Source organism: Agromyces sp. Y182 (genome assembly GCF_059445385.1).
The window spans coordinates 2,150,465-2,261,125 of record NZ_JCAIUF010000001.1; the positions used below are offsets into that span (position 1 = coordinate 2,150,465).

The 110,661-nt window shown below is 69.6% G+C and carries 115 protein-coding genes and 2 pseudogenes (2 of these 117 only partly in view); 67 read left to right on the forward strand and 50 right to left on the reverse strand.

Annotated elements, in window-relative coordinates; genetic code table 11:
- The 5 genes from AC1C2R_RS09970 to AC1C2R_RS09990 form a co-directional block, all read left to right on the forward strand.
- On the forward strand, positions 1-863 hold the 3' portion of the coding sequence (locus tag AC1C2R_RS09970) for an ABC transporter substrate-binding protein (protein WP_495379816.1). It extends 298 nt beyond the left edge of the window; only the last 863 of its 1,161 coding nucleotides appear in the window; the start codon falls outside the window, past its left edge; it ends in the stop codon at positions 861-863.
- A gap of 256 nt (positions 864-1,119) precedes the next feature.
- Positions 1,120-2,463 carry an aspartate aminotransferase family protein gene (locus AC1C2R_RS09975; RefSeq protein ID WP_495379817.1) on the forward strand — a complete coding sequence of 448 codons (1,344 nt, stop codon included), beginning with the start codon at positions 1,120-1,122 and terminating at the stop codon, positions 2,461-2,463.
- Positions 2,464-2,508: 45 nt separating this feature from the next.
- Positions 2,509-4,002, forward strand: a complete 1,494-nt coding sequence (locus AC1C2R_RS09980) for a CoA-acylating methylmalonate-semialdehyde dehydrogenase (RefSeq protein ID WP_495379818.1) — start codon at positions 2,509-2,511, stop codon at positions 4,000-4,002.
- A gap of 45 nt (positions 4,003-4,047) precedes the next feature.
- Positions 4,048-4,293 carry a hypothetical protein gene (locus AC1C2R_RS09985; protein WP_495379819.1) on the forward strand — a complete coding sequence of 82 codons (246 nt, stop codon included), beginning with the start codon at positions 4,048-4,050 and terminating at the stop codon, positions 4,291-4,293.
- The gene (locus tag AC1C2R_RS09990; protein WP_495379820.1) at positions 4,290-4,715 is read left to right on the forward strand and encodes a TA system VapC family ribonuclease toxin; all 426 of its coding nucleotides are present in this window, start codon (positions 4,290-4,292) and stop codon (positions 4,713-4,715) included. Before AC1C2R_RS09985 ends, AC1C2R_RS09990 begins: the two co-directional genes overlap by 4 nt.
- 30 nt (positions 4,716-4,745) lie before the next feature.
- On the opposite strand, the gene AC1C2R_RS09995 is transcribed toward AC1C2R_RS09990, so the two are convergent.
- Together AC1C2R_RS09995 and AC1C2R_RS10000 are read right to left on the reverse strand one after the other, a co-directional pair.
- Positions 4,746-5,531 carry an enoyl-CoA hydratase/isomerase family protein gene (locus AC1C2R_RS09995; RefSeq protein WP_495379821.1) on the reverse strand — a complete coding sequence of 262 codons (786 nt, stop codon included), beginning with the start codon at positions 5,529-5,531 and terminating at the stop codon, positions 4,746-4,748.
- Between the two features lie 54 nt (positions 5,532-5,585).
- On the reverse strand, positions 5,586-6,503 hold the full coding sequence (locus tag AC1C2R_RS10000; protein WP_495352326.1) for a LysR family transcriptional regulator: 918 nt from the start codon (positions 6,501-6,503) through the stop codon (positions 5,586-5,588).
- A gap of 139 nt (positions 6,504-6,642) precedes the next feature.
- Here AC1C2R_RS10000 and AC1C2R_RS10005 point away from each other — a divergent pair, with 139 nt between their 5' ends.
- The 9 genes from AC1C2R_RS10005 (at position 6,643) to AC1C2R_RS10045 (ending at position 15,688) form a co-directional block, all read left to right on the forward strand.
- Entirely contained in the window at positions 6,643-6,765 is a 123-nt protein-coding gene (locus AC1C2R_RS10005) for a hypothetical protein (protein ID WP_495352327.1), read from the forward strand.
- 429 nt (positions 6,766-7,194) lie between these two features.
- On the forward strand, positions 7,195-7,935 hold the full coding sequence (locus AC1C2R_RS10010; RefSeq protein WP_495379822.1) for a Type 1 glutamine amidotransferase-like domain-containing protein: 741 nt from the start codon (positions 7,195-7,197) through the stop codon (positions 7,933-7,935).
- Entirely contained in the window at positions 7,932-9,287 is a 1,356-nt protein-coding gene (locus tag AC1C2R_RS10015) for an anaerobic C4-dicarboxylate transporter family protein (RefSeq protein ID WP_495352329.1), read from the forward strand. The genes AC1C2R_RS10010 and AC1C2R_RS10015 overlap by 4 nt, the downstream gene beginning before the upstream one ends.
- Positions 9,287-10,711, forward strand: coding sequence for a threonine/serine exporter family protein (locus AC1C2R_RS10020; protein ID WP_495352330.1), 1,425 nt, complete (start codon positions 9,287-9,289; stop codon positions 10,709-10,711). Before AC1C2R_RS10015 ends, AC1C2R_RS10020 begins: the two co-directional genes overlap by 1 nt.
- Positions 10,712-10,744: 33 nt before the next feature.
- On the forward strand, positions 10,745-11,293 hold the full coding sequence (pyrE, locus tag AC1C2R_RS10025; protein ID WP_495353230.1) for an orotate phosphoribosyltransferase: 549 nt from the start codon (positions 10,745-10,747) through the stop codon (positions 11,291-11,293).
- Entirely contained in the window at positions 11,293-14,313 is a 3,021-nt protein-coding gene (locus AC1C2R_RS10030; protein WP_495379823.1) for a hypothetical protein, read from the forward strand. Before pyrE ends, AC1C2R_RS10030 begins: the two co-directional genes overlap by 1 nt.
- A gap of 5 nt (positions 14,314-14,318) precedes the next feature.
- Positions 14,319-15,338 (forward strand): ribokinase, encoded by a 1,020-nt coding sequence (locus tag AC1C2R_RS10035; protein WP_495379824.1) that lies wholly within the window; start codon positions 14,319-14,321, stop codon positions 15,336-15,338.
- A gap of 13 nt (positions 15,339-15,351) precedes the next feature.
- Positions 15,352-15,486 (forward strand): hypothetical protein, encoded by a 135-nt coding sequence (locus AC1C2R_RS10040; protein ID WP_495379825.1) that lies wholly within the window; start codon positions 15,352-15,354, stop codon positions 15,484-15,486.
- Positions 15,487-15,508: 22 nt separating this feature from the next.
- On the forward strand, positions 15,509-15,688 hold the full coding sequence (locus AC1C2R_RS10045; RefSeq protein ID WP_495352334.1) for a hypothetical protein: 180 nt from the start codon (positions 15,509-15,511) through the stop codon (positions 15,686-15,688).
- A gap of 66 nt (positions 15,689-15,754) precedes the next feature.
- Here AC1C2R_RS10045 and AC1C2R_RS10050 read toward each other — a convergent pair whose 3' ends face one another.
- The 4 genes from AC1C2R_RS10050 to AC1C2R_RS10065 all read right to left on the reverse strand — a co-directional run bounded on the left by AC1C2R_RS10050 (position 15,755) and on the right by AC1C2R_RS10065 (position 19,337).
- Positions 15,755-16,552, reverse strand: a complete 798-nt coding sequence (locus AC1C2R_RS10050) for an HAD-IIA family hydrolase (RefSeq protein WP_495352335.1) — start codon at positions 16,550-16,552, stop codon at positions 15,755-15,757.
- Positions 16,553-16,649: 97 nt separating this feature from the next.
- The gene (locus AC1C2R_RS10055) at positions 16,650-16,982 is read right to left on the reverse strand and encodes a UBP-type zinc finger domain-containing protein (RefSeq protein WP_495379826.1); all 333 of its coding nucleotides are present in this window, start codon (positions 16,980-16,982) and stop codon (positions 16,650-16,652) included.
- A complete protein-coding gene (locus tag AC1C2R_RS10060) occupies positions 16,979-18,625 on the reverse strand; it encodes an FAD-dependent oxidoreductase (RefSeq protein WP_495352337.1) in 1,647 nt (548 codons plus the stop codon). Before AC1C2R_RS10060 ends, AC1C2R_RS10055 begins: the two co-directional genes overlap by 4 nt.
- 49 nt (positions 18,626-18,674) lie before the next feature.
- Positions 18,675-19,337, reverse strand: a complete 663-nt coding sequence (locus tag AC1C2R_RS10065) for a metal-dependent transcriptional regulator (protein WP_495352338.1) — start codon at positions 19,335-19,337, stop codon at positions 18,675-18,677.
- Positions 19,338-19,517: 180 nt separating this feature from the next.
- On the opposite strand from AC1C2R_RS10065, the gene AC1C2R_RS10070 reads away from it, so the two are divergent.
- Entirely contained in the window at positions 19,518-22,130 is a 2,613-nt protein-coding gene (locus tag AC1C2R_RS10070) for a rhamnogalacturonan lyase (RefSeq protein WP_495379827.1), read from the forward strand.
- A gap of 80 nt (positions 22,131-22,210) precedes the next feature.
- Here the strand turns inward: AC1C2R_RS10070 and AC1C2R_RS10075 are convergent, their stop codons facing one another.
- Positions 22,211-23,608: an Nramp family divalent metal transporter gene (locus tag AC1C2R_RS10075; protein WP_495379828.1), complete on the reverse strand. Its 1,398-nt coding sequence runs from the start codon at positions 23,606-23,608 to the stop codon at positions 22,211-22,213.
- A gap of 104 nt (positions 23,609-23,712) precedes the next feature.
- Here AC1C2R_RS10075 and AC1C2R_RS10080 point away from each other — a divergent pair, with 104 nt between their 5' ends.
- Entirely contained in the window at positions 23,713-24,399 is a 687-nt protein-coding gene (locus tag AC1C2R_RS10080; protein WP_495379829.1) for a TrmH family RNA methyltransferase, read from the forward strand.
- Positions 24,400-24,490: 91 nt separating this feature from the next.
- Positions 24,491-25,507 carry a magnesium/cobalt transporter CorA gene (corA, locus tag AC1C2R_RS10085; protein ID WP_495352343.1) on the forward strand — a complete coding sequence of 339 codons (1,017 nt, stop codon included), beginning with the start codon at positions 24,491-24,493 and terminating at the stop codon, positions 25,505-25,507.
- 12 nt (positions 25,508-25,519) lie between these two features.
- On the opposite strand, the gene AC1C2R_RS10090 is transcribed toward corA, so the two are convergent.
- Positions 25,520-27,337, reverse strand: coding sequence for a YhgE/Pip family protein (locus AC1C2R_RS10090; RefSeq protein ID WP_495380394.1), 1,818 nt, complete (start codon positions 27,335-27,337; stop codon positions 25,520-25,522).
- 26 nt (positions 27,338-27,363) lie between these two features.
- On the reverse strand, positions 27,364-28,020 hold the full coding sequence (locus AC1C2R_RS10095) for a hypothetical protein (protein WP_495379830.1): 657 nt from the start codon (positions 28,018-28,020) through the stop codon (positions 27,364-27,366).
- A gap of 90 nt (positions 28,021-28,110) precedes the next feature.
- On the opposite strand from AC1C2R_RS10095, the gene AC1C2R_RS10100 reads away from it, so the two are divergent.
- Positions 28,111-28,479: a nuclear transport factor 2 family protein gene (locus AC1C2R_RS10100; RefSeq protein WP_495352345.1), complete on the forward strand. Its 369-nt coding sequence runs from the start codon at positions 28,111-28,113 to the stop codon at positions 28,477-28,479.
- A 76-nt stretch (positions 28,480-28,555) separates the two neighbouring features.
- Here AC1C2R_RS10100 and argG read toward each other — a convergent pair whose 3' ends face one another.
- Complete coding sequence (gene argG, locus AC1C2R_RS10105; protein ID WP_495379831.1) at positions 28,556-29,983, reverse strand: argininosuccinate synthase; 1,428 nt, start codon at positions 29,981-29,983, stop codon at positions 28,556-28,558.
- Positions 29,984-30,069: 86 nt separating this feature from the next.
- Here argG and AC1C2R_RS10110 point away from each other — a divergent pair, with 86 nt between their 5' ends.
- Both AC1C2R_RS10110 and AC1C2R_RS10115 read left to right on the forward strand, forming a co-directional pair.
- Positions 30,070-30,621 (forward strand): DUF3151 family protein, encoded by a 552-nt coding sequence (locus tag AC1C2R_RS10110; RefSeq protein ID WP_495379832.1) that lies wholly within the window; start codon positions 30,070-30,072, stop codon positions 30,619-30,621.
- Position 30,622: 1 nt separating this feature from the next.
- Positions 30,623-31,909 (forward strand): adenylosuccinate synthase, encoded by a 1,287-nt coding sequence (locus AC1C2R_RS10115; RefSeq protein ID WP_495352348.1) that lies wholly within the window; start codon positions 30,623-30,625, stop codon positions 31,907-31,909.
- A gap of 71 nt (positions 31,910-31,980) precedes the next feature.
- Here AC1C2R_RS10115 and AC1C2R_RS10120 read toward each other — a convergent pair whose 3' ends face one another.
- On the reverse strand, positions 31,981-32,199 hold the full coding sequence (locus AC1C2R_RS10120; protein ID WP_495352349.1) for a hypothetical protein: 219 nt from the start codon (positions 32,197-32,199) through the stop codon (positions 31,981-31,983).
- Positions 32,200-32,345: 146 nt separating this feature from the next.
- Here AC1C2R_RS10120 and AC1C2R_RS10125 point away from each other — a divergent pair, with 146 nt between their 5' ends.
- A complete protein-coding gene (locus tag AC1C2R_RS10125; RefSeq protein WP_495379833.1) occupies positions 32,346-32,996 on the forward strand; it encodes a GNAT family N-acetyltransferase in 651 nt (216 codons plus the stop codon).
- 37 nt (positions 32,997-33,033) lie between these two features.
- Here AC1C2R_RS10125 and AC1C2R_RS10130 read toward each other — a convergent pair whose 3' ends face one another.
- Genes AC1C2R_RS10130 through AC1C2R_RS10150 form a run of 5 tightly spaced genes read right to left on the reverse strand, consistent with a single transcriptional unit; the run spans position 33,034 to position 37,761 of the window.
- On the reverse strand, positions 33,034-33,774 hold the full coding sequence (locus AC1C2R_RS10130; protein ID WP_495379834.1) for a TSUP family transporter: 741 nt from the start codon (positions 33,772-33,774) through the stop codon (positions 33,034-33,036).
- Between the two features lie 9 nt (positions 33,775-33,783).
- The gene (locus AC1C2R_RS10135; RefSeq protein ID WP_495379835.1) at positions 33,784-35,349 is read right to left on the reverse strand and encodes a sodium/solute symporter; all 1,566 of its coding nucleotides are present in this window, start codon (positions 35,347-35,349) and stop codon (positions 33,784-33,786) included.
- A complete protein-coding gene (locus AC1C2R_RS10140) occupies positions 35,346-35,753 on the reverse strand; it encodes a DUF485 domain-containing protein (RefSeq protein ID WP_495352353.1) in 408 nt (135 codons plus the stop codon). Before AC1C2R_RS10140 ends, AC1C2R_RS10135 begins: the two co-directional genes overlap by 4 nt.
- Before the next feature lie 2 nt (positions 35,754-35,755).
- Positions 35,756-36,502 carry a LytR/AlgR family response regulator transcription factor gene (locus tag AC1C2R_RS10145; RefSeq protein ID WP_495379836.1) on the reverse strand — a complete coding sequence of 249 codons (747 nt, stop codon included), beginning with the start codon at positions 36,500-36,502 and terminating at the stop codon, positions 35,756-35,758.
- A complete protein-coding gene (locus tag AC1C2R_RS10150) occupies positions 36,499-37,761 on the reverse strand; it encodes a sensor histidine kinase (protein WP_495379837.1) in 1,263 nt (420 codons plus the stop codon). Before AC1C2R_RS10150 ends, AC1C2R_RS10145 begins: the two co-directional genes overlap by 4 nt.
- Positions 37,762-37,955: 194 nt before the next feature.
- Between AC1C2R_RS10150 and AC1C2R_RS10155 the strand changes: the two genes are divergently transcribed.
- Together AC1C2R_RS10155 and AC1C2R_RS10160 are read left to right on the forward strand one after the other, a co-directional pair.
- Positions 37,956-38,342 carry a DUF485 domain-containing protein gene (locus AC1C2R_RS10155; protein WP_495352356.1) on the forward strand — a complete coding sequence of 129 codons (387 nt, stop codon included), beginning with the start codon at positions 37,956-37,958 and terminating at the stop codon, positions 38,340-38,342.
- Positions 38,342-39,958: a monocarboxylic acid transporter gene (locus tag AC1C2R_RS10160; RefSeq protein ID WP_495379838.1), complete on the forward strand. Its 1,617-nt coding sequence runs from the start codon at positions 38,342-38,344 to the stop codon at positions 39,956-39,958. The genes AC1C2R_RS10155 and AC1C2R_RS10160 overlap by 1 nt, the downstream gene beginning before the upstream one ends.
- Before the next feature lie 226 nt (positions 39,959-40,184).
- Here the strand turns inward: AC1C2R_RS10160 and lpdA are convergent, their stop codons facing one another.
- Complete coding sequence (lpdA, locus tag AC1C2R_RS10165) at positions 40,185-41,585, reverse strand: dihydrolipoyl dehydrogenase (RefSeq protein WP_495352358.1); 1,401 nt, start codon at positions 41,583-41,585, stop codon at positions 40,185-40,187.
- A gap of 234 nt (positions 41,586-41,819) precedes the next feature.
- On the opposite strand from lpdA, the gene AC1C2R_RS10170 reads away from it, so the two are divergent.
- The 9 genes from AC1C2R_RS10170 to AC1C2R_RS10210 all read left to right on the forward strand — a co-directional run bounded on the left by AC1C2R_RS10170 (position 41,820) and on the right by AC1C2R_RS10210 (position 48,640).
- The gene (locus tag AC1C2R_RS10170) at positions 41,820-42,728 is read left to right on the forward strand and encodes a DMT family transporter (protein WP_495380395.1); all 909 of its coding nucleotides are present in this window, start codon (positions 41,820-41,822) and stop codon (positions 42,726-42,728) included.
- A 168-nt stretch (positions 42,729-42,896) separates the two neighbouring features.
- Complete coding sequence (locus AC1C2R_RS10175) at positions 42,897-43,256, forward strand: GntR family transcriptional regulator (RefSeq protein ID WP_495380396.1); 360 nt, start codon at positions 42,897-42,899, stop codon at positions 43,254-43,256.
- On the forward strand, positions 43,253-44,158 hold the full coding sequence (locus tag AC1C2R_RS10180) for an ABC transporter ATP-binding protein (RefSeq protein WP_495352359.1): 906 nt from the start codon (positions 43,253-43,255) through the stop codon (positions 44,156-44,158). The genes AC1C2R_RS10175 and AC1C2R_RS10180 overlap by 4 nt, the downstream gene beginning before the upstream one ends.
- Positions 44,155-44,925, forward strand: coding sequence for a hypothetical protein (locus AC1C2R_RS10185; RefSeq protein WP_495352360.1), 771 nt, complete (start codon positions 44,155-44,157; stop codon positions 44,923-44,925). The genes AC1C2R_RS10180 and AC1C2R_RS10185 overlap by 4 nt, the downstream gene beginning before the upstream one ends.
- A 160-nt stretch (positions 44,926-45,085) precedes the next feature.
- Positions 45,086-45,787, forward strand: coding sequence for an ABC transporter ATP-binding protein (locus AC1C2R_RS10190; protein ID WP_495352361.1), 702 nt, complete (start codon positions 45,086-45,088; stop codon positions 45,785-45,787).
- Positions 45,784-47,109, forward strand: a complete 1,326-nt coding sequence (locus tag AC1C2R_RS10195; RefSeq protein ID WP_495352362.1) for an FtsX-like permease family protein — start codon at positions 45,784-45,786, stop codon at positions 47,107-47,109. The genes AC1C2R_RS10190 and AC1C2R_RS10195 overlap by 4 nt, the downstream gene beginning before the upstream one ends.
- 66 nt (positions 47,110-47,175) lie before the next feature.
- Entirely contained in the window at positions 47,176-47,517 is a 342-nt protein-coding gene (locus tag AC1C2R_RS10200; protein ID WP_495352363.1) for a chorismate mutase, read from the forward strand.
- Entirely contained in the window at positions 47,514-48,449 is a 936-nt protein-coding gene (locus AC1C2R_RS10205; protein WP_495352364.1) for an SDR family NAD(P)-dependent oxidoreductase, read from the forward strand. Before AC1C2R_RS10200 ends, AC1C2R_RS10205 begins: the two co-directional genes overlap by 4 nt.
- On the forward strand, positions 48,446-48,640 hold the full coding sequence (locus AC1C2R_RS10210; protein ID WP_495352365.1) for a hypothetical protein: 195 nt from the start codon (positions 48,446-48,448) through the stop codon (positions 48,638-48,640). The genes AC1C2R_RS10205 and AC1C2R_RS10210 overlap by 4 nt, the downstream gene beginning before the upstream one ends.
- A 57-nt stretch (positions 48,641-48,697) precedes the next feature.
- On the opposite strand, the gene AC1C2R_RS10215 is transcribed toward AC1C2R_RS10210, so the two are convergent.
- Both AC1C2R_RS10215 and AC1C2R_RS10220 read right to left on the reverse strand, forming a co-directional pair.
- Positions 48,698-49,168: an OsmC family protein gene (locus tag AC1C2R_RS10215; protein WP_495352366.1), complete on the reverse strand. Its 471-nt coding sequence runs from the start codon at positions 49,166-49,168 to the stop codon at positions 48,698-48,700.
- Entirely contained in the window at positions 49,165-49,797 is a 633-nt protein-coding gene (locus AC1C2R_RS10220; RefSeq protein WP_495352367.1) for a GntR family transcriptional regulator, read from the reverse strand. The genes AC1C2R_RS10215 and AC1C2R_RS10220 overlap by 4 nt, the downstream gene beginning before the upstream one ends.
- Positions 49,798-49,982: 185 nt before the next feature.
- Here AC1C2R_RS10220 and AC1C2R_RS10225 point away from each other — a divergent pair, with 185 nt between their 5' ends.
- From AC1C2R_RS10225 to erm, 10 genes are all read left to right on the forward strand, one after another.
- Entirely contained in the window at positions 49,983-50,912 is a 930-nt protein-coding gene (locus tag AC1C2R_RS10225) for a phosphate/phosphite/phosphonate ABC transporter substrate-binding protein (RefSeq protein ID WP_495352368.1), read from the forward strand.
- A 58-nt stretch (positions 50,913-50,970) separates the two neighbouring features.
- Positions 50,971-51,837: a phosphonate ABC transporter ATP-binding protein gene (gene phnC, locus AC1C2R_RS10230; RefSeq protein WP_495352369.1), complete on the forward strand. Its 867-nt coding sequence runs from the start codon at positions 50,971-50,973 to the stop codon at positions 51,835-51,837.
- A complete protein-coding gene (gene phnE / locus AC1C2R_RS10235) occupies positions 51,834-53,657 on the forward strand; it encodes a phosphonate ABC transporter, permease protein PhnE (protein ID WP_495352370.1) in 1,824 nt (607 codons plus the stop codon). Before phnC ends, phnE begins: the two co-directional genes overlap by 4 nt.
- Positions 53,654-54,790 carry a TIGR03364 family FAD-dependent oxidoreductase gene (locus AC1C2R_RS10240; protein WP_495352371.1) on the forward strand — a complete coding sequence of 379 codons (1,137 nt, stop codon included), beginning with the start codon at positions 53,654-53,656 and terminating at the stop codon, positions 54,788-54,790. Before phnE ends, AC1C2R_RS10240 begins: the two co-directional genes overlap by 4 nt.
- Entirely contained in the window at positions 54,787-55,644 is an 858-nt protein-coding gene (locus tag AC1C2R_RS10245) for a phosphonatase-like hydrolase (protein WP_495352372.1), read from the forward strand. The genes AC1C2R_RS10240 and AC1C2R_RS10245 overlap by 4 nt, the downstream gene beginning before the upstream one ends.
- Positions 55,645-55,654: 10 nt before the next feature.
- A complete protein-coding gene (locus tag AC1C2R_RS10250) occupies positions 55,655-56,812 on the forward strand; it encodes an alcohol dehydrogenase catalytic domain-containing protein (protein ID WP_495352373.1) in 1,158 nt (385 codons plus the stop codon).
- An 80-nt stretch (positions 56,813-56,892) separates the two neighbouring features.
- On the forward strand, positions 56,893-57,612 hold the full coding sequence (locus tag AC1C2R_RS10255; protein ID WP_495352374.1) for an endonuclease/exonuclease/phosphatase family protein: 720 nt from the start codon (positions 56,893-56,895) through the stop codon (positions 57,610-57,612).
- Positions 57,609-58,028, forward strand: coding sequence for a pilus assembly protein CpaE (locus AC1C2R_RS10260; protein WP_495352375.1), 420 nt, complete (start codon positions 57,609-57,611; stop codon positions 58,026-58,028). Before AC1C2R_RS10255 ends, AC1C2R_RS10260 begins: the two co-directional genes overlap by 4 nt.
- On the forward strand, positions 58,025-58,588 hold the full coding sequence (locus tag AC1C2R_RS10265; RefSeq protein ID WP_495352376.1) for a hypothetical protein: 564 nt from the start codon (positions 58,025-58,027) through the stop codon (positions 58,586-58,588). Before AC1C2R_RS10260 ends, AC1C2R_RS10265 begins: the two co-directional genes overlap by 4 nt.
- A 202-nt stretch (positions 58,589-58,790) precedes the next feature.
- On the forward strand, positions 58,791-59,618 hold the full coding sequence (gene erm, locus AC1C2R_RS10270; RefSeq protein ID WP_495352377.1) for a 23S ribosomal RNA methyltransferase Erm: 828 nt from the start codon (positions 58,791-58,793) through the stop codon (positions 59,616-59,618).
- Here the strand turns inward: erm and AC1C2R_RS10275 are convergent.
- On the reverse strand, positions 59,599-59,826 hold the full coding sequence (locus tag AC1C2R_RS10275; protein ID WP_495352378.1) for a PLDc N-terminal domain-containing protein: 228 nt from the start codon (positions 59,824-59,826) through the stop codon (positions 59,599-59,601). The genes erm and AC1C2R_RS10275 overlap by 20 nt on opposite strands.
- Before the next feature lie 119 nt (positions 59,827-59,945).
- On the opposite strand from AC1C2R_RS10275, the gene AC1C2R_RS10280 reads away from it, so the two are divergent.
- Positions 59,946-60,611 (forward strand): VIT1/CCC1 transporter family protein, encoded by a 666-nt coding sequence (locus tag AC1C2R_RS10280; protein ID WP_495352379.1) that lies wholly within the window; start codon positions 59,946-59,948, stop codon positions 60,609-60,611.
- Here AC1C2R_RS10280 and AC1C2R_RS10285 read toward each other — a convergent pair.
- From AC1C2R_RS10285 to AC1C2R_RS10300, 4 genes are all read right to left on the reverse strand, one after another.
- A complete protein-coding gene (locus AC1C2R_RS10285; RefSeq protein ID WP_495352380.1) occupies positions 60,580-60,804 on the reverse strand; it encodes a hypothetical protein in 225 nt (74 codons plus the stop codon). The genes AC1C2R_RS10280 and AC1C2R_RS10285 overlap by 32 nt on opposite strands.
- A 2-nt stretch (positions 60,805-60,806) precedes the next feature.
- A complete protein-coding gene (locus AC1C2R_RS10290; RefSeq protein WP_495352381.1) occupies positions 60,807-61,307 on the reverse strand; it encodes an NUDIX hydrolase in 501 nt (166 codons plus the stop codon).
- A 97-nt stretch (positions 61,308-61,404) separates the two neighbouring features.
- Complete coding sequence (gene purL, locus AC1C2R_RS10295) at positions 61,405-63,705, reverse strand: phosphoribosylformylglycinamidine synthase subunit PurL (protein ID WP_495353234.1); 2,301 nt, start codon at positions 63,703-63,705, stop codon at positions 61,405-61,407.
- Positions 63,706-63,901: 196 nt separating this feature from the next.
- Entirely contained in the window at positions 63,902-65,533 is a 1,632-nt protein-coding gene (locus AC1C2R_RS10300) for a DUF222 domain-containing protein (protein WP_495352382.1), read from the reverse strand.
- 282 nt (positions 65,534-65,815) lie between these two features.
- Here AC1C2R_RS10300 and AC1C2R_RS10305 point away from each other — a divergent pair, with 282 nt between their 5' ends.
- A complete protein-coding gene (locus AC1C2R_RS10305) occupies positions 65,816-67,033 on the forward strand; it encodes an MFS transporter (RefSeq protein WP_495352383.1) in 1,218 nt (405 codons plus the stop codon).
- Positions 67,034-67,267: 234 nt separating this feature from the next.
- On the opposite strand, the pseudogene AC1C2R_RS10310 reads toward AC1C2R_RS10305, so the two are convergent.
- Positions 67,268-68,083 (reverse strand): annotated as a pseudogene (locus tag AC1C2R_RS10310) (shikimate 5-dehydrogenase).
- A 177-nt stretch (positions 68,084-68,260) separates the two neighbouring features.
- Positions 68,261-68,722 (reverse strand): DUF3817 domain-containing protein, encoded by a 462-nt coding sequence (locus AC1C2R_RS10315; RefSeq protein WP_495379839.1) that lies wholly within the window; start codon positions 68,720-68,722, stop codon positions 68,261-68,263.
- A 152-nt stretch (positions 68,723-68,874) separates the two neighbouring features.
- Between AC1C2R_RS10315 and AC1C2R_RS10320 the strand changes: the two genes are divergently transcribed.
- Together AC1C2R_RS10320 and AC1C2R_RS10325 are read left to right on the forward strand one after the other, a co-directional pair.
- The gene (locus AC1C2R_RS10320; RefSeq protein WP_495379840.1) at positions 68,875-69,408 is read left to right on the forward strand and encodes an adenine phosphoribosyltransferase; all 534 of its coding nucleotides are present in this window, start codon (positions 68,875-68,877) and stop codon (positions 69,406-69,408) included.
- A 112-nt stretch (positions 69,409-69,520) separates the two neighbouring features.
- Positions 69,521-69,829 carry a hypothetical protein gene (locus tag AC1C2R_RS10325; protein WP_495352387.1) on the forward strand — a complete coding sequence of 103 codons (309 nt, stop codon included), beginning with the start codon at positions 69,521-69,523 and terminating at the stop codon, positions 69,827-69,829.
- 34 nt (positions 69,830-69,863) lie between these two features.
- On the opposite strand, the gene AC1C2R_RS10330 is transcribed toward AC1C2R_RS10325, so the two are convergent.
- Entirely contained in the window at positions 69,864-70,316 is a 453-nt protein-coding gene (locus AC1C2R_RS10330; protein WP_495379841.1) for an SDR family oxidoreductase, read from the reverse strand.
- Between AC1C2R_RS10330 and AC1C2R_RS10335 the strand changes: the two genes are divergently transcribed.
- Complete coding sequence (locus tag AC1C2R_RS10335; protein WP_495379842.1) at positions 70,266-70,580, forward strand: winged helix-turn-helix transcriptional regulator; 315 nt, start codon at positions 70,266-70,268, stop codon at positions 70,578-70,580. The genes AC1C2R_RS10330 and AC1C2R_RS10335 overlap by 51 nt on opposite strands.
- A gap of 81 nt (positions 70,581-70,661) precedes the next feature.
- Here AC1C2R_RS10335 and AC1C2R_RS10340 read toward each other — a convergent pair whose 3' ends face one another.
- The gene (locus AC1C2R_RS10340) at positions 70,662-71,840 is read right to left on the reverse strand and encodes an MFS transporter (protein ID WP_495379843.1); all 1,179 of its coding nucleotides are present in this window, start codon (positions 71,838-71,840) and stop codon (positions 70,662-70,664) included.
- A gap of 127 nt (positions 71,841-71,967) precedes the next feature.
- On the opposite strand from AC1C2R_RS10340, the gene AC1C2R_RS10345 reads away from it, so the two are divergent.
- From AC1C2R_RS10345 to AC1C2R_RS10365, 5 genes are all read left to right on the forward strand, one after another.
- Entirely contained in the window at positions 71,968-72,348 is a 381-nt protein-coding gene (locus tag AC1C2R_RS10345; protein WP_495352391.1) for an ArsR/SmtB family transcription factor, read from the forward strand.
- 107 nt (positions 72,349-72,455) lie between these two features.
- Entirely contained in the window at positions 72,456-72,905 is a 450-nt protein-coding gene (locus AC1C2R_RS10350) for a Fur family transcriptional regulator (protein WP_495352392.1), read from the forward strand.
- Between the two features lie 162 nt (positions 72,906-73,067).
- Positions 73,068-74,564 carry a catalase gene (locus AC1C2R_RS10355; RefSeq protein ID WP_495379844.1) on the forward strand — a complete coding sequence of 499 codons (1,497 nt, stop codon included), beginning with the start codon at positions 73,068-73,070 and terminating at the stop codon, positions 74,562-74,564.
- Positions 74,565-74,653: 89 nt separating this feature from the next.
- Entirely contained in the window at positions 74,654-74,920 is a 267-nt protein-coding gene (locus AC1C2R_RS10360) for a hypothetical protein (RefSeq protein WP_495352394.1), read from the forward strand.
- Between the two features lie 102 nt (positions 74,921-75,022).
- Positions 75,023-75,742 (forward strand): flavodoxin family protein, encoded by a 720-nt coding sequence (locus AC1C2R_RS10365; RefSeq protein ID WP_495379845.1) that lies wholly within the window; start codon positions 75,023-75,025, stop codon positions 75,740-75,742.
- A gap of 68 nt (positions 75,743-75,810) precedes the next feature.
- Here AC1C2R_RS10365 and purQ read toward each other — a convergent pair whose 3' ends face one another.
- Both purQ and purS read right to left on the reverse strand, forming a co-directional pair.
- Positions 75,811-76,509, reverse strand: coding sequence for a phosphoribosylformylglycinamidine synthase subunit PurQ (gene purQ / locus AC1C2R_RS10370; RefSeq protein ID WP_495352396.1), 699 nt, complete (start codon positions 76,507-76,509; stop codon positions 75,811-75,813).
- A 17-nt stretch (positions 76,510-76,526) separates the two neighbouring features.
- Positions 76,527-76,859 (reverse strand): phosphoribosylformylglycinamidine synthase subunit PurS, encoded by a 333-nt coding sequence (purS, locus tag AC1C2R_RS10375; protein WP_495379846.1) that lies wholly within the window; start codon positions 76,857-76,859, stop codon positions 76,527-76,529.
- 211 nt (positions 76,860-77,070) lie between these two features.
- Here purS and AC1C2R_RS10380 point away from each other — a divergent pair, with 211 nt between their 5' ends.
- Positions 77,071-77,742, forward strand: coding sequence for a PadR family transcriptional regulator (locus tag AC1C2R_RS10380; protein ID WP_495379847.1), 672 nt, complete (start codon positions 77,071-77,073; stop codon positions 77,740-77,742).
- Entirely contained in the window at positions 77,739-79,289 is a 1,551-nt protein-coding gene (locus AC1C2R_RS10385) for a DHA2 family efflux MFS transporter permease subunit (protein ID WP_495352399.1), read from the forward strand. The genes AC1C2R_RS10380 and AC1C2R_RS10385 overlap by 4 nt, the downstream gene beginning before the upstream one ends.
- 182 nt (positions 79,290-79,471) lie before the next feature.
- On the opposite strand, the gene AC1C2R_RS10390 is transcribed toward AC1C2R_RS10385, so the two are convergent.
- The 5 genes from AC1C2R_RS10390 to kynA form a co-directional block, all read right to left on the reverse strand.
- Entirely contained in the window at positions 79,472-79,927 is a 456-nt protein-coding gene (locus AC1C2R_RS10390; protein WP_495352400.1) for a MarR family winged helix-turn-helix transcriptional regulator, read from the reverse strand.
- Complete coding sequence (locus tag AC1C2R_RS10395; protein WP_495379848.1) at positions 79,924-80,439, reverse strand: EVE domain-containing protein; 516 nt, start codon at positions 80,437-80,439, stop codon at positions 79,924-79,926. The genes AC1C2R_RS10390 and AC1C2R_RS10395 overlap by 4 nt, the downstream gene beginning before the upstream one ends.
- A 94-nt stretch (positions 80,440-80,533) precedes the next feature.
- The gene (locus tag AC1C2R_RS10400; RefSeq protein ID WP_495380397.1) at positions 80,534-81,757 is read right to left on the reverse strand and encodes a kynureninase; all 1,224 of its coding nucleotides are present in this window, start codon (positions 81,755-81,757) and stop codon (positions 80,534-80,536) included.
- A 32-nt stretch (positions 81,758-81,789) separates the two neighbouring features.
- Positions 81,790-82,869, reverse strand: coding sequence for an amidohydrolase family protein (locus AC1C2R_RS10405; protein ID WP_495379849.1), 1,080 nt, complete (start codon positions 82,867-82,869; stop codon positions 81,790-81,792).
- A gap of 74 nt (positions 82,870-82,943) precedes the next feature.
- Complete coding sequence (kynA, locus tag AC1C2R_RS10410) at positions 82,944-83,822, reverse strand: tryptophan 2,3-dioxygenase (protein ID WP_495352403.1); 879 nt, start codon at positions 83,820-83,822, stop codon at positions 82,944-82,946.
- Between the two features lie 27 nt (positions 83,823-83,849).
- Here kynA and AC1C2R_RS10415 point away from each other — a divergent pair.
- Together AC1C2R_RS10415 and AC1C2R_RS10420 are read left to right on the forward strand one after the other, a co-directional pair.
- Positions 83,850-84,084: pseudogene (locus AC1C2R_RS10415) on the forward strand (N-acetylmannosamine-6-phosphate 2-epimerase); the annotation flags it as partial.
- A gap of 189 nt (positions 84,085-84,273) precedes the next feature.
- Positions 84,274-84,924 carry a TetR/AcrR family transcriptional regulator gene (locus tag AC1C2R_RS10420; protein WP_495352404.1) on the forward strand — a complete coding sequence of 217 codons (651 nt, stop codon included), beginning with the start codon at positions 84,274-84,276 and terminating at the stop codon, positions 84,922-84,924.
- A gap of 230 nt (positions 84,925-85,154) precedes the next feature.
- On the opposite strand, the gene AC1C2R_RS10425 is transcribed toward AC1C2R_RS10420, so the two are convergent.
- The 4 genes from AC1C2R_RS10425 to AC1C2R_RS10440 all read right to left on the reverse strand — a co-directional run bounded on the left by AC1C2R_RS10425 (position 85,155) and on the right by AC1C2R_RS10440 (position 89,400).
- Positions 85,155-86,654 (reverse strand): MFS transporter, encoded by a 1,500-nt coding sequence (locus tag AC1C2R_RS10425; RefSeq protein ID WP_495379850.1) that lies wholly within the window; start codon positions 86,652-86,654, stop codon positions 85,155-85,157.
- A gap of 237 nt (positions 86,655-86,891) precedes the next feature.
- Complete coding sequence (locus tag AC1C2R_RS10430; RefSeq protein ID WP_495379851.1) at positions 86,892-87,539, reverse strand: TetR/AcrR family transcriptional regulator; 648 nt, start codon at positions 87,537-87,539, stop codon at positions 86,892-86,894.
- Positions 87,540-87,947: 408 nt separating this feature from the next.
- The gene (locus AC1C2R_RS10435) at positions 87,948-88,790 is read right to left on the reverse strand and encodes a VOC family protein (RefSeq protein WP_495380398.1); all 843 of its coding nucleotides are present in this window, start codon (positions 88,788-88,790) and stop codon (positions 87,948-87,950) included.
- Between the two features lie 130 nt (positions 88,791-88,920).
- Positions 88,921-89,400 (reverse strand): YybH family protein, encoded by a 480-nt coding sequence (locus AC1C2R_RS10440; RefSeq protein ID WP_495352407.1) that lies wholly within the window; start codon positions 89,398-89,400, stop codon positions 88,921-88,923.
- Positions 89,401-89,518: 118 nt separating this feature from the next.
- Here AC1C2R_RS10440 and AC1C2R_RS10445 point away from each other — a divergent pair, with 118 nt between their 5' ends.
- Entirely contained in the window at positions 89,519-89,686 is a 168-nt protein-coding gene (locus tag AC1C2R_RS10445; protein WP_495379852.1) for a hypothetical protein, read from the forward strand.
- Positions 89,687-89,709: 23 nt separating this feature from the next.
- Here the strand turns inward: AC1C2R_RS10445 and AC1C2R_RS10450 are convergent, their stop codons facing one another.
- Positions 89,710-90,657 (reverse strand): phosphoribosylaminoimidazolesuccinocarboxamide synthase, encoded by a 948-nt coding sequence (locus tag AC1C2R_RS10450; protein ID WP_495352409.1) that lies wholly within the window; start codon positions 90,655-90,657, stop codon positions 89,710-89,712.
- 62 nt (positions 90,658-90,719) lie between these two features.
- On the reverse strand, positions 90,720-92,093 hold the full coding sequence (gene purD, locus AC1C2R_RS10455; protein WP_495379853.1) for a phosphoribosylamine--glycine ligase: 1,374 nt from the start codon (positions 92,091-92,093) through the stop codon (positions 90,720-90,722).
- Between the two features lie 60 nt (positions 92,094-92,153).
- Here purD and AC1C2R_RS10460 point away from each other — a divergent pair, with 60 nt between their 5' ends.
- Both AC1C2R_RS10460 and AC1C2R_RS10465 read left to right on the forward strand, forming a co-directional pair.
- Positions 92,154-92,537 (forward strand): sterol carrier family protein, encoded by a 384-nt coding sequence (locus AC1C2R_RS10460; RefSeq protein WP_495352411.1) that lies wholly within the window; start codon positions 92,154-92,156, stop codon positions 92,535-92,537.
- 110 nt (positions 92,538-92,647) lie between these two features.
- Positions 92,648-93,019, forward strand: coding sequence for a hypothetical protein (locus tag AC1C2R_RS10465; protein WP_495352412.1), 372 nt, complete (start codon positions 92,648-92,650; stop codon positions 93,017-93,019).
- 48 nt (positions 93,020-93,067) lie between these two features.
- On the opposite strand, the gene purF is transcribed toward AC1C2R_RS10465, so the two are convergent.
- From purF to AC1C2R_RS10480, 3 genes are all read right to left on the reverse strand, one after another.
- A complete protein-coding gene (gene purF, locus AC1C2R_RS10470; RefSeq protein ID WP_495379854.1) occupies positions 93,068-94,525 on the reverse strand; it encodes an amidophosphoribosyltransferase in 1,458 nt (485 codons plus the stop codon).
- A gap of 145 nt (positions 94,526-94,670) precedes the next feature.
- Positions 94,671-95,102, reverse strand: coding sequence for a hotdog fold thioesterase (locus AC1C2R_RS10475; RefSeq protein WP_495352414.1), 432 nt, complete (start codon positions 95,100-95,102; stop codon positions 94,671-94,673).
- 112 nt (positions 95,103-95,214) lie between these two features.
- Positions 95,215-95,826 carry a zinc-binding alcohol dehydrogenase gene (locus AC1C2R_RS10480; RefSeq protein WP_495379855.1) on the reverse strand — a complete coding sequence of 204 codons (612 nt, stop codon included), beginning with the start codon at positions 95,824-95,826 and terminating at the stop codon, positions 95,215-95,217.
- 69 nt (positions 95,827-95,895) lie between these two features.
- Here AC1C2R_RS10480 and purM point away from each other — a divergent pair, with 69 nt between their 5' ends.
- Positions 95,896-96,999, forward strand: a complete 1,104-nt coding sequence (gene purM / locus AC1C2R_RS10485; protein ID WP_495379856.1) for a phosphoribosylformylglycinamidine cyclo-ligase — start codon at positions 95,896-95,898, stop codon at positions 96,997-96,999.
- Between the two features lie 17 nt (positions 97,000-97,016).
- Positions 97,017-97,775, forward strand: coding sequence for an LLM class oxidoreductase (locus AC1C2R_RS10490; RefSeq protein WP_495352417.1), 759 nt, complete (start codon positions 97,017-97,019; stop codon positions 97,773-97,775).
- Positions 97,776-97,952: 177 nt separating this feature from the next.
- On the opposite strand, the gene AC1C2R_RS10495 is transcribed toward AC1C2R_RS10490, so the two are convergent.
- Entirely contained in the window at positions 97,953-98,156 is a 204-nt protein-coding gene (locus AC1C2R_RS10495) for a DUF3073 domain-containing protein (protein ID WP_495352418.1), read from the reverse strand.
- Between the two features lie 201 nt (positions 98,157-98,357).
- Here AC1C2R_RS10495 and AC1C2R_RS10500 point away from each other — a divergent pair, with 201 nt between their 5' ends.
- Positions 98,358-99,539: an NAD(P)-binding domain-containing protein gene (locus AC1C2R_RS10500; protein WP_495352419.1), complete on the forward strand. Its 1,182-nt coding sequence runs from the start codon at positions 98,358-98,360 to the stop codon at positions 99,537-99,539.
- A gap of 174 nt (positions 99,540-99,713) precedes the next feature.
- Here AC1C2R_RS10500 and AC1C2R_RS10505 read toward each other — a convergent pair whose 3' ends face one another.
- Positions 99,714-101,816, reverse strand: coding sequence for an APC family permease (locus AC1C2R_RS10505; protein WP_495379857.1), 2,103 nt, complete (start codon positions 101,814-101,816; stop codon positions 99,714-99,716).
- 172 nt (positions 101,817-101,988) lie between these two features.
- On the opposite strand from AC1C2R_RS10505, the gene AC1C2R_RS10510 reads away from it, so the two are divergent.
- Both AC1C2R_RS10510 and AC1C2R_RS10515 read left to right on the forward strand, forming a co-directional pair.
- A complete protein-coding gene (locus AC1C2R_RS10510) occupies positions 101,989-102,621 on the forward strand; it encodes a hypothetical protein (protein WP_495352421.1) in 633 nt (210 codons plus the stop codon).
- Positions 102,622-102,720: 99 nt separating this feature from the next.
- Entirely contained in the window at positions 102,721-103,452 is a 732-nt protein-coding gene (locus AC1C2R_RS10515; protein WP_495379858.1) for a copper resistance CopC family protein, read from the forward strand.
- Positions 103,453-103,507: 55 nt separating this feature from the next.
- Here the strand turns inward: AC1C2R_RS10515 and AC1C2R_RS10520 are convergent, their stop codons facing one another.
- From AC1C2R_RS10520 to AC1C2R_RS10530, 3 genes are all read right to left on the reverse strand, one after another.
- Positions 103,508-104,023: a GNAT family N-acetyltransferase gene (locus tag AC1C2R_RS10520; protein WP_495352423.1), complete on the reverse strand. Its 516-nt coding sequence runs from the start codon at positions 104,021-104,023 to the stop codon at positions 103,508-103,510.
- 103 nt (positions 104,024-104,126) lie between these two features.
- A complete protein-coding gene (locus tag AC1C2R_RS10525) occupies positions 104,127-104,777 on the reverse strand; it encodes a PadR family transcriptional regulator (RefSeq protein ID WP_495352424.1) in 651 nt (216 codons plus the stop codon).
- Positions 104,774-105,679, reverse strand: coding sequence for a DUF4097 family beta strand repeat-containing protein (locus AC1C2R_RS10530; protein WP_495352425.1), 906 nt, complete (start codon positions 105,677-105,679; stop codon positions 104,774-104,776). Before AC1C2R_RS10530 ends, AC1C2R_RS10525 begins: the two co-directional genes overlap by 4 nt.
- Before the next feature lie 284 nt (positions 105,680-105,963).
- Between AC1C2R_RS10530 and AC1C2R_RS10535 the strand changes: the two genes are divergently transcribed.
- Positions 105,964-106,722 carry a MerR family transcriptional regulator gene (locus tag AC1C2R_RS10535; RefSeq protein WP_495379859.1) on the forward strand — a complete coding sequence of 253 codons (759 nt, stop codon included), beginning with the start codon at positions 105,964-105,966 and terminating at the stop codon, positions 106,720-106,722.
- A 199-nt stretch (positions 106,723-106,921) separates the two neighbouring features.
- On the opposite strand, the gene yczE is transcribed toward AC1C2R_RS10535, so the two are convergent.
- A complete protein-coding gene (gene yczE, locus AC1C2R_RS10540) occupies positions 106,922-107,719 on the reverse strand; it encodes a membrane protein YczE (protein ID WP_495379860.1) in 798 nt (265 codons plus the stop codon).
- A 62-nt stretch (positions 107,720-107,781) separates the two neighbouring features.
- Here yczE and yczR point away from each other — a divergent pair, with 62 nt between their 5' ends.
- The gene (gene yczR / locus AC1C2R_RS10545; RefSeq protein ID WP_495379861.1) at positions 107,782-109,224 is read left to right on the forward strand and encodes a MocR-like transcription factor YczR; all 1,443 of its coding nucleotides are present in this window, start codon (positions 107,782-107,784) and stop codon (positions 109,222-109,224) included.
- Positions 109,225-109,380: 156 nt separating this feature from the next.
- Positions 109,381-110,661: the start of an esterase-like activity of phytase family protein gene (locus AC1C2R_RS10550; protein WP_495379862.1), read on the forward strand. The gene runs 1,509 nt beyond the window's last position; 1,281 of the gene's 2,790 nt are visible here — the first part of the coding sequence; its start codon is at positions 109,381-109,383; the stop codon falls past the right edge of the window.

Genomic DNA, 110,661 nt, shown 5'->3' on the forward strand with positions numbered 1-110,661 from the left:
ACTACGCGATCGCCTGGGTGCCGAAGGTGCTCGGCTCGATCGAGCAGGGCGCGAATCTCACGAACATCGCTCAGATCTTCCAGAAGTCGGGCACCCTGCAGGTCTCATGGGCCGACTCGGGCATCGATTCCGTCGCCGACTTCGAGGGCAAGAAGATCGGCTCATGGGGCTTCGGCAACGAGTGGGAGATCTTCGCGGCCATGGCTGCAGAGGGCCTCGACTCCTCCACCGTCGAGATCATCACGCAGGACTTCAACATGAACGCCTTCCTGCAGGGCGACATCGATGCGGCCCAGGCGATGACCTACAACGAGTACGCTCAGCTGCTCGAGTCGGTGAACCCCGATACGGGCGAGCTCTATCAGCCCGAGGACTTCAACGTCATCTCCTATCAAGACACCGTCGGCGCCATGCTGCAAGACGCGATCTGGGCCGACACCGAACGGCTCGAGAGCGACGAAGAATACCAGGACACGACCGTCGCGTTCCTCAAGGCGGTCATCAAGGGCTGGATCTACGCGGCCGAGAATCCCGAGGAGGCATCGGAGATCACGATCGCCGAGGGATCCGGCTGGGGCCCGAGCCACGAGCTCTGGATGGTCAACGAGACGAACAAGCTCATCTGGCCGGCGCCCGACGGCATCGGCATGATCGACGAGGCCGCGTGGGACCAGACCGTCGCCGGGGCGCTCTCGGCGGTCAACGAGTCGGGTGCGAGCCCGATCACCGAGGAGCCGCCGGCGTCGGCATGGTCGAATGAGTGGATCACGCAAGCGCTCGACGAACTGAAGGCCGACGGCGTCGACGTCACGGGCGAGAGCTTCGAGCCCATCGACGTCGAACTCGCCGAGAGCGGCAACTGACAATGCGTCGCTATTCGAGAAGCGTCCGACAGAGCGTCGAACTCGCCGAGAGCGGCAACTCGGCATGGTTCGCTATTCGAGAAGCGTCCGACAGAGCGTCGAACTCGCCGAGAGCGGCAACTGACAATGGTTCGCTGGTCGAGTAGCGCCTGACGAAGGAGGGTGCGTATCGAGACCGACTTGCGAGATCTCGATACGCACCGCGCCGGGGCGCGGCACTACTCGATCAGCGAACGGACAGAAAGGGCACCTTGCCATGACCGCCAACAACACCGAGGGCAGCAGCCTCACCGACGGACTCGACGAGCTCGCACGCGAGCTCGACCGCGAGCACGTCTTCCATTCCTGGTCGGCCCAGTCGCAGGCGTCGAACCTCGTGATCGCGAGCGGCCGCGGCTCTCGGGTGTGGGATCACGCGGGCCGCGAGTACCTCGACTTCTCGAGCCAGCTCGTGAACGTCAACATCGGCCATCAGCACCCCTCGGTCGTGCAGGCGATCCGCGAGCAGGCCGAGCTGCTCACGACGATCGCCCCGTCGACCGTGAACCTCGCCCGTGGCGAGGCGGCCAAGCGCATCGTCGCCCACGCGCCATCCGGATTCCGCAGGGTGTTCTTCACGAACGGCGGCGCCGACGCCAACGAGAATGCGATCCGCATGGCGCGACTCCACACGGGCCGTGACAAGGTGCTCTCGACGTACCGCTCCTATCACGGCAACACGGGCGCCGCGGTGGTCGCGACCGGGGACTGGCGGCGCGTGCCGAACGAGTTCGCCCGCGGGCACGTGCACTTCTTCGGGCCGTACCTGTATCGCTCGGAGTTCTGGGCGACGACTCCCGAGGAGGAGTCCGAGCGAGCGCTCCGTCACCTCAGACGCGTCATCGAGGCCGAGGGGCCGTCGTCGATCGCGGCGATCCTGCTCGAGACCGTTCCCGGCACGGCGGGCATCATGCTGCCGCCGCCCGGGTACCTCGCGGGCGTGCGGGAACTCGCCGACCAGCACGGCATCCTCCTCATCCTCGACGAGGTCATGTGCGGGTTCGGTCGCACCGGCCGATGGTTCGCGTTCGACGGCTACGACGTGCGACCCGACCTCATCACCTTCGCGAAGGGCGTGAACTCCGGATACATCCCCGCGGGCGGCGTCGTCATCGATGAACCGATCGCGGAGACGTTCGACGAGCGCGTGTTCCCGGGCGGGCTCACGTATTCGGGGCATCCGCTCGCGATGGCCTCGATCGTCGCGACGATCGACGCGATGTCGTCGGAGGGCATCGTCGACCACGCCCGAGACATCGGCGACACGGTGATCGCGCCCGCGCTCGCCGACCTCGCCGAGCGGCACGCCGTGATCGGCGAGGTGCGCGGTGAGGGCGTGTTCTGGGCGATGGAACTCGTCGCCGACCGGGCGACCCGCGAGCCGCTGCCCGCGGCGGCGATGGGCCGCATCAAGTCCGCGCTCGTCGCGCGCGGGCTCCTGCCGTTCGTGCAGGACAACCGCATCCATGTCGTGCCACCCTGTGTGGTCACGGCCGACGAGGTCGCCGAAGCCGTGGCGATGTACGACGAGGTGCTCGGCACGACTGCGCTGGTCGAGTAGCGCGGGCGAAGCCGACGCGTATCGAGACCCCAACGAGGAGGAACCATGACCGAGATGATCGAACACTGGATCGACGGGGCATCCGTCGCCGGCGACTCAGACCGCAGCGGGCCCGTCTACAACCCGGCCCTCGGCATCGAGCAGAAGCGCGTGCGCTTCGCGTCGACCGTCGACGTCGACGTCGCCGTGCAGGCGGCGGCGCGCGCGTTCCCCGCGTGGCGCGACACTTCGATCGCGAAGCGCCAGCAGGTGATGTTCGCGTTCCGCGAGCTGCTCAACGCCCGCAGCGGTGAGCTCGCCGCCATTCTCACGAGCGAGCACGGCAAGGTGCTCTCGGATGCCGCGGGCGAGATCGCCCGCGGACTCGAGGTCGTCGAGCTCGCCTGTGCGATGCCCGGTTACACGAAGGGCGAGTACTCCGAGAACGTGTCGACCGGCATCGACGTGTACTCGACGAAGCAGCCCGTGGGCGTCGTCGGCATCATCAGCCCCTTCAACTTCCCGGCGATGGTGCCGCTGTGGTTCTTCCCGCTCGCGATCGCGACGGGCAACACGGTCGTGCTGAAGCCGTCGGAGAAGGACCCGTCGGCGGCGGTGTGGCTCGCCCGCTTGCTCCAGGAGGCGGGCCTGCCCGACGGCGTGCTGAATGTCGTTCACGGTGACAAGGTCGCCGTCGACGCGCTGCTCGAGCACCCCGTCGTGCGCTCGATCTCGTTCGTCGGCTCGACGCCGATCGCGAAGTACATCTACGCCACGGCGACCGCGAACGGCAAGCGGGTGCAGGCCCTCGGCGGTGCCAAGAACCACATGCTCGTGCTGCCCGACGCCGACCTCGACCTCGCCGCCGACGCGGCCGTCAACGCGGGCTTCGGCTCGGCCGGGGAGCGCTGCATGGCCGTCTCGGTCGTGCTCGCGGTCGACTCGGTCGCCGACGAGCTGGTCGCGAAGATCGGCGAGCGGATGTCGCGGCTCACGACCGGCGACGGCACCCGAGGCTGCGACATGGGGCCGCTCATCACGCGCGAGCATCGCGACAAGGTCGTGGGCTACCTCGACGTCGCCTCATCCGACGGGGCGACAGTGGTCGTCGACGGTCGTTCGGTCGCGATCGACGGGGAGGCCGACGGGTTCTGGCTCGGCCCGACACTTGTCGACAAGGTGCCGCTCGAGTCATCCGTCTACCGTGACGAGATCTTCGGGCCGGTGCTGTCGATCGTGCGGGTCGACGGCTATCAGGAGGGTCTCGACGTGATCAACGCGTCGCCGTACGGCAACGGCACGGCGATCTTCACGAACGACGGCGGCGCCGCCCGGCGCTTCCAGCGCGAGGTGACGGTCGGCATGATCGGCATCAACGTGCCGATCCCGGTGCCGGTCGCGTACCACTCGTTCGGCGGCTGGAAGGACTCCCTCTTCGGCGACGCGAAGGCGTACGGCCCGCGCGGCTTCGACTTCTTCACGCAGGAGAAGGCGGTCACCTCGCGCTGGCTCGACCCGAGCCACGGCGGGCTGAACCTGGGGTTCCCGCAGCACGAATAGGCTTCGGAGGCGAGGGTGATGCGCCTGATGCAGTAAACTTGCATCATGCGCACCACCGTGTCGATCGACGATGAGCTGCTGGCCCGAGCCAAACGCCGGGCAGCAAGCCGAAATCTCACGCTCGGCCAGTTCGTCGAAGAGGCGGTTCGTCGAGATCTGCTGGCCGATGACACGCCCCGGCAGCCAGTCGAACTGCCGGTGTTCGCCGGGGGCCGGGTGCGTCCCGGTATCGACCCGTCATCGAATCGCGACCTCTACGACGCGCTCGATGAAGAGGGTGTCATCAGGTGATCGTCGTCGACGTCAATGTGCTTCTGGCGGCGCATCTCAGTGAACACGTCCATCACGATCGCGCGCTCGGATGGTTGACGAACGCGCTCGCACACCCCGGCGAAGTCGTGATCCCCGATCTCGTGTGGGTCGGGTTCCTGCGGATCGCGACCAACCGGCGCATCTTCGAGGTTCCGTCGACGACCGCTGCCGCGGCGGCATTCGCGGCGGCGGTCGCCGATGCGCCGGGCGTGCGCCGTCTGCCGGGCCACCCCGACGGCATTTCGCCGTTCCTCGAGTTCAGTGTCGATGCCGGGGCGTCCGCAAACCTCGTGCCCGACGCGTATCTCGCCTCGCTCTGCCGATCTCTCGCATGTCCCATCGCGACATTCGACAACGACTTCCGCCGTTTCGACGGACTCGAGATCATCGTGCCGGCGTGACGTCTCAGAGGTCCGTCTGACCGGCCGTGCTCAGCGCGATGCCGCCCGTGCCGAGAATGCCGTGATCGCCGCCTGCGCGTCGCGCGTCTCGAACGCGGCCCCGATCGTGCGCGCCTCGTCGTCGAGAGCTTCGGCGAACGACCGCTCGAGCCCGGAGCGCACGAGGCGCTTCGCCTGACCGAAGGCGCCCGCGGCACCGCGCAGCCACGACTCGGTGATCTCTCGCGCCCGTACCTCGAGCGCCTCGGGCGCGACGACCTCGGTGACGAGTCCCCAGTCGAGCGCTTCGGCCGCCGAGAGCGTGCGCGAGGTCAGGGTGAGCTCGAGCGCCCGCCGCGTGCCGATCGCCTCGGGCAGGAGCGTGCTCACTCCGCAGTCGGGGGTCAGCGCGACATCCGCATATCTGCTTGCGAACGTCGCACGCTCGGAGGCGACGACGAGGTCGGCGACGAGCATGAAGCCGAGGCCGCCGCCGGCGACCGGACCCTGCACGGCAGCGACGATCGGCTTGGCGCTCGCGCGCAGCACGCGGTGACCATCGTGGATGCGGTCGGCGAGCGCGGTGATGACGGCTCCGGCGTCGGGCTCCCCGGTGGCGAGCTGCGACATTGCGACGACGTCGCCGCCCGCGCAGAACGCGCGTCCGTTCGCGTCGAAGAGCACCGCACCGATGTCGTCGCGCTCGGCGATCTCGTGCGCGAGCGACTGCCACCGCCCGATCGCCTCGGGGTCGACGGCGTTCAGTCGAGCCGGCCGGTTGAGGGTGATGCGGGCGAGCCCGTCGGTCACATCGAACAGGATCGCATCATCGCTCATGAACGTGGAGTCTACTTCGCCGCTCACGAGTGGCCCTGACGGGTGCGCGGTGGTTCACCCGGCCGCGTGCGCCTGCTCGAGCCGCGACGCGCGGGCCACGAGCACGTCGAGCACCGTGCGCACGGCGAGGCGCTCCGAGACATCCGGCCGCACCAGGGCCACGACCTGTCGAGCGGATGCCACGCCGCGCAGCGGCTTCAACACGATCGAATCGGGCATTGCACCCGACGTGAATCTTGGCACGAAGGCGATGCCGAGGCCCGCCTCGATGAAGGCCTCGATGATGCGCATGTCGCTGAATCTCTGGCTGACCGTGGCACGCTGGCCGGCCTGCTGCTCGATGGCGTGCAGGATGCGTTCGAACGGGAAGCCGGGTGGCACGCCGATCCAGGTCTCGTCGACGAGGTCGGCGGGTGTCACGTGCGCGCGGGCTGCGAGCCGGTGGTCGGCGGGCAGGCCGATGTCGAGCGGTTCGGTGAGCAGCGGTACCGCCCTCAGGCCGCGGCCGCCCCACGGAAGCACGCCCGGCATGGTGTGCGCGAGCACGATGTCGAAGTCGGAAGTGAGATCGGCGAACTCGGCGAGCTCGGGGTCGAGGTCGGTGGCGCGCACGACGAGGCCGGCGACTTGCGCCAGGTCGGCGAGCACGGCCGGCAGCAGGGTGGCACCGATCGTGGGAAAGGTGAGGAGCGAGACCTCGCCGCTCGGGTGGTTGCGGAACTCGTCCCAGAGGGCGGTGGCGTGCTCCAGCGCGATCGCGACATCCGCGGCGCTACGGGCGAGTGCGTGCCCGGCGCTCGTGAGCACGACGCCGCGCCCGCTGCGCTCGGTGAGAGGCATGCCGGCTTCTCGTTCGAGCACTTTGAGCTGTTGCGACACGGCCGACGGGGTGCGGCCGGTGGCCTCGGCAACTGCGGTGACGCTTCCGCGTTCGGCGAGCTCGCGCAGCAAGTCCAATCGGCGTACGTCCATGTAGTCAAACTACATCGTCATTGTAGAATCGTGAGCTTGTTCTGCATGGTTTTCCGCGGTTCAATAGTGATATCGAACACGTGCAACGGCGCAACGATCGCTCGATCCGCTCCTCGCTCGTTCTTCGAAAGGAACCACCATGCTCAGCATCTTCGTGCTTCTCGGCGGCGTCTCCGCCGTCGCCATCATCGGCTCGATCGTCGTCACCGCGCGTGACGGCTACCGTCGTCAGCCGCGAGAGACGTTCGCGCGCACCGTCTAGGCGCCGTCGCGAACCCCGGGGGTCCGTTCCCGGGAGTGCAGGGCCGCTGCGCGGGGGTGGGACTTCTCCACCTGTGAGTGCGGCCCTCTGCAGGGCCGCTGCGCGGGGGAGGGACTTCTCCACCTGTGAGTGCGGCCCTCTGCAGGGCCGCTGCGCGGGGGAGGGACTTCTCCACCTGTGAGTGCGGCCCAGTGCAGGGCCGCTGCGCGGGGGAGGGACACCCCGCGGGGCGGCCCTTCGTCATGTCGGCTGCGCGCGATGCGCATCGGGATGTACTGGGGGGATCCCGATGCGTGGGGGGTCTCGATACGCGTCCTCCTGCGTCGGGCGCTACTCGACCAGCGAGCGTCCTCCTTCGGCGAGGGATCCTCGACATGGCTGACAGTCTGGGGCTAGCGTGTGCCCAAGGGCACGACGTTTGGGGGAACGATGGCGCACGTGGTCGCGACCGGCGCAGGCAAGGCCATGATGGAGCGGCGTGCTGACCCGACGCACGACTACATTCTGAAGCTCACCGGCAAGGAGCGCCCGCGGGTGCTCTTCGTCGGCACGGCGACTGGCGATGACGCCGCATACATCGTGAGCTTCTACACGACCTACGACTCCGATCGGTGTGCACCGCACCACCTGCCGCTCTTCCATCGCGCCGTCGACGACCTCGCGGGCTTCGTGAAGGGCTTCGACGTCATCCACGTCGGCGGCGGCAACACCGCCAACATGCTCGACGTCTGGAAGCGTCAGGGTCTCGACGAGATCATGCGCGAGATGTGGGACGACCCGTCGTCGAACACGGTCTTCACCGGCGGCAGCGCCGGCGGTATCTGCTGGTTCGAGGGCGGTACGACCGACAGCTACGGGCCGACGCTGCAGGTGCTTCCCGAGGGGCTCGGCTTCCTGCACGGCAGCTTCTGCCCGCACTACGACGCCGAAGACCAGCGGCAGCCGCTCTTCCATGCCTCGCTGCTCAGCGGCGAACTCGCAACGGGCTACGCCGTCGGCAACCTGCAGTCGGTGCACTTCGAGGGCTCCGAGTTCGTCACCGCGATCAGCCCCGTCGAGAACCCGCTCGCCCTGAAGGTCGAGGCGGTCGACGGCGAGATCGTCGAGACCGGGCTCCCGGTGCAGGTGTTGGAGAGTACCGGCCCCGACGCGCAGGGCCCCTCCTCGTGAACGACAACGTGTGGATCCTCGTCGCCGAGCTGATCGTCGTCGTCGCCGCGATCTTCATGGGCACCCGCACGAGCGGGATCGGACTCGGCGTCTGGGGTCTCGTCGGCGTCGCAGTGCTCATCTTCGTGTTCGGGGAGGCGCCCGGCAGCGCGCCGGTCGACGCGGTGTTCATCGTCATCACCGTCATCACCGCGGCATCCGTCATGCAGGCCGCCGGAGGCATCGACTGGATGGTGGCGGTCGCCGCGAAGGTGATCAAGAAGCGGCCGAGGTCGGTCGTCTTCCTGGCGCCGGCGATGTCGTTCCTGTTCACGGTCGGCGCGGGCACGGGCAACATCTTCTACCCGCTGCTGCCCGTGATCTACGACGTGTCGTACCAGCAGAAGATCCGCCCCGAGCGAGCACTGTCGGTCTCTGCGGTGGCCTCGCAAGTCGGCATCCTCTGCAGCCCGGTCTCGGCCGCGACCGCGTCGATGGTCGTGCTGCTCGCGCCCCAGGGCGTCGATCTCGGCAAGCTGCTGCTCATCATGTGGCCGGCGTCGATCGCCGGACTCGCCGTGGCCTCCATCGTGATGGTGCGCAAAGGAAAGGACCTCGAGGACGACCCCGAGTTCCAGCGTCGCCTGGCTGCGCACCTGGTGCAACCGGCCGTCCACGTCGACGTCGACAAGAAGCTGCCGCGCACGGCGGTGCTCTCGGCATCGCTGTTCCTCGCGGGCGTCGGCGTGATCGTGCTGTTCGGCCTCTTCGAGGGCATTCGCCCGATCGTCGGCACCGATGACGACGGCGACCCGGTGCGGGTCAGCATCACCGTCATCATCGAGGTGGTCATGGGCGTCATCGCGGCGCTCATCTTCGTGACCTGCAAGGTCAAGGCGTCGGATGTCCCGAAGCAGTCGACGTTCCCGGCCGGCATCGTGGGTGCGATCGCGCTCTTCGGCATTGCGTGGCTCGCGAACACGTTCGTGGCCGCGAACACCAACCTCATCGTCGACGGCCTCGGGGCGCTCGTCTCCGGATCTTCGGCGTTCCTCGGCGCACTGCTCTTCGCCTTCGCGCTCTTCGTCGTCGCAATGCTGACGACGAGCCAGTCGAGCGCGACGAATGCGATCGTGCCGATCGGCATCACGATCGGGCTGCCCGCGTCGCTCCTCGTCGGCCTGTGGCCGGCCGCGATGGGAATCTACACGCTGCCCGCCAACGGCAGTCAGGTGGCCACGGTGTCGTTCGACCAGACCGGCACGACGAGGATGGGCAAGTTCGTCGTCGACCACTCGTTCCAGCTGCCGAACCTCATCTACATCGTCGTCGCGATCATCATCGGTGTCGCGCTCTCCTTCGTCATCGTGTGATGGTCGAGCCGGCCGACCGGACCCTGCTCCGCGAGTTCCTACTCGGGCTCGCGAAGGGCATGAACGCGGCCGCCGACTCCGTCGACCGGATCGGCGACACGCTCGTGGAGGTGTCGCAGGCGTATGGCCACGATGACATCGAGCTCACCGTGTTGCCGACCGTGATCATCATCCAGACGGGTGAGGGGGAGCAAGGCCGTGTCGCGATCCGATCCACGGTGAACGCCTCGTTCCGCTTCGATCAGATCGCCGCGCTCTACCGCCTGATCGACCACGCGAAGCGCGCGGAGATCGACCCGGGCGAGGGCATCAACCGGTTGAACGCGATCGGCGCGATGAAGCCGACCTACGGATGGTTCGTGCGCACGTTCGGGCATGCGCTCCTGACCACCGGGCTCGCCCTGCTGCTCGCGCCGTCGTGGCAGGGGGCGCTCGTCGCGTTCGTGCTCGGCGCAGCCATCGGCGTCGCCAAGCTCGTGCGCTCGCCGACGCTGCAGATCGTCTTTCCGGTCTTCGCCGCGTTCCTCTGCGCGCTCGCAGTGTTCCTCCTCGCACCGCACTTCGCGATCGGCGACCCGATCCGCCTGCTCATCGCACCGCTCGCGACGTTCCTGCCGGGCGGCGTGCTGACCACGGCCGTCGTCGAGCTCGCGGCAGGGCAGATGATCGCCGGCGCCTCGAGGCTCGTCTTCGGGTTCGTGCAACTCGCGCTTCTCGCCTTCGGCATCCTCGCCGCGGGCACGCTCGTCGGCGTAGGGAACTCGGACTATGTACCGCTCGCGACCGATGCGGACACTCCATGGTGGACGGCGGCCATCGGTGTGCTGCTCTTCGCGATGGGCAACTACCTGCACTTCTCGGCGCCGCCGCGTACGTTCCGCTGGGTGCTGCTCGTGCTGCTCGTCGCCTACACCGGCCAATTGATCGGCGCGGCGCTCATCGGGTCGGTCGTGAGCGGGTTCATCGGCGCGCTGGTGATGACGCCGGTCGTGCTGTGGATCGCGACCCTGCGGCATGGTGCTCCGTCGCAACTGACCTTCCTTCCTGCCTTCTGGTTGCTCGTGCCGGGGGCGGCGGGCCTCGTGGGCCTCACCGAGGCGATCGGCGCGAGTCGCGGATACGCGGACTTCGCCCAAGCGGTCATCTCGATCATGTCGATCGCGCTGGGCGTGCTCATCGGCACCGCCCTCTACCGGGTCGTGCATCAGGGCGCCGAAGAGCTCGCCGACTTCCACATCGATGCGCCGGCCCTGCTCACCGAAGCGGAGATGCCGCCGTTCTGGGCGCGCCTCGTGCCTGGTACGCCGCGCTCGTTCTGGGGGCGTCGGCACCGGCGACCTGCGGTCCGCGATCGAACGGATGCCTCGTCGACACCCCCGGATGCGGGGACATCTTCCCCTTCCTCTCAGGCAACCGGGTCGTAGAGTATTCGGGTGACCCTCCTCCACCCTCAGCCCATCGACGCCGCGCGCGCCCAGTTGATCGACTTCATCGCGGCCGACGCCGTGTTCCACGGGGACTTCACCCTGACGAGCGGCAAGAAGGCCACCTACTACGTCGACCTCCGCAAGGTGAGCCTCGACCACCGCGTCGCGCCGCTCATCGGGCAGGTCATGATCGACGTCATCAAAGAGGTGCCCGATGTCTTCGCCGTCGGCGGCATGACCATGGGCGCCGACCCGATCGCCGCCGCGATCCTGCATCAGGGTGCCGCGCAAGGCCTCGAGTACGACGCGTTCGTCGTGCGCAAGGAGCCGAAAGACCATGGTCGTGGCAAGCAGGTCGAAGGTCCCGACCTCGACGGCAAGCGGGTCATCGTGCTCGAAGACACCTCCACGACGGGCGGCACGCCGTTGCAGGCGATCGAGGCGCTGAAGAAGGTCGGTGCCGAGGTCGTCGCCGTCGCGGTGGTCGTCGACCGGGGCACCGGTGCCCGTGAGGTCATTGAGGCCGCGGGGGTGCCCTACCTCTACGCCATCGGGCTGGAAGACCTGGGGTTGGCCTGATGAGCGGCGACGGGCAGGGCCTGGGGGGCGACGGCGCCGATTGGCTGCTCGCCCAGTTGGCGAACGGCGATGCGCCGCGCCGTGACGTTCCCCCGCTTCCGCAACCTCCCGTCGCCCCGCCCGCCCCGCCTGTCCAGCAGGTTCGGCCGGCGTCGCCTCCGACGCCGGCGCCGCGCCGTGAAGAAGTACTCGACTGGTTCTCCGAGGCTCCGGCCCAGTCGACGGATGCCGCGACCCGCGCGCTGCCCGTCGTCGGCACGCCGACCCCCCAGCCGCCGGCAGCGCCGGCAACACCTGAGCCCTCCGACTTCCCCTCGTGGACGCCGCCGTTCGCCGTCGGTCAGCAACAGCCTCCTGCGGCAGCCCCGGTGTACCTGACGCAGGTCGAGCCCCCGGTCGGGGCGCCTTCGGCCTCGGCACCGCCCCCGGGTCCACCCACTGCTGCACCATGGCCGCCGGTCGCACCCGTCGCTCCGGCGACTCCGCCCTCCCCGGCGACTCCACCCGGTCCGGTGACTCCCACCGCGCCCTTCGCGCTGACGTGGGGCTCGAACGAGTTCGAGTCCGAAGACGCGATTCGAGCGGCGTTCCGCAGTCTCTCCGGCACGTCGGCCACTCCTTCCGACGTCGCACCGTCCGCAGCGCCCGTCGCTCCCGTTGCACCCGTTCCGCCGACTGCACCGGTCGCGCCGGCGACCAGTGGTGTCGAGCCTCCGTTCGCCGGCTTCGCGCAGCAGCCGCCCGTCGCCCGGCAGTCGTTCGCCCCGGTGCAGCCGGTCGCAGAGCCTTCGGCACCGGCGGCCCCCGCGCCGGTCCATCCGACCGCACCGGCGTCGGCGCCGGCCGGATGGGACGTGCGGTCCCCGCGCACCCCTTCACCGGCTGCGGGCTACGACAACGAGGATGAGCGGTCGCCGCGGACACCGTCTCCGACCGCCCGCTACGACCAGGAGCTGTGGGCCGCGCTGAACGAGCCCGACCCGGCACCGATCCCGGTCGCCCAGCCCCCGCAGCAGGCGGTACCGCCCGTGCAGCAGGCCGTACCGCCCGTGCAGCAGGCCGCCCCGGCTCGAACGGACCATGGCCGGTTCGGTGCGTTCGCAGCCGAGACGACCGACCCGTTCGCGGCGCTCACCGCCGCGACGGCCGTGCCGGTGCAGCCCGCATCGCCGCCGCCGCCCCCGGAGCCCTCGCCCGAGTATCGCGTTCCGGCCGCCGCGCCGCTGCCGCCGGCTGCCGCGCCGCTTCCTCCGGCTGCCGCGCCGCTGCCGCCGGCCGCGGCACCCCTTCCACCGTTCGCAGCACCGCGTCCGCCGGTCATTCCGCAAGCGGCAGCTCCGTTCGCCCCGCCGGTTGCGCAATGGCGGCCCGCCGAGCCGCAGTATCCCGCTGCCGCGGCGCCCGCCCAGACACCCGTGCCCGAGTCGCACCTGGGCTTCCCCTTCATCGAGCTGCAAGGTGCGGGCCGCGATCAGGAGAACGCGCAGGTCGGCGCGCGTGCGCGCGAGGCGGATGCGTTCAACACGACGCCGTTCCCCGCGTTCGCGTCGGCCGGTGGAGGCGTCGACGACCCCACGCGGGAGCCGCCGGCACCCGTCGACGACCTGCTCGCCTCCCTCGGAAGCGGCGCACCGCGAGGTCGCGAGGCGGTTCCGCCCGCACGCGATCCGTACGGTGCCGCGAACCCGCAGTACCCGGCGAACCCGCCGACTGGGCCGATGGGCCTCGACGCTCTCGGACTCGATTTCGACGACGACGATGCAGACGTCGGCGAGCAGCGGCACGACGAGTTCGATGACGAACCTGCTTCCGGCATCCGTGGCCGATTCTTCGGTCGTGGCCGCGCCGACGACCCTGAGCCCGAGTACGACGACTCGCCGATCGCTCGCGACACTGACGAAGCCGGCTACCTCTGGAACCTGACGCCCGATCCGACGGCCGAAGACCCGAAGTCGAGCCCCGAGGCGGTAGCGACCTCGTTCCTCCCCAGGACCGAGTTCGAGCCCGAGCCCGAGTTCCAGCCAGAACCGGCGTTCGAACCCGCGGCGGAGCCCGAGTGGTCGTTCGGCCATGATGCCGAGCCCTTCATCGACGACGAACACTTCGCTCCGGGCGCTGCGACGGTCGCCTTCCCCATCGTCGGCACGTCGTCGCCGGCGAACCAGCAGCACGGGGCATCCGACGATGACTCGCTCTCCTCGCTCTTCGGCGGGGTCGGGGCCGCGGGCGCGGGCGCAGCGGGCTCGAATGCCCCGTTCGCTGCAGCTGCGACGGGTGGGTATCCACCAGCCGGCGGGCGGGCTCCTGCCCCGAGCACCCGTGCCGCCGGAGATGGCATCGGCCCGATGCGCACCGGAAGCGGCATCGGGCCGCAGCGCACCGGAAGCGGCGGCGGCAATGGCGCCGGGGGCGGCGCGAACGGCGGCAGCACCCCGGGCACCCCGAAGGGCGGCAATCGCACGATGCGCACCCTCATCTGGGTCGCCGGCGGTCTCGTCGTGCTGCTCGTGATCGTCGGGCTGTACTTCCTCGGCACACAACTCGCGAGTGGCAATGACGGCGGTGAGCAGCCGTCGGGCAGCGCCTCGGAGACGCCCTCGGAGACCCCTTCGGCGGCTCCGACTGCCGTACAGCCCGCCGGAGTGCACCCATGGGACACCCTTTTCGGCGGCGAGTGCGTCGACCCGTTCGTCGGCGTCTGGGCCGAGGAGTTCACCGTCGTCGACTGCGCGGCGCCGCACGCGGCCCAGCTCGTCTATCGCGGTACGCTGCCCGGTGACGCCGCGGCGCCGTTCCCGGGTGAGGCCGAGCTCGGCGCACAGATGGCAGGTCTCTGCACCGCCGCCGGCATCATCGACCAGGGTCTGGTCGCCGGCATCCCCGATCTGCAGGTGACGGGCAGCTTCCCGGTGACCGAGGAGCAGTGGGCGGCGGGTCAGCGCAGCTACTACTGCTTCGCGAACCGCGCGGGCGGTGAGCCGCTGACGGGGTCGATCAATGGGCCCGGTCCGGCGGTCTGACGGGCATGAGCGCGGACGCGGTCGACGCCGCTGGCATCGCTGACGCCGCTGACGTCGCGCGTGGCCCGGTCGTCGTGTTCGGCTCGCTGAACGTCGATTCGACGAGTTACGTCGAGGCGTTCCCCGCGCCCGGCGAGACGATCCTCGCCCGCGACTTCAGGGTGGCGCTCGGCGGCAAGGGCGCGAACCAGGCCGTCGCGGCCCACGTCGCGGGTCTCGAGGTCGAGTTCGTGGCGTGCATCGGCGACGATGCGAGCGGCGCGTTCGCCCGCGCGACCCTCGAGCGCCTGGAGCTGCCGACGACGACGGTGCGGCAGGTCGCGGATGCTCCGACCGGCGTCGCCCAGATCACCGTCGCCGCCTCGGGTGAGAACACCGTGATCGTCACGGGCGGCGCGAACCTCGCGCTCACGCCCGCGGTCGTCGACGCGGAGCGCGAACGCGTCGCTGCTGCGGCGCTCGTGCTCACGCAGGGCGAGCTGCCGGTGCCGACGATCGAACGCATCGGCGCAGTGGCGGCGGCCCTCGGAGTGCGGTTCGTGCTGAACCTCGCACCGCCGGCGCCCGTCTCGGCCGAGACCCTGCGCGCGGCCGATCCGCTCGTGCTGAACGAGCATGAGGCGCGAGCGGTCGGCATCGGCACGGATGCCCCGGCGGGCGCGACCCTCGATGATTGGCGTGGCCTCGCGGCATCCGCAGCCGGCGGCATCGCCCGCTCGGTCGTCGTGACGCTCGGTGCAGCGGGTGCGGTCGCGGCCGACGCGGCCGCATCGTGGGCCGTCGCGGCTCCGCGCGTGACCGCGGTCGATACGACCGGTGCCGGCGACGGATTCACCGGCACCCTCGCGGCCTTCCTCGCCGAGGGGCGCACGCTGCCCGAGGCGCTGCGCATCGCCGTTGCGGCGGGGGCGCTCGCCGTGCAGGCGCGCGGCACCGTCGACTCCTATGCGCCGCGAGCGGCGATCCTCGCTGCCGCTGCCGCTGCCGCTGCCGCTGCCGCTGCTCCCGCGGTCACCGACTCGTGAGGAGCGCCCGCGGATGAGTATCCCCGTGATCCTCGACTGCGATCCCGGTCGCCACGACGTCTTCGCGCTGTGGCTGGCCGCGGGGCAGCCGTCGCTCGACTGGCTCGCCGTGCTCTCTGGCCGAGTCCGACCGTCCGGCGTAGGGTGACGGTATCGAAGAAGGAGCGACCATGGACTGGACATTCTGGCTGGGACTCGTCGCGGTCGCTGTCCTGTGGGGAGTCACGCAATGGGCGTTCTCGCTGCGGCGGCACTCCGAGAAGACTCGCGGCGCCGATCGCGAGGCCGCAGACGCGATGCTCGAGGCCGAGCGCGGCAAGGAGCAGGGCCGCTACTGGTCGGGCTTCTGAACTCCGGCCGATGGCGACGATCACCGCGAGCGTCGGGTCGTGCAGCGCATTCGCTCGACCGCGTCGCTAGAGCTCGGTCTCGGCCGGTGCCTCGCGCACGAGTTCGGCGACGCCCGAGAGGATCTCGTCGGGCCGGAACGGGTACTTCTCGATCTCGGCCAGGTCGCTGATGCCGGTCATCACGAGGATCGTGTGCAGGCCGGCCTCGATGCCCGCGACGATGTCGGTGTCCATGCGGTCGCCGATCATCGCCGTGTTCTCGGAGTGCGCGCCGATCTTGTTGAGCGCCGAGCGGAACATCATCGGGTTCGGCTTGCCGACCACGTAGGGCTCCTTGCCCGTGGCCTTCGTGATGAGCGCGGCGATCGCTCCGGTCGCGGGCAGCGGGCCGTCGGCACTCGGGCCGGTCGCGTCGGGGTTCGTGACGATGAACCGCGCACCCTTGCCGATCAGGCGGATCGCCTTCGTGATCGCCTCGAACGAGTAGTTGCGGGTCTCGCCGACGACGACGAAGTCGGGCGCGGTCTCGGTCATCACGAACCCGGCGTCGTGCAGGGCGGTGAGGATGCCGGCCTCGCCGATGACGAAGGCCGTGCCGCCCGGCACCTGCTGCTTCAGGAAGTCCGCCGTGGCGAGCGCCGAGGTCCAGAGGCGGTCTTCGGGCACGTTGAGGCCCGACGCGCGCAGCCGCGCCGACAGGTCGCGCGCGGTGAAGATGGAATTGTTCGTGAGCACGAGGTAGGGCGTACCGGCGTCCTCCCATTGCTGCAGCAACGCGCCCGCACCCGGCAGTGCGTGGTTCTCGTGCACGAGCACGCCATCCATGTCGGTCAGCCAGCACTCGACTTCTTCACGTCGTGACATGTGCTCCAGACTATGCCGCGGAGGTCACGGACAGATGACGTTCGAGAGGCGAGTGGATGCCGCGGCGCGGCGTTCGCGGGGCCATGGCCCCGCGTGATCAGTGCAGGAGCGCGCGCCAGTCCGCGGGCACGCGGCCTTCGGGCCCGGGCGCCGGCTGGTCGTCGGGGCGGGCGAACGGGGGACTCAGCGGAGTCGACTTGGCCGATGCCTCGGTGACGTAGTCCCAGAACCAGTGCTCGCCTGGCTCGAACGACGTCGCCACGCGGTGACCGGACTCCTGCGCATGCCGGCGGGCGTGCTGCGCAGGCGAGGAGTCGCAGCATCCGACCTGGCCGCAGTCTACGCAGCGGCGCAGGTGGAACCACCAGCCGCCTCCCTCGATGCAGTCGCCGCATCCGGTACCGGTGGGCGGCGGCGCGAACTCGCTCACGCGAACACCTCCGCGGCCGCGAGTGCCTGATGCACCGAGGCGACCGCGCTCGATCCCTCGCCGACCGCGGCGGCCACGCGCTTCATCGAGCCCCGCCGCACGTCGCCGGCGGCGAACACCCTCGGCACCGAGGTCTCGAACGGCAGCGGCATGCGATCGAGGTCGCGCCACGGGTCGCCGAGGCCGACGACGTCGGCGCCGGTGTGCAGGTAGCCGTCGGCGTCGCGCTCGAGGCCGCCCAGCCAGTCGGTCGCGGGCACGGCGCCGATGAAGCAGAACAGGCCGCGGCACTCGACGGTCTGCTCGACGCCGCCGCTGAGCGTGATGCGCTGGAGACTGCCTTCACCCTCGAGCCCGACCACCTGCGTGCCCGTATGCACGTCGATGCGCACATCGTCGGTGATGCGATCCACGAGGTAGCTCGACATCTGTCGCCCGAGGTCGTCGGCGCGCACGACGAGACGCACGCGGCATCCGTTCGCAGCGAGGGCGAGTGCGGCCTGACCTGCGGAGTTCGCACCGCCGACCACCACGACCTCGGCGCCCGCGACCTGGCGAAGCTCGAGGGTCGAGGCCGCGTAATGGATGCCGAAGCCCTCGAACTCCTTCCACCGATCGAGGTCCAGCGACCGGTAGGACACGCCCGTCGTGACGATGAGGGCACGGGCACGCACGACCGCCCCGTCGCCCAGCGTCAGGTGCAGGGCGTCGGCGTCGGCCTCGAGCCGGACCGCCTCGCACGGCGCGATCACGTGCACGCCGAACTTGATCGCCTGCAACGACGCCTGTGCGGTGAGGTCGTCGCCGCTGACGCCGAAGGGGAATCCCAGGTAGTTCTCGATGCGGGAGGTCGCCGAGGACTGGCCACCCGGCGCCACAGCATCGAGCAGCACGGTGCGCAGCCCCTCCGAGGCGCCGTAGATCGCGGCGGCGAGCCCGGCCGGCCCGGCACCGACCACGGCCAGGTCGACGGTGGCGTCGTCTTCGGCGGCGTACGCCAGGCCGAGCACCTCCGCGAGCTGTCCGGGAGTGGCGTTCGGCAAGTTCTCGCCCTGCACGACCGCGACGGGCAGGTCGTCCGTCGAGACTCCGTGGTGCGCGAACACGGCCGCCGTCTCGGGGTCGTCGATGTCGGCCCACGTGTGCACGAGGTCGAGCCGCTCGGCGTACCGTCGCAGCGTCACGGCCTCGCGCGAGCGGCCGGAGCCGATGATCTTGAGCGTCCACGCGGCGGGTCCGCGCCGCAGTTGTTCGCGCCTCGCCCAGAGCGTGCGCAGCATGAGGTCGCAGAGCTCATCGTCTTCGGCCATCAGGCGTTGCAGCGACTCATGGTCGATGCGGTGCACACGGCCGGCTTCGACGACGCGCGCCGTGAGGAACGCGCGCTGCCCGTTGAGCAGCCCGAGCTCGCCCGCGAACGACCGCGGGCCGAGCGTTGCGATGCGTGTCTCCTCGATCCACTTGAGCGGTTCGCGAACGATGTCGACGGTGCCCGACTCGACGAGGACGAGGTCGTACCAGCGGTCGCCCGCCGCGAAGAGCACGTCGCCGGTCTGCGTCGGCGTCGGCGCGCCGTAGCGCAGCATCCGTTGCCACTGCGCATCGGTCGGTTCGGGGATGGTTCGGGTTCGTGTGGTTCCCATGACTCCATCGTGCATGACGAATGCGATTCGCGGGAGGGTCGGTCCCAGATCAGGCCGTCACCCAGATCGCGGCGGCGACTTCGGCGGGCAGGTCGACGTCTACGTCGGCGGCGCCGAGCACCCGCAGGCGAACCTGGCCGGCTGCGACATCCGCGACCCTGATCTCGACACCCGGGCGGATGCCACCGCGCTCGAGTGCTCGCAGCACGGCGGGGTCGCGGTCGCTGATGCGCAGCACCGTGCCGCGGTGGCCGCTCGGAGCTTCGGCGAGGAGCACGGCCGGCTCGCGCTCGAGCGTGCCGTCGCCCGCGGGGATCGGGTCGCCGTGCGGGTCGTGGCGTGGCCGGCCGAGGCGCGCGTCGATCGCCTCGAGCAGCCGGTCGGAGATGACGTGCTCGAGGATCTCGGCCTCGTCGTGCACCTCGTCCCAGCCGTAGCCCATCTGCTGTACGAGCCAGGTCTCGATGAGGCGGTGCCGTCGCACGACGGCGAGGGCGCGGGTGAGGCCGAGATCGGTCAGGCGCACGGCGCCGTACGGCACGTGGGCGACGAGGCCGGCCGCGGCCATCTTCTTCACCATCTCGGTGACCGACGACGGGGCGACGCCGAGGCGCCCCGCGAGCACCGACGGGGTGATGGGGTCGGGCTGCCACTCGGTGTGCGCGTACACCGTCTTCAGGTAGTCCTCGATCGCGGGGCTCGTTGCAGGCATCGGCCTCAGGATATCCGGCGATGGGGGGTCGAGATTTCTGCGCCGTCAAGGCCGCGATGGATGAATCGTGTCAATTCGTCCGCCGCCGTCTTGACCCGTCCCCGTTCGGAGGCTACGTTCGAGTCCGTACGGAAAGCGCTATCCCACTGACGGGCTGCACGCCCAGACAAGGATTCGACGATGAATCTCGGTACCCATCCGTTCCGCAGCGCGCTGGCGGTCGCCGCAGCCGGCTGCCTGATCGCCGGTGTCGCGCAACCCGCGAATGCCGCGCCGGCATCGCCCTCCGCGTCGGCATCGACTGCCGCGTCAACCGCCGCGTCAACCGCCGCGTCGGCCGTCGCCGCGCGCACCGGCGGCACCGGCGCCCCGACCGGCGCTCCCCAACTCGAGGAGCTCGACCGCGGCCTCGTCGCCGTCTCGACGAGCGAGGGCGTCTTCCTCAGCTGGCGGCTGCTCGCCTCCGAGGCGACGGGCGCGACCGAGACCGGCCTCGCCGGCCCCGACTTCGCGGTCTCCCGCGACGGCACCGAGATCGCCGTCGTCACCGACAGCACGAACTTCGCCGATCCAGACGGCAGCGCGAGCGCGCAGTACACCGTCGCCCCGGTCGTGAACGGCGTCGAGCTCGAGGCGAGCGCCGCGGCATCCGCTTGGTCGCAGGGTTTTCACGACCTGCCGCTGCAGAAGCCGGCCGACGGTGTGACGCCGGCCGGTGAGGCGTTCACCTACTCGGCCAACGATGTCGCGGTCGGCGACGTCGACGGCGACGGCGCCTACGAGTTCGTGGTCAAGTGGGACCCGTCGAACTCGAAGGACGTCTCGCAGGTCGGCTACACCGGCACCGTCTACCTCGACACCTACGAGCTCGACGGCACGCTGCTGAACCGCATCGACCTCGGCGTGAACATCCGCGCCGGCGCGCACTACACCGAGTTCACCGTGTACGACTTCGACGGCGACGGCCGCGCCGAGACGATGATGAAGACGGCGCCCGGCACGAAGTCCACGGGTTACGCCGCCGATGGCAGCATCACGAACGAGGGCTTCGTCACCATGCCAGAGGCGGATGTCGCGGCGGGATACACGCACGCCGACGACTACCGCATGAGCGCCGCCGACTACCACGAGCACCTCGTGGCGATGTTCGAGGGCTGGACGGAGCATCCGGAGGTCGTCGCAGGCAATTGGCCGGCGACGCTCGAGGAGGCGTTCGGCGCGCCCGTGACGCACGAGTATCCGCTCTCGCACGAGAGCGCCGTCGAGCTCGTCGACTACTTCATCGACGTCTACGCACCGTCGCGCAGCGCCCGCAACGTGCTGCGCAACTTCGAGGGCTTCATCCTCGACGGCCCCGAATACCTCACGGTCTTCGACGGCGCGACCGGTGCCGAGCTCGAGACCATCCCGTACGAGCCCGGTCGCGGCGACGACGGCCTGCTGTGGGGCGACTACGCGATGTCGCGCATCGAGCCGGGCAACCGCGTCGACCGCTTCCTCGCGGGCGTGGCGTACCTCGACGGCGAGCACCCCTCGGCGGTCTTCGCCCGGGGCTACTACACGCGCTCGACGATCGCGACGTACGACTGGGACGGCGAATCGCTCACGCAGCGCTGGTTCGTCGACAGCGGCCACGTGCCGATGACGAACCCGTTCAACGACGGCCCGCACGGGCGCGACGGCACCGACCCGGTGTACGGCTCGATCACGACGCAGGGCTTCCACTCGCTGAGTGCGGCCGACGTCGACGGCGACGGCAAGCAGGAGATCGTGTACGGCTCGGCCACGATCGATGACGACGGCGGGCTGCTCTACAGCTCGTACGATGTGCTGCCCGAGGGCAGCTCGGCTCCCGGCACCGAGGCTCGACTGGGTCACGGCGACGCGATGCACGTCACCGACATCGACCCCGCGCGCCCCGGCCTCGAGATCTTCGCGGTGCACGAGGGCGCGACCGGCGCTCCGTACGGCACGTCGATGCGGGATGCCGCGACGGGCGAGGTGCTCTTCGGCGCCTACTCCGGCCGCGACACGGGCCGCGGCATGATCGGCGACGTGCGCGCCGACGTTCCCGGCATCGAGGTGTGGTCGAGCATGCCCGGCGGCACCGAGGCGAGCGGGCTCCTGTCATCGACCGGCGAGGTGCTCTCGGCAGCGACGCCCGGCACGAACATGTCGATCCGCTGGGCGGCCGACCTCACGACGCAGCTCGTGAACGGCAGCGGCACCGCGACCCCGACGATCGACGACTGGACCCGCGGCACCCTGCTGACGGCCACCGGCACGCTCACGAACAACGGCACGAAGGGCAACCCCTCGCTCGTCGCCGACGTGTTCGGCGACTGGCGCGAAGAGCTGCTCGTGCGCACGACCGACTCGAGCGCGCTGCGCATCTTCACGAGCACCGAGGTGACGACGCACAAGCTCACGACCCTCATGCACGACGTGCAGTACCGAGCCGAGTCCGCCCGCCAGCAGACCACCTACAACCAGCCGTCGTACACGAGCTACTACCTCGCGAGCGACGTCGACTGGTCGAAGGTGCCCGTGCTCACGACGCCGGTCGAGCCGAAGTCGCCGCGCTTCATCGACGTCAGGGGCTACCTGCTCGACTTCATCTTCGTGCCGTTCGATCGTGACGTCGACTATTACCTCGACGGCGAGCAGCTGCGCGCCGGCCTGCACAAGGCGCCGCGCTCCGACGTGAGCATCGTCGCGGTGCCGAAGCCGTACCGCGCGATCGCCGAGGGGGCCGAATCGACCTGGACCCACGACTTCAGCTCACGTCGCTGAGCCGCCGGGTGCATTGAGACCGACCGCCCCGAGTGCCGCATCTTCCGTGCCGGCGCTCGGGGCGGTCATCTGTCTCGGGCTCACGCCCCGCTGAGCACGAGCCAGAGCAGCACGCCGTTGAGTGCGATCAAGAAGACGGATGCCGCGACTCCCGACGCGGTCGTCGCCCAGTGGTTCTTCCACCGGCCGAGCACGCCGGCCTTCGCAGTGAGCACGACGAGCGGCACGAGCGCGAACGGGATGCCGAACGAGAGCACGACCTGGCTGAGCACGAGCGAGAGGGTCGGGTCGAAGCCGAGCCAGAGGATCACGAGCGCCGGGATCAGGGTCACGAGCCGGCGGAAGATCAGCGGCACCCGCACGTGCAGCAGCCCGTGCATGATCTCGGCGCCCGCGTATGCGCCGACCGAGGTCGAGGCGAGCCCCGAGGCGAGCAGGCCGACGGCGAAGAGGGTCGCGATGACCGGGCCGAGCGCGACTCCGAGCGCGGCGTACGCACCCTCGAGGCTGTCGGTGCCCTCAACGCCCGAAAGATTCACCGCGGCGAGCAGCAGGATGCAGAGGTTCACCGTGCCGGCGATCGCCATCGCGATCGACACGTCCCAGCGGGTGGCGCGCACGAGCACGCCGGTCGGCACCTCGGTCGCCGTGCCGGGCGCCAGCTCCGGCGCGGCCGTGCCGCGCTTGATGCCGAAGCCGTGCCACGCGATCTTGTTCGCTGCGACGGGTCGGGCGCGCCGGGTTGCGAAGCGGTCGCGAGCGAGCGCGGAGTGCGCATAGATGGCGTGCGGCATGATCGTCGCGCCGAGGATGGATGCGGCGAGCAGCACCGAGTTCGTGTCCGCGAAGCGCGGCACGAGGCCGGCGAGCAGACCCGCGGGGTCGGGCGGGGCGACGAAGACGCCGACGGTGAAGCCGATCGCGATGATCGCGAGCAGGCCCATGATGACGAACTCGAAGGTGCGCGGGCCGCGCCGCGACTGGAGCACGAGCAGCACGATCGACACGGTGCCCGTGATGAGCCCGCCCCACAGCAGCGGCACCCCGAAGAGCAGGTTGAGCGCAACGGCGCCGCCGATCACTTCGGCAAGGTCGGTCGCCATCGCGACGAGCTCGGCCTGCAGCCAGTAGGCGCGGCGCCCCCAGCGGTTGCGGATGCGGCCGCCGAGCACCTCGGGAAGGCTGCGCCCGGTGACGATGCCGAGCTTCGCCGAGAGGTACTGGATGAGCCACGCCATCACATTGCCGAGCACGACCACCCAGACGAGCAGGTAGCCGTACTGCGCGCCGGCAGTCATGTTGCTCGCGACGTTGCCCGGATCGAGGTAGGCGACGCCCGCGACGAGGGCCGGGCCGATCAGCCAGGCGACGCGGGGCACGGATGTCGCGCGCTTCGCGTTGCCGGCGGACTCGGGTTCGCCCGGGGCATCCGTCGACCGCACCTGATCGTCGAGCTCGTCGTCGAGAGTTTTCGGCATACCGAAAACGTAGCAAAATTTAGGCATACCGAAAACCCCCATCGCGCGTTTCCCCCACACGCCTCCGCACCTGGATTGCACACGGTGGCGGGTAGCGTGGGTTCGTGAGCGAAGAGCCGAACGACGAGCCGAGTGAAGTGGATGTCCCCGAGCCCTCGCTAACCCACGGCGTCGGCCCGTGGCCCGGCGGCGAGGCGGAATGGCCCGCCGACGAGCACTTCGACCCCGAGCTGCTCGAGCACGGCGACACCCGCAACGTCATCGACCGCTACCGGTACTGGCGCATGGACGCGATCGTCGCCGACATCGACGAGCACCGGCACCCGTTCCACGTCGCCATCGAGAACTGGCAGCACGACATGAACATCGGCTCGATCGTGCGCAGTGCCAACGCGTTCGCCGCCGACACGGTGCACATCATCGGCCGCCGCCGCTGGAACAAGCGCGGCGCGATGGTCACCGACCGCTACCAGCACGTCGAGTACCACCCGGATGTCGCGGCGTTCGCCGAGTGGGCGCACGGGGCATCCGTGCCCGTCATCGCCGTCGACAACGTCGAGGGCGCCGTGCCGATCGAGGCGTTCGCGTGGCCCGAGCGCTGCGTGCTGCTCTTCGGGCAGGAGGGTCCGGGGCTCTCGCTCGAGGCGACCGAGGCCGCCGATGCCATCGTCGAGATCACGCAGTACGGCTCGACCCGCTCGCTCAACGCGAGTGCCGCGGCCGCGATCGCGATGCACTCCTGGGTGCTCACCCACGCCGTGCCCGCGTCCATAGGCCCGTCGATCGAGTAGGGAGCACCAGCGAGCGTATCGAGATCTGGAGTCTCGATACGCTCCTCCGTCGCTACTCGACCAACGGGCGGCGCGTGCCAGACTTGGCTCGATGACGGTCATCGACAACGCGATCTACCGCGACGGCGCGCGCGTCGCGACGCCGGCGAGCCTCGACGAGACCTTCGAGACGCGAGCCGAGCACGGCGGGTTCGCCTGGATCGGCCTCTACCGCCCGACCGACGAGGAGCTCGACGCGGTCGCACAGGAGTTCGGCCTGCACCCGCTCGCCGTCGAAGACACCCGCAAAGGGCATCAGCGCGCGAAGCTCGAGCGCTACGGCGATTCGCTCTTCGTGGTGCTGCGCCCGGCCCGCTACCTCGACGCTGAAGAGGAGGTCGAGTTCGGCGAGCTCCACCTCTTCGTCGGCAAGGACTACGCGATCAGCGTGCGCCGGGCCGAGTCGCCCGACCTCGCGAAGGTTCGCAAACGGCTCGAGAGTTCACCCGAACTGCTCGCAAAGGGCCCTGAGGCTGTGCTCTACGCGATCCTCGACGAGGTCGTCGACGAGTACCTCCCCGTGCTCGCCGGCCTCGAGAACGACATCGACGAGATCGAGGAGCAGCTCTTCGATGGCGACCCGATGGTCACCCGCCGCATCTACGATCTCTCGAGCGAGGTCATGGAGTTCCAGCGGGCGACTCGGCCGCTCGTCGACATGTTCCAGGCGCTCGAGCGGGGATTCGAGAAGTACGGCGTCGACCTCGAGTTGCAGCGTTACCTGCGTGATGTGCTCGACCACGTGATCCGTGCGGTCGAGCGCGGCGAGTTGTTCCGTCAGCTCCTGCAGAACGCCCTCACGGTGCACGCCACGCTCGTCGGGCAGCGCCAGAACGACGAGATGAAGCGCCTCACCGAGACGAGCCTCGCCCAGAGCGAGCAGACGAAGAAGATCTCGAGCTGGGCGGCGATCCTCTTCGCTCCCACCCTCGTCGGCACGATCTACGGCATGAACTTCAGGTACATGCCCGAGCTCGACTGGCCGTGGGGCTACCCGTTCGCCGTGCTCCTCATGGTGGTGCTCGGCTTCGGCCTCTACCGATTGTTCAAGCGGCGCAACTGGCTCTGAACGTGCGCCGATTCACCCGAGGATGCTCGGTTCGAGGTCGCGCAGCGTGCGGTAGTGCGTCATGCGGGTGACCCCGATCGCGGCGATGACGAGTCCTCCGACGAGCCAGCAGGCGAGCACCGTGGCATCCGTCACCGTGCGCGAGAGGTCACCACCGTACATGAACTGCCGCATCGCATCGACGACGTAGCTCATCGGCAGCACATGGTGCAGGGCCGCGAGGGGCCCGGGCAGGGTCTGCCACGGGAACGTGCCGCCCGCCGTCACGAGCTGCAGCACCATGAGCACGAGCCCGAGGAACTGGCCGACCTCGCCGAGCCAGACGTTCAGCGCGAGGATGATCGCGGCATAGGTGACCGAGGCGAACATCATGGTGCCGAGCGTGCCGAGTGGATGCACCATCGTGAAGTCGAGTGCGAAGGCGAGCACGAGGTAGAGCAGGCCCATCTGCAGTACGCCGAGCAGTCCGGGTGTCATCCAGCCCGCGAGCGTGACGCGGAACGGCGAGTGCAGCGCGGTGACCGCCCGACGCGAGATCGGCTTCACGATGAGGAAGAGGGCGTAGATGCCGATCCAGCCGGCCAGTGCCGCGAAGAACGGTGCGAGGCCGGCGCCGTAGTTGGCGGCGGCGGCGACGGCGCTCGTCTCGAGCGCAACGGGATCGGCGATCGTCGCGGCCTGCGCGTTGCGGGTCTGCTCGCTCGAGTCGGGGATCTCCGCGGCACCGCTCGTCAGCGCGTCGCGCAGCTCGGCGGCGCCGCTCGAGAGCGTGCCGGCGCCGGAATTCAGTGTGCCTGCCCCGCTGTTGAGCGTGCCGAGCCCGGTGCCGAGCGTGCCGATGCCGTCGCGCAGCGTGACGGCACCGTCGGCGAGCTCCGCGCTGCCGGAGGCGAGTTCGTCGATCTGCCCGACGACCTCCTGCACCCGCTGGTCGCCCGCCTCCAGATCGGCGCCGATCGGGTCGAGCCGTGCGAGCACGGCCTCGATGGTCGCTTGATCGAGACCGGCCGCTGCGAGGTCGGCGGCGAGGTCGGCGCGTGCCTGCGGCAGGGCGGCGGTGACGTCGGCGACGGCCGCACCGACGCGATTGGCGGCGGTTGCGAGTTCGGCGTTGCCGTCGGCGACGCGAGCTGCACCGTCGGCGAGGGTCGTGGCACCCGCGCCGAGCTGGGCGGCACCGTCGACGGCGCTTCCCGTGCCCGCGAGGAGTTCTGCGGTGCCCGAAGCGAGCTCGGCGGCACCGTCGGCGAGTTGTGCCGCCCCGTTGCCTGCCTCGACGATCTTGCCGCGGATCGTCTGGATCGAATCGAGCAGCGTCGTCGCCGCTTCCCGGCCGACCTCTTCGGCGACAGTCGTGCGGATCTTCTCGATGGCCTGCGAGCCGATCGTGCTCGCAAGATAGCTGTTCGCGTCATACGTCTGGAGCACGAGCTCGGCCTGGCGCGGGTCATCGCCCGACACCGAGGTGAGCGCCTCGGAGAAGTCCGCGGGAATCGTGATCGCGAAGTCGAACTCATCGCGGGCGAGGCCCTCTTTCGCCTCTTCGGCCGAGACCCGATGCCAGTCGAAGGCATCACCCTTCAGCAGCTTGTCGGCGACCTCGTCGCCGACGTTGCGGGCCGGCGTGTCGCCGTCGGCAGGCACGCCGGTGTCTTCGATCACGAGGGCGACGGGAATCTCCGACAGCTTCGCGTACGGGTCCTGGTTCGCCCAGAGATACAGGCCGCCGTAGAGGATCGGCACGGCGATGAGCGCGAGGAGAGCGAGGCGCGACATCGTGGTGGACGTGAGTCGCCGCAGTTCGGCGGCGATCATCTGCGGCACCTTCATGCGCGGCAGCTTCATCTGCGGAGCCTTCATGCGAGGCCCCCCGCAGCGAGCGCCTGTTCGTCCTCGTCGCCCCCGCGCATCCGCGAGATCATCGCGGCGGCGCCGATCGCCGTGGCCGAGGCATCGCCGGCGATCATGAGCACGGCGAAGCCGCGTTCGGCGAGGTCCTTCGCCTGCTCCCACCAGACCACGGGGTCCCCGCCATGCCGGTCGGGCGCGACGACCACGAGCCCCTCGACCCCCGTGCGGAGGATCGCGAGCTCGGTCATCAGCTGCAGGCGTTCGCGTGGGGCGACGTTGGCGATGGGCACTCGGGCGAGCTCATCGAGGCCCATGTCGCGGAGCCAGCGCTTCACGGCGATGGGGTTGGAGGCCCGCCCCGCGAACATGAGCTCTTCGGCGACGACGCCGGCGACCGTCACGCGCGGAGCCGGGTCGGAGACGTCGGGGGCATCGACGAGTGCGACCCGCCGGCGGAGGGACGCGGCATCCTGGCGGCCGTCGAGTTCCACCGTGCCGGTGTCGGGGTGCATTCGCCCCGACGCGAGCAGGCCGAGCACGGTCGGTCGCTGTTCGGTCTCGGCGCGAGCGAGCGTCGCCCGCCCGGATTCGTACGAGAGACTCATGTTGGGCAACGCTTGCCCGTCTCGACCCTTCGCCACCCCGCGCAGTTCGATCCTCATGGCTGCCTCCCCGCTGGCATCGCCGTATCTCTGCAGTGTACAAAAGCTGCTGCCCTTCCGGTGGCCTGCGATCGCGGTTAGCGTTGGGGCATGACCGAGATCACCGACGATCTGCCCGCTCGACTCATGCACGAGGAGCACGCCGGCTGGCGGGCGATCGTCGAGGGGCGGGGCGGTGAGCATTACCTGCGGGCGATGACTCGCGATGCGCTCATGGTCGTCGAGGGGGCGATGCTCGGCCGTGACGAGATTCTGGCGGCCTTCCGCAAGACTCCGCCGTGGGAGACCTACGAACTGCACGAGCCCGCCGTCATCCGTCTCGGCGACCGCGCCGGCATCGTCGTGTACCGCGCCGTGGCCACGCGCGGCGACGACACCGTCAACCTGCGCATGTCGACGACGTACCTCTACGACGACGGCGCGTGGCACGTCGCGGCGCACCAGCAGACGCACGCCTGACCCGGCGAGCGCCGACCGGATGGCTCAGCCGGCCGGCTCAGCCGAGTGGTTCAGCCGGCCGGCTCAGCCGAGTGGTTCAGTCGGTGCCGAGGTCGAACGCCGCAGCCTCGATCGCGGCATCCGTCGCCGCTTCGAGGTCGGTCTCGGTCTCGCCGGCGGTGATCTCGGGTGCTTCGCCCTGAGTGAGGTCGCCCACGAGCTTCGCGGTCTCGCCGCCGACGATGCCCTGCTTCGCGTACTGCTCGAGGCGGGCGCGCGAGTCGGCGATGTCGAGGTTGCGCATGGTCAGCTGGCCGATGCGGTCGAGCGGGCCGAATGCCGCGTCGCCCACACGCTCCATGGAGAGCTTGTCGGGGTGGTAGCTGAGTGCAGGGCCGCGCGTGTCGAGGATCGTGTAGTCGTCGCCGCGGCGCAAGCGCAGGGTGACCTCGCCCGTGACGGCCGAGCCGACCCACTTCTGCAGCGACTCGCGCAACATGAGCGACTGCGGGTCGAGCCAGCGGCCCTCGTACATGAGACGGCCGAGTCGGCGGCCCTCTTGGTGGTAGCTCGCCACGGTGTCTTCGTTGTGGATCGCGTTGAGCAGGCGCTCGTAGGCGATGTGCAGCAGTGCCATGCCGGGCGCCTCGTAGATGCCCCGGCTCTTCGCCTCGATGATGCGGTTCTCGATCTGGTCGGAGACGCCGAGGCCGTGACGGCCGCCGATCGTGTTCGCCTCGAGCACGAGGGCGACGGCGTCGGCGAACTCGGCGCCGTTGATCGTGACGGGGCGGCCCGCCTCGAACCCGATCGTGACGACCTCGGGCGCGATCTCGACGTCGTCGCGCCACGAGGGCACGCCCATGATGGGTTCGACGATCTCGACCCCGGTGTCGAGGTGCTCGAGGGTCTTCGCCTCGTGCGTCGCACCCCAGATGTTCGCGTCGGTCGAGTAGGCCTTCTCGGCTGAGGCGCGGTACGGGAAGCCGCGCGCGACCATCCACTCGCTCATCTCGGTACGGCCGCCGAGCTCGGTGACGAACGCCTCGTCGAGCCACGGCTTGTAGATGCGCAGGCGGGGGTTGGCGAGCAGGCCGTAGCGGTAGAACCGCTCGATGTCGTTGCCCTTGTAGGTCGAGCCGTCGCCCCAGATGTCGACGTCGTCTTCGCGCATCGCACGCACGAGCAACGTGCCCGTGACGGCACGGCCGAGCGGCGTGGTGTTGAAGTAGGTCTTGCCGCCCGAGCGGATGTGGAACGCGCCGGTGGCGAGGGCGACGAGTCCCTCTTCGACGAGCGCCGAACGGCAGTCGACGAGACGGGCGATCTCTGCGCCGTACTCCTTCGCGCGGTCGGGGACGGCTTCGACGTCTGGCTCGTCGGGCTGGCCGAGGTCGGCCGTGTAGGTGCAGGGCACCGCGCCCTTCTCGCGCATCCAGGCGACCGCGACGGAGGTGTCGAGACCTCCGGAGAAGGCGATGCCGACGCGTTCGCCGACGGGGAGGCTGGTCAGGACTTTCGACATGGACTCCAGCCTACTTGGGCTACGGGTTTCGGTTGTCGCGTCGCTCCTCCTCAACCCGCGGAGCGACCCCCGCGATAAGGTTGAGTGTGACTGCAGATCAATCAGCACCGGAGTCAGAGGCGTCCCTCGCCGACGAACCCGAGGTGCGGCAGGCGCTCGCCGATGGCGACCGCGCGTCGGTCTCGGCAGTCGTCGCGGGGCATCCGTCGTCGCCGCTCGCCTGGACCGAACTCGCAGACCTCGCCGATTCAGAGGGTCGAGCCATCGAGTCCTACGCGTTCGCGTCGGTCGCGGCCGACCTCGCTCGCGCGCAGCTCGCCGCAGGCGGCTGGCAGCCCGGCGACCTCGTCGCGTGGGCCGACGAACCCAACCGCGCCTATCTGCGCGCCCTCGACACTCAGAGGCGCGCTGCCGCGAACCTCGGCCTCGACGACCGCGCCGCGCAGCTGGCCGACGAGCTCGCGACCGCAGACGCCGAAGCGCCGGCGCGCATCGCCTCGGAGTACACCCCAACGCAGCTGATGCCCGTCGTCACCGCGCGCCCACCTTTCACGCCTGCGACATCCGTCGAGGCACACACCGGCGACCCGATCGCCGAACCTGCCGTGTCCGACGCGGCAGGAGCAGGAGAGGACTGACATGCCCGCAGCCGTACTGATCGGTGCACAGTGGGGCGATGAGGGCAAGGGCAAGGCGACCGACCTGCTCGGCTCGCGCCTCGATTACGTCGTCAAGTTCAACGGCGGCAACAACGCCGGGCACACTGTCGTCGTCGGCGACGAGAAGTACGCCCTGCACCTGCTGCCCTCCGGCATCCTGACGCCCGGCGTCACGCCCGTGATCGCCAACGGCGTCGTCGTCGACATCGAGGTGCTGTTCGAAGAACTCGAAGCGCTCGAGAGCCGCGGGGTGGATGTCTCCAAGCTGCGCGTCTCCGCGAACGCGCATCTCATCACGCAGTACCACCGCACCCTCGACAAGGTCACCGAGCGTTTCCTCGGCAAGCGGCAGATCGGCACGACGGGCCGCGGCATCGGCCCGGCGTACGCCGACAAGATCAACCGGGTCGGCATCCGCATGCAAGACCTGTTCGACGAGAACATCCTGCGGCAGAAGGTCGAGGGTGCCCTCGACCAGAAGAACCACTTGCTCGTCAAGGTCTACAACCGTCGCGCGATCGGCGTCGACGAGGTCGTCGACGAGTTGCTCGGCTACGTCGACCGCCTGCGCCCGATGGTCACCGACACCGCGTTGCTGCTGCACCGGGCGCTCGACGCCGGTGAGACGGTGCTCTTCGAGGGTGGCCAGGCCACGATGCTCGACGTCGACCACGGCACGTACCCCTTCGTCACCTCGTCGAATGCGACGAGCGGCGGGGCCGTTACCGGCTCTGGCATCGCACCGAACCGCATCGACCGCGTCATCGCCGTGGTGAAGGCCTACACGACCCGCGTCGGCGCGGGGCCGTTCCCGACCGAACTGTTCGACGAGTGGGGCGACTTCCTCACCGAGCAGGGCCACGAGTTCGGCACCACCACGGGCCGGCGCCGCCGCACCGGATGGTACGACGCGCCCATCGCCCGCTACGCGTCGCGCATCAACGGCGTCACCGACTTCGTGCTCACGAAGCTCGACGTGCTCACCGGCATCGAGCGCATCCCCGTGGCGGTCGCGTACGACGTCGACGGCGAGCGCTTCGACGAGGTGCCCGTCTCCCAGTCCGACTTCCACCACGCCAAGCCGATCTACGAGGAGTTCCCCGGCTGGACCGAAGACATCACCGGCGCGCGTGAGTTCTCCGACCTGCCCGCGAACGCGCAGGCATACGTGCGCGAACTCGAGGGCATGAGCGGCTCGCGCATCTCGGCGATCGGCGTCGGTCCCGGCCGCGACGAGATCGTCACGCTGCACGACCTGCTCGAGTAGAGCCGACCGGGCGCCGACGAACGAGAAGGGGGCGGATGTCCGTGACATCCGCCCCCTTCTCGTCGGTTCGACTACTTCTCGGTGCCGATGGCCCCGTCGATGTTGTCGCGAACCGCGTCGATCTTGTCGGCGTGGTCGCCGGCGACCTTCTTGGCAGCCTCGGCAGCGCCGTTGAGCACCTTGTCGCTGATGTCTTCAGCCTGCTCGCTGTTCAGGACTTCGGAGATTTTCTCCTTGTTGTCCTCGATGAAATCCTTGGCCTTGTTGGTCAGATCGTCAAGAGCGCCCATGGCCCCCCACCTTTCGTTTCGAAGTGGTCGTGCTCTCGTCATCGTAGGGCGGGAGCTTTCCGAGGGGAAGGCCGGCGACACCTGGGGACCCTCCTCGTCGCTCGCCCGTCATGTGCGCTTCACGTGCGTCGTGGCAGACTCGAACAGTGACCGCGACGCGCCCTGCCGACGATGAACTCGTCGGCCGTTTCATCCGACTCAGCCGGTTCGCCGAGGCCGACGTGCCCGAGCTGTTCCAGGCCCTCTGCCGGCCCGAGGTCTTCGCAGGCGGGTACGGCGGCGGCCTCGCTGGATTGCCGGCCGACCTTGGCGGGTTCGAGGTGTTCGCGCGGTCGTACTACTCGGGCGGCGAGTCCGCGATGCCGTGGACGGTGCGCTTGCGTGGCGGCGCCGACGACGGCCGCGTGGTGGGTGCGACCAAGCTCGGCGATTTCGACCTGCCGAACGAGTCGACGCACATCGGGTGGACCGCCTACGACCCGGGCGTCTGGGGCACCGCGGTGAACCCCGAGACGAAGCTGCTGCTGCTCGATCTCGCATTCCGAAACGGGTTCGGCCGGGTGAAGATCCAGGCCGACGCGAACAACGCGCGATCCCGCGGGGCGATCGAGAAGCTCGGCGCACGACTCGACGGCGTCATGCGCCGCCACAAGCGCCGCGCCGACGGCAGCTGGCGTGACAGCGCGGTGTACTCGGTGACCATCGACGACTGGCCCGCCGTGCGGGCGGGCCTCGAGGGGCGCCTCGCGGCGCGTGGTGAACTGCCGGTCGAGGTGCGCGGAGAGCAGCGGCACTGAGTCCGAGGCGCTGGCTCCTGGCTCCGGCTCCTGGCACCTAGCTCCAGAGTTTCGAGGCACCGTCGACGATGGCGGCGGCACCGCCTGCGTAGGCAATCACGATCACGGCGATGCGTGCCGCGTGATGCGGGATGCGGCGGTGCAGGAGTTCGCCGAGCCCGAGGCCGATGAGCAGCGCGCCGATGACGAACGGCCAGGCGCCCGGCTCGAGCTCGGGCACCGCCCACCCGGTCGCGCCGAGCTTTCCCACGAGCGATGCGACGCCGATCACCACGAAGTACGGCTGGGCCGTGGCGGCGAAGGCCGCCTGCGGCCAGCGCGTCGAGACGGCGTAGACGCTGAGTGCGGGCCCGCCGACCCCGGCCGAGGCGTTCATGAATCCGGATGCCGCGCCGGCGACGATGGCCGGAGTGCGACCGGTCGCGACGTGCTCGGTGCGGGTCATCGCGAGCGAGACCGTGAGCGCGACGATCACGACCACGCCGACTCCCAGTTGCAGCACGGGGCCGGGCAGGTTCGCCGCGACGAGCGCCCCGGCGACGGTACCGGCGATCGCCGGCACGACGAGCCAGCCGAACCGCCGCCACTCGACGTGACGCCACACCCTCGGCAGGATCAGGAGCGAAGAGAGCACCGCGCAGAGATTGACGACGATGACGCCGTCGAACGGCCCGAGCAGGATGACGAGCGCCGGTGCCGCGATGAGCGCGAAGCCCATGCCGGTGATGCGCTGGGCCAACGCGCCGAGGAGCACCGAGACGGCGACGGGCAGAAGCACCGGTGCAGTCTACCGACGGCCGCGGTCGGGGTCATCCGCCGCACGCGTCGGCCCGGTCACGGGCGACGATGCCGATCCGCCGGCCGGCCCCACTGCCGGAACGACCTTCGGGCCGGCCTCTGGCACGTGCAACCGGGTGAGGAACGCGTCGGTGCCGCGCGGCACGCCCCGGCGGTCGGCACGGGAGACGAGCACCGTCACGGCGACCGCGATCGGCACCGTCCACGCTGCGGGCTGCTCGAGGAACGGCCGTAGCGAGGGGGCGGCGGCCGTGAGGAGCGGGCCGCCGAGGATCGCCACGCCCGACAGCACGGCGCCCGTCAGCATGCCGGCGATCGCCCCGCGTGCGGTGAGGCCGCGCCACCAGATGCCGAGGATCAGCATGGGGCAGAGCGTCGACGCCGTGAACGCGAAGACGAGCCCGACGCTGCCGGCGAGACCGGCCGACTCGGTCGTGAGCGCGACGAGGAGCGGGATGAACGAGGAGACGACCGCCGCGATGCGGAACCCGCGCACACTGCCGCCGAGCAGGTCTTGGCTGATGACGCCGGCGAGCGAGACGACGAGACCCGACGAGGTGGAGAGGAACGCGCCGAACGCACCCGCGATCACGAGGGCCGTGAGCAGGTCGCCCCCGATTCCCGGCACGAGTCGGCCGGGCAGCAGCAGGATGAGCGCGTCGGCCTCGCCGGAGGCGGCGAGATCGGGCGCGAACGCGCGGCCCAGGAGACCGAACGCGGTGGGGAAGAGGTAGAACACCGAGAGCAGCACGAGCACGATGATCGTGGTGCGGCGGGCGGCGACGCCGTCGGGGTTCGTGTAGAAGCGCACGAGCACGTGCGGCAATCCGAGGGTGCCGAGGAGCAGCGCCACCATGAGCGAGACGGTGCGGTAGACGTCGAGGTCGGACGGGCCCGCCGCAGTCGGGAACGCCTCGGCGGGCGTGAGCTGCGGCGCCGGCTCGCCGCCGCCGAGGATGAGCAGCAGCGCGACGACCGGCACCGCGAGCGCGGTGAGCTTCAGCCAGAACTGGAACGCCTGCACGAAGGTGATCGAGCGCATGCCGCCGGCAGCGACGATGACCGCCACGATGACGGCGACGGCGAGCGAGCCGACCCACGAGGGCAGCCCCGTCGTGATGCGCACGGTGAGTGCCGCGCCCTGCAATTGCGGCACGATGTAGAACCAGCCGACGACGATGACGAGCGTCGAGGTCACCCGCCGCGCCCACTTCGATTCGAGGCGTGCCTCGGTGAAGTCGGGGATCGTGTACGCGCCCGAGCGGCGCAGCGGCGCAGCGACGAAGAGCAGGAGCATGAGGTATCCGGCCGTGTAGCCGATCGGAAACCACAGCGCGCCAGAGCCCTGCAGCAGGATGAGTCCGGCGATGCCGAGGAACGAGGCCGCCGAGAGGTACTCGCCCCCGATCGCCGAAGCGTTCCACCACGGCCGCACCGTGCGGGAGGCGACGTAGAAGTCGCTCGTCGTGCGTGAGACCCGCAGCCCGTAGAAGCCGATGAGCGCCGAGGCGAGGGCGACGGCCGCGATCGCGGCGTAACCGATGACGGGATTCACTCCGACTCCGTGAGCGAGCGGTAGCGCGCCTCGTTGCGCGTGGCGGCGCGCACGTAGAGCGCGCCGACCGTGATCGTGAGCGGGTAGACGCCGACGCCGAGCAGCAGCCAAGACGCGGGTACCCCGAACACGAAGGTCCCGTCGAGCTCGGGCACGAGGGCGATCGCGAACACGAAGAGGCCCGTGGCCACGGCGAAGCCGACCGCGAAGACGATCGCGAGCCGCAACTGCGAGCGGATGAGCGAGCGCACGTACACGCCGGCGATGTCGCTCGTCGGCGCCCCGGTGCCGTGCTGCGGCAGCGGGCGAGCGGATGCCCCGGCGACGCCCTGTCGCGGAGCGGTGACACGCACTCGGGGCGGCGGCCCAGCGGCATCCGCCCGCCCGCTCGACGACTCGCTCACGTCTACGTCCTCGGCCGGATCATCGCCTGGTCGAGCCGGTCGCGCAGCGCCGGCAGCAGTCGCCGACTGACGGGCAGCTCGGCCTGGCCGACGGTGACGCTCGGATGGTCGGAGCCCAGCCGGATGCGGCTGAGGTGCGGCAGCGACACGAGATACGAACGGTGCACGCGCACGAACCCGGCGTCGACCCACTGCCGCTCGAGATCGCTCATCGGCACCCGCACGAGGTAACTCGCCTCTTCGGTGTGCAGTCGGGCGTAGTCGCCCTGCGCCTGCACGTAGCGCACGTCGTCGCGGCGGATCATCCGGGTCGTGCCGCCGAGGGAGACGGCGATCATCTCAGGCGCAGCGGATGCGTCGGGGTGCGCCTGGTTCGATGCGCCGGCCTTCAGCGCCTCGACGATGCGGCCGACCGAGCGGCGCAGCCGTTCGGTTCGCACGGGCTTCAGCAGGTAGTCGACCGCGGCGAGGTCGAACGCCTCGATCGCCCCCTCTTCGTCGGCCGTGACGAAGACGAGCACCGGCCGATGCTCGAACCGGGCGAGTGCGCGGGCGAGGTCGAACCCGGTGAGCCCTGGCATGTGGATGTCGAGGAACGCCGCGTCGACCGGCTCCCGCGTGAGCAGGCGGATCGCCTCGGCGCCCGAGGCGGCCTGATGGATCACGCCGACCCGAGGATCCTGCCCGAGAAGGAAGGCGAGCTCGTCGATCGCGGGCTGCTCGTCGTCTGCGATGAGCACGGAGATCATGGCTCCAGTCTCCCATCGGCGCTCGCCGAGCTCGTCGAAGCGCGCATGCCGGTGGAGCTCCCTTCGACAGGCTCAGGGAGCGCTCGCGGGCGTCTCGGGCCCGATTTCGGCACGCGCATGCGCACGAGCGTGCCCGCGCCGACGTTCGTCTCGACGACGAGGCCGTGCTCGTCGCCGTAGACCTGCCGGAGACGCGCATCGACGTTGCGCAGGCCCACGTGCTCACCCCCGGCGGCGCCGCCCGCGAACACGGTCGCGAGCGCTTCGGGGTCGATGCCGACGCCGTCGTCCTCAACGCTGAGGTCGGCGAACGCGCCGGAGTCGGCGGCGGTGATCGTGATGCGGCCGCCGCCCTCCTTCGACTCGAGGCCGTGCCGAACGGCGTTCTCGACGAGCGGCTGGATCGACAGGAACGGCACCACGGTCGAGAGCACCTCGGGTGCGATCTGCAGCGTGACTTTCAGGCGCTCGCCGAAGCGGGCCCGTTCGAGACGCAGGTAGCTGTCGATCGAGCGGAGCTCTTCGGCGACCGTGGTGAAGTCGCCGTGCCGGCGGAACGAGTAGCGGGTGAAATCGGCGAACTCGAGCACGAGTTCGCGCGCCTGCGCGGGGTCCGTGTTGATGAACGAGGCGATCGCGTTCAGGGAGTTGTAGATGAAGTGCGGGCTGATCTGTGCACGCAGCGCCCGCACCTCGGCTTCGGCGAGGGCGGCGCGCGAGGCGTCGAGTTCACCGAGCTCGACTTGGGCTGCGACCCAGGCGGCGACCTCACCCGTGGCCCGCACGAGGCCCGCGCGCACGGGGGAGGCGAACGCCACGATCGCCCCGAGTGGGCCGGTTCCGCCGAGGATCGGCGCGACGACGGCATCCGTCTCCCACGCGCCGATGGGAATGCGTCGTTGCACCTGCTGCTTGCCGCTGGCGAGTGCCGCTGCGGCGAGCCGCTCGGCGACCGGACGCACGGCATCATCGCCGTCGATCGCGATCGTGCCCGAGCGGTCGACGATCGCGAGGCTCGCGCAGCCGAGGAGCGTTCGCAGATGCTTGCCTGCACGCATCGCGTCGAGTTCGTCGATGCCGCCGCGCAAGTGCTCAGCCGCCCGTGACGCCAGGTGCAGTGTCTGATAGGTCGCCTGCTCGGCGTCGGTGCCGAGCTCCTTCGAGGCCAGCACGATGCGCCGCAGGAACAGCACCAGCCCGACCGCGAGCGCTCCGCCGACCGCGCCGAGGGCGGCAGCGAGCAACATCGACTCGGACATGCACGCCAGCGTAACCGCTCGACCCGGCGCCGATCGCTCGTCGTGTCGGGTCCGCCATTCGTCGCACCGTCGACACCGTTCGTCGACGACGAACGGCATGCGCCCCACGCCGCCGGCCGGGAGCGCGAGAGTGGGCCGACCGAACACTCGATGCGGCGTGCGATCCGTTCGCCGCTTTCCCTGAAGGAGACGCGATGGGCAACGAAGCCCCGAGCGCGGAGACTGAGACGGCCCCGGCCGTCGACTACCGCGCGGTGCAACAATCCGAAGAGTTCCAGCGTCTGCGTTCGAAGCACCGGAGGTTCGTCTTCCCCGTGCTCGGCGCCTGCCTCGTCTGGTACCTCGCCTATGTGCTGCTGGCCGGCTACGCGCACGATTTCATGTCGACGCCCGTGTTCGGCAGCGTCAACGTCGCCATCCTGCTCGGTCTCGCGCAGGTCGTCACGACGTTCGCCGTGACCACGTGGTACGTGACCTACGCCAACCGTGAGCTCGACCCGATCGCCGCGGACCTCCGCGAACGCATCGAATCCGGGGCGTCCGTCGGGGCATCCGTCACCGAATCGGAAGGTGGCCGCTGATGCTGCACCTCGAAGCCGCCCCCGCCACCCAGGTCGGTGAGCCCTGGCTGAACATCGCCATCTTCGGCGCGTTCGTCGCGATCACGATGATCATCGTGTTCCGTGCGAGCCGCAACAACAAGACCGCCGCCGACTACTACGCCGCCGGCCGCTCGTTCACGGGCGGCCAGAACGGCTCGGCGATCGCGGGCGACTATCTCTCGGCCGCGTCGTTCCTCGGCATCGTCGGCGCGATCGCGATCACGGGCTACGACGGGTTCCTCTACTCGATCGGCTTCCTCGTGGCGTGGCTCGTCGCGCTGCTGCTCGTCGCTGAGCTGCTGCGTAACACGGGCAAGTTCACGATGGCCGACGTGCTCTCGTTCCGCCTGAAGCAGAAGCCCGTGCGCATCGCGGCCGCGACGACGACGCTCGTCGTCTGCTTCTTCTACCTGCTGGCTCAGATGGCGGGCGCGGGCGGTCTCGTCTCGCTCCTGCTCGGCGTGGGCGACCAGCTCGGCCAGGCGCTCGTCATCACGGTCGTCGGCGCGCTCATGATCCTCTACGTGCTCATCGGCGGCATGAAGGGCACCACCTGGGTGCAGATCATCAAGGCGATCCTGCTCATCGCGGGCGCCGGCGTGATGACCGTCTGGGTGCTCGCGATCAACGGCTTCAACTTCTCGACGCTGCTCGACAACGCGGTCGCGGTCGCGGGCAACCCCGAGATCCTGAACCCCGGCATCAAGTACGGCGTCTCGGAGGTCGCGAAGGTCGACTTCCTCTCGCTCGGCCTCGCCCTCGTGCTCGGCACCGCGGCCCTGCCGCACGTGCTCATGCGCTTCTACACGGTGCCCACGGCCAAGGAAGCCCGCAAGTCGGTCGTCTGGGCGATCTGGCTCATCGGCATCTTCTACGTGTTCACCCTCGTGCTCGGCTACGGCGCGGCGGCCCTCGTGGGCGCCGACGTCATCGCGGCAGCGCCCGGCGGCCCGAACTCGGCGGCCCCGCTGCTCGCGTTCGAGCTCGGCGGGCCGGTGCTGCTCGGCCTCATCTCGGCGATCGCGTTCGCGACGATCCTCGCGGTCGTCGCCGGCCTCACGATCACGGCTGCGGCCTCCTTCGCCCACGACATCTATGCGAGCGTCGTGAAGAAGGGCAAGCCCGCGCCGGGTGCCGAGGTCAAGGTGGCTCGTCGCACGGTGGTCATCATCGGCATCGTCGCGATCATCGGCGGCATCGGGGCGAACGGTCAGAACGTCGCGTTCCTCGTGGCGCTCGCGTTCGCGGTTGCGGCGTCGGCGAACCTGCCGACGATCGTGTACTCGCTCTTCTGGAAGCGCTTCACCACGCAGGGCGCCCTGTGGAGCATGTACGGCGGCCTCGCGTCGGCGATCATCCTCATCATCTTCTCGCCGGTCGTCTCGGGCTCCGTGACGTCGATGCTGAAGACGGAGGACATCAACTTCGCGATCTTCCCGCTCTCGAACCCGGGCATCGTCTCGATTCCGCTGGCCTTCTTCCTCGGCTGGCTCGGCACGGTGCTCGACAAGAAGAAGGAAGACCCGCTGAAGCAGTCCGAGATGGAGGTGCGCTCGCTGACCGGCGTCGGCGCCGAGAAGGCGACCCAGCACTGAGATCTCCCGGCGGCGGGAAATCCCACCCGCCGCCGGGAACCGTTTCGACCCGGCGGCATCGCCTGCCCAGCCGGGTCGAACGAACACAGAGGGGCGGATGCCGCGGCATCCGCCCCTCTTGTCTTCGTCGGGGTCTCGATACGGCTGCTCCTTTGTCGCTGCCTACTCGACCGGCGGAGGTGCGCCGGTCGAGTAGCGACGCAGGAGCGTATCGAGGCCCGCGGTGCTACATGTTGATCATGTGGCCAGCGAGTCCGTGGTAGGCCTCCTGCAGCGCCTCGGAGAGCGTCGGGTGCGTGTGCACGTTGCGGGCGAGCTCGAGGGCACCGAGGTCCCACTTCTGCGCGAGGGTCAGCTCTGGCAGCAGCTCCGAGACATCCGGACCGATGAGATGACCACCGAGCAGCTCGAGGTGCTTCGCGTCGGCGACGAGCTTCACGAAGCCGACGGTCTCGCCGAGCCCGTTCGCCTTACCGTTGGCGCTGAACGGGAACTTCGCGACGACCACGTCGTAGCCCTCGTCGCGGGCCTGCTGCTCGGTGAGGCCGAAGCTCGCGATCTGCGGCTGGCAGAACGTGGCGCGCGGCATCATGCGGTAGTCGCCGAGTTCCATGGTCTCGGCGTCGCCGATCGTCTCGGCCGCGACGACGCCCTGCGCCTCGGCGACGTGGGCGAGCATGAGCTTCGCGGTGACGTCGCCGATGGCGTAGATGTGCGGCACGTTCGTGCGCATGCGCTCGTCGATCGCGATGGCGCCGCGCTCGGTGAGCGCAACGCCCGCCTGCTCGAGGCCGAAGCCCTCGACGTTCGGCGCGAACCCGACCGAGATGAGCGCGCGGTCGACCTGCAGGCTTCCGGCGTCGCCGTTCGCGCCCGTGTACGAGACGGTGACGGATGCCCCGTCGTCGACGACCGACTCCACCTTCGTCGACGTGAGGATCGGCACCCCGAGGTTGCGGTACTGGCGGGTGATCTCCTTCGAGACTTCGACGTCTTCATTCGGCAGTGCCCGGTCGAGGAACTCGATGACCGTGACCTCGACCCCGTAGTTGCGCAGCACATAGGCGAACTCCATGCCGATCGCACCGGCGCCGACGATCGCGATCGAGCGCGGCAGTTCGCGGGTGAGGATCTGCGACTCGTAGGTGACGACGTTCTCGCTCAGTTCGACGCCCGGCAGCAAGCGCACGCGTGAACCCGTCGCGATGATGGCGTTCGCGAAGGTGAGCTGCTCGGCCTGGCCGTCGGCCCTCGCGACGTCGATCGCGTTCGGGCCCGTGAACGTTCCGCGCCCGTCGACCTCGGTGATGCCGTTCTTCTTCATGAGGAAGTGCACGCCCTTGACGTGCTTCTCGGACACCTGGCGGCTGCGGTCGAACGCGACGCCGTAATCGAAGTGCGCCTCGCCCGAGATGCCGAACGTCGCGGCCTGGTCGTGGAAGATGTGCGCGAGCTCGGCGTTGCGCAGCAGCGCCTTCGAGGGGATGCAGCCGATGTTGAGGCACACACCGCCCCAGAATCTCTCTTCGATCACGGCGACGCTGAGACCGAGTTGGGCGGCGCGAATCGCGGCGACGTAGCCGCCCGGGCCCGCGCCGAGGACGACGACATCGAAATGGCTGGTCATTCCGTCAGCCTATGCGCGCCGCACCGCGGAGCGGGAGGGGGAATCGAGGCCAGCGGATGCTTCGGCTGCCGTCCTTCGGCGGATTCCGGACAAGCACCCCGGCAGACGTGTCCGGGCGTCGGCGGTCGGGCATACGCTCGACCGGTGAGCACCACTACCGACCAGCAGGCCACCCCAGCCGCACTCGCCCCGAAGCGCGCCGGTCGGGTGTCGACGTGGGTGCAGTTCCTCGCCATGGGCGTCGTCTGGGGTGCGAGCTTCCTCTTCATCAAGGTCGCACTCGAGGGCGTGTCATTCGGTCAGGTGGCCTGGTCCCGCACCCTGCTCGGCGCGCTGGCGCTCGGCGCGATCGTACTCATCATGCGTCCGCGCGTGGTCGCCCCCGATGGTACTCGTGGCCCGGTGCTGCCGCGTGAGCGCGTCGTGTGGCTGCACTTCCTCGTGGTGTCGCTGACCACCTGCGTCATCCCGTACCTCTGCTTCGCGTGGGCCGAACAGTACGTCTCGTCGAGTCTCGCGTCGATCTACAACGCGACCACCCCGATCATGACGGCGCTCATGGCCACGCTCGTCTTCCGTGTCGAGCGGCTCGGACTCAGCCGGTGGGCGGGCGTCGGCGTCGGCATCCTCGGCGTGCTCGTCGTCATCGCGCCCTGGCAGTACTCGGCCCTCACCGGCAGCCTCGCCGGGCAGCTCGCGTGCCTCGTCGCCACCGCCTGCTACGGATTCACATTCGGCTACCAGCGCCGCTTCCTGAGTCACCGGCCGATTGCACCGGCGACCTTCGCGTTCCTCTCCATCGGAGTCTCGGCCGTCGTCATGCTCGTGCTGACCCCGTGGCTCGCGCTCTCGCCGGTAGACCTCGACTGGACTGTCGTGGGTTCGCTCCTCGCGCTCGGAGTGCTCGGCACCGGGCTCGCCTACATCTGGAACATCAACGTGCTTCGGGCCTGGGGGCCCACCGGCACCTCGACCGTGACGTACGTCACCCCGGTCGTGGGCGTGGCGCTGGGCGTGCTGCTCCTCAGCGAGCGATTCTCCTGGCACGAGCCGGTCGGCGCGGTGCTCGTGCTGCTCGGCATCCTGCTCGCACAGGGGCGGCTTCGCTTGCCGCGTCGTCGTTCGCTCTCGCCGGTCGAGTAGCGACGCAGGAGCGTATCGAGACCTCGTCACCTGGTCTCGATACGGCGCTGGCGCGCCTACTCGACCGACGTGGGTGCCGAGGGCTTGACAGCGGCTCGTCGACATGGTTGGTTAGTTACACAAGTAATGAACCAACCAAGGTTCGACACGCGAAGCAGTTGGGCGGGTATGGACGAATCGCGTCCGATCTTCATCCAGATCGCCGAACAGGTCGAGAACGACATCATCGACGGGACGCTGGCGGAAGGCAGCCAGATCCCCTCCACGAACGAGTTCGCCGCCTTTCTGCGAGTCAACCCGGCCACCGCACTGAAAGGGGTGAATCGCCTTGTCGACGACGGAATCGTGGAGAAGCGAAGGGGCATCGGCATGTTCGTGACCGAGGGAGCCCGAGCGCGACTCGTCGAGCGTCGCCGGGCCGATTTCGCCACCGAGTACATCAGACCCCTCATCATCGAAGCCGAGAAGCTCGGCATCGACATCAACGAACTCGCGGGCCTCCTCCGCGCAGAAAGGATCGAATCATGACCCGCACCGTGGTGCACGCCACCGGGCTGACCAAACGCTACGGCTCGTTCACCGCCGTCGACGCGGCCGACTTCTCGCTCGAGGAGAACCGCATCTACGGGCTGCTCGGCCGCAACGGCGCAGGCAAGACCACGATCATGCAGCTGCTCACCGGTCAACTGTTCGCGAATGCGGGTCGGCTCGAGGTCTTCGGTCGCGAGCCGGCCGAGCACGCCGACGTGCTGCGCCAGATGTGCTTCATCGCCGAGTCGCAGCGCTACCCAGACGACTTCAGCCCGGCGCACGTCTTCAAGGCGGCACCGTGGTTCTTCGAGAACTGGGATGCCGCGTTCGCCGAGCGCCTCGTCGCCGACTTCCGTCTCCCGGTGAAGCGCCGCATCAAGAAGCTCTCGCGGGGCCAGCTCTCAGCGGTCGGCGTCATCGTCGGGCTCGCATCGCGCGCGCCGCTCACCTTCTTCGACGAGCCGTACCTCGGCCTCGACGCGGTGGCACGCCACATCTTCTACGACCGCCTGCTCGCGGACTACGCCGAGCACCCGCGCACCATCGTGCTCTCGACCCACCTGATCGACGAGGTCGCGAACCTCCTCGAGCACGTCATCCTCATCGATCAGGGCAAGATCCTCTTCGATCGTGATGCCGACGAGCTGCGAGGGTCGGCCACGACCGTCGCGGGTCCGCGGGCCGCGGTCGAATCGTTCGTGGCCGACCGGCCCGTCATCGGTCGCGAGGGCATCGGCGGACTTGCATCCGCCACCATCGACGGTCGCCTCGACCAGGGCGAGCGCATCAGGGCTGCCGAGCTCGGACTCGAGCTCGCGCCCGTCTCGCTCCAGCAGCTCATCATCCACATGACCGGCACCGACCTCGCCGGTTCGACCGAAGAGGAGGCCGCAGCATGACCGCCGTCGCCACCGCGCCCATCGTGCGCACCGAGGCCCGCTCACGGGCCCACGAGATCTGGCGCATCGTGCGCCTGCACGCCGTCAACCCATCGGTCTTCTTCGGGGTGCCGTGGATCATCCTCGGCACTGCATGGGCGATCTCGCTCATCATCACGCTCATCATCCGGGCAGCCTCGGGCGGCAACGTGACCGCCGAGGACATGGAGGGCATGCGCTACAGCTGGGCGGTGCTCTCGCCGCAGTGGTACCTCGTCGTCGTCGGTGTGCAGGCGATCGGGCTCACCTTCTCGTTCGCGCTCGGCTTCGGGGTGACCCGCCGCGACTTCTGGCTCGGCACGAGCGTCATGTTCGTGCTCGTCTCTGTCATGTTCGCCGTCGCGATCGCGACGCTCGTGCAGATCGAGATCGCGACGAGCGGCTGGGGCCTCAACGCGCACATGTTCGATGCGCTCTGGTACGGGCAGAACTGGTTCGTCGACCTCTACACGGCCTTCTCTCTGCAGCTCATGGTGCTCTTCGTCGGAGCAAGCGTCACGACCGTGTACATGCGGTGGCGCATGAAGGGCATGCTGGTCCTCGTCTTCAGCGCCATCGTACTGTTGCTCGCCGCGATCGCGACCATCACCCTGAGCCAGTCGTGGCCGGCGGTCGTCGCCTGGTTCGTCAGCATCGGACTCGTCGGCGTGTTCAGCATCTTGCTCGGCCTCGCGGCGGTGTTCGCGGTCACCGGGTACCTCGTGATCCGGCGGGCGACACCCCGCTGAGTTCACGAGTGCGGGTCGAGCCTGCCGAACCTCTGGGGGATCGGCTGGTTTCGGCAGGCTCAACCCGCAAGGGCGTCATCCGGGAGGATGACGCCCTTCGTCGTCGAATGCGACTTCCGCCCGACGCGCCGCCCCGGCCCACCCCGGCAGGCTCGAGGGTATGAGTTCCTTCGTGATCGAGGCATCCGGCCTCAGCAAGTCATTCGGCCAGACGCACGCGCTCGCCGGCGTCGACCTCCAGGTGCGCACCGGGGAGGCGCTCGCCATCATGGGGGCCTCGGGGTCGGGCAAGACCACGCTGCTGCACTGCCTCGCGGGCATCACTCGCCCCGACGCCGGCACGGTCGGCTTCCAGTCCGGCGCCGGGCGCGTCGATGTGACGGCGCTCAGCGAGCGCGAGCGTTCGCGACTCCGCCGCGAGGCGTACGGGTTCGTCTTCCAGCAGGGGCTCCTCATTCCGGAGCTCACGGCGGTCGAGAACGTCGCGCTCGCACTCATGCTGAACGGTATGCCGCGGGCCCGCGCCGAGGAGTACGGCCGCGGATGGCTCGCGGCGCTCGGCCTCGCCGGCATGGAGGATCGCCGCATCGGCCAGCTCTCGGGCGGCCAGGCGCAGCGCGTCGCCATCGCGCGGGCGCAGGTCACCGGGGCATCCGTCGTCTTCGCCGACGAACCGACCGGCGCACTCGACTCGACCACCTCGGCCGAAGTGATGCGCGCACTCCTCGACTCGACGACCGGTCAGGGCCGCACGCTCGTGGTCGTCACGCACGACGCGGATGTCGCGGGCCGCTGCACCCGCATCGTCGACATGCGCGACGGTCGCATCGTCGGCGAGCGAGTGCCGGGAGTGACGGCATGATCGCCCGCGTCGCGTGGTTGCTCGCCCGACCCGGCACCTCAGGAGCGGCGGCGAGCGTGCTGCCCATCACCGCGTTCGCGATCGTGACGGCGCTGCTCTTGACCGTGCTCGGCGGCGCCCAGTCGTTCTGGACCTGGACCGGAGAGGACGTCACCTACCAGGCGCTCGCCGTCGTCGCACTCGTGCTGCTCGTGGTACCGCTCGCCTCGCTCGGCGGGGCGGCCGCACGGCTCTCGGCGCGCCGGCGCGACGACCGGCTCGCGACGCTGCGGCTCCTCGGCGCGACGCCTGCGACGGTGTCGGCGCTCGCCGTGATCGAGTCGGTCGTGCTCGCCGTCGCCGGCTCACTCGCCGGCGTGGTGCTCTACTTCGTGCTCGTGCCGTTGATCGCGCTCATTCCGTTCCGCGGTGAGGCGCTCGGCGTCGACGGTGTCGTGCTCGCGCCCATGGCGATCGCAGGGGTCGTGCTCGGGGTGGCCGTGCTCGCCATCGTGAGCGCCTTGCTCGGCCTCCGGCAGGTCGTCATCTCGCCGCTCGGCGTGCGCACGAAGCAGGATGCGCCGAAGCTGCACTGGCTGCGCCTCGTCATCGGCGTCGCGGTCATCGCGATCGCCTTCCTGATGATGGCCGCGCTGCAGGTGGCCGGGTCGGTGCTGATCATCCTCGCGATGCTCGGCGCGGGGTTCGGCGGCGCCGTCGCGGTGCTCAACCTCATCGGGCCGTGGGTGATCCGCCTCGTCGCGCAGTCGCAGGCGAAGCGGGCCAAGATGCCCGCCCGGCTCCTCGCCGCACGAGCCGTGCTCGAGTCGCCGAAGGCAGCGTGGCGGCAGGTCTCCGGGGTGGCGATGACGAGCTTCATGGCCGTGTTCGCGGGCACCGGCATCGCTCTGGTCGGCTCGTTCGGCGGGTCCGGCGACGCCGTCGACGTGGAGTCGCAAGAGCTCTTCGCCGACATCCGCACCGGCATCCTCATCACGGTCATCGGCTCGTTCCTCATGGTCGCGTGCTCGATCGGCGTGAACCAGGCGGCGGGCATCCTCGATCGCGGTGAGCTGTACCGCTCGCTCGGAATGCTCGGCATGCCGACCTCGACCATGGACGCGGCCCGCCGCCGCGCGGTCATGTCACCCCTGCGCATCACGGCGATCGGCTCCGCGGTGACCGCTGCCGTCGTGATGCTGCCGCTGACCGGCCTCGCGATCATCCTCGCCCCGTTGTCGCTCGCGGTCATCGCCGGGGTGCTCGCCGCCGGCATCGGCGTGGTGTGGCTCGGGTTGCTCGCAACGAAGCCGATGCTCGAGCGGGTGGCCGTCGCGGGGTGACGAGCGTGCGACGCGAGCCGCCGGGACCGGGATGCCCGGGAGCGCGACCGCCGCTACGCTCGAAGCATGACTGACGGGCCCATCGACGAACGTGATGCCGCGATGAGCGAGCTCCTCGACATTCGCTCGAGCATCGACAACATCGACGCCGCCCTCATCCACCTCCTCGCCGAACGGTTCAAGTTCACGCAGCAGGTCGGCCGTCTGAAGGCGACGCACGGCCTGCCACCGAGCGACCCCGCCCGTGAACGTCGCCAGATCGCTCGGCTCCGCGGTCTCGCGATCGACGCGCACCTCGACCCCGCGTTCGCCGAGAAGTGGTTCAACTTCGTCGTCGCCGAGGTGATCCAGCATCATGAGGAGCTGGCGAACGGCGTGGGTTCGTCGGGCACCGCCGACGAGCTGTGAGCTGGTATCCGACGCCGCTTCCGCCGCAAGCAGGCAAGCGGTTCCTCGTCACCGGCGCATCGGCGGACCTCGGGTTCTTCACGGCGGCACGGCTCGTGGGCGCCGGCGCCCATGTCGTGCTCGTCGGGCATGACCCCGAGCGGCTCGAGGCGGCCATGGCCGCGATCCACGGCGCGCGCCCCGAGGCATCCATCGAATCGCTCGTCATCGACATGGCCTCTCTCGACTCGGTGCGCGACGGTGCAGCACAGCTGGTGCAGCACCCGCCGTTCGACGGCATCGTCACCAACGCGGGTATGGTGCGCGCGCCCGTCGCGCGCCTCGAGTCGCCCGACGGCAACGAGCTCGTGCTCGCGACGAACGTGCTCGGCCATTTCGCCCTGCTGGCCCGGCTGCTGCCGCGCCTCGCCCAGGGTGCGCGCATCGTCGCGGTCGGTTCGCTGAGGAGCCGGGTGTCGACGTTCCGGGTCGACGACCTGCAGCTGACCCGCGGCTACGACCCATGGCGTGCGTATGCGCAGTCGAAGATCGCGATGCAGGTGTTCGCCTTCGAGCTCGACCGGCGGCTCAGGGCAGCGACGATGCCCTCTCGAGCGGCCGCGGCGTCGAGCCTCGTCGCCTACCCCGGTTACTCGATCAGCGTGCGCACCCCGATCGTGCCCGGGGTCAACGAGGCGACGGCCGACGACCGGTTCGCCGACGCACTGCCGGTGCCGTGGGCGCAGGGCAAGCACCGCGGTGCCGAGCCGACGCTGCACGCCCTCACCGCCCCTGACGTCGAAGGCGGCCAGTTCTGGGGTCCGCGCTACGCGACGAAGGGCCCGCCGACCCTGCAGGTGCCGACCCGCACGTCGACGGATGCCACGATCGGCGCGCGCTTCTGGGTCGCCGCCGAACACGCCACGAGTACGACGTTCACCGTCGGGGTATGAGCCCCGACGAGCCGGCGCCCGGCTTCTTCGCCCGGCCGAGGGTGCGGAGAGTGCTCTCGCGCACCGCGGTGGTCGTCGGTGTTCTGCTCGCCGCGTTCGGCGTGATCGCCGGGCGTTACGGGTTCCTCTTCGCCGGCATCATCGTGGTGGGGCTCGGCGCGGCGATGGGGCCTGGGCGCATCCGGCGCTGATCTTCGACGATGTCAGGCTGATTTCACCCAACTCGGGGATGTCGCTGACGCCGCGGCTCAGGCGGTCAGCGTCGTCGCTTCGTGCAGCACCGGGAAGTTCACCGAGCGCGCGATGAAGCAGTAGTCGCCGATGCGTTCGTGCAGTTCGTGCGCGAGCTGCGGGTCGCTGCTCGCGTCGATCGTGACCCGCGGACGCAGGGTGACTTCACTGAACTGTCCGCTGCCGCCCGGTTCTTCGAGCATCGTGCCGGTCGGGGCATCCGTGTAGTCGGTGACGACGACGCCCGCGCCTGCGGCGAGGGCGAGGTACCAGAGCATGTGGCACTGCGCGAGTGAGGCGACGAGCAGCTGCTCGGGGTTCCAGCGCGCGGGGTCGCCCCGGAACGACGGGTCGGAGGAGCCCGCGATCGGCGGAGGGCCGTCGGCTGTGACGTCGTGGTCGCGACCGTACCCGCGATGCGTCGAGGTGCCGGTGCCGAGGTTGCCGGTCCAGCGCAGGCCAATTTCGTAGCGATGGGTCGTGGTCATTCCGGGCTCCGTTCGGTGGCGATGCGGCTGGTCGTGAGGGCGTGGGCTGAGGCTGCGGCCCGCGCGCCGTCGGCGTCGCCGGCGACGATGTGGGTGAGGATGCCGGTGTGCTCGTCGTGAACGGACACCACGCGCTCGCGTTCGCCAAGCCGGTGGCGCGTCGAGACGATGATCTGGTCCCAATAGCGGTCGAGCGTCGCGGCGATGACGGTGTTGCCGGCGAGCTCGGCGATGTGCTGGTGGAAGCGGCGATTGCGCTCGGTCGCTGCAGGCAGGTCGCCGCTGCGCGTGAGCGCGTCCGTGTCATCGGCGATGGCTTCGAGTTCGGCGAGACGGGCGGGCGCAAGTTCGCCGCGGCGCACGAGGTTCGCGAGAGCGGATGCCGCGTGGCCGTCGAGCATGGCACGGGCCTCGTACAACTCGGCGAGCTCCGCGGCGTCGCGCACGTGCACGCGGACGCCGCGGCCCTGCGCGACGACGAGTCCGTCGGCTTCGAGCCGCTGCAATGCCTCGCGCACGGGGGTTCTGCTGACGTCGAGCCGTTCGGCGAGCGATGACTCGCTGAACCTCGTCGCGCTGTCGAGTGCGCCGGCGAGCACGAGCCCGCGCAGTTCGCTGTAGACCGTCATATCGAGAATTATTGCATGCAATAGCGGGTATTGCATCCATTCGCCATGGCGCTCACGCGCCGCACGGGGTTCACCTCCCGGTAACCACGCCGCCGCCCGGCGTTGGCGGCCGCTGCCTACCGTGGGCCAACGGAACACACACAGCGTGCGCCCGCCCCGGGCGCAGCGGTCATGAAAGGTTTCCGATGAAGCTCAACACCAAGGCCTGGCCCGCGATCGCCGCGGCGGCCCTGCTCGCCGTCGGCCTCGCGGCCTGTTCGTCGCCCTCCGCGGCCGACGACTCCGCAGCGGATGCCTCGGGCGATGTGAAGTTCGCCGTCGACGAGAACACCCTCGTCTTCGGCGTCGTGCCCGACTCGGTCGACACCGAGACGAACTACCAGCCCCTCATGGACTACATCGCGCAGGAGACCGGCAAGACGGTCGAGTACCACGAGTCGACCGACTACGCCGCGCTCATCGAAGCCGCCGTCGCCGGCAAGATCGACGTCGCCTCCTTCTCGGGCTTCACCTACGTGACGGCGACGAACAACGGCGCAGCCCTCACCCCGATCTCCTCGATCATCACTGAGGAGGGCCAGGAGCCCGGTTACTTCTCGCAGGCGATCGTGCCCAAGGGCAGCGACATCACCGACCTCGCCGGGTTCGAGGGCAAGAAGGTCTGCTTCGTCGATCCGTCGTCGACCTCGGGCTACCTGTTCCCGAGCTTCAACCTGCTGAACGAGGGCATCGACCCCGAGACCGACGTCACGCCGGTGTTCGCGGGCAAGCACGACGTCTCGGTCACCAAGACCGGCGAGGGCGTCGAGTGCGAGGCCGGCTTCGCCGAAGACAGCGAGGTCGAGAAGAGCGACAAGGTCGAGGTCATCGCCGAGACCATGGTGCCGGGTGCGCCGATCGTCATCTCGAACACGCTGCCCGAAGAACTGAAGACGCAACTGACCGAGATCCTCGGCGAGGTCACGATCGACGACATCATCGCCGCGGGCATCGAGAGCGCCGACACCGACGCGTTCCGCAGTGTGTTCTTCGCGACCTCGCCCGTCGACGACGCCTACTACGACACGATTCGCGACATCTGCGAGGAGACGAACGCGGAGCAGTGCCAGGGCTGACCCCCGGCACCTGACCCACGGTCGAAGAACTGCACGGAACCGGAACACGGAGCACCGCATGAGCAAGCCAGTCGGCAACGAGGATCGAGTCGTCATCGAGGTGACCGCACTCACGAAGGAGTTCGGCCGCACGGTGGCGCTGCAGGGGGCATCGCTCACGGTCGCCAGAGGCGAGATCGTGGTGCTCCTCGGCCTCTCGGGCTCGGGCAAGTCGACGCTGCTGCGGCATCTCGACGGCCTCGAGACGCCGACCTCTGGTTCAGTGCGGGTGCTCGGCCAGGAGGTGCCGCGCCTCACGGGGCGGCGCCTCCGGGCCCTGCGCAGCCGCATGGGTTTCGTCTTCCAGCAGTTCGATCTCGTGCCCTCGCTCACGGTGCTCGAGAATGTGCTCACGGGCGCACTCGCCGAGCTGCGCGGGCCGCGCCTCGGCCTCTGGAGCTACCCGCGGCGGCTCAAGCTCACGGCCCTCGGCCATCTCGACCGGGTCGGACTGCTCGACCGCGCCTACCAGCGCGCTGACACCCTCTCGGGCGGCCAGCAGCAGCGCGTCGCGATCGCGCGAGCGCTCATGCAGGGCCCCGAGATCCTCCTCGCCGACGAGCCCGTCGCCTCGCTCGACCCCGAGTCGAGCGAGCAGGTCATGTCCCTCATCCGCGAGATCGCGATGGACGAGGGACTGACGGTCGTGTGCAGCCTGCACCAGGTCGACCTCGCGCTCTCGTGGGGCGACCGCATCGTCGGTCTGCGCCACGGTGAGGTCGTGCTCGACACGCCGGCCGAGGGCCTCTCCAAGGCGGAGGTCATGGAGATCTACGGCCGGGTCGCCACCTCGACGACCGAGCTCGAGGCAATCGAGACCGAGCTTGCGGATGCCGCGGCCGACGACGCCGCGACCCACGTGCCCGAAGGCGCGCTGCGATCATGAGCCTCACCACCGTGACGTCGGCCCCTTCGGCTCCGCCGCCACTGACGTCGTCGCTCGCCGAGCGGGCGCCCCGTCGCCGACGCTCACCCGAACGGATCGCCGCGGCCCTGACGCTCGGCGCGATCGTCGTGGCATCCGTCATCGCCATTACCGACTCGGGCATCTCGATCCCGAGCATGATCGAGAGCTGGGGCAACGCCGAGCGGTTCTTCGCGCGGGTCGGCACCATCACCTTCCCCGAGCCGGGGGAGCTCATCTACCTGACCGCGCTCACGATCGGTCTCGTGCTCTGCGGCACGCTGTTCGCGGCGGTCATCTCGGTGCCGGTCGCCTACCTCGCTGCATCGAACACGACACCGGGCCGGGGCTGGCAGGCGTTCGGCCGTTTCGTCACGGTGCTCACCCGTGCGATCCCGGATGTCGTGCTCGCGATGGTCTTCGTGCTCATGTTCTCGCTCGGTTCGCTGCCCGGCATCCTCGCGATCGGCATCCACTCGATCGGGATGATCTCGAAGCTCTTCGCCGACGCCATCGAGCAGATCGACGAGGGTCCGCGCCGCGCCGTCCGTGCTGCCGGCGGCTCGAAGCTGCAGGAGTTCACGAGCGGCATCCTCCCGCAAGTGCTGCCGTCGTGGGTCGCGACCGTGCTGCACCGCAACGACATCAACCTGCGCGGCTCGGTCGTGCTCGGCTATGTGGGCGTCGTCGGTCTCGGCATGGAGATGTCGTTCGCGTTCAAGTCGCTGAACTACTCCGAGGGGCTCGGCATCGCGCTCGTCATGTTCGCGCTCTGCGTCGTGATGGAGATCGTCTCGAGCGTCGTTCGGCAGGCCATGCTGGGCGTGGCGCCGACGGGGCGGGGCCTCGGCGACCGGATGGTGCGCGGGGTTGCGAACATCAAGGATCGTGCAGCCGCTGGTCGAGGAGCGAGCGCCGGCGAGCGTCTCGAGACCGCCTCGGCGGGTCTCGATACGCCTCCTTCGTCGGCTACTCGACCGACGAAGATTTCGTCGGCTACTCGACCGACGATTGCGGCGGCGCTTCGCCGCCCGTGGGACGCCGTGCGGATCCGCAACGCCGCCTGGGGCTGGATCGCGCTCGCGGTCGTCGTCGGCAGCGTGCTCGTCTGCAACATCCAGTGGGGCGACCTCATCACGTTCTGGGCGAAGGTGCCGGCGATCGCCGCGGCGTTCTGGCCGCCGAGCTTCGGCAACTACGACGCCGCCACGATGTTCGGCGCGATGGCGCAGACGATCGGTATCGCGCTCGCCGCGACCCTGCTCTCGTTCGTCGTGTCGGTCTTCATCGGATCGCTCGCCGCGCGCAACGTCGCCCCGAACGCCGCGGTGCGCACCTCGATGCGGTTGCTGCTCGTCGTCATCCGCGGCATCCCCGAGGTGATCCTCGCGATCGTGCTCATCGTCATCACGGGCCTCGGCAGCCAGGCCGGCACGCTCGCGCTCGCGTTCGGTGGCATCGGCCTGCTCGGCAAGCTCATCGCCGACTCCTTCGAAGAGGTGAAGCCAGGCCCCGAGCGGGCACTGCGGGCGACCGGTGCGAGTCGCGGCCAGGTCTACGCCTCGGCGACCGTGCCGCAGGGCACTCGCGCGCTCATCGGCCACAGCTTCTACCTGCTCGACACCAACATCCGCGCGGCGACGATCCTCGGCATCGTGGGCGGCGGCGGCATCGGTTACTACCTGCTGAACGCCGGGCAGGGCTCGAACTATGCGGTCGTCACCGCGATCGTGCTGATGATCCTCGTCACGGTGCTGATCGTCGAGGGCATCGCCATGTGGATGCGGCGGGTGTTTCGATGAGCAGTGCAGGCTACGACGTCGCCGTCGTCGGCTCGGGAGTCATCGGCCTCGGCGCGGCGCTCGCCGCCCATCGGCGCGGGCAGCGGGTCGTCGTGATCGAACGGGGCAGCGAGCCGTCCGGGGCATCCGTGCGCAATTTCGGCCATCTGTGCTTCACACCGCAAGCCGGGCTCGCCCGCGAGTTCGCGCTCGCATCGCGGGAACTGTGGCTCGGCCTCGCGCGGGACGCGGGGGTGTGGCTCCGAGAGTCGGGCACCTTCGTCGCCGCGCGTCACGACGACGAGCTCGCAGTGCTGCGCGAGTTCGCCGGCGTGCGCGGCGCTGGTGAGGTCGAGCTCCTCTCAGCAGCCGACACCGATGAGCGGATGCCGCTGGCCCCGGGCAGGACCGTCGGCGGCGCGTTCCTCCCGCGCGACCTGCAGGCGAACCCGCGTCAGGCCGTCGCCGCGCTCGCCGACCACCTCGAGCGCGAGGGCGTGGAGTTCCGACGCCGCACCGCGGTCGGTCGTGTGCGGCCCGGCCGGGTCGACACGAGTCGAGGCCGCATCGACGCCGACCGCGTCGTCGTCGCGGTCAACCACGACATCGACCTGCTCTACCCCGAGGTCGCCGAACGGCACGGCATCGTGCGCTGCGCACTCGACATGCTGCGCGTCTCGGCGTCGCTGCGGATGCCGCTGGCCGCACCGCTCCTGACCGGATGGTCGCTCGTGCGGTACGGCGCATTCTCAGCCGGTTCCGCGGCATCCGCGCTGCGCGAACGACTGCACGCCGAACAGCCCGCGCTGGCCGCGCTCGACCTCAACCAGATGTACACGCAGCTACCCGACGGCACCCTCATCGTGGGCGACACGCACGCTCGCGGTGCGACCGTGGCCCCGTTCCAGAGCGAGTTCGCGTTCGAGTCGCTCCTCGACGTGACCCGCGAGCTCTTCGGCATCGATTCTCTGCGCGTCGTCGAGCGCTGGCAGGGCGTCTACGCGAGCGGGCCCGACGACTTCCTCATCGAGGAGGTCGAGCCCGGCGTGCACCTCGTCGCAGCCACGACCGGCATCGGCATGACGACGGGGCTCGGGCTCGCCGACCACGTCGTCGACACCTTCACGACCACCCTGCAGAAAGGCGCATCATGACCACGAACCCGCCCGTCGGCGTCGTAGACGACGAATTCGACGAGATCGACGGACCGGCCGAACTCGGCGAAGTCACCGAGGCGGCCGCCGATCTCGAAGCCGACGACCTCGAACGCGACCTCGACCTCGAGCGCGAGCTCGATGCCGATGACCTCGACGACGAGTTCGAAGACGGCGTCGTCGAACTCGTCGTGCTCGACATGGCCGGCACGACGGTGGCCGACGACGGCGTCGTGGAGCGGGCGTTCGCGCTCGCCGCCGATCGCACCGGCATCGTGCCCGAGGGGGAGTTCGAGACGGCGCTCGAGTACGTACGCGACACCATGGGGCAGTCGAAGATCGAGGTCTTCCGCGTGCTCAGCGACGGCGACGAAGCTGCCGCGCAGCGGGCGAACACGGCGTTCGAGGGCGCCTACGCGGAGCTCGTCGCGAGCGAGGGCGTCGCCGAGATCGCGGGCGCAGCCGACGTCATCAGGGAGTTGCGCGAGGCCGGGGCATCCGTCGCGCTCACCACCGGATTCTCGGCCGTCACCCGGGACGCGATCATCGACTCGCTCGGTTGGCACGGCCTCGTCGACCTCGTGCTGTCGCCGGCCGATGCCGGCCGTGGCCGGCCGTACCCCGACCTGCCGCTCACGGCGTTGCTGCGCACGGGTGCGTCGGCGGTCGATGCGATCGTCGTCGTCGGCGACACCGTGAGCGACATCGAGTCGGGCGTGAACGCCGGCGCGGGTCTCGTCGTCGGCGTGCTGACCGGCGCACACGACCGTGACGCCCTCGACGCGGCAGGTGCCGACGCCGTCATCGACAGCATCACCGAACTGCCCGCGCTGCTCGGCCTGCGCGGGCAGTAGGCGAGTCTCGATGCACACCATAGTGCGGGTCGGTGAACTCGACGTGATCGTGAAACCCTCGCCCGTCGCGATGGTCTGGAATGAGCCAGGGCGGCCGCACGATGCGCTCGCCGCGCCCGGCGTGCGGCTTGCAGAGGGGGAAGCCCTCGTCGAGGTCGAGCTCGCGACGATCTGCGGCTCCGACGTGCACACCGTGCGGGGCCATCGCGCCGCGCCCGCGCCCCTGGTGCTCGGGCATGAGCAGGTCGGCCGCGTCGTCGCCGTCGGCGAGGGCGCGATGCGCGCAGACGGGGTGCCGCTCCGACTCGGCGACCGCGTCGTCTGGTCGGTCACCGTCAGTTGCGGCGACTGCGATCGGTGCCGTCGCGGCTTCACCCAGAAGTGCCGGTCGCTCGCCAAGTACGGGCACGAGCGCGTGCACCGTGGCTGGGAACTCTCGGGCGGGTTCGCCACCCACGTGCAGCTGCGCGCCGGTACGACGACGGTGCAGGTGAGCGAGATGCTGCCCGCATCGGTGGCGGCGCCCGCCTCGTGCGCGACGGCGACGGCCGTGGCGGCGCTCGACGCGGCATCCGTGCGGGCCGACCTCGACGGGGCGCTCATGCTCGTGACCGGGGCGGGAATGATCGGCCTCACGGTCGCGGCGATGGCGATCGAGTCGGGCGCCGAGGTCATCGTCTCCGATCCGGATGCCTCGCGGCGCGCGTTCGCCCATCGGCTCGGCGCTGTCGCCGTCGACCCGGGTGCGCGTGGCGAGTCTCCCGAACGGCTCCAGTCCGCGCTGGATCGCTTCGCCGCGCGGGGGATGCCCGAAGTGCTCGTGGCGATCGAGGCATCCGGATCCGCCGCCGCGGTGCGCACCGTGGTCGAAACCATCGGGGTCGGCGGCGTCGTCGTGCTCGTCGGCAGTGTTTCGCCAGGGTCGGCGGTGAGCCTCGACCCCGAAACGCTCGTGCGTCGGCTCGTGACGATCACCGGGGTGCACAACTACGCGGCCCACCAGCTCGTGCGCGCGGTCGAGTTCCTCGAGCGGTCGTGGCGGGAGTTGCCCCTCGACGAACTCGTGGGCGCGACGCATCCACTCACCGAACTCGACCTCGCCATCGACGAAGCCGCGACCGGCCTGCATGTGCGAGTCGGGGTGGCGCCCGGCCGACGGCCCGTGTGACGGTGCGATTCCTGTGCGAACGGCACCGCACGCGAGATTCCGGGCAAGTCCGGTGCCTGGAGTCGTAGGCTGATTCGATCATGCGCGTGATCAGTTACAACCTTCGGAAGCACCGGGCGAGCGGCGAACTCGTCGGCATCGTCGAGCGGTACTCGCCCGATATCCTGTGCCTCCAGGAGTGCGACACGCAAGACCTGCCGCAGCAGATCCACGACCTCGAGCTCGCCGATGCGACGCAGCGCAACCGCCTCGGCCTCGCGCTGTACTATCGCGCGGACCGGTTCCGGGCGGTGCGCGTGCAGGCGTTCATGCTCAAGAAGTCGCTCCACGACCGCGTGCTGGCCCCCGCTCACGAGCGGCTCATCGGAGTGCGTCTCTTCGATCTGGAGGCGCAGCGCGAGGTGATCGTCGCCTCGTTCCATGCGGCGCCGCTGACCGCGCTCAACTCGTTGCGACGGCACCAGATCAAGTCCGCGCTCGGCGAGCTGCAGTTTCTCGGGCCAGGCCTGCCGACGCTCATGGTCGGCGACTACAACTACCCGATCTTCAAGGAGAACCTCGGCGAGAAGGTGCGCGACTCGGGGTACGACCTGACCCTCAGCGACAAGCGTACGTACACGCGGTACAAGTTCTTCCGCGGGCACTTCGATCTCGCGACGTCGGTCGGGCTCGACATCGTCAGCATCGAGACCCTCACGCGAGGCTCGTCCGATCACATGCCGATCCTCGTGAATGCGAACTACAGTGTGCCGGCCGCCGCGGCCGAACCGGCAGAGCCCGACGTGGCGGGCGCCGCGTGATCAGCCGCGAGCTCGCACTCGCGTTGCGGGAAGCCGGGCTCACGTGGCATCCGGAATCAGGTGACCGCTTTCAGCTCGACCTGCCCGACTCGGTCGAGACCGAGGTCGAGGCCGATGTCTTCACGGTCAGCGAGATGACGATCGAGGCGCACCGGTTCCCCACCGGCACCATCCTCGGGTTCAACGGCACCACCGAATGGGCGCTCGATTCGGTCTCGATCGGTGACGCCGTGTGGCTGCCCCGAGAAGACCAGCTCCGGGAGTTGCTGCGATCGACGTTCCGTGCGCTCCGGCGACTCGACGACGCGTTCGAGGTCGAGGTCGATCTCGCCGGCGAACAGCGGCGCTTCGAGCATCCGGATGTCTCGGAGGCCTACGGCCGCGCCCTGCTCGAACTCATCGGCCGGTCGCGATGACGGATGCCGCGGGCGACGCGCCGGCCGGCATGGGTGATGCCGGCGGGCTCACCGTCGCGCAGCGCGTTACGGAAGCGGTCGCGCAGGCCGTTGCCGCCCTCCGTGCCGGCGCAGCTCGCGACGAAGCGCTCGCCGAGTACGTGCCGGAACGGCGAGTCGTGGGAATCCCGCGCGCTGCGCGGATGAGCTCGCTCGGCCGGGTGTGGCGGCTCGGTGCGCTGCTCCTCGCTGCCGACGGCGACCTCTTCGCGACAGGCAGGGTGGTGCGGGCCGAACTTCCAGCCCGTCGCAGCACACCGGCGGCGGCGATCGCCGAGCAGCGCGCCTTTCGGGCTGCCGCGATCAAGGGCGGCTTCAGCGAGGGCGAGACCGTGAACTTCGACGCGGCACCGGTCAGCCACGTCGAACTGGCTGGCGCCGGGGCATCCGGACCCCTCGTGGTCGTCGGCGATGCGGTGTTCGTACGCTGGAATCCGGCCGGGCCCGACGCGCTCACCGCCCTCGACCGGTATCTCGCCGACCGCATCGAGCTGCTCGTGAACCCGCCGTCGGGCGCCTGAGCTGCTTCCGGGCTGCGCGCGATTTGCGCATTTGCTAGTGTCGACGATCGTGTCCTGTAATTTCTCGGCAATGATCATTCGGCCCCGCACCGCCTGAGGCGGGGCGACCGAACACTTTTCGCGTCCCTCCGCCTCGGCCATTTCCTGGCCGCGGTGCGTCTTCGGCGTGCCCGGCTGACGATCCTCGCCAGCGGAGCTTTCATTGCGCACACACACTTCTTCTTCCACCTCTGCCCACCCATTTGCGTCCGACGTCGGCGGCCGGCACGAACTCGGCCAGAACTTCCTCGTCGACCGCCGCGTCATCGACCGACTCATCTCGCTGACGGCCGCGACACGCGGCCCGATCGTCGAGCTCGGTGCCGGGAGCGGTGCACTCACTCGCCCGCTCGTCGACCTCGGGAGGCCGCTCACCGCGCTCGAGATCGACCCTCGGCGAGCGGCCACGCTGCGTCGTGATCTCGGCAGTGCGGCGACAGTCGTGCAGGCCGACGCGCTCGCGTGGCGGTACCCCGTCGAGCCGCACGTCGTCGTCGGCAACGTGCCGTTCCATCTCACGACGGCCATCATGCGTTCGCTCCTCGCCCGCGCGCACTGGACCGACGCGATCCTCCTCACCCAGTGGGAGGTCGCCCGGCGCCGCTGCGGGGTCGGCGGCTCGAGTCTCCTGACGGCGCAGTGGCATCCGTGGTTCGCGTTCAACCTGCACGACCGGGTGCCGGCCCGTGCGTTCCGCCCCGCCCCCTCGGTCGACGGCGGGGTGTTCAGCATCGAACGTCGCCGGCAGCCACTCGTCGCGGAGGCTCAGCTCGCGGCGTACCAGGGGTTCGTCGCCGAGGTCTACCGGGGGCGGGGCAACGGATTGGCGCAGATCCTCGCACGCACCTCCCGGCCGATGCGCATCGAACGAGCCCGGCGCCTGCTGCGCTCACTCGAGTTGCCCGATCGGGTGCTGCCCAGCCGCCTCACCGGGCGGCAGTGGGCCGCCGTCTGGTCGGCTGTGCGAGATGCTAGCGGAGGTCGCGAGTGATGCGGATGCCGAATGGATGCGGGCCGGCGGCGAACCACACGATCGATCCGACGAGCGGGAAGCACATCACGGCGATCGCCCAGACCCACCGCTCGAGCTCGTTCAGCTCGTCGGTGCGGAAGATGCGCGACACGACCCAGACGATGACGGCGAGGTACCCGACGCCCACGACGAGTGCGACGAGGTTCCAGGCGAAGAATCCGTCCAATGTCTCATCCGTTCGTCGCAGTCGTACGCAGCAGTTGCTCGTCACCGACAGGCTATCGACTTGCCCCGTGCATTCGGGTGTTCACCGCCAGAATGGGTGCATCGGCACGGGGAGGGCGCATGAGGTGGTACCGCACCGACGCGGCCCGCGACTTCGCCGTCGCCGCCAACGACGGCATCATCACCACCGCCGGTGTGCTGCTCGGTTTCGCCGGCGCCGGCGCATCGAGCACGACGCTCCTCGTCGCCTCGCTCTCGGCTCTCGTCGCGGGATCCGTCGCGGGCTTCGGGGCGAAGTACGCCGAGCTCGCGGCCGAGCGCGACAACGAGCAAGCGCTGATCGCCGAGACGGAGCGCGATATCCGCGAGGATGCCAGCGACGATCTCGCCGACCTGGCCGAGCACTTCGTCGAGCGAGGGGTGCCACCCGGGTTGGCGCGCGACGTTGCCGAGCGGATGCATGCGCACGACGCCGTGGCTGCCCAACTCGAGGCGGAGCACGGCATCGACGACCCGATGCCGGCCTCGGGCCCGTTGCTCGGCGCGCTCGCGAACGCGGCGGCACTCGCCACCGGCTCGCTGCTTCCGCTGATCATGCTGCTCGCCTATCCCGCAGCCTGGGAGGAGTGGGCGGTCGCCGTCGCGACCCTCATCTCGCTCGCCGTGACGAGCGTGCTCATCGCGCTGTCGGCGCACACCTCCGTGCCCCGGGCGCTGCGCCGCACGATCGGCATCGGCGTGGCGACGATGGGGCTCAGCTTTCTCGCGGGTCTCCTCGTCTTCTGAGCGGGCTGGTGTCGCCGTCGCCCGTGCCGCGCTCCGAGCCGTGCGACTCCTGCTCCTGCACCGACTCGATGATCGAGTCCTGCGTGCCGCGCAGAGCACGGATCCAGCGCACGACGATGCCGACCACGATGGCGATCGCGAGCAGGGCGACCGGCACCCAGATGAGGGCGAGCGGCAAGGAATCGGGAGCCACTGTCAGAACCCGTACGGCGTGATGGGGGAGAGACGGCCGTCGCGCATCGCCTCGAGCACGGCGAACTCGTGCGGCACGACGGGCTCGGGCAGCGCGTCGAGTGTGAACCAGCCGAGTTCGGCCGCCTTGTCTTCCATCGGGCGCGGCTCGCCGCGCCATTCGGTGGCGGCGAAGAACACGTCGATGCGCTCCTCGATCGCCCGGTGCGGCGCGCCGCCGGTGCGATGCATGACGGTCAGCACCGTGAGCGCCGACTCGTCGAGATCGACGCCGAGCTCTTCGTGGGTCTCGCGAACCGCGGCCGCGAGCAGCGACTCTCCGGCCTCGACATGACCGGCCGCGCCGCACGCCCAGTACTCGTCGAAGTAGCCCGTGCCGCGGCGCAGCTGCAGCAGTACCTCGTCGCCGCTGCGGAGCACCACGTAGGCGGCCGGGATGACCGCGAATCTGCCGTGCGATGCGGCGTAGGCCTCGGTGTATGCGGTTCCGTCGGGCTCGGTCATCGGGTCTCGATACGCTTCTGGGTCTCGATACGCTTCTGGGTCTCGATACGCTTCGCTACTCGACCCAAGCCTCGACCAACAACTCGACCGGCGTGCGTCAGTACCCGACGACGGGGCCGAACGCCTCGGCGAGCGGTGCGCGATTCACACCGCGCAGCTCGTCGATCGACACGGTGAAGAGGCCCTGCACTTCGAGGGCGGCGGATGTCGCATCCGTCACGCCGATGCGCCGCACCGGGTAGTCGCGGCCCTCGCAGAGGCCGCGGAACTTCACGTCGTCTTCGCGGGGCACCGTCACGATGACCCGGCCGGCGGACTCGGAGAAGAGCGCGGTCGCGAGGTCGATGCCGGCGTCGCCGGCGACCTCGTCGAGCACCACGCGGGCGCCGAGGCCGAAACGGCCGACGGCTTCGGCGAGGGCGACGGCGAGGCCGCCATCGGAGAGGTCGTGGGCCGAGTCGATGAGCCCCTCGATCGCCGCTGCGTTGAGCAGCTCGGCGAGACGCTTCTCACCGGCGAGGTCGACGGCCGGCGGGCGACCGCCGAGGTGGCCGTGCACGACGCCGGCCCATGCGGAGCCGTCGAGCTCGAGCGCGGTGTCGCCCAACAGGTAGATGTTGTGCCCGTCATCCTGCCAGCCCGACGGGATGCGGCGGGCGACGTCGTCGATCACGCCGAGCACGGCGATCACCGGCGTCGGGTGGATCGGCACGTCGCCGGTCTGGTTGTAGAAGCTCACGTTGCCGCCCGTGACGGGGATGCCGAGCTCGAGGCATCCGTCGGAGAGGCCCTCGACGGTCTCGGAGAACTGCCACATGACCTCGGGGTTCTCGGGGGAGCCGAAGTTCAGGCAGTCGGAGACGGCCGCGGGCACCGCGCCCGAGACGGCGACGTTGCGGTACGCCTCGGCGAGGGCGAGCTTCGCACCCTGGCGCGGGTCGAGCTGCGAGTAACGCCCGTTGGCGTCGGTTGCGATCGAGACGCCGAGGCCGGATTCCTCGTCGACGCGCACCATGCCGGCGTCATCGGGGTAGCTGAGCGCGGTGTTGCCGAGCACGTACTTGTCGTACTGGTTCGTGACCCACGCGGCATCCGCCTGGTTCGCCGAGCCGATGAGCTGCAGGAACTGCGCGCGGATCTCGTCAGGCGTCGCGGGCCGGTCGAGCTTCGCGGCGGTGTCGGCCTGCAGCGCGTCGATCCAGGTGGGGTAGGCGACGGGGCGCTCGTAGACGGGGCCGTCGACGGCGACGGTGCGCGGGTCGACGTTCACGATCTCTTCGCCGTGCCACATGATGCTGAGGCGACCGGTGTCGGTGACCTCGCCGAGCACGCTCGTCTCGACGTCCCATTTCGCGACGACCTCGAGGAAGCCGGCGAGCTTCTCGGGGCGCACGATCGCCATCATGCGCTCTTGACTCTCGCTCATGAGGATCTCTTCGGGCGTGAGGGTGGGGTCGCGCAGCAGCACGTCGTCGAGCACGATCGCCATGCCGCCGTCACCGTTCGACGCGAGCTCGGAGGTCGCGCACGAGATGCCGGCCGCCCCGAGGTCTTGGATGCCCTCGACGAGGTCGCCCGCGAAGAGCTCGAGGCAGCACTCGATGAGCACCTTCTCGGCGAAGGGGTCGCCGACCTGCACCGCGGGGCGCTTGGTCGGGCCGCCCTCGGCGAAGGTGTCGGAGGCGAGGATCGACGCGCCGCCGATGCCGTCGCCGCCCGTGCGTGCGCCGAAGAGCACGACCTTGTTGCCCGCGCCCTTCGCGTTGGCGAGATGCAGGTCTTCGTGGCGCATGACGCCGACCGCGAGGGCGTTGACGAGCGGGTTCGCCTGGTATACCGGGTCGAACCAGGTCTCGCCGCCGATGTTCGGCAGGCCGAGGCAGTTGCCGTAGAAGCTGATGCCCGACACGACGCCGTGCACGACGCGTGCAGTGTCGGGGTGGTCGATCGCGCCGAACCGCAGGGCGTCCATGACCGCGACCGGGCGGGCGCCCATGGAGATGATGTCGCGCACGATGCCGCCGACGCCGGTTGCTGCGCCCTGGAACGGCTCGATGTAGCTCGGGTGGTTGTGGCTCTCGATCTTGAAGGTGACCGCCCAGCCCTCGCCGACGTCGATGACGCCCGCGTTCTCGCCCATGCCCACCATGAGGTTCTTCTTCATCTCGGGCGTGACCTTCTTGCCGAACTGCTTCAGGTAGATCTTGCTCGACTTGTAGGAGCAGTGCTCGCTCCACATGACCGAGTACATCGCGAGCTCGGCGCTCGTGGGGCGGCGGCCGAGGATGTTGCGGATGCGCTCGTACTCGTCGGGCTTCAGGCCCAGCGCGGCGTACGGCTGTTCCTTCTCGGGCGTCACTGCGGCGACCTCGACGGTGTCGAGCACCGGCGTCGCGATGCTCCCTGAGCCTGTCGAAGGGGCAGCGGTGTTGGCGGGGGCTTCAGTGGTCACGAGTGGCGAGCTCCAGAGAACGGCGGCGAGCGGATGCCGCGGGGCGGATGCCTGACCCCAGAAGTCTACCGGCCGTTGCGGTGCGACCGCGGCGCTCGCCGACCGGTGGTTGCGGTGCGACCGCGGCGCCCCAGACCGGGTCTCACGCGACCGCGGTGACCAGTCCGCCGGCGGAGTCTGCTGTGGTGGGAACGGAGGTGGGCACGGGCGCGGGCGAAGGCGTGGGCAACGACCGCTGCCGTTCGACCTGCGACGAATCGTCGGGATGCCGTGCCGGCCCATGGCGAGACAGGAGGTGACGCGCGGCCACGTTGCCCGGTCGTGGCCGCTGCTCGGGGTCGAGGTGTACCGGCGGAACGAACCAGCTGCGCGCATCGCGGATGAAGATGCTCCACCCGTCGTCGTGGACCCGATGATGATGGAAGCTGCACAGCATGATGCCGTTCGCCACGTCGGTGCGGCCACGGTGGCGCTTCCACCACGCGATGTGGTGGGCCTGAGCATGCGATGGGGGCCGGTGGCAACCTGGCCAGGCGCAGCCGCCGTCTCGTTCGACGAGCGCGATCTTCTGGGCAGGGGAGAATCGCCTCGCCGCGCGGCCGAGTTCGAGTGGTTCGCAACCATCGCGCATGAGCAGCGGAGCGACCCCGGCCGACTCGGCGAGTTCGCGCGCGGTGGCGGCGGACACAGGCTGGTCGACACCGTCGATGTTCGCGTGCCCGCGCCCGGTCACGAACGCATCGACGTCGATGCGGGCGACGACGCTCACCCCTCGAAGTGCGGGTGGTGCGGCCGCGCTCGAGAGGGACAGCCTCGCGATGTCGGCCAGCGCGTCGGCGTTCATCTGCCCGATCGTGCGCTCTTCACGGAAGACGGGGTCGGTCGCCTCGACCTCGCCATCGCCATCGCCGGAGTCGGAGTCGGAGCCGTCGCCGGAGTCGGAGCGGACGGCGCCGGCGTCGCGCGCCGTGCGGTCGCCCATCGCCCCGAACGGACGCTTCGCATCTCGCGCGCGGTGCAGCTCGGCACCGACCAGCGCCTCGATCGCGAGCTTGATCGGCGCCCCGTTCGCCGGATCGAACGCGCCCTTCAGGTTGATCATGCCCGCCGCGTCTTGCCAGATGGAGAGACCTCGCCGGGAACGGAGCTCGTCTTCGCGCGGCTTCACGCCGTCGGGATCGAGGTGCGCCTCGAGCTGCTTGATCAAGCGCGTGAGCCCGTCGACGCCGACCGCCGGTGCACGGTCGACGAGGAGCAGTTCAGCGGCGTCGGCCTCGTCGCACGCGACGGTCGGCGGCAATTGGTCGACGAACCGGCGGATGACCTCAGCCGCAGCGACGCCGAGCGTGCCGGCATCGAGCGCGGCAGCCACATGCGGATGCCGCGGGGGCAGTGCCTCGCCGGTGAAAGACGCACGATGGCTCGTCGCCTGACCCACCGCGACGAGCCGTGCAGCATCGGAGTAACGACCGCCGGTCGTCTGTGCGATCAGCCGCTCAGGCGAGGAGAAGCCGTGCTTGCGCGACAGGTCGTCGCCGTCTGCGTCGCCACGCGAGCGCTCGGCGATGCCGGCGGCGCAACGTGCCTGCAGGGCCTCGACGCGGCGCCCGAGCCTGGCCAGCGACTCGGTCGCCCGCATGAGCCCGTCGTCGCTCATGACGCCGATGTCGGCCTCAGGGTCGCGCGAGGCGGCGAGCAGCGCTCCCGCCCACTCCTGCAGCACCGACGCGCAGACCGCTTCGAGTTCGCGGAGTGCTGCGGGGGCTTCGGGCATGCTGCGATTCTAGCGGAAATCAGTCAGAAATTCGAAGAGAACTTCGAATGTGGAGAACTCGAAAGTGTCGCCCCGAACTGCGGACCGAAGCGCGTCGCCCCCGCAACCACGACGCCCGACGCCCGCCCGCCACCCCGCGGCATCCGCTCTGTAGACTGAACGCGGTCGCCGCATTCTCGGCGGCCCTGGGCGCGCACATCAGCGCGCAGTCGACCCGCCGTCGGCCACTCGCGGAGCCCCGCCCCGCCGCGCGCGGGGAACGCCCTTCGCTCAGGTACTCCCATGACGCCGTCAACTCCCGTCGACCGAACCGATACCACGCCCGCCGTCGCGCCGCCGTTCCCGTGGCTCGGCCTCATCGTGCTCGCCGCCGCCGTCTTCCTCTCGGTCACGATCGAGATGATCCCGACGGGCCTGCTGCCCGACATGAGCCGAGAGCTCGAGGTCAGCGAGCCCCTCATCGGCCTGCTCGTCACCGTGTTCGCCGCGACCGTGGTCGTGCTCACGGTGCCGTTGTCGGCCCTGACCAAGCGGATGCCGCGGCGCACCCTCATCGTCATCACGCTCGCCGTGCTCGCGGTCAGTTGCGTGCTCACCGCGTTCGCGCCGAACTACGGCACGGTGCTCGCCACCCGCATCCTCGGCGGCGCCGCCCACGGGCTGTTCTGGTCGGTCGTCGGTGCGTACGCCGGCCACCTCGTACCGAAGGAACAGCTCGCCCGCGCGGTCTCGATCAGCGTCGCGGGCGGTTCGCTCGCGTTCGTGCTCGGCGTGCCGCTCGGCACGGCGCTCGGCCAGGCCTTCGGCTGGCGGCTCGCGTTCGCCGGCATCGGCGTGCTCACACTGCTCGGCGCCCTGCTGGTGTGGCGATTCCTGCCTCCGGTGCGGCACCATGCGGGCGAGACGGATGCCGCGCCGCTCCGTCTGCGCAGTGATGCCACGTTCGTGCCGGTGCTCGTCGTGTGCCTGATCACCGCGGTCACGATGGTCGGTGCGTACACCTTCTACACCTACGTCGCGCCCTTCATCACCGAGGTCATGGGCCTGCCGGCCAGTGCGATCAGCCCGATGCTGCTCGCCTACGGCATCGCGGGCGCGTTCGGCCTCGTGTTCGCGGGAACCGTGCTCGGACGCCGCCCCACCGTCGGTCTCGCCGTCGCGCTCATCGCGACGGGCCTGGGTGTCGCGGGTCTCGCGCTCTTCCCGCAGGTGCCGGGCGTCGGCATCGCGTGCTTCCTCCTGTGGGGCACGGCGTTCGGGGCGCTCCCGCCGATGCTCAACACCCGGCTGCTGCACTCGGCGTCGGCGCGCATTCGCGATGCCGCGGCATCCATCTACACGACGGCCTTCAACACCGGCATCGGCGGCGGGGCGCTGCTCGGCGCGATCCTGTTCGGCGTGATCGGCCTCGGTGGGCTGCCGTGGGTCTTCGTCGCGCTCATCGCGTGCTCGAGCACCGCCCTCATCTGGACCGCACTCGTCAACCGCGTGCGCCGCTGACGAATCGACCGTTGGTCGAATCGACCGTTGGTCGAGTAGCGAGCGAAGCGAGCGTATCGAGACCTGGGGGCGGGGTCTCGATACGCGGGCTCCTTCGTCGCGCGCTACTCGACCGGCGGTGGCGGGCTCCTTCGTCGCGCGCTACTCGACCGGCGGTGGGGGCTCCTTCGTCGCGCGCTACTCGACCGGCGGTTGGGGGCTCCTTCGTCGCGCGCTCCTCGACCGGCGGTGGGGCTACTCGGCGCGTGAGAACGCGGCGGCGCGCTCGATCTGCTCACGCGTGAGCGGCACGCCCGTGTAGCGCTCGAACTGCGCGGCGGCCTGCATCGCGTGCACCTCGGCCCCGCTGATCACGAGCTTGCCGGCGGCCCGCGCGGCGAAGACGAGCGGCGTCTCCGCCGGGAACGCGACGACGTCGAACACCACGGATGCCGCGCCGACATGCTCCGCCGAGAACGAGAGCGCCGAGGCATCCGCCCCCTGCATGCCGAGCGGGGTGACGTTCACGATGACGTCGGCGCCGGGCTCGGGGTCGGTCGGCGTCCACGCGTAGCCCTACTGCCCGGCGAGCGCCGGCCCGAGCGATGCGTTGCGCGCGACGATCACCACGTCGTCGAAGCCCGCGCCGCGGAATGCCGCGACCACGGCCTTCGCCATTCCGCCCGAACCGCGCACGAGCACGCGTTGCGCGGGGTCGAGCTCGTGCTCGGCGATGAGCTGGGCGATCGCCTCGTAATCGGTGTTCGACGCCGTGAGCACGCCATCGTCGTTCACGATCGTGTTGACCGATTCGATCGCCGCGGCCGAGGGTTCGACGACGTCGACGAGGGGTATCACGGCCTCTTTGAAGGGCATCGACACGGAGCATCCGCGAATTCCGAGCGCACGGATGCCGCGCACGGCGCCCTCGAGGTCATCGGTCGTGAACGCCTTGTAGATGAAGTTCAGGCCGAGTTCGTCGTAGAGGAAGTTGTGGAACCGCGTGCCGAGGTTCGACGGCCGGCCCGCGAGCGAGATGCAGACCGCCATGTCCTTGTTGAGGATGGGCATGCTGCAATCTTCCCGCAGCCGCAGCCGCAGCCGCAGCCGCAGCCGCAGCCGCAGCCGCAGCCGCTGGTCGAGTAGCGCGAAGCGCGTATCGAGACCCTGCCGATCGGTCTCGGCACGGCATCGGCGACCACAACAGCGTCGACGTCCGAGAGCGGATGCCGCAGCATCCGCACCTCATCAGGCCTCGCGGCCCCCGGGCGGGCCGATCACGAGCAGGCCCGCGAAGACGACGGCGATGCCGACGACCGCGAGCGAGACGAGCAGCACCGGCCGCGCGAGGAACCAGCGCAACAGGCCGTTGACCCAGGTCGAATCGGCCGGATGGTCAGTCTTCTCGCGGCGCCAGTCGCCCTCGAGGTGACCCGTACGCACGAGCCACAGCTCGAACGGGATGGTCGCGTAGGGCACGATCGCGGTGAGCACCGCGAAGGCGATGCGGCCGAGGTTCCAGCGCTGGTTGACGCCGATGATGACCGAGGCGAGGGCGTACGACAGGAACACGAACCCGTGGATCGAACCGCCGACGAGCACCGCCCACTCGACGCCTGCGGCGTACTTCAGGATCATCGCGACGATCAGGATCGTCCACGTGACGGCCTCGGCGAAGGCCAGGGCTCGGTACAGGCGTTTCGGTGACACGGATGCTCCAGGGTTCGGTTGCTTCCATGGTCTCAGGCTCGGCTGCATGCCCGCATCGACCGAACGATTGATCCGTGGCGTGACCCCTGACGTGACCCGGACGTGAATCGAGTGCCCAGTCGAAGTGCAGGGCGCCGCGGTAGCCTTGCCCGGTGACCGAGCAGTCTGCACGCGAGCTCGTCTCGAGCCTCATCGCGTCGATCCCCGATTTCCCCGAACCCGGCGTGACGTTCCGCGACCTGACCCCGGTGTTCGCGAGCGGCCCGGCGCTGCACGCGCTCGGCACCTCGCTGACCGAGCCGTTCGCCGGCCGATTCGACGACATCGGCGGGGTCGAGGCGCGCGGTTTCCTCATCGCGGGCGCCGCCTCGGCGATCTGCGGTGCTGGCGTGCTCACGATCCGCAAGGCCGGCAAGCTGCCGCGGGCGGTGCTCCGCGAGGACTACGCCCTCGAGTACGGCACCGCTGCGCTCGAGGTGCACGAGGGGGAACTGCCGCCGGGCTCCCGCGTGCTCATCGTCGACGACGTGCTCGCGACCGGCGGCACCGTCGCAGCGGCCGCGCGACTCGTCGAACGGGCCGGCTGGCAGGTCGCGGGCATCTCGGTCGCCCTCGAACTCACCGGCCTCGGCGGCCGCGCCGCGCTCGCGGACCGCTACGAGATCTTCTCGCTCCTGCAGTACTGAGCGGCGGGGATCCGCGCGGATGCCGCGGGCTCCGGGATCACGGAACCGGCATGGTCATCGTGGACATTCCTTGGTAGCGTTTGCCACCGAACGAGGAGGTCCGATGGACTCGATGCCGAAGCGAACCTTGTGGTGGGGCATCGGGCTGTCGGTCGGCGGTGCGCTGCTGATCCTGCTCGCCCCGCCCCTGCTGTACTCGATCGTGTCGGCAGAAGGGGAGGCGGGCCAGACCTTCTTCTCGTTCGTGCAGCTGGTGCTGAACGTCTTCCGACAGCTCGTGCTCCCGCTCGGCACCGCGCTCATCGCGGCATCCATCGTCATGTTCTACATCCGCGGCCGCTCGGCGCCCGTCGCCGTCGACGCAGAGCGCCCGAAGCGCTGGGTGCTCCCCGAACCGCTCGAGCGCCGCACCGATCGCTGAGCCGGCCGGCCCCGCGTCGCTCGCGCGGCGAGTGTCAGCGTCGTCCGCCGTCGAGGCGCAGGGTCTCGCCGGTGAAGAACGTGGCCGACATGATCCAGAGCACCGCGTCGACGATGTCTTGGACGGTTCCTGTAGTGCCGACGAGTGTCCGGGAGGCGGCTGCGGTGAGGAACTCCGTCTTCTGTGCGCCGCGGGCGTCCCAGAGACCTGAGTCGATGATTCCCGGAGAGATCGCGTTCACGCGTACCGGAGCGAGTTCGGCGGCCAGGTGCTGGGCTGCGAACGCGACGGCGCCGTTGGTGGTTCCGGTGGCAGCCACGGACGTCTCGTCGCGCAGGTCGATGCGCAGTGTGCTCTCGTCACGCGGCGCATGTGCGGAAACGGTCACGCGTGCGCCTTCCGCAGCTGCGGCCGCCGCGATGGCAGCGCCCAAGCGATGGGTTCCGCCGATGACGAGGACGGTGTGGTTGGCGAGTCTTTCAGTCATGTCACTCCGAAGGTCCTCGCGGAAACGCTCCGGTCCCTGGAGGAAGACGGCTTGATTTCCCGAACCGTGTTCGACGAGAATCCCCCTCACGTCGAGTACGAACTCACAGAACTCGGCCGCTCGCTCCTGGTGCCACTCCGCGCCGTGAGAAATGGGCCGAAGAACACGTCCCTGCGGTCCTCGCCGCCCGCGCTGCTCTCGGGCCGACCGACGCGAAAGAGTTCCCGCCGCCGGCAACCTCATGAGTACTCGCCGCGTGTCTGACGGCGCACGATCTCGGTGAGCGCGGCAGCGAACGGATGCCTCGAGCTCACGCCCGGCCCGAGGCATCCGCTCGCCGTTCGCTCAGTCGGCGACCGGCGCGAGTTCGGGGGTGCTCGCAGCCGCCGGTTCGGACTCCATGCGCCGCCCGGCGCGACGCGCCCGCACGAGTTGCGCGAGTGTGGCGAGCAGCGCCAGGACGAGCGGAACTGCGGCCACCACGACGAGCCACTGCACGGGCGCGACGCTCATCGTCACTGAACCGACGAGCCCGCCGAGGGCCGTGCCCGCGTAGATCGCCGAGCTGTTCAGGGCGAACACCGGGGCGGGGTTGTCGGGGTCGAGTCGGCCGAGCTCGTACTGCTGCGCGGGGATGATGATGTTGCCGAAGGCCCCCCACGGCACCACGAGCACGAGCACCCACCAGAAGTTCGTCGTGACGCCGAGCACCAGGGTTCCGATCGTGATCACGACGAGCGAGACAGCGGTGATGCGGAAGCCGCCGAACCGGTCGATGTAGCGCCCGCCGAACAGCAGCGATGCGATGCCGGCGACGCCGAACGCGGACAGCACGATGGCGAGGGCCGAGGAATCGAGCCCCGCGGTGCCGAGCAGCAGCGGCGCGAAGTAGATCGAGACCGCGAAGAACCCGGTGGTCACGAGGGCGGTGGTGCCGGCGACCGCGAGCACGGCCGGCCGGCGGAGCGGCGCCAGCTGGGCGGCGAATCCGGGATTGGTGGGCCTCGGCGCCTTCGGAACGAAGAGGATGCCGACGATCGCGAGCACTCCGAGCCCGGCGACCAGGAGGAGGGCGGCGCGGTAGCCCCACGCGTGGCCGACGACGGTGCCGATCGGAACGCCGAGCGCGCTCGCCGCGGTGATGCCGAGCAGCACGGTCGTGATCGCTCGGCCCCGCCGCTCGGGCGGCACCATGCCGACGGCGACCGCGGAAGCCTGCGGGGTGAATGCGGCCGAGCCGAAGCCGACGATCGCGCGTGTGATGAGGAAGGTCGTGATGTCTTGCGCCGCGACCGAGGCGAGGGTTCCGAGTACGAGGCCGATGAGTGAGATGACCATGATCGTGCGTCGTTCGAAGCGTGCAAGCAGCACCGGCAGCAGCGGGGCGCTGACGGCGTACGCGAGCGCGAAGACGGTGACGCTGAGGCCCGCGATCGCGGGCGTGGTGTCGAGGCTCTCGGCGACCAACGGCAGGATGCCCGTCATGATGAGTGCGTTCGTACCTGTGGCGAAGGTGCCGAACATCAGGAGTAGCAGAGGGAGATTCACGTGGTCCTCACGTCGGAGTTCAAGTCGTATTTCAAAAGTTCTTGAAGTAGTGAATCACAGGTACACTGGTGGCAGCAAGAGTCGACCCCGAGGAATTTCCACGATGCGCACACTCGCCCACCCGGCCTCCGCCGACATCCGTCTCGACGACGTGCTGTTCGCCCTCAGCGACCCGAACCGCCGCGCGATCCTCACACTGCTCGCCCGTGACGGCGACAGCCTCAGCGGCACCTGCGCCGTCGCGGCCGGCGCCGAGCCGTCAGCCGCGTCGCACCACCTCAAGGTGCTGCGCGAAGCCGGCGTCACGAGCACGGCCGTCGCCGGCACCGCGCGCATCGTCTCGTTGCGTCGCGAGGAACTGGACTCGCGATTCCCCGGGCTCATCGACAGCATTCTGAACGCAACCACCGACACTCGCTCGGCGCTCGACGAGGCCGCCGAGATGATCGGCCTCACCGGCGAGCCCGAGTCGCGGTCGCACTGACCGGCGAGCGGATGTCGCGGCGCCGATGTCCGCCCGGAGGAGGGGCCCGCCACGCCCGGCGATCAGGTTTGTTTTGACAGAATCAAAATAACCGATACGGTCGAGTCATGACCTCGAACCCCACCGAAGCACGCGACCGGGCGGCCGCCCGGCTCCGCGGCGCCGGGCTCAAGGTCACCGAATCACGACTCGCGGTCTTCGACGCGTTCCGCCCGGGCGAGCATCTCGACGCCGACGGCGTGCACGCCCGTGCCGCCGTGAAGCTGCAGAGCACCTCTCGGCAGGCCGTCTACGGAGTGCTCGGTGCGCTGACCGAAGCGGGGCTGCTGCGCAAGATCGAGCCGGCCGGCTCGTCGGCCCTCTACGAGACCCGCACGGGCGACAACCACCATCACCTCGTCTGCACGAGCTGCAACACCGTCTTCGACGTCGGCTGCGTCGTCGGCGACGCCGCTTGTCTCACGCCGAGCGAGACGCACGGTTTCCGCATCGCCTCGGCCGAAGTCACGTTCTGGGGGCTCTGCCTCGAGTGCAGCGCGAGCGACGCGCTGAGCTGAGTCCGAAGCCGGCCGAGCCGGCATTTCCGCATCCGTATCCGTATCCGTATCCGTATCCCGCGTCGGGCTCATCCGGCGCGCCCCGAACTCGGGCGCTCCCTACCGGCGCCCCGCCTGCCGCTGGCCGGCGACTCCAGAGAAAGAACGAAGAGAGAAGGACGCATGCCCGAACCCATCACGACACCCATCGCGACACCCACCACGACACCCACCACGACGCAGACCGGTACCCCGGTCGCCAGCGACGCCCACTCCCTCACGATCGGCGCCGACGGCGCGACGGCGCTGCACGACCGCTACCTGGTCGAGAAGCTCGCCCAGTTCAACCGCGAGCGGATCCCGGAGCGGATCGTGCACGCGAAGGGCGGCGGCGCGTTCGGCACCTTCGAAGTGACCGCGGATGTCTCGGCGTACACCCGTGCCGCGCTGTTCCAGCCTGGTTCGACCGTCGAGACCCTGATGCGCTTCTCGAGCGTCGCCGGCGAACAGGGCTCGCCCGACACCTGGCGCGACGTGCGCGGCTTCTCGGCGAAGTTCTACACGACCGAGGGCAACTACGACATCGTCGGCAACAACACCCCCGTGTTCTTCATCCGCGACGCGATCAAGTTCCCCGACTTCATCCACTCGCAGAAGCGTCTCCCGGGCTCGGGCCTGCGCAACTCCGACATGCAGTGGGACTTCTGGACCCTCTCGCCCGAGTCGGCTCACCAGGTCACCTACCTCATGGGCGACCGCGGCCTGCCGAAGTCATGGCGCGAGATGCACGGATTCGGTTCGCACACCTACCAGTGGATCAACGCCGAGGGCGAGAAGTTCTGGGTCAAGTACCACTTCCGCACACGGCAGGGCGACCTGCACCTCGACCCGGCAGCCGCCGCGGCGATCGCGGGCGCCGACGCCGACTACTACCGGCGCGACCTGCACGACGCGATCGAGGCGGGGAACCACCCGAAGTGGGACCTGCACGTGCAGGTGATGCCCTACGACGACGCGAAGACCTACCGGTTCAACCCGTTCGACCTCACGAAGGTGTGGCCGCACGCCGACTACCCGCTCATCAAGGTCGGCACGCTCACGCTCGACCGCAACCCGGCGAACTTCTTCGCCGAGATCGAGCAGGCGGCGTTCTCGCCGGCCAACACCGTTCCCGGCATCGCGATCAGCCCCGACAAGATGCTCATGGCGCGCGTGTTCAGCTACCCCGACGCGCAGCGTTACCGCGTGGGCACGAACTACAACCAGATTCCGGTGAACGCCCCGCACGCGGCATCCGTCGCCAACTACTCGCAAGACGGCGCCCAGCGTCACGGGTTCAACGCGCCGACCACCCCGGTCTACGCGCCGAACTCGTTCGGCGGCCCCGTGGCCGATGCCGAGCGCGCGGCCGAGGGCGGCTGGGAGTCCGACGGCGAGCTCGTGCGTTCGGCGTACACGCTTCGCTCCGCCGACAGCGACTTCGGCCAGGCCGGCACCCTCTACCGCGAGGTCTACTCGGCCGAGGCGAAGGCTCGTCTGCTCGTGACCCTCACGGGTCAGGGCGAGTCGATCACGATCGACGAGATCCGCGAGCGGTTCTTCCAGTACTGGACGAACGTCGATGCCGAGCTCGGGGCAGCGCTCCGCGCGAGCGTCGGCACCGAGGATGCCGCGGCGTAGCCGAGGCCCTCGAAACGCGCGATGCCGGGGTTGCAGCCCCGGCATCGCCGATCCATCACGCACAACCCCTCCGACAGAAGGAACGCAACATGAACAACGGATCCCTCCCAGCCTACGTCGAGCCCTCGGCGCTCGCGCTCGACCCCCAGCAGATCGCGATGGGCTCGGCCGGGCAGCGCGCGGCGATGACGATGACGGATGCTCCGGCACCCGAGCTCGACGCCCAGCAGATCGCGATGGGCTCGGCCGCACAGCGTGCCCGGATCGTGCACGTGCTCGGCGGCTCGTACGTCTCGGGCACGAGCACTGTCGTGGCGCCCGGCCGCTACACCGACACCGAGTCGTCGCGGCGCTGAGACGGGCGCGGCCACGCGGCCACGCGGCCGGAAGGTGCGGCCGTCGGCGGCGGAGCCGCCCATGCCTGTCGGTGGCCTGAGCCCACGAGTAGCATCGGCGCCATGGCCGAGCTGCCCGACTTCTCAGACCTGCGCGCCCTCTACGTGAACTGCACGCTGAAGCGAAGTCCCGAGGTGAGCAACACGCAGGGGCTCATCGACGCGAGCACTGCGCTCATGCGCGAACACGACGTGCGAGTCGATGAGCTTCGATTCGTCGATCTGGATGTCGCGACCGGCGTCTACCCAGATATGCGCGAACACGGATGGCCCGTCGATGCGTGGCCCGACGAGGTCTGGCCGCTCGTCGAGGCCGCCGACATCCTCGTCGTCGGCGGGCCGATCTGGCTCGGCGACAACTCGTCGATCACGAAGAAGCTCATCGAGCGGCTCTACGCCATGAGCGGCGAGTTCAACGCGAAGGGCCAGTACGTGTACTACGGCAAGGTCGGCGGGGCGATCATCACGGGCAACGAAGACGGCATCAAGCACTGCGCCCAGAACATCCTCTACAGCCTGCAGCACATCGGCTACTCCATCCCGCCGGGCGCCGACGCGGGCTGGACCGGCGAGGCGGGCCCCGGCCCGAGCTACCTCGACCCCGACTCAGGCGGACCCGAGAACGACTTCACCAACCGCAACACCACGTTCATGACGTACAACCTGCTGCACCTCGCTCGGCTGTTGAAAGATGCGGGCGGGTTCCCGGCCGGCGGCAACCTCCGCTCGGAGTGGGACGCGGGCGACCACTCGGGCTTCGAGGCGAACCCCGAGTACCGCTGACCGCGGGCTCAGCCCGACCCGAGAACAGGACGACGCGCCGAACCGGAGACGAGACAGGAAGTGTGTTGCTACGCCTCGACGAGGGCACGCTTGATGACGCTCGTGAAGAAGCCGAGCCCGTCGACGCCCGAACGCATCGCAACCGCAGTGTCGGGGCCGAAGCCCGGCTCGACCGCGTGCTCGGGGTGCGGCATCAGGCCGACCACGTTGCCGCGCTCGTTCGAGATGCCGGCGATGTCGCGGAGCGATCCGTTGGGGTTCACGCCGACGTAGCGGAACACCACGCGGCCCTCGCCCTCGAGCCGGTCGAGCGTCTCATCCGAGGCGATGAACCCGCCCTCGCCGTTCTTCAGCGGGATCGTGATCTCTTGACCGGCCGCGAACTCGCCGGTCCAGTCGGTCGACGCGTTCTCGACGCGCAGCACCTGGTCGCGGCAGATGAACGAGCCGTGGTCGTTGCGGATGAGCCCGCCCTCGAGCAGGCCCGCCTCGGTCAGCATCTGGAACCCGTTGCAGATGCCGAGCACCGGAAGGCCGCGGTTCGCTGCGTCGACGACCTCGGTCATGATCGGGCTGAGCGAGGCGATCGCGCCGCAGCGCAGGTAGTCGCCGTAGCTGAAACCGCCCGGAAGGATGAGTGCGTCGACGCCCTCGAGGTCGTGCGAGCCGTGCCAGAGCGCGACGGGCTCACCGCCCGCGATGCGCACGGCGCGCTGGGCGTCGCGGTCGTCGAGCGAGCCGGGGAAGGTGATGACGCCGATGCGCATGCGTTGCCTCCCGCGCCTCAGTGCGTCTCGCCGGCGGGGGCGACGAAGCCGTCTTCGGCGTCAGCCGCGGCATCCGCTGCCTCTTCGGCGAGTTCGGCGTTGGAGACCTCGTAGTGGATGCCCACGACGTCTTCGATCACCTGGTTCGAGAAGATGTCTTCGGCGATCTGGCGAATGCTCGCCTTGAACGCGTCGTCGACGGGTCCGTCGATGGTCACCTCGAATCGCTTGCCGATGCGCACCGCGCTGATGCCGGCGTGGCCGGTGCGGGCGAGGGCGCCGGCGACGGCCTTCCCCTGGGGGTCGAGCAGTTCGGCTTTGGGCATCACGTCGACGACGATGGTGGGCACCGCGGTTCTCCGTCCGGTGTCGAAAGTGTGGATGCGTCGATTCTACCGGGGCATCCATCGCTCGAGTTGCCCGGCCTTCGCAGTCGATCGGCGCTGCGGCGTTGGGGTTGCGGATCGGTGCATTCCATGCGTATTATTCCAACCGGAATAGTCAGCGCCGAGCCGGTGACGACATCGGCTTTCGAAGAAGAGCAGAAGAGAGGGGGAGCGGATGTCACGACTCAACCCGCTCGCGGTCTCCTCCCTCGCGCTCCTCGCCGAGCGCGAGATGCATCCGTATGGGATGTACCAGCTGATGCTCCAGCGACGTGAGGACCGCGTCGTCAAGGTGAGCGCGGGTTCGCTCTACCGGGCGGTCGAGCGGCTCGCGGCCGATGGCCTCATCGCCGAGTGCGGTGTCGAACGCTCGGGCAACCGGCCGGAGCGCACCGTCTATGCGATCACGGATGCCGGTCGGCAGGCGCTGCTCCACACACTCGCCGAGATGCTGCGCGAGTACGTCAACGAATACCCCGAGTTCCCGGTCGCGATCGGCGAGGCGCACAACCTCCCCGTCGGCGAGGCGGCTCCGTTGCTGCGGCAACGACTCGAGGCGATGGGCGCGACGATCGGCTACATCGACACGGCGCTCGAACACATCGCCTCCAAGGGCGTCGAGCGGCACCACGTGCTCAACGTGCACTACACCCGGGCGATGCTCGTGGCCGAGTCGCGCTGGCTCGAGCAGACCATCGGCGACCTCGAGTCCGGTTCGCTCACCTGGCCGGACCCGAACTCGGGCATGACCTCGGACCGAACCTCAGGCCCAATCTCAGATCCAACCTCAGATCCAATCTCAGATCCAATCTCAGATCCAATCTCAGACTTTCGAAGGACACCGTGAACCAGATCGCCAAGCCGTGGCCCGCCCTGTGGGCGCTCGTCATCGGCTTCTTCATGATCCTCGTCGACTCGACGATCGTCTCCATCGCGAACCCCGCGATTCTCACCGACCTCGACACCGACCTCACCGCGGTGATCTGGGTGACGAGCGCGTACCTGCTCGCCTACGCCGTGCCGTTGCTCATCACCGGGCGCCTCGGCGACCGCTTCGGGCCGAAGCGCGTCTACCTCGTCGGCCTCGTGATCTTCACGCTCGCCTCGCTCTGGTGCGGCTTCTCGGGCGACATCACGATGCTCATCGCCGCCCGCGCGGTGCAGGGCATCGGCGCTGCGCTCATGACCCCGCAGACGATGGCGGTCATCACGCGCATCTTCCCGCCCGACAAGCGGGGCGCCGCGATGGGCCTCTGGGGCGCCGTCGCGGGCATCGCGACGCTCGTCGGCCCGATCCTCGGCGGTGTGCTCGTCGACTCGCTCGGCTGGGAGTGGATCTTCTTCGTGAACGTGCCCGTGGGTATCGTCGCGTTCGTCGCCGCCTGGCGGCTCGTGCCGAACCTCGAGACGCACTCGCACCGATTCGACTGGCTGGGAGTCGTGCTGAGCGCCGTCGGCATGTTCCTGCTCGTCTTCGGCATCCAGGAGGGTGCGACCTACGACTGGGGCACGATCACCGGGCCGATCACGGTGTGGGGCCTCATCATCTCGGGCATCGTCGTGCTCGTGGCATTCGTGGTCTGGCAGCGCTTCAACCGCGCCGAACCGCTGCTGCCGCTCGGCCTCTTCCGCGACCGCAACTTCTCGCTCTCCAACGCATCGATCACGCTCGTCGGCCTCGCGATCACGGCGATGCCGTTGCCGCTCGCGTTCTACTTCCAGATCGCACGGGGTCTCGAGCCCACCCAGGCGGCGCTCATGCTCGCGCCGATGGCCGTGACGACGGGCATCATGGCCCCGCTCGTCGGCAAGCTCAGCGACCGCGTCAACCCGAAGTGGATCGCCTTCTTCGGGTTCACGATCGTCGCCCTCGCCCTCGGCTGGTACGCGGAGGTGCTCACGCCCGACGCCGAGCTGTGGCTGCTGCTGCTGCCGTCGGCCGCGCTCGGAATCGGCCTGTCGGGCATCTGGGCGCCGCTCGCCTCGACGGCGACCCGCAACCTGCCGACGGCGCAGGCGGGCGCCGGCTCGGGCGTCTACAACATGACCCGACAGGTCGGCGCCGTGCTCGGCTCGGCGGCGATCGCCGCGTTGCTGAACGCACGACTCGTGGCCGAGCTGCCCGGATTCGACACCGAGGCCGTTCAGCAGGCCGGCGGTACCGGTGGCGCGCTGCCGGCCCAGATCGCCGAGGGCTTCTCCGCCGCGATGTCGCAATCGCTCTGGCTCTCGGTCGTGGCATTCGGACTCGGCGCCGTCGTGGTGCTGTTCTTCGCGAAGCCCAAGGTCACCGTCGCCTGGGGGCAAAGTCAGGGGCAGGCAGCACGGGCAACGGATGCCTCGGCGGAACGTGCCGGCGAGGCATCCGACCCCAGCGTGCGCGTGGCGGAATAGCGAGCTCCTCGCCGCGGCGGCCGCGCAGTGCGTCACTGCGTGAGCCGCCCGCCGAGCGTCGCCGTTGCGCCGGCGCGACCGGGTCGCGCCGGGGCGGGTACGCGCTCTCCTGCCGCTGCTCGGCGGTCAGTGTGCGGCGGTCAGTGCTCGGCGGTCGCTGCGCGGCGGTCGGTGCTCGCCGGTCAGTCGGCCGCCCGGGCGAGCCGGCCGAGCGCCTCGATGAACGCGCCGAGGTCGCGGTCGAGCCGGCCGAAGTAGCGGTGATCGGTCGCCTCGACTGCGGCGTTCGCACGGTTCGCGAGTTCGGCCCCGGCTTCGGTCACGGACAGCGCCCGGGCGCGGGCGTCGGTCGGATGCGGCGCACGCACGATGAGCCCTTTGCGCTCGAGCGTGCGCAGCACTTGCGAGGTCATCATCGGGTCGGTGCGAGCATGCTCGGCCAGCTCGCGTTGGGTGATGGGTTCGTCGGCTTCGAACCAGGTGAGCGCGGCGAGCAGCACGAACTGCACGTGGGTGAGGTCGAACGGGGCGAGCGTCTGACGCTGCACGGCCTGCCAGGCGTTCGTCGCCTGCCAGAGCAGCAGGCCCGGACTCGCCGAGGGGTCGTCGAACGCGCTCGACAGCCGTTGCGAGTTCATCGCGGCGTCGAGGTCGGCCCCGGCGCCGGGGCCGACCCCGGCGTCGGCGTCGTCGTCGTCGACCCCGATGACCCAGACGCCCCCGCAGCCCCTGATGCCCGCAGAGTCGCGTGCATCGCCGCGAGCAGCACCTCGAGGTCCCCGGCGTCGAGTGGCAGCAGGCCGCGGCGCAATTGGTCACCCCAGTTCGGCTGCGCCGTGAGGGCGAGTCGATCGCGCACCTCATCGACCGCGATGGGACTCGCGTCGGCCCAGTCGATTTGCCTGCGGAACGGGTGGAAGTCGCCCTCGTCGGCCTGCCAGACCACGTCGTCGGCGACGCGGCCGATGGCGGTGAACTGCTTGAGCGGCACGCCGTCGCCGAGGCGCTCGGTCGGCGAGTAATACACGATGGCGTCGCCGCTCTGCATGCGAGCGAGGCCGCTGCGCTTGCCGTGACCGATCTGCGCGATGCCGAGGGCGACTCCCCGGCGTACGTGTTCGGCCGAGGCGACGCCGAGCCAGGCACTCATGCGGTGGCTTTCGTGAGGTGGGAGTCTTCCATGAATTTAGTATGCGCGCATACTAATATCGAGGCAATCTCTCGCGCTCAGAACCCGTTCGCGTTCAGGCGAGCCCGGCCCGCTCGAGCAGCACCGTCTTCAGGGTGTCGCGCGTGGCGGCGAGCCCGCGGTGCACCTCTTCGAAGCTCGTCGACAGCGGTGAGAGGCCGATGCGCAGCCCACCGGGGTCGCGGTAGTCGGGAATCACGTCGCGCTGCCAGAGCCGGGCGGTCACCTCGCGCATCGCGGCATGGTGCAGTGCGACGTGACCGCCGCGCTCGTCGGCGTCGGCGGGCGAGGCGAGGGTCACGCCGAGCGGAGCCAGCCAGTCGTCGGCGAGGGTGATCGCGAACTCGGTGAGTGCGACCGACTTCGCGCGGAGCGCCGGCATGCCGGCCTCCTCGATCATCGCGAGGGTCTCCTCCATCGCGAGCATGCCGACGATCGGCGCCGTGCCCGAGAGGAAGCGGCGGATGTCTGGCACCGGCTCGTAGCCGGGCCCCATTGCGAACATGTCGGTGGTGCCCCACCAGCCCTGGATCGGCTGGGTCAGCACCGCCTGCAGGTCGTCGCGAACGTACGCGAAGGCGGGTGACCCCGGGCCGCCGTTCAAGTACTTGTAGGTGCATCCGACGGCCAGGTCGAAGCCCCAGATGTCGGCCTTCACCGGCACGGAACCGGCCGAGTGGCAGAGATCCCAGAGGATGAGGGCGCCGGCGTCGTGGGCGATGCGGGTCAGCTCGGGGGCGTCGGCGAGGTACGCAGAGCGGTAGGCGACATGCGAGACCACGACGAGCGCGGTCTCGGGGCCGACGGCTTCGGCGAGTTGCTCGGGCGTCACGCCCCTCGAGGTGTCGGTCTCGATCCACCGCAGGCGGGTGCCCGTCTCACGGGCGATGCCGTCGAGCACGTAGCGGTCGGTCGGGAAGTTGTCGGTGTCGACGACGATCTCGCGCCGCACGGGGTTGCGGGCGACCTGGGCGTCGACCGCTGCGCGGGCGAGCTTGTAGAGCAGCACCGTGGTCGAGTCGCCGATCACCGTCTGTCCGGCCTTCGCGTCGATGACGGCGCGGCCGATGCGATCGCCGATCTCGGTGGGCAGCTGCAGCCACGCTTCATCCCAGCCGCGGATGAGGCGCCCGCCCCAGTCCTCGCGGAGGAAGCGCTCGACCCGCTCGATCGCCGACACCGGCGGCCGGCCGAGCGAGTTGCCGTCGAAGTACACGAGGTCGGTCTCCGCTCCCGCGAAGCGCTTGCGATAGTGGGCGAGCCCGTCGGCGCGATCCATGCGGCGGGCGAAGGCGAGATGCGGGTCGTGGGTCACCGGGGCTCCAGGTGGTCGGTGCGGGCGGGGTCGCGGGCGGGGCGGCCGTCGAGGGGCTCGAGGTCTTCGATGGGTGAGATCCGGGCGCTCGCGAGCCAGCCGGGCAGCTCGTCGAGGGTCGCCGGCGCCGGGCCGGGCACGAAGGTCGCGATGCCCTCGAGCGAATGCGGCGCGTCGGCGGCCGGCCAGGGGTCGGTGATGGCGGTCAGGATGTCGGGTGCCGTGAGGCCGGCGCTCACGAGCGCGGCGAGCTCGCCGGAGTTCACCCCGTCGGGCAGCACGCCGTTGCCGAGATCGGTGCCGTAGAGCACTCGCCCGCCGGCCGAACGGAACCTGCTGAGGTTGTCGACGGCTCGCCGCAGGTCGGGTGTCACCTCACCGCGACCGTGGATGTCGAGGGTCGAGATCCAGATCTGGCCAGCGGATGCCGCCTGCAGCACGAGCTCGCTCGGAAGCCCTTCGGTCCACGGCGTGTGCACGAGTACGTCGGCGCCGGCGTCGATCGCACGTTCGGCCATTCCGGCACCTTCGGCGTGCACCGCGACGAGGAGCCCGGCCACGCGCGCCGCCCGCACGATCGCATCGAGCGTCGCCGGATCGAACACCGGCCCCGCATCGGAGTTCATCACGAGTTTCACGAGCGATGCTCCGAACGCCCGCTGCTCTTCGACGATCGTCTCGATCGCGGTCGAGAGCTCGCCGCGATACGGGGCGCGGATGTCACCGACGAGTGGCACCTCGCGCAGGCTCCCGGGGAGCAGCCAGTCCCGATCGCTCGGGTACCCGCCCGGTGCGGTGAGGAACGCACCGGCGTGGTGCACGTGCGGTAATCCGTCGCGGGCCGCGAGCGCGGCGATGACGGCCGGGTTCGCCCCCAGATCGACGACCGCCGCGATGCCGCCCGTCACCGCGGCCTCGGGTTGCACCATTTCGAGGTGCACGTGATGGTCGATGAGCGGCGGCAGCATTGTGCCGGTCTCGCCGGCCTGCTCGCCGCCACCGCCGAGGGAACGGCGCGCGGGTCGGGCGAGCGGCCCGAGCCCGAGTTTCGCGTTGCGGGGGTCACTTCTCGCCAAATCGGCGGCCTGCTCGCGCTCTGGTGGCCGGAATCCACCCCCGGAAGCAGGGAACGCGTGAGTGGGCGACATCCTCAGCCCGGAATCTCGGTGCGCACGGCGTACAACTCGGGGAAGAAGGTGAGGTCGAGGGCGCGGCGCAGGAAGGACGCGCCGCTCGACCCGCCGGTGCCGGTCTTGTTGCCGATGATGCGCTCGACGGTCTTCAGGTGGCGGAACCGCCAGAGTTGGAAGTTGTCCTCGAGGTCGACGAGCTCTTCGCACGTCTCATATGCGGCCCAGTGCTCATCGGTATTCGCGTAGATCGTCGCGAAGACGGGTACGAGTTCAGGGGCGAAGGTCCACGCCTGCGTCACGTCGCGCTCGAGGATCGATGCCGGCACCGGGTAGCCGGCCCGGGCGAGGAGGCGGAGGAACTCGTCGTAGAGGCTCGGGGAGTCGAGGGCGTGTCTGAGGGTCGCGCTCGCCGTGGCATCCGACTCGAAGACCTGCATCATCTTCGCGTTCTTGTTGCCGAGCACGAACTCGACCGCGCGGTACTGGTACGACTGGAAGCCGCTCGCGTTGCCGAGCACGCCGCGGAACTGCGCGTACTCGGTCGGGGTGAGCGTCGCGAGCACCGACCACTGCTCGGTCAACGTCTTCTGGATGTGCTTGACGCGCGCGACGCACTTCAGCGCGGGGGCGAGTTCGTCGGCGCGCAGCAGGTCGCGCGCGGTCTCGAGCTCGTGCAGCACGAGCTTGAGCCACAGCTCGGTGGTCTGGTGCTGGATGATGAACAGCAGCTCGTCGTGGTGCTCGGGCCGCGAGATCGGCCGCTGCGCGGCGAGCAGCGTGGGCAGGTCGAGGTACCCGCCGTAACTCATGCGATCACTGAAGTCGGTGACGACGGATGCCTCGATCGTGCGCGTGTTCGCTTCGACCCCGTCGACCGCGCTCTCGTGTTCAGTCACGGCTCCAGCCTAGCCACGGGGCATCCGGGCACCACCCTGTGCGGCTACACCGGGGAACGGGCGATGACGGATGAGCCGGACCTCGAGGTGCTCGCCGAACTCGCTGCTCGGCTCGGCGTGCCCGTCATCGCTGTGGGGCGCGTGCATGCGCCGGCGCAGGCCGGCGTGCGTCGACGCCGGTGCGTTCGCGGTCGTCGTCGGCACAGCGATCACGCATCCTGCGACGATCGCCGGCTGGTTCGCGGCGGCCGTCGCCCGCTGACCTCCGCCCGGCCGCGCCGGGCTCCGCCTGCTCGGGAACGACGCGGCGGGCGCCCCCGTCCCGGATGAACCGGCTCGTTGCCCGCCGCGCCGAACTCCCTCTCCCCTAGAGGGAACGTCGCCACCTTTTTTCGGGTAAACGGAGACGACTCTCCGAATCATACTCGATCGTCGCGCGTACAGTGAAGCGGTGAGTTCGTCGACCTCGTCCCGTCGTGATGCGCGATACAACCACGAACGACTGCTCGGCGAGGCGCGACGACTCTTCGCGGAACGCGGTATCGACGCTCCACTCGACGAACTCGCGGTTCGCGCGGGCGTCGGCGCGGGCACGGTGTATCGCCACTTTCCGAACCGCGACGCACTCGTGAGGGAGCTCTACGACGACGCCGTGGGCGAATTGCACGACCTCGCTCCCGAGATCCTCGGTGCCGAGACCGCCTGGCGATCCGTTGAGCTCTACGTCGAGCGCCTCGGCGCCTGGGTCGCCGATTCGCCGTTCCTGCCGGCCATCATGCGACGGGTCGCCGAGCTCGATCCCTCATACCGTCCCGGCGCCGAGTTCGAGCCGGTGATCGACGGACTCGTGGCGCGGGCGCAGGCCGAGGGATCACTCCGTGCCGATGTCACGGCGGTCGATCTCAGCGTGCTCGTCGACATGCTCGGCTCGCTCGGACAGTACGGTAGCGAATACCTGCCGTTCTGGCGTCGGCAGCTCACGATCGTGCTCGACGGTCTCCGCGCGCGACCGGGTACGACGCCGATGCCCGTGCCTGGCCAGGATTTCGACGCCTTCCACGACATGTCGCACGCGAAGGGGCCGACTCCCGCGCCGAGCTGACGCTGCGCGCCCCGTCATCGTGCCACTCGAGCACTGCAGCAATTCAGGTCGGGAGGCATGTCGTGGGGCGGTGGATGCCCGACACGCCGTGATCGCGTCTCGTGACACGACTCCCGACCTGAATTGCTGCGAGGTGGTGGGTGGTGCGTGGAGGGTGGTGCGTGGTGCGTGGTGCGTGGTGCGTGGTGCGTGGGGGTGAAGGGTGAAGGGCTGGGGTGCGGATGCTGCGGTCAGCGCGCCGCTCGACGGCGGATGCCGACCGCGGCCGCTGCCGCGAACACGGCGGCGATGCCTGCGCCGATGAACACCGCGCGGAATCCGCCGGCCGCCGCAACCTCGACGCTCGCCCCGGACTCGGCGAGCCCGGCGGAGACGGCGCCGCTCACCGAGGCGAGCACCGCGAGTCCGAGCGCACCGCCGATCTGCTGGCTCGTGTTGACGAGGCCGCCGGCGACCCCCGATTCACCGCCGTCCACCCCGTCGACCGCGAGCTGGGTCGCGGTGACGAACGCTCCACCGAGGCCCACGCCGATGAGGAGGCTCGGGCCGAGCACGTGCACGAGGAATTCCGCCTCGACGGGCGCTTCGGCCAGCCAGCCGAGCCCGCCTGCGAGCGTGAGCAGCGAGGTCGTCAGCACGGGCCGGATGCCCAAGCGCGAGACGAGCGGCGGCACCGTACCGGCGACCACGACGAGGGCGCCGGCGAGTGGCAGCTGCGAGAGGCCGGCAGCGAGGGCGTCGAAGCCGAGCTGCTCCTGCAGGAACACGGAGAGCGCGAAGAACAGCGCGACCATCGCGCCTCCGACGAGCACGATGACGATATTGCCGGCCGTCACCGCGCGGTTGCGGAAGAGCTCGAGCGGCAGGAGGGGGGAGGCCGTGCGGTGCTCGATGGCGACGAAGGCCACGAGCAGAGCTGCACCTGCACCGAGCAGGGCGATGACCAGCGGATGCCCGAAGCCGAGCGCTTCGGCATTGGAGAGGCCTGCGACGAGGGCGACGAGGCCGGCGGTGACGGTGGCCGCACCCGGAAGGTCGAGCGTGGTCGCCGCGCCAAGCCGATCGCGGGCGACGAGGAACGGTGTCGATGCGAGCACGATCGCCCCGATGGGCGCGTTCACGAAGAAGACCGCTTCCCAGCCGAATGCCCCGGTCAGCAGGCCGCCGGCGAGTACTCCGGCGGCGCTGCCGGCCCCGGCGACGGCGCCCCAGATGCCGAGCGCCTTTGCGCGATCGGCCGTGGTCGTGAAGAGCCGAGTGACGAGCGCGAGTGATGCCGGTGCGAGCAGTGCGGCTGATGCGCCTTGCAAGGCCCTCGCCGCGAGCAGCCACGTGCCGTCGGTCGTGAGGCCGGCGGCGACGGATGCCGCGACGAACCCGATCGTGCCGATCAGGAACACGTTGCGGTGGCCGAAGCGATCGGCGAGCCGCCCGCCGAGCAGCAGCAGACTGCCGAACGGCAATACGTAGGCCGTGATGATCCACGCGAGGGCGCCCTGGTCGAGTCCGAGGTCGGCGCCGAGGCTCGGGATCGCGATGTTCACGATCGATGCGTCGAGCACGACGAGGAACTGGGCGAGCGCGAGTGCGCCGAGCGCCCACCAGCGGCGCGAAGCGCGATCGGGTGCGGGCCCGGCGGGGCCGGCTTGGGAAGGGACGACCGGAGCCGAGACCGCAGCGAGTTGCTGCGACCGGGCCTCGGTGTGAAGTGCGGGATTCGTGGTGGTCATGAGATTCCAATCTGTGAGTGAATGATCAATCACTACTGAGGGCAAAAGGCGAGCCCACGTCGAGTGGGCGTCCGGGGGTCTACGACCAGGCGGGGAACATGGGGTCTACGACCAGGCGGGGAACATGGCCAGGTCGAGGAGTAGGAGTGCGATCGGGGCGACCCGGCGCATGACACGTTCGGACGTCATTGCAGTACGTCCTCTTGTGCAGGGCGGGTCCTTCGGGGTGGGCGACGCTCACGGTACGAGCGAGTCTGGGGTGACTTGGGTCCCTGGCGTGGCTGGGGAGTCTGGTGTAGCTGGTGAATCTGGGGTGACGGAGCCGGGCGCGAAGCTCGGGTGCCGGATGCCGGCGGCCAGTGCTGCCGCCCAGTGCTCGGTCGACTCGTCGATGCCGAGGGTCACCACGAGGTGGCAGAGCTGGCCGAATGCGATGAACTGCTGCACCGCGGCATCCGTCGCCCCCGACCGTGTCGACGCGAACTCGGTGACGCGCTGGTATCCGCGGCGCAGCGCAGCGCCGATCTCGGGCACCTCGGCTGCCGATTGCGCGTGCACCTGCAGCATGAGAAGGTCTCGGTCGGCGATGAGCTCGGCGTAGGCGCCGCCCATCGAGTCGAGCACGCCGTCGGGGGTCTGCACCGCCGCCGTCTCGGCGCCGCGTGAGAGCGACTCGAAGACCCGGTCGAAGCAAGCCTCGAGCGCGCCGACGAAGAGCTGCTCCTTGCCCGGGAAGAGCTTGAAGACGTACGCCGAAGAGATGCGCGCCTCGGCGGCGACATCGGCGACCGTGGTGCCGCGGTAGCCCGAGCGGGCGAACGCGGCGATTGCGGCGGCGATCACGAGCGGTCGTCGTTCCTCTGCGGTGGAGAGCTTGATTGCCATATGAGTGACTGTACACTCACTCACACGTCGTCCGCAACTCTCCCGCCGTGCGCCAACCCGCCCCTGCTTCGCCCGACTTACCTCGCCCGATCCACCTCGCCCGACTTACCTCGCCCGATCCACCCCGCCGCCCCTACCTCGCCTACCTCGGCCGCCTCACCCCACCCCACTTCGTCCCACCCCACCTCGCCCCGCCAGCAATTCAGGTCGGGAGGCGCGTCGCGCGCCGCGTTCGCGGCGTGTCGGCCGGCACTGGCGTTCCGACACTGCTCCCGACCTGAATTACTGCGCCTGGGTTCCTGAATTACTGCGCCTGAATTACTGCAGGCCCGTGGATTGGGGCGCAGGGCCACGGGTGAGGAGGCCGGGTGGGGATGGGGCAGGCTGGAAGGCGCAGGTGAGCGCGACTCAGTCGGCGGCGCGAACCTCGACGAGGTTCGCCCACGGGTCGTCGAACGCGAGCGTGCGGCCGTCGTCGCGGGTGGCGACTCGAGCGTGCGACATCCGCTCGCTGAGTGCGCCGAGGTCGTCGGCGCTCGGCACCAGGATCTCGACCTTGCCGAGTCCGAGGGCGAGACTGCGGCGGCCGGCACCCCGGCTGTTCCACGTGTTCATCGCCATGTGGTGGTGGTAGCCGCCGGCCGAGACGAACAGCGCCTGGTCGCCCATGCTCGCCGTTGTCTCGAAGCCGAGTCGCTCGACGTAGAACTCGCGCGCGCTCGCAACGTCGCCGACCGAAAGGTGCACATGGCCCACGACGGCGGCGCCGATGCCGGTGCCGGATGCCGCGGCATCCGCCCCGCCTTGGGTGAGGTGTTCGCGCAGATACTCGTTCGGGTCGAGGTGCAGGGTTGCCATCTCGACGGTGCCATGGACCCAGCTCCACTGCGAGCGGTCGCGGTCGAAGTAGAGTTCGACGCCGTTGCCCTCGGGGTCGGTGAAGTAGAACGCCTCACTCACGAGGTGGTCGGCGCTGCCGGTGAAGTTGCCCGGGTACTTCGAGGCGACGGCGTAGATCGCGGTGGCGAGTGCCTCGCGCGTGTCGAAGACGATCGCGGTGTGGAAGAGGCCGGCGTCGCGGGGGCTCGCGTGCTTCAGCTCGGGGGCGTGCTCGAGGATCACGATCGGCGTGGCGCCGCGTCCGAGTACGGCGACCGGGCCGTCGTGGCTGAGCAGCTCGAGGGTGACGCCGTCGCGGTAATAGCGGATCATGGCGTCGAGGTCGCCGACGCGCAGCGTCACGGCGCCCATGCCGGTGTCGGCGGCGAGGAGGCCGGTTCCGCCGCGTCGGCCATTGGTTGTAGTCACAACTAATGATAACGGATGCCGCTTCGCACGTATTCCATACGCGCCGGCCGACCCTGCCGTGGCGACGCCGCACTCATGCGCGCCTGCGTCCGGTCCTGCCCGACGGGCGCCCGGCATCCTGCTCGATGCGAAGGTGCTCGGTGGCGACGCGCCAGGTTTTGTTCACACGTCGCAGTCCGAGCGTCGTCGTGAAGCGCGCGCGCTCTCGGCGCAGGCCACGTGCGCGCGCCGTGAACTCGTCGTGGCTGACGCAGAATGCGGTCTCGCCCGCGACGCTCACGGTGAGATCGCGCACCTCGTAGCCGAGGCGACCACGGAACCGGGTGAACCAGAGGTGCAGCCAGGCGACGTGGGGCGCTTCACCGCCGCGAGCGACAATCGGCGGAGCGACGCCGAACGTCACGGCGTCGTCGGTGTATCGGGAGGCCAGATACTCCGAGTCGCGCGAACGGATCGCGGCAGCGCGCTGCGTGACGACCCAGCGCACGGCGATCGCGTCGATCGCGACCGTGTCGATCGCGACCGCATCGTTGAGTTGCTCGAACGTGGACATACCGCCTCCTCGATGCCCGAAGCGGCACCCTCAAGGGAGCGACGAACCGGCGGGCGTCAATTCGACAGCCGATGGTGCAGCCCAAGATGGCCATGGCACCTTCGGGCAGAATTCATGGATGCCAGAGAGCTACTGGAATCACAACACCGCGTATCACCCGCTGCTCGAGCGCATCGCCGGCCGGCACCGTGGGTCGGTGCTCGACATCGGCTGCGGCGACCCAGGTGTCCGCGTGCGCCGTGGCATTTACTACCGCTACGTGCTGCGCTGGCGCCGCCCCGCGTGACCCGTGCGGTCAGGCTCCAGGGGTCACGCCGACGTCAAGCGCTCGAGCAGTTCGCGGTAGCGCGCGGCGGTCTGCTCGACGATCTCGTGGGGGAGCGTCGGGGGCTGCTCCGAGACGGTCTCGTCCCAGTTGGCGGCGAGCCAGTCACGCACGGGCTGCTTGTCGAAGCTCGCCATGCGCAGCTCGGGGGTCGCGGCGCTGGCGTACGTCGCGGCATCCCAGTAGCGGCTCGAATCGCTCGTGAGCACCTCGTCGCCGAGGGTCACGATGCCGGTGGCGCGATCGGCGCCGAACTCGAACTTCGTGTCGGCGAGGATGAGGCCGCGCACCTCGGCGATCACCGACGCACGGGCGAAGATCTCGAGTGACAGCGAACGCAATTGTGCTGCCACGACGTCGCCGACGAGCTCGACGGTGCGCTCGTACGAGATGTTCACGTCGTGCTCGCCCAGCGGCGCCTTCCACGCGGGAGTGTAGATCGGCTCGGGCAGACGATCGCCGTTCTGGAGACCTTCGGGCAGCGGGAAGCCGCCGATCGCACCCGTCGCCTGGTACTCCTTGAAACCCGAGCCGGTGAGGTAGCCGCGCACGACGCACTCGACGGGGAACATGTCGAGCGTGCGGCACAGCGTCGCCCGCTCGGCGAGTTCGACCGGAACCTCGGGCAGTTCGAGCGTCTGGAGCCGATCGTCGAGAGGGTACGCGCGATGGTTCGGCACTTCGGGCAGCTGATCGAACCACCAGTGCGTGAGGCTCGTGAGCATCGCGCCCTTGCCCGGGATCGCGGGCGAGAGCACCCGGTCGAGGGCGCTGATGCGGTCGGTCGCGACCACGAGCACCACGGGCGAGAGGCTCAGCGGATCGCCCGTCCAGGTGTCGTCATCGTCGAGCACCTTGGTCGGCACGTACAGGTCGCGCACCTTGCCCGAGTAGACGTGGGTCCAGCCGGGGTGCTCCTGCGATTCGGTCACCGCTCCAGTTTACGAGCGTCACCTAGCAGTGGTGGACCGGATGTGCGCGAAAGTGCGCTGAGCTACTCGGCGACGCGAGCCGCGATGTCGGTGCGGTACTGGCCGCCCTCGAGGCGCAGGTGACCGAGCGCCTCGTATGCGCGACGGCGCGCCTCGGCGAAACCGTTGCCGACGGCCACGACGTTGAGCACGCGGCCCCCGGTGGCGATGAGCGGCAATTCGGCGGCAATAGCGCCAGCGCCAGTGCCGGCGCCGCTGCCAGCGCCGCTGTCGGTCGCGGCACCGATCGCGGTCGCCGCGTGCGCGAGGTGCACTCCGGGCACGGATGCCGCGGCCTCGATGCCCTCGATCGGGCGCCCGGTCTCGGGGGCCTCGGGGTACCCCTCGCTCGCGAGCACGACCGTCACCGCGGCATCCGCTCGGAAGACCGGACGGGGCAGTGAGCCGAGTCCGCCCGTCGCGGCGGCGTAGAGCAGGCCCGAGAGCGGCGTGTCGAGGCGCGGCAGCACGACCTGCGTCTCGGGGTCGCCGAAGCGGGCGTTGAACTCGATCACGCGGATGCCGCGCGAGGTGAGGATGAGCCCCGCGTAGAGCAGCCCGATGAACGGCGTCTGCTCGGCGGCGAGCTGGCGCACGGTGGGCAGCGCGATCGTCTCGATGACCTCGTCGACGAAGGCGTGCTCGCTGCCGAAGCGGCCGCCGCGGCCGTCGTCGGCGTCGTCGAGCCACGGCAGCGGCGAGTACGCGCCCATGCCGCCGGTGTTGGGGCCGGCGTCGCCGTCGCGCAGACGCTTGTAGTCCTGTGCGGGCGAAAGCGGCAACACGTTGGTGCCGTCGGAGAGGAGGAAGAGCGAGACCTCTTGACCATCGAGGAACTCCTCGATGAGCACGGGGCCCTGCTGCAGGTAATGAGCCGCATGCGCGACGGCGGCCGCGCGGTCGTCGGTGACGAGCACACCCTTTCCGGCGGCGAGCCCGTCGGCCTTCACGACGTACGGGGCGCCGAACTCGTCGAGTGTCGCCTGGACGTCGTCGAGCGTTTCGGCGAGGTTCGCCCGGCCGGTTGGAACGTCGGCCGCCTCCATGACGCGCTTGGCGAAGGTCTTCGATCCCTCGAGAGCGGCCGCCGCCTTGCCGGGCCCGAACACGGCGATGCCGCGGGTGCGCAATGCGTCGGCGACGCCCGCGACGAGCGGCGCCTCGGGGCCGATGACGACGAACTCGATGTCGTTGTCGAGGGCGTAGTCGGTGACGAGCCCGGGGTCGGTCGGGTCAAGCGCGATCGTGGTCACGCTGCCGCGCGCCGACGAGGTGGGGGATGCCGCGATGCCCGCGTTGCCCGGCGCCGCGATGATCTCGTGACCGGCCTCCTCGTCGAGGAGCGCGAGGATGATGGCGTGCTCGCGCGCGCCCGAGCCGAGGACCAGGATTCTCACCGGTTCAGGTTACCCGTTGCTCGGGGAGCCCGGCGAAACTCCGTGCGGGATGATGGAGGCATGGCACGGGTGAGGATCGGCGACGACATCGGGCGGGCGGCGGTGACGGTTGTGCAGACGGTGACGGCCGGGGGTGCGGAGGCGTCCGCATCCGTCGACCGTTCGACCCTCGCGCTCGCGGTGCGCTACTCGCTGCAGCTGCTCGCCGAGCAGGCGCCCGGCGGCACCGTCGAGGTGCGGGTGCCGCCGTTCGGTGCGGTGCAGTGCATCGAGGGTCCGAAGCACACGCGCGGCACTCCGCCGAACGTCGTCGAAACGGATGCCTCGACGTGGCTCGCCCTCGCGACGGGCACGCTCTCGTGGACCGATGCCCGGGCGACCGGGCGCGTGCACGCCTCGGGCCAGCGTGCCGACCTCACCGAGGTGCTGCCGATCGTGCGCTGAGGTGCTCGGCGCATGCCCCTCCCGTCGCCGTCGAAGCGCGGGTGCGGGACACGCGCGGGTGCGGGACACGCGCGGGTGCGGGACACGCGCGGGTGCGGGACAATGGAGGGGTGACCGATCCCTCGAACGCCCCCGAATCCGCCGAGCACCGCACCGAGCCGGGTGCGGATGCGATCTCGGCCGAGCCGGTCGAGACCGACGTCACGCGCGACACGGTCACGGTGCGACGTGCACCGCGCTACCCGCGGTTCATCGCACTGGGTGCACTGGTCGGCGTCGTCGTCGCGCTCATCCTCACGATCGCCTTCCCCGACAACGCGGAGTTCGACAAGGGCCAGGTGTTCGGCTTCCTGCTGCTGGTCTGCGCCACGATCGGCGTCGCGCTCGGTGCAGGCGTCGCGCTCGTCATCGACCGGGCGACCGCGCACCGGGCGAAGGCCGTTGCCGTCGAGCACGAGACGATCCACCCCGTCGACCAGTAGCGAAGAGTGACGGATGCCGCGGCATCCGTCAGCCTCGAATTGAAGCCGTCAACTGAGCTGCGTGCGCTCCACCCAGCCGAGGTACTCCTCGGTGACCGTGCCGGTGACGTACTCGCCCGTGAAGCACGAGAGGTCGAGCCGTTCGATCGACGTGCCGTCGGTGATCGCGGCCTGGAGGTCGCCGACCTCTTGGTAGATCATGTGGTCGGCACTCAGCTCGGTGGCGATCTCGGGGATCTTGCGGTCGTAGGCGATGAGCTCCTGCCGGCTCGGCATGTTGATGCCGTAGACGTGCGGGAAGCGAACCGGCGGAGCGGCCGAGGTGAAGGTCACCTTGTTGGCGCCGGCCGCGCGAGCCATCTCGACGATCTCTTTCGAGGTCGTGCCGCGCACGATCGAGTCGTCGACGATGAGGATGTTCTTGCCCTTGAACTCGGTGCCCATGGCGTTGAGTTTCTGGCGCACCGAGCGCTTGCGCTCCGCCTGGCCGGGCATGATGAACGTGCGGCCGACGTAGCGGTTCTTGTAGAAGCCCTCGCGGTACTCGATGCCGAGCTTCTGCGCGACCTGCATCGCGGCGGGCCGCGACGAGTCGGGGATCGGCATGACGACGTCGATATCACCCTTGCTCATGTGCGTCTCGATCGTCGTCGCGAGCCGGTCGCCCATGCGCAGGCGCGCCTCGTAGACCGAGATGCCGTTCATGATCGAGTCGGGCCGCGCGAGGTAGACGTACTCGAATGAGCAGGGCACGAGCACCGCGTTCTTCGCGCACTGACGCGAGATCATCTGGCCGTCGAGGCCGATGAAGATCGCCTCGCCGGGGTGCACGTCGCGCACGATCTCGTAGCCGCCCGACTCGAGCACGAGCGATTCCGAAGCCACGATCCACTCGTCGCGCCCGTTGTCGGCGGTGCGACGGCCGAGGATGAGGGGGCGGATACCGAACGGGTCGCGGAACGCGAGCAGCCCGTAACCGGCGATCAGCGCGATGACGGCGTAGGAGCCCTCGACGCGCTCGTGCACCTGCTCGACGGCCGTGAAGACCTGGTCGGGGTCGAGGTCGAGCCCGGTGATCCGGCCCTGCAGCTCTGTGGCGAGCACGTTGAGCAGCATCTCGGTGTCGCTCGTCGAGTTCACGTGACGGCGGTCGATGCGGAAGAGGTCTTCCGACAGCTCACGGGTGTTCGTGAGGTTGCCGTTGTGCACGAGGATGATGCCGTACGGCGCATTGACGTAGAAGGGCTGCGCCTCCTCTTCGCGCTCGGCGGCACCCTTCGTCGTGTACCGCACGTGCCCGAGCCCGATGTTGCCGATGAGCGAGCGCATGTCGCGCGTGCGGAACGCCTCGCGCACTTGCCCGCGGGCCTTCGCCATGTGGAACACGGGGCCTTCAGCGGTCGCGATGCCCGTCGAATCCTGGCCACGGTGCTGCAGGAGCAGCAGGCTGTCGTAGATCTGCTGATTGGCCGGTTCAGTGGAGACGATTCCGACGATGCCGCACATGCGAGCGATGGCTCCTCGAAGGTGGGGGAATTGTCCGAGCAGGACGCCTCAATCCTCGCACACGCGCGCGTGTGAGCTGCCTGAACGGCGACCTCCGCTCAGCTGAGCACACTCGCCCGTTCCCCGAGTCCGTCGAAGGGTGGAATCAGTACTCCGTCGGCTTCGCGAGCACGGCCATCGTGCACCGTGAGATGCACACGAGCTTGCCCGCGGCATCCGTGATCTTGATCTCCCAGACCTGGGTCGTACGACCGCGCGTGAGGGGCGTCGCCTCGCCGTAGACCCAGCCTTCGGCGACCGGGCGCACGTGGTTCGCGTTGATCTCCATGCCGACGCAGTAGAACTTCGCGGGGTCGACGGTGAGCGTCGAGCCCCAGCTCGCGAGCGTCTCTGCGAGGGCGACGGATGCCCCGCCGTGCAGCACCCCGCCGGGCTGACGGGTGCGGTGGTCGACCGGCATGCGCCCCTTGAGGGAGTGATCGGTGGTCTCGGTCATCTCGATGCCGAGCGCGCGGATCAGCGTGTCATCGCGCGAGTTCGCCCACTCGAGTGAGGGCTCGCCGAACCAGATGCTCATGCCACCGAGTCTGGCACGCGCGTGCACGGCCTCGAGAAGTCGCAGATGGTGGGTTACCGCACGGTGAACTCGCCATCTGCGACTTCTCGGTTCGCCCTGAAAGTGCGGTGCGTCACGCGAGCTCGGCGATGATCGGGTGCATGGCATCGTCGAACGCCGAGGCATCCGACCGCAGCGAATCGGTGACCGCGACGGTCATCGCACCGATCCACCAGACGCCGGCCGCCGCGAAGGGGACGACCTCGACGTTCAGCTCGAAGGAGTGGGCGCGGCGACCGACCTCCCGCTCGTGCTCGGCGATCGTGCCGGCGTAGGCGCGGTACGAATCTCCGCGGCGAGAGGCCGACGCCGTGCGGTAGCCCTCGTGCGCCCAGTCGGCCCAGGCCCGTGCGGCCTCGGCGTGCGGCACGATCGCGGCGGCGAGCACCTCGGCCTCGGAGAGCGGCAGCGCGACGTCCGTCTCGAACTCTTCGACGAGTTCGAGTGGCACGGGCGACGGATGCGCCTCGGGCTCGACCGTCATCGCCCACCAGGCACGCCATTGGCGCTCGAGCAGGTCGTGCTGGTCGATCTCGAGGCGGTTGCCGACGGCGCCCACGTCGCGCAGTCGCGGCAGCTCGACGGGCGAGGCGATCGAGAGCACCTCACGCAGATAGAGGGCGAGGAGCACCGGGCGACTCGCATTCTCACGGATCACCCACGACGGCGTGCCTTCCGGCTGCATGGCTGTATTTTAGTCCGCCTGAGCGGGAACGGCACGGTTCGGCGCGCGACGCGCGGGTACGCTTGACGGGTGACCTCGAACTCGTCCTATGCTGCTGCCGGAGTCGACACGCGCGCGGGGGATCTCGCCGTCGAACTCATGAAAGAGGCGGTGTCCGCCACACACGGGCCGAACGTGGTCGGCGGCTTCGGCGGTTTCGCGGGGCTCTTCGACCTCTCGTTCGCGAAAGACTACGCGCGGCCGCTGCTCGCAACCTCGACCGACGGTGTCGGCACGAAGATCGCGATCGCTCAGGCGCTCGACAAGCACGACACCATCGGGCAAGACCTCGTGGGCATGGTCGTCGACGACATCGTCGTGGTCGGCGCGAAGCCGCTCTTCATGACCGACTACATCGCGTGCGGCAAGGTCGTACCCGCGCGCATCGCCTCGATCGTCACGGGCATCGCCTTGGCGTGCGCCGAGACGGGCACCGCACTCGTCGGCGGCGAGACCGCCGAACACCCCGGGCTCATGGGCGAAGACGACTACGACGTCGCCGGCGCGGCGGTCGGCGTGGTCGAGGCCGACAAGATGCTCGGCGCCGAGCGCGTCGAGTCGGGTGACGTCGTGCTCGCGATCGCCTCGAGCGGCCTGCACTCCAACGGCTTCTCGCTCGTGCGGCACATCCTGTCGGGCGCGGGCCTCGGGTACACGGATGCCTCTGCTGAACTGGGCACGGCGTGGGGCGAGGCCCTGCTCGAACCCACCCGCCTCTACTCCGGCCCGCTCGTCGAGTTGCTCGCCGGCCGGCACGGCGACGCCGTGCACTCGCTCTCGCACGTGACCGGCGGCGGCATCGCCGCGAACCTCGCGCGCGTGCTGCCCCTCGGCTCGTGGGTCGAGCTCGACCGGTCGACGTGGTCGCCCGCCCCCGTGTTCCGCGTGCTCAACGAGCTCGCGGGCACCACGCTCGAGTCGACCGAAGGCACTTGGAACCTCGGCATCGGCTTCTTCGCCGTCGTGCGAGCGGATGCCGCGACATCCGTCATCTCGGCACTCGGCGCCCTCGGCCTGCCGGCCTGGCAGGCGGGCACCGTGACGATCGGCGACCGAGATCTCACGGGCTTCGAGCAGGGCGCCAAGGGCGTCGACGGCGGCGCCGTGCGGCTCGTCGGCTCCTACGCGAGCTGACCGGGGTCGACCAAATCATGCGCACGCAGGTCTCGATCGGACTCATCGGCACCACCGACCCGTCGATCGTGCGGGCGCTGGCGCCGCGCATCGAGCGGCTCGGGTTCTCGGCGCTGTGGCTCAACGACATCCCCGGCGGCGACTCGCTCGCCGGGCTGCGTGTCGCAGCCGGCGTCACCGACTCGCTCCGGCTCGCGACGGGGGTGATCCCGCTCGACCGGCGGCCCGTCGACTCGCTCGACTTCGCCGGGCTCCCCGCTGAGCGCACGGTGATCGGCGTCGGCTCCGGGGGAGCGGCCCGTTCGCTCGCGCTCGTCGAGCAGGGCATCGCCTCGCTTCGCGAAACGAGTGACGTCTCGATCATGGTGGGCGCGCTCGGCCCACGCATGCGGCGGCTCGCCGCCGAGCAGGCCGACGGGGTCGTCCTCAACTGGCTCACCCCAGTGGCGGCCGCCGACGCGACGCGCGAGCTCCGCACCGCGGCCCGATCGCGGAAGGTGAGCAGTGTGCTCTACGTGCGCACGATCACCGACGCCGATGCGCGCCCGGCGCTCGAAGTCGAGGCCGAGCGTTACGAGACCGTTCCCTCGTACGCCGCGAACTTCGCCCGCCTCGGCATCCGCGCGATCGACGCGACGATCACCGACGCGGCGGGTCTCTCCGCCTATGACGCCGCGGTCGACGAGATCGTGCTGCGCGCGATCAACTCGACGGGCTCACTCGCCGAACTCGAGCGCTTCGTCGAGACGGCGGCCGGGTGGCGCGGCGCCTCCTGAGCGGTCGAGTGCATCGAGTCGGTCATGACGCGCCGTCGAGCGACGTCGACATGGCGCGGATGGATCGCCACACACGCACGCGAAACGGCGTCACCGTCCACGGTGAGAACCGTCGAGGGCCGACCTCAGGCCGGTGTGATGAAGACCGTGAGGGAAGGTCGGTGAAGACAGCGCCCGCTAGGCGCGCTGTTCATCGCCCGCGACGTAAGTGTCGTCGTCGTCGGCGGAGTAATCCGCCCACTTCGCCGCTTCTTCGGTGTAATCGTCATGCGGCGAGCTGGTGAGCTCGCGCTCAAGCGCGTTGTAGTCGGTGTTCGGGCTGAAATACTTCAACTCCCGAGCGACCTTGGTGTGCTTGGCTTTCTGACGGCCGCGCCCCATGCGTGACCCCCTTACGACATCTGGCCGGGTGGGATGTGTTCTTCACCCGGCGCTCATCTGATAAATGAATTCGTCCGGCCGCCAGTTTAGCACCGGAGTCGGGGGCGCTCGGCGTCCTCCACAGGCGTGCTGCCGGTCGGATGCCGGCGTTCGCCGCGTGTGCTGCGAGCACACAGCAACCCGTGCTGAGATTGTCAGGTGATGACGAGCCCTGAACGCGTGAAGATCGTAGTGATCGGCGCAGGGCAGGCCGGCTTGTCCGTCGCGTTCTACCTGCGGCGCTTCGAGCTCGTTGCCGATCAGGATTTCGTGATGCTCGACCGCGCGCCCGGCGCGGGCGGGGCGTGGCAGCACCGGTGGTCATCGCTCAGGCTCGGAACCGCGCACCGGGTGAACGACCTGCCCGGCATGGCCGAACTCGGTCTCAGCTTCGACACTGCCGACCGCAATCTGCCCGCGAAAGACGTCGTCGCCGACTACTACGGGCGGTTCGAAGAGCACTTCGACCTCAGGGTGCGACGGCCCATGAATGTACGGCAGGTCTCCAACGACGGCGTCGACCTGCTCGTGCGATATGAAGACCTCACCCCGCAGCCCCTCGCCCTCGAAGAGCAGAAGGCCGCACGCGGTCTCTTCGGGCGGCGGCGCAAGACCTTCGAAGAGCCCGAGGCCCCGTCGGCGCCGCAGCATCAACTCGCGACGCAGTTCCTCGTGAACGCCACCGGCACGTGGGGTTCGCCGTTCGTGCCGTACTACCCCGGCATGACCGAGTTCGCCGGGCGGCACCTGCATACCTCGGATTACACCGAGGCCGAAGACTTCCGCGACAAGCACGTCGTCGTGGTCGGCGGCGGCACCTCCGCCATCGGCTTCATGCTCGAACTCGAGAATGTCGCGGCAGGGCTCACGTGGGTCTCGCGCCGACCGATCGACTGGCTCGATCGCCAAGAGCTCGACCTCGAAGGGGCATCCGCCGCCGTGGCCATGCAAGACGAGGCCGCGCGCTCGGGTCGTGCGCTGCCGTCGATCGTCAGCGGCACCGGCGTGCCCCGGAGCCGGCGCATCGCCGCGGGCATCGAGCGCGGCCTGCTCGTCGCGCGACCCGTGTTCGACCGCATCGAGGGCGACCGGGTCGTCTGGGAGGGTGACGAGTCGGGCATGGCCCGCGCCGACGTCATCATCTGGGCGACCGGGTTCCGGCCCGACCTGCGCCACCTCTCACCGCTGAAGCTCCGCGAGAAGGCCGGCGGCGTCACGGTGGGCCAGGGCGCTGCGTGGAGCGACCCGCGGATCTTCCTGGCGGGCTACGGTCCGCAGGCCTCCACGATCGGCGCGAACCGTGCTGGACGCATGATCGCCCGCCAGATCATGGCGATGCTCTAGGTGCACTGCCCGGGCATCTCGGGAATGCCTCGCGGCCGCTCTCGTACGTGGAGTGGTGCGAGCCGTATCCGATGATCGACGGGCCCCAGATGCGGGGCGCCGCACCGGGTGCGCGACACGGTCGATGAACTCGCGCATCGAGGCATCCGTGTATTCCGTCGTCATGCGCGATGTCTAGCGAGCGCGCTTCCGATTCGACTCGGACAGCGGGCGTCGCGGCACCGGACGCACGGGCTCGCCACGACGATCCTGTCCGGGCAGCGGGCGCGAGCGCCGACCGTAGAGCAGGTCGGAGGAGTCGAGCAGCCACGGCACGAGCGCGACCGTGACACCGTGCACCAGGAGCAGCTTCTGGCTGATGCGACGCGCCTTGTGATTGTGCAGGATGCCCTCCCACCAGTGCCCGACGACGTACTGCGGCATGTACACCGTGACGACCTCGGAGCCGTGCTCCTCGCGCCGCGACTTGATGTAGTGGATGAGGGGGTGGCTGAGGTCGCGGTACGGCGAACTCAGGATGCGCAGCTTCACGTGGATGTTCTGCTTCACCCAGTCCTTCTTCAGGCGCTTCGTCTCCTCCTCGTCGAGGGAGACATGCACCGCCTCGAGCGAGTCGTGGCGGGCCGCGATCGCATAGTCGAGCGCCTTCAACGTCGGCTTCTGCATGCGGCCGACGAGCACGATCGCATGGTCGCCCGTCGCGCCGAAGGTCGTGGTCGGGTCGACCTCGATCTCTTTCTCGACGTCGCGGTAGTAGCGGTTCACGCCCATCATGAGGAAGAACAGGATCGGCATCAGCACGAACACGATCCACGCGCCGTGGGTGAACTTCGTGATCGTGACGACGATGAGCACGACCGCCGTCATCACGGCGCCGATCGCATTGATCACGAGCGCACGCCAGATCGCCCCGCGAGTCAGCGGCCCGGAGCCCGAGGCATCCGCTCGCCCTCTCGTCGACTTCGAGCCGACCGGATGCCGCCGCTGACGAAGCTCTCGCACCCAGTGCCGAACCATTCCGGTCTGCCCGAGCGTGAACGAGACGAACACGCCGATGATGTACAGCTGGATCAAGACCGTCAGGTTCGCCTGGAAGATCACCAGAATGACGGATGCCGCGAGCGCGAGTATCACCACACCGTTCGAGTAGATGAGGCGGTCGCCGCGGGTCGACAGCGACTTCGGGGCGTAGCGGTCGCGGGCGAGCACCGATCCCAGCAGCGGGAAGCCGTTGAACGCGGTGTTCGCCGCGAGCAGCAGCACGAGTGCCGTCGCAGCCTGGATCACGTAGAAGAACACCGTGCCGTCGCCGAACGTCGACGCCGCGACCTGGGCGATGAGACTGCGTTGCGGCTCGGTGGCGCACTCCGCCCAGCCGACCAGGTCGCACGGGTCCTCGGCGTAGTGCACTTGCGAGATGAGCGCGACGGCGGTGAGGCCCGCGAAGAGCACGATCGCGATGCCACCCATGAGCACGAGCGTCATCTGCGCGTTCTTGACCTTGGGGAACCGGAACGCGGGCACGCCGTTCGAGATCGCCTCGACGCCCGTGAGAGCGGAGCATCCGCTCGCGAACGATCGGAGCAGCAGCAGGATGACGCCCGCCTGCGTCATCGACGTGGCCTCGACACCGAAGGTCGCCGACTCGGCCACCGGCGGGTCGCCGAGCACGGTGCGGGTGAGGCCGATGACGACCATGATGAACACACTGCCGATGAAGAGATACGTCGGCACGGCGAACGCCTTCGACGACTCGCTGACGCCGCGGAGATTCACGGCGGCGAGGATGATGACGAAGACGACGGCGAGTTCGACCCGGAACGGGTTCAGCTCCGGGATCGCCGAGATGATGTTGTCGACCCCCGACGCGACCGAGACGACGACGGTCATGACGTAGTCGACGAGCAGGGCGGATGCCACGACGAGACCCGACTTCTCGCCGAGATTCTTGTGCGCCACCTCGTAGTCGCCACCGCCCGACGGGTAGGCGCGAATCAGTTGCCGGTAGCTCGCGACGACCGTCACGAGCAGCACGACGACCGCGAGCGCGACCCACGGTGCGAAGCTCAGGAAGGCGAGGCCGCCGACCATGAGGATCATCAGGAGCTCTTGCGGTGCGTACGCCACAGAGGAGAGCGGGTCGCTCGCGAAGATCGGCAGCGCGAAGCGCTTCGGGAGGAGCTGACCCTCGAGATGCTCGGTCGGGAGCGGGTCGCCGATGATCCAGTTCTTCGGCGACTTCAATTCAGCCGGCGGTGTATCCGCCTCATTCGTCACGGCGGTTGAGACTACACCCGCGGCGGCCCGTGTCAAGAGGGCGATCGATGCAGGGTCACGGATGCCTCGCGCCGCACCTGAACGCGGTCTGCACCACGCCCACGGTCGCCGCCGTTCGCGCCTTGTAGAGTTGTGACGACTCTTCGATCATTCGAGCCACCCGGGAGCGGACGTGAACCGTGCGATGCAGCTCGCGCGGGGCTCCGCCACCGCTGCGGTGGCCTTGCTCCTCGCCGCGTTCTCGCACGCCGCCGCCGGTGCTGAAGCGCCCGGCGGGGTCGGGCTCGTGCTCGCGGGCATCGTCGCGCTCGCGGCATCCGTCGCCCTCGTCGGCCGCCGTTCGACGCCGCTGCGCACCGCGCTGGCCGTGATCGCGAGCCAGGGCACGTTCCATCTGCTCTTCGGCGTCGGCGCTGGCGCCGGCCGGCCGGCCGGGTCGTTCGTCATCGACGGCACCGGCCACCACCAGACCGTCGCGTACATCGACGGCGCGGCCGCGGTTGGTGCCGCGGGTGCCGCGGGTGCCGCACACGTTCACACTGATGCTGCGATGTTCGCCGGTCACGCCGTCGCTGCCGCCCTCACCATCGTGTACCTGCTCGCCTTCGAACAGGCGGCCTGGCGTGCGGTCGCTGCCGCCGCCCGCCGATTCGTACTGAGGCTCACCACCCGGCCGCAGCCGGTCGCCGTGTCGACGCCGGCGCTGAGCCGACCCATCGTGTCGGCTCCGCCGCGGCTTCGCTCGAGGCTCCGTTACGCCGCGTTCGGGTCTCGCGGTCCGCCGCTCCTCCTCGCCTCCGCATAACACCCCCGCCGATCGGCGGTTCAAGACATATCCGGATGGCCCTGCGCGCGACCGAGATCGCGCGCACGTTCCCGGACACGAGGAGAAGGACTCCCAAGCGTGAAGACCATCGCAACCACCGCGGACCGCTCGAGCGACCGCACCACTCGACTGCGGGCGCTCGTGCTCGCCGCCGCCGCGCTCGCCGTCGCGGCGACCGTCACCCTCGCCGGTGCCTCGCCGGCGTTCGCCCACGACGAGCTCGTCGGGTCCACCCCCGAGCCCGGGCAGGTACTCGATACCGTCCCCGACGAGGTCGTGCTCGACTTCTCGAACGACATCATCGAGGTCGGCACCGCCGTCGTCGTGGTCGACCACCACGGCGAAGAGATCGCCGTGGGCGAGCCCGTCATCGCCGGGCCACGCGTCACGGCCTCACTTCCCGCCGACCTCGAGGGCGAGTATCAGGTGCGCTGGCGTGCCGTGTCGAGTGACGGGCACCCCATCGAGGGAACCATCGACTTCGGGGTCGGCGCCGACGCGACCGGCACCTGGACCGAGCAGCCGCCGCACGACGACGCGGCAGCAGGCGATGACGAGGGTGAGGGTGAGCACGCCGAGGACGGCGACGCGCACGACGATGCGCACAGTGACGCCGCCGCGAGCGGCCCCGACGGGTGGGCGATCGCCGGCTTCGTCGTCGGCGGACTCGGAATTCTCGCACTCATCGCCGCCGTCATCGTGAACGCGAGGCGCAAGAGCGCCGGTCCTGGCGCGGGAGACGGCTCGGGATCGTCGGGAACGGACTCGACCGGCACCGATGGCACCGGTTCGTCTGGCGACGTCGCCTGAGCGAAGCGAGCGGATGCCGCGGGCGACGCGGCATCCGCTCTCGCCCGGCTTCGTGCTAGGCCTGAGGCGGCTGGCCGAGGTCGAAGACCCAGTCGTTGGTGTGCAGCACGAGGCCGGGCTTCACCTCGAACTCCTCTTCGCCGAGCAGCCGGAAGCCCGCCTTGCGGCAGACGACGTTCGACGGAGGATTGTCGACGCGCGGGTACGCGTGCACCGGCAGAGTCTCGCCATCGGCGCGTGCCGTCTGGAGCATCACGATCACCGCGGCAGGAGCGATGCCCTGGCCGCGGTACTCGGCCTCGACCGACCATCCGCTCTCGAGGGCGGGCTCGCCGTGCCACTCGTGCTGCCAGTAGCCGACGATGCCGACGCCGTCGGGATGCCCCGGGATCACGACACGGAACTGGTGGGCCGTGCCCTCGCGCTGCAGTCGGAGATAGCGTTCGTGACGTGCGAGCACCTGCTCGTCGTTCTCGGGACCGCCGAGCTGGTCCATGAGCTCAGGCGTGTTCGCGCGGTGCAGCAGTTCGAGATCGTCTTCGGACCAGGCGCGCAGTTCGATGTCGGGCATTTCGTCATCGAAGCACGCACGACCGACAAACCCACGACTGACATGCGGGACGGAGCGGGGGCATCCGTCCCGCATGACCTGGTACTGAGCGGCGGATGCCGGCTCAGCGGTCGGTGAGTGTCGCCAGCACGTCGGCGCGCACCTGCGCCAGTCGCGCCTTGAGGAGCGTGACCGACTCGGGCGTGACGCGACCGCGACTCGCGTGCGTGCGCAGGTCGGTGCGCAGCTGCTGCCGGAACTCGCTCAGCACGAGGTCGGCTTCGTGCACCGCGCGGCCCGTTTCGGCACGGGCGTCGCCGCCCCAACCGGTGGTCGACGTGCTGCCGGCCGACGCCGCCGATGCCGGCATCTTGGTCGCCGACCGCTTGGCCTCGCGGGCTGCGCTCGCCAGTTCGGCTCGGAGCGATCGCATCGCATCGTTGACCTCGGCGCGCACGCCGTCGGCGAGGCGTCGCACGGAATCGGTCACCTCGTTCTCGATGCCGTCGAGCTCGTCGCGGCGTGCCTCGAGTTCGGCTCGGCCGGCATCCGTGATCTCGTAGACGGTCTTGCGGCCGTCGGTCGACTTCGAGACGAGGCCCTCCTCCTCGAGCTTCGAGAGGCGCGGGTAGATCGTTCCGGCGCTCGGACTGTAGGTGCCGCCGAACCGATCGGAGAGCGCCTGGATCAGCTCGTAGCCGTGACGCGGCTGCTCGTCGAGCAGCGCCAACAGGTAGAGGCGCAGACTGCCGTGGGCGAAGACGGGCGGGGTCATGCGGATGCCTCGTCGTCGCTCGAGCCCGAAGCGCTCGAGCCCGAAGCGCTCGACGCGTCGCCGTGGCTCGCGCCCGCGGCATCCGTCGCCGTGCTGTTCGCCTCGCGGCGCATGACGGAGATCGACCCGGAGACGCTGTTCGCGCCGAGGTCGAGCCACCGGCCCGACAGCTCGCCGGTGATGCGCTCGAAGCCCTTGCCGAGCATGCCCCTGATGGTCGTATCGTCGATCAGCACCGTGCCGCCGACCGTGTTGATGCGGTAGCGAGCCCCGGCGCCCGGCGCGAAGCGCACGGTCAGGTTGCCCGAGACGGTGTTCGTGTCGACCCGGTCGGGCGTGCCGAACGCATCGAGGATCATGTTGCCCGACACCGTGTCGGCGTTGAACGAGCGCACGTCGCCGGTGGCGACGACGTCGCCCGAGACCGAGTGCGCGGTGATGCGGCCGGTATGGTTGCCGGCGGACACCTCGCCCGACACCGTCGAGAGTTCGACGTCACCCTCGTGGTTGTCGAGCACGAGGTCGCCCGAGACGGTGGAGAGCTTGGCATCTGTCGTGAATCCCGAGACGAGCGCGTCGCCCGAGACGACGCCGAGCTTCATGACCACATGGCGCGGGGCGAGGATGGACACGTCGGCCTTCGCGTTGCCGGCCCAGCCCTTGAAGACGTCGATGAAGTTGTCCCACCGCAATTGCGGGTGGTCGATCTCGAGCGAGTCGCCGTCGATCTCGATCTTGAGGTCTTTGCCCGTGACGTTCGAGACCTCGATGCGTGCGCCGGGCTCGTCGTGGGCGATCACGTCGACCTTGCCGCCGATGAGACTCACCTTGAGCTTGCGAACCAGTTCGAGGTCGATGATCCGGGTCTCGCCCGGGTTGATGACCCATTTCTCGATGGACATGCTGTGCTCCTTCTGTTGCTGCCCCGCCGCCGAGGCCTGTCGCGAGGTCGGATGCCGCGGCATCCGCTGCCCTCGAAGTTCGTATCGCGATATATCGCGTGTGGTTCGTAAACACGATATATCGCGATTGCACGATTCGCAAGTGCGCGATTCGCGAGTCGCGCGTTGTGTCGACCAGTGTTCGCCGAGGCGAGCGGATGCCGCAGCTTGACATTGACGCAACGTCAACCTTTATCGTCGATGACGTGGGGCAGACGCCCCGCCGATCACGAGAGGAGCACGCCGTGGACTGGTCGATCCAGGAGATCGCGAAGCTCGCCGGCACGACGAGCCGCACGTTGCGTCACTACGACGACATCGGGCTGCTCGCACCGACGCGCATCGGCTCGAACGGATACCGCTACTACGACGACGCCGCGCTCGTGCGACTGCAGCGCATCCTGCTGCTGCGCGAGCTCGGCATCGGACTCCCGGCGATCGGCGAGGTGCTCGACCGCGAGGAGAGCGCCCCGCATGCGCTCCGCGGCCACCTCGAGTGGCTGCGCGGCGAGCAGCAGCGGCTGGCGCGGCAGATCGCGTCGGTCGTGAACACCATCGGAGCATTGGAAGGAGGTGAACAACTCATGGCAGAGAACATGTTCGACGGATTCGACCACACCCAGTACAAGGAGGAGGTCGAGGAACGTTGGGGCAAGGAGGCGTACGCGAAGAGCGACGCGTGGTGGCGGTCGCTGAGCGCCGAAGAGAAGGCTGCGGGGCAGCAGCGCGTCTTGCAGCTGAGCAGCGACTGGATCTCGGCGTTCGAGCGGGGCGTAGACCCCACGGGCGACGAGGCGCAGGCGCTCGCGCAGCGGCAGTTCGAGTGGCTGCGCGGCGTGTCCGGTACGCCGGGTGGCGGCGGTGCCGGCCCGAGCAAGGAGTACTTCCTCGGCCTCGCCGAGATGTACGTGGCCGATGAGCGCTTCGGCGCGAACTACGGAGGCCAGGCCGGCGCCGAGTTCGTGCGCGACGCGATGACGGCCTACGCCGAGCGCGAGCTGTAGCGCGAGCGCGAGCTCGTGCAGTCGCCCCCGAGGTGTCCCGGCCTCGGGGGCGACTGCGGTCTCCGCGCCCGGTCGGCTTCAGCAATTCAGGAGCGGAGGCGTGTCGCCCGGCGTGTCGCCACGGTTGCGCGTGAGACACGCCATCGCCGTCCTGAATTGCTGGGAGTCGATGTGGCGGTCATGGTGGCGAGGGTCGCGGTCAGGCGGAGGATGTCGCGGATGTCGCGGGGTCGGCGGATGTGGCGGATGCCGCGGCGTCGGCGGATGTCGCGGATGTGGCGGGGGACCCGGGCGCAGCGGCATCCGCTCGCTCGATGCTCGGTGTGTCTGGCGCGTCCGGCGCGCATTCGAAGCCCAATGCGACCGGCGCGCGCGGCGTGCGCTTGATCGCGAACAGGGGGATGGTGTACCCGCAGAGCGGACCGATGAGCACCGCGAAGGCGACGGTGCCGATGCCGACGTTGCCGCCGAGCAGCCAGCCGGCGGCGAGCACGACGAGCTCGATGCCGGTGCGCACGATCCAGATCTTCCAGCCGGTGACGCGATGCAGGCCCGTCATCAGGCCGTCGCGCGGGCCGGGGCCGAAGTGCGCGCCGATGTAGAGGCCGGTCGCCACGGCGAGCAGGAGGATGCCTGCGGGGAGCAGGAGCACGCGCACCCAGAGGTCGAGCCCCGGAGGGATGAGCCAGAGGCCGACGTCGGCGGCCGGGCCGATGAGCAGGGCGTTCATGACGGTGCCGAACCCGAGTCGCTGGCGGATCGGGATCCAGAGCAGCAGCACCACGCCGCTCATGAGTACGGTGATGAGGCCGAAGCCGGCGCCGGTGTGCTTCGCGATGCCCTGCGTCAGCACGTCCCAGGGGCCGACGCCGAGCTCGCCGCGCACGATGAGTGCGATGGCGATGCCGTAGAGGAACAGCCCGACGAAGAGCTGCACGAACCGGCGTACGAGTACCGGGGTCGAATCGGCAGACTGGAAGAGGGTCGAGCGGGGCATTCTGCAATCCAATTGCATGATTGGCCTTTTAGCCAAGAGCCAATTCGTCTAAAGTGGCTCGAATGGCGGAGTCCACACTGAGCGCGCGATCGCTCGAGAACCTGCTCGGCGACTGGCGAACGGGCGCTGGCAGCGCGTATCACGCGCTCGCCGAGCGCATCCGGTTGCTCGTGCTCGACGGCCGCATCCCCGTCGACACCCGGCTGCCGGCCGAGCGCGATCTCGCCGAGCGACTCGGGCTCAGCCGCACGACGGTGACCGCGGCCTACCGGCACCTTCGCGAGCAGGGGCTCGTGCTGAGCCTGCGCGGCTCGGGCAGCGTCGCGAGACTGCCCGGAGCGCCGACGATCCTGCCGATGCCGCCCGCCGCCGACTACATCGACTTCTCCAAGGCGGCGCCCCCGGCGCTTCCCTGGCTTCCGGATGTCGCGCGGCAGGCGATCGACGACCTGCCCGAGCACCTCGGCGACGCCGGGTTCGACCCGATCGGCACGCCCGCGTTGCGCGCGGCGATCGCCGATCGTTACACGGCACGCGGGCTTCCGACGACCCCCGAGCAGATCATGGTCACGATCGGCGCGCAGCACGCGATCGCATTGCTCTCACGCGCGCTCATCGGGCGCGGCGACCGAGCCATCATCGAGGCGCCGACCTACCCGCACGCATACGAGGCGCTGCGCGCGGCAGGTGCCCGGCTCGTGCCCGTGAGCGCAGCACCGCACGACGACCCGGCCTGGAGCGGGCGGGCCGAGGCCGAGGCGCTCACTCGGGCGATCGGGCATTCGAACCCGGTCGCCGCATACCTCATGCCCGACTTCCAGAACCCGACGGGGCGATCGATGAGCGTCCACGCCCGCGAGCGTGTTCTCGATGCGGCCGCCCGCCAGGGCACCGTGATCTTCGCCGACGAGACCACCGGCGAGCTCGACATCGACCGCGCAGAATCCTTCCTGCCGATGGCAGCGTACGGCCCGGCGATCATGGTCGGCTCGGTCGGCAAGACCGTCTGGGGCGGTGTGCGCGTCGGCTGGATCCGCGGCGATCAACCGCTCATCCGCCGCCTGCTCGCGGTGCGCTCACCCGGCGATCTCGGCACGCCGATCATCGAGCAGTTGCTCGTCACGCGCCTGCTCCCGCACATGGACGACATCCTCGACCTGCGCCGCGAGCAGCTCCGCGCCGGGCGCGACCGTCTCGAGGCGCTGCTCGCCGAGGCATTCCCCGAATGGAATGTGCCGCATGTCGACGGCGGCATCGTCACGTGGATCGGGCTCGGCGCTGCCGTGAGCTCGCAGCTCGCGCTCGCCGCCCGCTCGCAGGGGCTGATCATCGCGGCGGGGCCGAGGTTCGGCATCGACGGTGCGTTCGAGCGATTCCTCAGGCTGCCCATCTGCTATCCGACCGAGACGACGGATGCCGCGGTGCAGGCGCTCGCCCGCGCGTGGCACTCGCTCTCGGGGGCGGTGCCGGCGCCCGACCAGAGCCTGCTCGCGTCGGTCGTGTAGCGGCGCGCCGGCGCGCCGCCCACCCCGCGGCATCCGCGAGCCCGATCGCTGTTCACCCGATGGCCACCGGGCGTCCACCTCGGCCGCACCGTCACGTCGCCCGGCACCGCCAACCTGTCGCCGACCCCCGTCTCGACCCGCTGGAGTGTGCCCGACATGTCCGTACGCCCACTGTCCGTACGTCCACTGTCCGTCGCTGCGCTCGTCATCGCCGGCGGCACCCTCGTGGGCTCCGCGGTCGCGGCGCCGGCCGAGGCCGCATCCGGCTCGTCCGCGTTCCATCGCACGGCGACGTATCCCGTGTTCCAGAACCTGCCGGAGGGCGTCGACCCCGCATCGGAAACGGTCGCCGAGATCTCGGCGATCACGCCCGACGGATCCACCGTCGTGTACACCGATGCACTCGGCAAGCGCATCGGCTTCCTCGACGTGACCGACCCCTCGAACCCGGTCGGCGACGGCACGATCGAACTCGCATCGCTCGGCCACGCCGACGACCAGCCCACCTCGGTCGCCGCCTACGGCGACTTCATCCTCGTCGTCGTCGATGAGACCGGCGGCGCGTTCACCGAACCGGCCGGTCGCCTCGATGTGATCCGGGCCGACGATCGGTCGGTCGTGCGCAGCATCGATCTCGAGGGTCAGCCCGATTCGATCGCGATCTCGAAGGACGGCGCCTACGCGGCGATCGCGATCGAGAACCAGCGCGACGAGGCGGCGACGCCCGCCGGTGGTGAGGAGGGGGATTTGCCGCAGCTGCCCGGCGGCTTCGTGCAGGTGCTCGGCCTCGGCGTCGACCCGGCGGCGTGGACGGTCGACCCGGTGCCGTTCCTCGAGGAGGACGGGTCGCCGATCGCCGTGATCGCCGCGGCCGGCCTCGACACCCCGACGGATCCCGAGCCCGAGTACGTCACGATCAACGCGCAGAACCAGCTCGCGGTCACGATGCAGGAGAACAACGGCATCGCGATCATCGACCTGCCGACGCGCGAGGTCGTGCGAGCCTTCTCGGCCGGTTCGGTCGCCGTCGACGGCATCGACACGAAGAAGGACAAGCACATCGACCTGACCGGCTCGATCGGGCAGACCCCGCGTGAGCCCGATTCGATCGCCTGGATCGGCGACGATCGCCTGGCCACTGCGAACGAGGGCGACTGGAAGGGCGGCACACGCGGCTGGACCGTCTTCGACGCGGAGTCCGGCGACGTCGTGTGGGACGCAGGCAACACGTTCGAGCACCTCGCTGTGCGGCACGGCCTCTCCAACGACGACCGCGCAGCGAAGAAGGGCAGCGAGCCCGAGGGGCTCGCCGTCGCCGAGTTCGACGGAGTGCCGTACGCCTTCGTGGCGAGCGAGCGGTCGAACTTCGTCGCGGTGTACGACGTGAGCGACGCGGCATCCCCGGTGTTCAGCCAGTTGTTGTTCGCGACGAACGGC

What these genes read in the sequence shown, in the direction of transcription:
- AC1C2R_RS10095 (WP_495379830.1), bottom strand. Translation starts at nt 28,020, where the DNA reads ATGAGGATCGAACTGCGCGGGGTGGCGAAGGGTCGAGACGGGCAAGCG.
- AC1C2R_RS10425 (WP_495379850.1), bottom strand. Translation starts at nt 86,654, where the DNA reads ATGACCACCACGAATCCCGCACTTCACACCGAGGCCCGGTCGCAGCAA.
- AC1C2R_RS10355 (WP_495379844.1), top strand. Translation starts at nt 73,068, where the DNA reads ATGCCCGAACCCATCACGACACCCATCGCGACACCCACCACGACACCC.
- AC1C2R_RS10325 (WP_495352387.1), top strand. Translation starts at nt 69,521, where the DNA reads ATGCCGAAGCGAACCTTGTGGTGGGGCATCGGGCTGTCGGTCGGCGGT.
- AC1C2R_RS10225 (WP_495352368.1), top strand. Translation starts at nt 49,983, where the DNA reads ATGAAGCTCAACACCAAGGCCTGGCCCGCGATCGCCGCGGCGGCCCTG.
- AC1C2R_RS10335 (WP_495379842.1), top strand. Translation starts at nt 70,266, where the DNA reads ATGGGTTCCGCCGATGACGAGGACGGTGTGGTTGGCGAGTCTTTCAGT.
- argG (WP_495379831.1), bottom strand. Translation starts at nt 29,983, where the DNA reads ATGTCGAAAGTCCTGACCAGCCTCCCCGTCGGCGAACGCGTCGGCATC.
- AC1C2R_RS10100 (WP_495352345.1), top strand. Translation starts at nt 28,111, where the DNA reads ATGACCGAGATCACCGACGATCTGCCCGCTCGACTCATGCACGAGGAG.
- AC1C2R_RS10530 (WP_495352425.1), bottom strand. Translation starts at nt 105,679, where the DNA reads ATGTCCATCGAGAAATGGGTCATCAACCCGGGCGAGACCCGGATCATC.
- AC1C2R_RS10035 (WP_495379824.1), top strand. Translation starts at nt 14,319, where the DNA reads ATGAGCGCGGACGCGGTCGACGCCGCTGGCATCGCTGACGCCGCTGAC.
- AC1C2R_RS10360 (WP_495352394.1), top strand. Translation starts at nt 74,654, where the DNA reads ATGAACAACGGATCCCTCCCAGCCTACGTCGAGCCCTCGGCGCTCGCG.
- AC1C2R_RS10195 (WP_495352362.1), top strand. Translation starts at nt 45,784, where the DNA reads ATGATCGCCCGCGTCGCGTGGTTGCTCGCCCGACCCGGCACCTCAGGA.
- AC1C2R_RS10475 (WP_495352414.1), bottom strand. Translation starts at nt 95,102, where the DNA reads ATGAGCATCTGGTTCGGCGAGCCCTCACTCGAGTGGGCGAACTCGCGC.
- AC1C2R_RS10445 (WP_495379852.1), top strand. Translation starts at nt 89,519, where the DNA reads ATGCCAGAGAGCTACTGGAATCACAACACCGCGTATCACCCGCTGCTC.
- AC1C2R_RS10115 (WP_495352348.1), top strand. Translation starts at nt 30,623, where the DNA reads ATGCCCGCAGCCGTACTGATCGGTGCACAGTGGGGCGATGAGGGCAAG.
- AC1C2R_RS10190 (WP_495352361.1), top strand. Translation starts at nt 45,086, where the DNA reads ATGAGTTCCTTCGTGATCGAGGCATCCGGCCTCAGCAAGTCATTCGGC.
- AC1C2R_RS09995 (WP_495379821.1), bottom strand. Translation starts at nt 5,531, where the DNA reads ATGAGCGATGATGCGATCCTGTTCGATGTGACCGACGGGCTCGCCCGC.
- AC1C2R_RS10220 (WP_495352367.1), bottom strand. Translation starts at nt 49,797, where the DNA reads ATGACGGTCTACAGCGAACTGCGCGGGCTCGTGCTCGCCGGCGCACTC.
- AC1C2R_RS10340 (WP_495379843.1), bottom strand. Translation starts at nt 71,840, where the DNA reads ATGTTCGGCACCTTCGCCACAGGTACGAACGCACTCATCATGACGGGC.
- AC1C2R_RS10300 (WP_495352382.1), bottom strand. Translation starts at nt 65,533, where the DNA reads ATGCCCGAAGCCCCCGCAGCACTCCGCGAACTCGAAGCGGTCTGCGCG.
- phnC (WP_495352369.1), top strand. Translation starts at nt 50,971, where the DNA reads ATGAGCAAGCCAGTCGGCAACGAGGATCGAGTCGTCATCGAGGTGACC.
- AC1C2R_RS10000 (WP_495352326.1), bottom strand. Translation starts at nt 6,503, where the DNA reads ATGGACGTACGCCGATTGGACTTGCTGCGCGAGCTCGCCGAACGCGGA.
- AC1C2R_RS10250 (WP_495352373.1), top strand. Translation starts at nt 55,655, where the DNA reads ATGCACACCATAGTGCGGGTCGGTGAACTCGACGTGATCGTGAAACCC.
- AC1C2R_RS10010 (WP_495379822.1), top strand. Translation starts at nt 7,195, where the DNA reads ATGGCGCACGTGGTCGCGACCGGCGCAGGCAAGGCCATGATGGAGCGG.
- AC1C2R_RS10175 (WP_495380396.1), top strand. Translation starts at nt 42,897, where the DNA reads ATGGACGAATCGCGTCCGATCTTCATCCAGATCGCCGAACAGGTCGAG.
- AC1C2R_RS10120 (WP_495352349.1), bottom strand. Translation starts at nt 32,199, where the DNA reads ATGGGCGCTCTTGACGATCTGACCAACAAGGCCAAGGATTTCATCGAG.
- AC1C2R_RS10030 (WP_495379823.1), top strand. Translation starts at nt 11,293, where the DNA reads ATGAGCGGCGACGGGCAGGGCCTGGGGGGCGACGGCGCCGATTGGCTG.
- AC1C2R_RS10500 (WP_495352419.1), top strand. Translation starts at nt 98,358, where the DNA reads ATGACGAGCCCTGAACGCGTGAAGATCGTAGTGATCGGCGCAGGGCAG.
- AC1C2R_RS10090 (WP_495380394.1), bottom strand. Translation starts at nt 27,337, where the DNA reads ATGAAGGTGCCGCAGATGATCGCCGCCGAACTGCGGCGACTCACGTCC.
- AC1C2R_RS10245 (WP_495352372.1), top strand. Translation starts at nt 54,787, where the DNA reads ATGACCACGAACCCGCCCGTCGGCGTCGTAGACGACGAATTCGACGAG.
- AC1C2R_RS09975 (WP_495379817.1), top strand. Translation starts at nt 1,120, where the DNA reads ATGACCGCCAACAACACCGAGGGCAGCAGCCTCACCGACGGACTCGAC.
- AC1C2R_RS10460 (WP_495352411.1), top strand. Translation starts at nt 92,154, where the DNA reads ATGGCACGGGTGAGGATCGGCGACGACATCGGGCGGGCGGCGGTGACG.
- AC1C2R_RS10395 (WP_495379848.1), bottom strand. Translation starts at nt 80,439, where the DNA reads ATGAGTGCCTGGCTCGGCGTCGCCTCGGCCGAACACGTACGCCGGGGA.
- purF (WP_495379854.1), bottom strand. Translation starts at nt 94,525, where the DNA reads ATGTGCGGCATCGTCGGAATCGTCTCCACTGAACCGGCCAATCAGCAG.
- AC1C2R_RS10065 (WP_495352338.1), bottom strand. Translation starts at nt 19,337, where the DNA reads ATGCCTGCAACGAGCCCCGCGATCGAGGACTACCTGAAGACGGTGTAC.
- AC1C2R_RS10350 (WP_495352392.1), top strand. Translation starts at nt 72,456, where the DNA reads ATGACCTCGAACCCCACCGAAGCACGCGACCGGGCGGCCGCCCGGCTC.
- AC1C2R_RS10480 (WP_495379855.1), bottom strand. Translation starts at nt 95,826, where the DNA reads ATGCAGCCGGAAGGCACGCCGTCGTGGGTGATCCGTGAGAATGCGAGT.
- AC1C2R_RS10145 (WP_495379836.1), bottom strand. Translation starts at nt 36,502, where the DNA reads ATGATCTCCGTGCTCATCGCAGACGACGAGCAGCCCGCGATCGACGAG.
- AC1C2R_RS10155 (WP_495352356.1), top strand. Translation starts at nt 37,956, where the DNA reads ATGGGCAACGAAGCCCCGAGCGCGGAGACTGAGACGGCCCCGGCCGTC.
- AC1C2R_RS10390 (WP_495352400.1), bottom strand. Translation starts at nt 79,927, where the DNA reads ATGAACTCGCAACGGCTGTCGAGCGCGTTCGACGACCCCTCGGCGAGT.
- AC1C2R_RS10255 (WP_495352374.1), top strand. Translation starts at nt 56,893, where the DNA reads ATGCGCGTGATCAGTTACAACCTTCGGAAGCACCGGGCGAGCGGCGAA.
- AC1C2R_RS10495 (WP_495352418.1), bottom strand. Translation starts at nt 98,156, where the DNA reads ATGGGGCGCGGCCGTCAGAAAGCCAAGCACACCAAGGTCGCTCGGGAG.
- AC1C2R_RS10210 (WP_495352365.1), top strand. Translation starts at nt 48,446, where the DNA reads ATGAGCCCCGACGAGCCGGCGCCCGGCTTCTTCGCCCGGCCGAGGGTG.
- AC1C2R_RS10525 (WP_495352424.1), bottom strand. Translation starts at nt 104,777, where the DNA reads ATGACCCCGCCCGTCTTCGCCCACGGCAGTCTGCGCCTCTACCTGTTG.
- AC1C2R_RS10160 (WP_495379838.1), top strand. Translation starts at nt 38,342, where the DNA reads ATGCTGCACCTCGAAGCCGCCCCCGCCACCCAGGTCGGTGAGCCCTGG.
- AC1C2R_RS10050 (WP_495352335.1), bottom strand. Translation starts at nt 16,552, where the DNA reads ATGTCACGACGTGAAGAAGTCGAGTGCTGGCTGACCGACATGGATGGC.
- corA (WP_495352343.1), top strand. Translation starts at nt 24,491, where the DNA reads ATGACGGTCATCGACAACGCGATCTACCGCGACGGCGCGCGCGTCGCG.
- AC1C2R_RS10265 (WP_495352376.1), top strand. Translation starts at nt 58,025, where the DNA reads ATGACGGATGCCGCGGGCGACGCGCCGGCCGGCATGGGTGATGCCGGC.
- AC1C2R_RS10365 (WP_495379845.1), top strand. Translation starts at nt 75,023, where the DNA reads ATGGCCGAGCTGCCCGACTTCTCAGACCTGCGCGCCCTCTACGTGAAC.
- AC1C2R_RS10170 (WP_495380395.1), top strand. Translation starts at nt 41,820, where the DNA reads ATGGGCGTCGTCTGGGGTGCGAGCTTCCTCTTCATCAAGGTCGCACTC.
- AC1C2R_RS10440 (WP_495352407.1), bottom strand. Translation starts at nt 89,400, where the DNA reads ATGTCCACGTTCGAGCAACTCAACGATGCGGTCGCGATCGACACGGTC.
- AC1C2R_RS10435 (WP_495380398.1), bottom strand. Translation starts at nt 88,790, where the DNA reads ATGGGCGCCGTGACGCTGCGCGTCGGCGACCTCGACGCCATGATCCGC.
- lpdA (WP_495352358.1), bottom strand. Translation starts at nt 41,585, where the DNA reads ATGACCAGCCATTTCGATGTCGTCGTCCTCGGCGCGGGCCCGGGCGGC.
- AC1C2R_RS10520 (WP_495352423.1), bottom strand. Translation starts at nt 104,023, where the DNA reads ATGCCCGACATCGAACTGCGCGCCTGGTCCGAAGACGATCTCGAACTG.
- AC1C2R_RS10020 (WP_495352330.1), top strand. Translation starts at nt 9,287, where the DNA reads ATGGTCGAGCCGGCCGACCGGACCCTGCTCCGCGAGTTCCTACTCGGG.
- AC1C2R_RS10305 (WP_495352383.1), top strand. Translation starts at nt 65,816, where the DNA reads ATGACGCCGTCAACTCCCGTCGACCGAACCGATACCACGCCCGCCGTC.
- AC1C2R_RS10380 (WP_495379847.1), top strand. Translation starts at nt 77,071, where the DNA reads ATGTCACGACTCAACCCGCTCGCGGTCTCCTCCCTCGCGCTCCTCGCC.
- AC1C2R_RS10070 (WP_495379827.1), top strand. Translation starts at nt 19,518, where the DNA reads ATGAATCTCGGTACCCATCCGTTCCGCAGCGCGCTGGCGGTCGCCGCA.
- AC1C2R_RS10400 (WP_495380397.1), bottom strand. Translation starts at nt 81,757, where the DNA reads ATGGATCGCGCCGACGGGCTCGCCCACTATCGCAAGCGCTTCGCGGGA.
- AC1C2R_RS10490 (WP_495352417.1), top strand. Translation starts at nt 97,017, where the DNA reads ATGCGCACGCAGGTCTCGATCGGACTCATCGGCACCACCGACCCGTCG.
- AC1C2R_RS10040 (WP_495379825.1), top strand. Translation starts at nt 15,352, where the DNA reads ATGAGTATCCCCGTGATCCTCGACTGCGATCCCGGTCGCCACGACGTC.
- AC1C2R_RS10290 (WP_495352381.1), bottom strand. Translation starts at nt 61,307, where the DNA reads ATGACCGAGCCCGACGGAACCGCATACACCGAGGCCTACGCCGCATCG.
- AC1C2R_RS10345 (WP_495352391.1), top strand. Translation starts at nt 71,968, where the DNA reads ATGCGCACACTCGCCCACCCGGCCTCCGCCGACATCCGTCTCGACGAC.
- phnE (WP_495352370.1), top strand. Translation starts at nt 51,834, where the DNA reads ATGAGCCTCACCACCGTGACGTCGGCCCCTTCGGCTCCGCCGCCACTG.
- AC1C2R_RS10330 (WP_495379841.1), bottom strand. Translation starts at nt 70,316, where the DNA reads ATGACTGAAAGACTCGCCAACCACACCGTCCTCGTCATCGGCGGAACC.
- AC1C2R_RS10045 (WP_495352334.1), top strand. Translation starts at nt 15,509, where the DNA reads ATGGACTGGACATTCTGGCTGGGACTCGTCGCGGTCGCTGTCCTGTGG.
- AC1C2R_RS10200 (WP_495352363.1), top strand. Translation starts at nt 47,176, where the DNA reads ATGACTGACGGGCCCATCGACGAACGTGATGCCGCGATGAGCGAGCTC.
- AC1C2R_RS10150 (WP_495379837.1), bottom strand. Translation starts at nt 37,761, where the DNA reads ATGTCCGAGTCGATGTTGCTCGCTGCCGCCCTCGGCGCGGTCGGCGGA.
- yczR (WP_495379861.1), top strand. Translation starts at nt 107,782, where the DNA reads ATGGCGGAGTCCACACTGAGCGCGCGATCGCTCGAGAACCTGCTCGGC.
- AC1C2R_RS10240 (WP_495352371.1), top strand. Translation starts at nt 53,654, where the DNA reads ATGAGCAGTGCAGGCTACGACGTCGCCGTCGTCGGCTCGGGAGTCATC.
- AC1C2R_RS10215 (WP_495352366.1), bottom strand. Translation starts at nt 49,168, where the DNA reads ATGACCACGACCCATCGCTACGAAATTGGCCTGCGCTGGACCGGCAAC.
- AC1C2R_RS10075 (WP_495379828.1), bottom strand. Translation starts at nt 23,608, where the DNA reads ATGCCGAAAACTCTCGACGACGAGCTCGACGATCAGGTGCGGTCGACG.
- purQ (WP_495352396.1), bottom strand. Translation starts at nt 76,509, where the DNA reads ATGCGCATCGGCGTCATCACCTTCCCCGGCTCGCTCGACGACCGCGAC.
- AC1C2R_RS09980 (WP_495379818.1), top strand. Translation starts at nt 2,509, where the DNA reads ATGACCGAGATGATCGAACACTGGATCGACGGGGCATCCGTCGCCGGC.
- AC1C2R_RS10180 (WP_495352359.1), top strand. Translation starts at nt 43,253, where the DNA reads ATGACCCGCACCGTGGTGCACGCCACCGGGCTGACCAAACGCTACGGC.
- AC1C2R_RS10430 (WP_495379851.1), bottom strand. Translation starts at nt 87,539, where the DNA reads ATGGCAATCAAGCTCTCCACCGCAGAGGAACGACGACCGCTCGTGATC.
- yczE (WP_495379860.1), bottom strand. Translation starts at nt 107,719, where the DNA reads ATGCCCCGCTCGACCCTCTTCCAGTCTGCCGATTCGACCCCGGTACTC.
- AC1C2R_RS09985 (WP_495379819.1), top strand. Translation starts at nt 4,048, where the DNA reads ATGCGCACCACCGTGTCGATCGACGATGAGCTGCTGGCCCGAGCCAAA.
- AC1C2R_RS10005 (WP_495352327.1), top strand. Translation starts at nt 6,643, where the DNA reads ATGCTCAGCATCTTCGTGCTTCTCGGCGGCGTCTCCGCCGTCGCCATC.
- AC1C2R_RS10185 (WP_495352360.1), top strand. Translation starts at nt 44,155, where the DNA reads ATGACCGCCGTCGCCACCGCGCCCATCGTGCGCACCGAGGCCCGCTCA.
- AC1C2R_RS10280 (WP_495352379.1), top strand. Translation starts at nt 59,946, where the DNA reads ATGAGGTGGTACCGCACCGACGCGGCCCGCGACTTCGCCGTCGCCGCC.
- AC1C2R_RS10060 (WP_495352337.1), bottom strand. Translation starts at nt 18,625, where the DNA reads ATGGGAACCACACGAACCCGAACCATCCCCGAACCGACCGATGCGCAG.